The organism is Acinetobacter sp. YH12129 (genome assembly GCF_013418685.1).
GTDB lineage: Bacteria > Pseudomonadota > Gammaproteobacteria > Pseudomonadales > Moraxellaceae > Acinetobacter > Acinetobacter amyesii.
The window spans coordinates 1-83,225 of the sequence record NZ_VPBP01000012.1; the positions used below are offsets into that span (position 1 = coordinate 1).

82 protein-coding genes and 2 pseudogenes are annotated in these 83,225 nt (G+C 39.8%); 39 read left to right on the forward strand and 45 right to left on the reverse strand.

Going from position 1 to position 83,225, the window contains the following annotated elements:
• Nucleotides 1-348: 348 nt before the first annotated feature.
• The gene (locus FTU65_RS07990) at nt 349-579 is read right to left on the reverse strand and encodes a hypothetical protein (protein ID WP_078190858.1); all 231 of its coding nucleotides are present in this window, start codon (nt 577-579) and stop codon (nt 349-351) included.
• 234 nt (nt 580-813) lie between these two features.
• On the opposite strand from FTU65_RS07990, the gene FTU65_RS07995 reads away from it, so the two are divergent.
• Together FTU65_RS07995 and FTU65_RS08000 are read left to right on the forward strand one after the other, a co-directional pair.
• Entirely contained in the window at nt 814-1,290 is a 477-nt protein-coding gene (locus FTU65_RS07995) for a CinA family protein (protein WP_180005558.1), read from the forward strand.
• 78 nt (nt 1,291-1,368) lie between these two features.
• On the forward strand, nt 1,369-1,986 hold the full coding sequence (locus FTU65_RS08000; RefSeq protein ID WP_180005559.1) for an aminotransferase: 618 nt from the start codon (nt 1,369-1,371) through the stop codon (nt 1,984-1,986).
• A 65-nt stretch (nt 1,987-2,051) separates the two neighbouring features.
• On the opposite strand, the gene prpC is transcribed toward FTU65_RS08000, so the two are convergent.
• Together prpC and prpB are read right to left on the reverse strand one after the other, a co-directional pair.
• Nucleotides 2,052-3,188 carry a 2-methylcitrate synthase gene (gene prpC, locus FTU65_RS08005; protein ID WP_180005560.1) on the reverse strand — a complete coding sequence of 379 codons (1,137 nt, stop codon included), beginning with the start codon at nt 3,186-3,188 and terminating at the stop codon, nt 2,052-2,054.
• 3 nt (nt 3,189-3,191) lie between these two features.
• Nucleotides 3,192-4,076, reverse strand: a complete 885-nt coding sequence (gene prpB / locus FTU65_RS08010) for a methylisocitrate lyase (RefSeq protein WP_180005561.1) — start codon at nt 4,074-4,076, stop codon at nt 3,192-3,194.
• A 239-nt stretch (nt 4,077-4,315) separates the two neighbouring features.
• On the opposite strand from prpB, the gene FTU65_RS08015 reads away from it, so the two are divergent.
• The 3 genes from FTU65_RS08015 (at nt 4,316) to FTU65_RS08025 (ending at nt 6,569) form a co-directional block, all read left to right on the forward strand.
• On the forward strand, nt 4,316-4,969 hold the full coding sequence (locus tag FTU65_RS08015) for a TetR/AcrR family transcriptional regulator (RefSeq protein ID WP_180005562.1): 654 nt from the start codon (nt 4,316-4,318) through the stop codon (nt 4,967-4,969).
• A 112-nt stretch (nt 4,970-5,081) separates the two neighbouring features.
• Complete coding sequence (argF, locus tag FTU65_RS08020) at nt 5,082-6,002, forward strand: ornithine carbamoyltransferase (RefSeq protein WP_078193464.1); 921 nt, start codon at nt 5,082-5,084, stop codon at nt 6,000-6,002.
• A 90-nt stretch (nt 6,003-6,092) separates the two neighbouring features.
• Nucleotides 6,093-6,569, forward strand: a complete 477-nt coding sequence (locus FTU65_RS08025; protein ID WP_180005563.1) for a hypothetical protein — start codon at nt 6,093-6,095, stop codon at nt 6,567-6,569.
• A 47-nt stretch (nt 6,570-6,616) separates the two neighbouring features.
• Here FTU65_RS08025 and FTU65_RS08030 read toward each other — a convergent pair whose 3' ends face one another.
• The 5 genes from FTU65_RS08030 to argC all read right to left on the reverse strand — a co-directional run bounded on the left by FTU65_RS08030 (nt 6,617) and on the right by argC (nt 11,644).
• A complete protein-coding gene (locus tag FTU65_RS08030; RefSeq protein ID WP_180005569.1) occupies nt 6,617-6,970 on the reverse strand; it encodes a YnfA family protein in 354 nt (117 codons plus the stop codon).
• Between the two features lie 77 nt (nt 6,971-7,047).
• Nucleotides 7,048-9,324, reverse strand: coding sequence for an ATP-dependent Clp protease ATP-binding subunit ClpA (clpA, locus tag FTU65_RS08035; RefSeq protein WP_180005564.1), 2,277 nt, complete (start codon nt 9,322-9,324; stop codon nt 7,048-7,050).
• 12 nt (nt 9,325-9,336) lie between these two features.
• Nucleotides 9,337-9,750, reverse strand: a complete 414-nt coding sequence (gene clpS / locus FTU65_RS08040) for an ATP-dependent Clp protease adapter ClpS (protein WP_078188641.1) — start codon at nt 9,748-9,750, stop codon at nt 9,337-9,339.
• 18 nt (nt 9,751-9,768) lie between these two features.
• Nucleotides 9,769-10,518 carry a hypothetical protein gene (locus FTU65_RS08045; RefSeq protein ID WP_180054369.1) on the reverse strand — a complete coding sequence of 250 codons (750 nt, stop codon included), beginning with the start codon at nt 10,516-10,518 and terminating at the stop codon, nt 9,769-9,771.
• Nucleotides 10,519-10,597: 79 nt separating this feature from the next.
• Complete coding sequence (gene argC, locus FTU65_RS08050) at nt 10,598-11,644, reverse strand: N-acetyl-gamma-glutamyl-phosphate reductase (RefSeq protein ID WP_180007810.1); 1,047 nt, start codon at nt 11,642-11,644, stop codon at nt 10,598-10,600.
• Nucleotides 11,645-11,861: 217 nt separating this feature from the next.
• On the opposite strand from argC, the gene FTU65_RS08055 reads away from it, so the two are divergent.
• Nucleotides 11,862-12,185 (forward strand): ribonuclease E inhibitor RraB, encoded by a 324-nt coding sequence (locus FTU65_RS08055; RefSeq protein WP_078188644.1) that lies wholly within the window; start codon nt 11,862-11,864, stop codon nt 12,183-12,185.
• A 73-nt stretch (nt 12,186-12,258) separates the two neighbouring features.
• On the opposite strand, the gene FTU65_RS08060 is transcribed toward FTU65_RS08055, so the two are convergent.
• Nucleotides 12,259-12,939, reverse strand: a complete 681-nt coding sequence (locus FTU65_RS08060; protein WP_180065514.1) for a SprT family zinc-dependent metalloprotease — start codon at nt 12,937-12,939, stop codon at nt 12,259-12,261.
• A gap of 212 nt (nt 12,940-13,151) precedes the next feature.
• Nucleotides 13,152-13,823, reverse strand: a complete 672-nt coding sequence (gene rpiA, locus FTU65_RS08065; protein WP_180064128.1) for a ribose-5-phosphate isomerase RpiA — start codon at nt 13,821-13,823, stop codon at nt 13,152-13,154.
• A 107-nt stretch (nt 13,824-13,930) separates the two neighbouring features.
• On the opposite strand from rpiA, the gene ilvA reads away from it, so the two are divergent.
• The 4 genes from ilvA to FTU65_RS08085 all read left to right on the forward strand — a co-directional run bounded on the left by ilvA (nt 13,931) and on the right by FTU65_RS08085 (nt 18,271).
• Nucleotides 13,931-15,469: a threonine ammonia-lyase, biosynthetic gene (ilvA, locus tag FTU65_RS08070; protein WP_180065512.1), complete on the forward strand. Its 1,539-nt coding sequence runs from the start codon at nt 13,931-13,933 to the stop codon at nt 15,467-15,469.
• A gap of 160 nt (nt 15,470-15,629) precedes the next feature.
• On the forward strand, nt 15,630-16,118 hold the full coding sequence (locus FTU65_RS08075) for a hypothetical protein (RefSeq protein WP_180065510.1): 489 nt from the start codon (nt 15,630-15,632) through the stop codon (nt 16,116-16,118).
• Nucleotides 16,119-16,222: 104 nt separating this feature from the next.
• Nucleotides 16,223-16,882: a TrkA family potassium uptake protein gene (locus FTU65_RS08080; protein WP_180065508.1), complete on the forward strand. Its 660-nt coding sequence runs from the start codon at nt 16,223-16,225 to the stop codon at nt 16,880-16,882.
• Nucleotides 16,883-16,933: 51 nt separating this feature from the next.
• Nucleotides 16,934-18,271, forward strand: coding sequence for a TrkH family potassium uptake protein (locus FTU65_RS08085; protein WP_078188650.1), 1,338 nt, complete (start codon nt 16,934-16,936; stop codon nt 18,269-18,271).
• A gap of 377 nt (nt 18,272-18,648) precedes the next feature.
• On the opposite strand, the gene FTU65_RS08090 is transcribed toward FTU65_RS08085, so the two are convergent.
• The 4 genes from FTU65_RS08090 to FTU65_RS08105 form a co-directional block, all read right to left on the reverse strand.
• On the reverse strand, nt 18,649-19,806 hold the full coding sequence (locus tag FTU65_RS08090; RefSeq protein ID WP_180022830.1) for a phospholipase A: 1,158 nt from the start codon (nt 19,804-19,806) through the stop codon (nt 18,649-18,651).
• 18 nt (nt 19,807-19,824) lie between these two features.
• Nucleotides 19,825-22,764 (reverse strand): insulinase family protein, encoded by a 2,940-nt coding sequence (locus tag FTU65_RS08095; protein ID WP_180065506.1) that lies wholly within the window; start codon nt 22,762-22,764, stop codon nt 19,825-19,827.
• A gap of 141 nt (nt 22,765-22,905) precedes the next feature.
• Nucleotides 22,906-23,610, reverse strand: a complete 705-nt coding sequence (locus FTU65_RS08100; RefSeq protein WP_257222611.1) for a hypothetical protein — start codon at nt 23,608-23,610, stop codon at nt 22,906-22,908.
• Nucleotides 23,611-23,847: 237 nt separating this feature from the next.
• Nucleotides 23,848-24,297: a GNAT family N-acetyltransferase gene (locus tag FTU65_RS08105; protein ID WP_078188654.1), complete on the reverse strand. Its 450-nt coding sequence runs from the start codon at nt 24,295-24,297 to the stop codon at nt 23,848-23,850.
• A 277-nt stretch (nt 24,298-24,574) separates the two neighbouring features.
• Between FTU65_RS08105 and FTU65_RS08110 the strand changes: the two genes are divergently transcribed.
• From FTU65_RS08110 to FTU65_RS08120, 3 genes are read left to right on the forward strand one after another with little or no spacing between them, the layout of a single operon-like run.
• Complete coding sequence (locus tag FTU65_RS08110; RefSeq protein ID WP_180004657.1) at nt 24,575-25,579, forward strand: adenosine kinase; 1,005 nt, start codon at nt 24,575-24,577, stop codon at nt 25,577-25,579.
• Entirely contained in the window at nt 25,579-25,905 is a 327-nt protein-coding gene (locus FTU65_RS08115; RefSeq protein ID WP_180004656.1) for a Rieske (2Fe-2S) protein, read from the forward strand. Before FTU65_RS08110 ends, FTU65_RS08115 begins: the two co-directional genes overlap by 1 nt.
• Nucleotides 25,906-25,921: 16 nt before the next feature.
• On the forward strand, nt 25,922-26,530 hold the full coding sequence (locus FTU65_RS08120) for an OB-fold-containig protein (RefSeq protein WP_168378601.1): 609 nt from the start codon (nt 25,922-25,924) through the stop codon (nt 26,528-26,530).
• 87 nt (nt 26,531-26,617) lie between these two features.
• Here the strand turns inward: FTU65_RS08120 and FTU65_RS08125 are convergent, their stop codons facing one another.
• Nucleotides 26,618-27,244, reverse strand: a complete 627-nt coding sequence (locus tag FTU65_RS08125; protein ID WP_180065504.1) for a YidB family protein — start codon at nt 27,242-27,244, stop codon at nt 26,618-26,620.
• A 112-nt stretch (nt 27,245-27,356) separates the two neighbouring features.
• Nucleotides 27,357-27,827 carry a DUF6231 family protein gene (locus tag FTU65_RS08130; protein ID WP_168378602.1) on the reverse strand — a complete coding sequence of 157 codons (471 nt, stop codon included), beginning with the start codon at nt 27,825-27,827 and terminating at the stop codon, nt 27,357-27,359.
• Between the two features lie 34 nt (nt 27,828-27,861).
• Between FTU65_RS08130 and FTU65_RS08135 the strand changes: the two genes are divergently transcribed.
• Nucleotides 27,862-28,731: a DUF2797 domain-containing protein gene (locus FTU65_RS08135; RefSeq protein ID WP_078189198.1), complete on the forward strand. Its 870-nt coding sequence runs from the start codon at nt 27,862-27,864 to the stop codon at nt 28,729-28,731.
• A 77-nt stretch (nt 28,732-28,808) separates the two neighbouring features.
• On the opposite strand, the gene FTU65_RS08140 is transcribed toward FTU65_RS08135, so the two are convergent.
• From FTU65_RS08140 to FTU65_RS08160, 5 genes are all read right to left on the reverse strand, one after another.
• On the reverse strand, nt 28,809-29,726 hold the full coding sequence (locus FTU65_RS08140; protein WP_373886729.1) for an alpha/beta fold hydrolase: 918 nt from the start codon (nt 29,724-29,726) through the stop codon (nt 28,809-28,811).
• 250 nt (nt 29,727-29,976) lie between these two features.
• The gene (locus FTU65_RS08145) at nt 29,977-31,314 is read right to left on the reverse strand and encodes an Ig-like domain-containing protein (RefSeq protein ID WP_180066636.1); all 1,338 of its coding nucleotides are present in this window, start codon (nt 31,312-31,314) and stop codon (nt 29,977-29,979) included.
• Between the two features lie 187 nt (nt 31,315-31,501).
• Nucleotides 31,502-33,367 carry a SurA N-terminal domain-containing protein gene (locus FTU65_RS08150; RefSeq protein WP_180066638.1) on the reverse strand — a complete coding sequence of 622 codons (1,866 nt, stop codon included), beginning with the start codon at nt 33,365-33,367 and terminating at the stop codon, nt 31,502-31,504.
• A gap of 132 nt (nt 33,368-33,499) precedes the next feature.
• A complete protein-coding gene (locus tag FTU65_RS08155) occupies nt 33,500-33,772 on the reverse strand; it encodes an HU family DNA-binding protein (protein ID WP_078188662.1) in 273 nt (90 codons plus the stop codon).
• Between the two features lie 166 nt (nt 33,773-33,938).
• A complete protein-coding gene (locus tag FTU65_RS08160; protein ID WP_180004652.1) occupies nt 33,939-34,409 on the reverse strand; it encodes a phasin family protein in 471 nt (156 codons plus the stop codon).
• Nucleotides 34,410-34,616: 207 nt separating this feature from the next.
• Here FTU65_RS08160 and FTU65_RS08165 point away from each other — a divergent pair, with 207 nt between their 5' ends.
• The 8 genes from FTU65_RS08165 to fdx all read left to right on the forward strand — a co-directional run bounded on the left by FTU65_RS08165 (nt 34,617) and on the right by fdx (nt 40,792).
• Complete coding sequence (locus FTU65_RS08165) at nt 34,617-35,264, forward strand: hypothetical protein (RefSeq protein WP_180004651.1); 648 nt, start codon at nt 34,617-34,619, stop codon at nt 35,262-35,264.
• 112 nt (nt 35,265-35,376) lie between these two features.
• A complete protein-coding gene (locus FTU65_RS08170) occupies nt 35,377-35,850 on the forward strand; it encodes an Rrf2 family transcriptional regulator (RefSeq protein ID WP_078188665.1) in 474 nt (157 codons plus the stop codon).
• Between the two features lies 1 nt (nt 35,851).
• Nucleotides 35,852-37,069: an IscS subfamily cysteine desulfurase gene (locus tag FTU65_RS08175; protein WP_078188666.1), complete on the forward strand. Its 1,218-nt coding sequence runs from the start codon at nt 35,852-35,854 to the stop codon at nt 37,067-37,069.
• Nucleotides 37,070-37,173: 104 nt separating this feature from the next.
• Nucleotides 37,174-37,560, forward strand: a complete 387-nt coding sequence (gene iscU, locus FTU65_RS08180; RefSeq protein WP_078188667.1) for a Fe-S cluster assembly scaffold IscU — start codon at nt 37,174-37,176, stop codon at nt 37,558-37,560.
• A gap of 37 nt (nt 37,561-37,597) precedes the next feature.
• On the forward strand, nt 37,598-37,918 hold the full coding sequence (gene iscA / locus FTU65_RS08185; protein WP_078188668.1) for an iron-sulfur cluster assembly protein IscA: 321 nt from the start codon (nt 37,598-37,600) through the stop codon (nt 37,916-37,918).
• A 104-nt stretch (nt 37,919-38,022) separates the two neighbouring features.
• Complete coding sequence (gene hscB, locus FTU65_RS08190; RefSeq protein WP_078188669.1) at nt 38,023-38,538, forward strand: Fe-S protein assembly co-chaperone HscB; 516 nt, start codon at nt 38,023-38,025, stop codon at nt 38,536-38,538.
• Nucleotides 38,539-38,577: 39 nt separating this feature from the next.
• Nucleotides 38,578-40,437: a Fe-S protein assembly chaperone HscA gene (hscA, locus tag FTU65_RS08195; RefSeq protein ID WP_180004650.1), complete on the forward strand. Its 1,860-nt coding sequence runs from the start codon at nt 38,578-38,580 to the stop codon at nt 40,435-40,437.
• Nucleotides 40,438-40,453: 16 nt separating this feature from the next.
• Nucleotides 40,454-40,792, forward strand: coding sequence for an ISC system 2Fe-2S type ferredoxin (gene fdx, locus FTU65_RS08200; protein ID WP_078193483.1), 339 nt, complete (start codon nt 40,454-40,456; stop codon nt 40,790-40,792).
• 172 nt (nt 40,793-40,964) lie between these two features.
• Here fdx and FTU65_RS08205 read toward each other — a convergent pair whose 3' ends face one another.
• The 5 genes from FTU65_RS08205 to aspA all read right to left on the reverse strand — a co-directional run bounded on the left by FTU65_RS08205 (nt 40,965) and on the right by aspA (nt 48,938).
• Nucleotides 40,965-42,431: an adenylate/guanylate cyclase domain-containing protein gene (locus FTU65_RS08205; RefSeq protein WP_180004649.1), complete on the reverse strand. Its 1,467-nt coding sequence runs from the start codon at nt 42,429-42,431 to the stop codon at nt 40,965-40,967.
• A 61-nt stretch (nt 42,432-42,492) separates the two neighbouring features.
• Nucleotides 42,493-42,927 (reverse strand): HIT domain-containing protein, encoded by a 435-nt coding sequence (locus FTU65_RS08210; protein WP_067762788.1) that lies wholly within the window; start codon nt 42,925-42,927, stop codon nt 42,493-42,495.
• Nucleotides 42,928-43,150: 223 nt separating this feature from the next.
• A complete protein-coding gene (mfd, locus tag FTU65_RS08215) occupies nt 43,151-46,618 on the reverse strand; it encodes a transcription-repair coupling factor (protein ID WP_180004668.1) in 3,468 nt (1,155 codons plus the stop codon).
• 179 nt (nt 46,619-46,797) lie between these two features.
• Entirely contained in the window at nt 46,798-47,154 is a 357-nt protein-coding gene (locus tag FTU65_RS08220) for a hypothetical protein (RefSeq protein ID WP_078193486.1), read from the reverse strand.
• A 335-nt stretch (nt 47,155-47,489) separates the two neighbouring features.
• Nucleotides 47,490-48,938: an aspartate ammonia-lyase gene (gene aspA, locus FTU65_RS08225; RefSeq protein ID WP_180004648.1), complete on the reverse strand. Its 1,449-nt coding sequence runs from the start codon at nt 48,936-48,938 to the stop codon at nt 47,490-47,492.
• Nucleotides 48,939-49,361: 423 nt separating this feature from the next.
• Between aspA and putP the strand changes: the two genes are divergently transcribed.
• Nucleotides 49,362-50,864 (forward strand): sodium/proline symporter PutP, encoded by a 1,503-nt coding sequence (putP, locus tag FTU65_RS08230; RefSeq protein WP_180065498.1) that lies wholly within the window; start codon nt 49,362-49,364, stop codon nt 50,862-50,864.
• A gap of 415 nt (nt 50,865-51,279) precedes the next feature.
• Here the strand turns inward: putP and FTU65_RS08235 are convergent, their stop codons facing one another.
• Nucleotides 51,280-51,777: an Lrp/AsnC ligand binding domain-containing protein gene (locus FTU65_RS08235; RefSeq protein WP_180065496.1), complete on the reverse strand. Its 498-nt coding sequence runs from the start codon at nt 51,775-51,777 to the stop codon at nt 51,280-51,282.
• Between the two features lie 133 nt (nt 51,778-51,910).
• Here FTU65_RS08235 and putA point away from each other — a divergent pair, with 133 nt between their 5' ends.
• From putA to FTU65_RS08255, 4 genes are all read left to right on the forward strand, one after another.
• Entirely contained in the window at nt 51,911-55,642 is a 3,732-nt protein-coding gene (gene putA, locus FTU65_RS08240) for a trifunctional transcriptional regulator/proline dehydrogenase/L-glutamate gamma-semialdehyde dehydrogenase (RefSeq protein ID WP_180065493.1), read from the forward strand.
• A gap of 229 nt (nt 55,643-55,871) precedes the next feature.
• The gene (gene trmA / locus FTU65_RS08245) at nt 55,872-56,954 is read left to right on the forward strand and encodes a tRNA (uridine(54)-C5)-methyltransferase TrmA (RefSeq protein WP_180059087.1); all 1,083 of its coding nucleotides are present in this window, start codon (nt 55,872-55,874) and stop codon (nt 56,952-56,954) included.
• Nucleotides 56,955-57,206: 252 nt separating this feature from the next.
• Nucleotides 57,207-57,431, forward strand: a complete 225-nt coding sequence (locus FTU65_RS08250; protein WP_078193492.1) for a hypothetical protein — start codon at nt 57,207-57,209, stop codon at nt 57,429-57,431.
• A 262-nt stretch (nt 57,432-57,693) separates the two neighbouring features.
• Nucleotides 57,694-57,942, forward strand: coding sequence for a hypothetical protein (locus FTU65_RS08255; RefSeq protein ID WP_180007833.1), 249 nt, complete (start codon nt 57,694-57,696; stop codon nt 57,940-57,942).
• A 56-nt stretch (nt 57,943-57,998) separates the two neighbouring features.
• Here FTU65_RS08255 and FTU65_RS08260 read toward each other — a convergent pair whose 3' ends face one another.
• Nucleotides 57,999-58,775 (reverse strand): phosphodiester glycosidase family protein, encoded by a 777-nt coding sequence (locus FTU65_RS08260; protein ID WP_257222618.1) that lies wholly within the window; start codon nt 58,773-58,775, stop codon nt 57,999-58,001.
• A gap of 135 nt (nt 58,776-58,910) precedes the next feature.
• Here FTU65_RS08260 and FTU65_RS08265 point away from each other — a divergent pair, with 135 nt between their 5' ends.
• Entirely contained in the window at nt 58,911-59,447 is a 537-nt protein-coding gene (locus tag FTU65_RS08265; protein ID WP_111883727.1) for a lecithin retinol acyltransferase family protein, read from the forward strand.
• Nucleotides 59,448-59,586: 139 nt separating this feature from the next.
• Here the strand turns inward: FTU65_RS08265 and FTU65_RS08270 are convergent, their stop codons facing one another.
• Nucleotides 59,587-60,045: an SRPBCC domain-containing protein gene (locus tag FTU65_RS08270; RefSeq protein ID WP_180026256.1), complete on the reverse strand. Its 459-nt coding sequence runs from the start codon at nt 60,043-60,045 to the stop codon at nt 59,587-59,589.
• 79 nt (nt 60,046-60,124) lie between these two features.
• Nucleotides 60,125-61,155 (reverse strand): annotated as a pseudogene (locus tag FTU65_RS08275) (aldo/keto reductase).
• Nucleotides 61,156-61,251: 96 nt separating this feature from the next.
• Here FTU65_RS08275 and FTU65_RS08280 point away from each other — a divergent pair.
• Nucleotides 61,252-62,175 (forward strand): LysR family transcriptional regulator, encoded by a 924-nt coding sequence (locus tag FTU65_RS08280; protein ID WP_180065078.1) that lies wholly within the window; start codon nt 61,252-61,254, stop codon nt 62,173-62,175.
• A 9-nt stretch (nt 62,176-62,184) separates the two neighbouring features.
• Here the strand turns inward: FTU65_RS08280 and FTU65_RS08285 are convergent, their stop codons facing one another.
• Both FTU65_RS08285 and FTU65_RS08290 read right to left on the reverse strand, forming a co-directional pair.
• Complete coding sequence (locus FTU65_RS08285; RefSeq protein WP_180065077.1) at nt 62,185-63,096, reverse strand: bestrophin family protein; 912 nt, start codon at nt 63,094-63,096, stop codon at nt 62,185-62,187.
• Between the two features lie 136 nt (nt 63,097-63,232).
• Entirely contained in the window at nt 63,233-64,960 is a 1,728-nt protein-coding gene (locus tag FTU65_RS08290) for a glutamine--tRNA ligase/YqeY domain fusion protein (RefSeq protein WP_180007837.1), read from the reverse strand.
• A 168-nt stretch (nt 64,961-65,128) separates the two neighbouring features.
• Here FTU65_RS08290 and FTU65_RS08295 point away from each other — a divergent pair, with 168 nt between their 5' ends.
• Complete coding sequence (locus FTU65_RS08295; RefSeq protein ID WP_180054407.1) at nt 65,129-65,638, forward strand: peptidylprolyl isomerase; 510 nt, start codon at nt 65,129-65,131, stop codon at nt 65,636-65,638.
• Nucleotides 65,639-65,725: 87 nt separating this feature from the next.
• On the forward strand, nt 65,726-66,445 hold the full coding sequence (locus tag FTU65_RS08300; RefSeq protein WP_180065076.1) for a UDP-2,3-diacylglucosamine diphosphatase: 720 nt from the start codon (nt 65,726-65,728) through the stop codon (nt 66,443-66,445).
• A 133-nt stretch (nt 66,446-66,578) separates the two neighbouring features.
• Here the strand turns inward: FTU65_RS08300 and FTU65_RS08305 are convergent, their stop codons facing one another.
• Together FTU65_RS08305 and hpaI are read right to left on the reverse strand one after the other, a co-directional pair.
• The gene (locus FTU65_RS08305) at nt 66,579-66,797 is read right to left on the reverse strand and encodes a transposase (RefSeq protein ID WP_168378619.1); all 219 of its coding nucleotides are present in this window, start codon (nt 66,795-66,797) and stop codon (nt 66,579-66,581) included.
• 329 nt (nt 66,798-67,126) lie between these two features.
• The gene (gene hpaI / locus FTU65_RS08310; RefSeq protein WP_180065075.1) at nt 67,127-67,921 is read right to left on the reverse strand and encodes a 4-hydroxy-2-oxoheptanedioate aldolase; all 795 of its coding nucleotides are present in this window, start codon (nt 67,919-67,921) and stop codon (nt 67,127-67,129) included.
• 252 nt (nt 67,922-68,173) lie between these two features.
• Here hpaI and nfsB point away from each other — a divergent pair, with 252 nt between their 5' ends.
• Nucleotides 68,174-68,827: an oxygen-insensitive NAD(P)H nitroreductase gene (nfsB, locus tag FTU65_RS08315; protein WP_180065074.1), complete on the forward strand. Its 654-nt coding sequence runs from the start codon at nt 68,174-68,176 to the stop codon at nt 68,825-68,827.
• 115 nt (nt 68,828-68,942) lie between these two features.
• Nucleotides 68,943-69,176 (forward strand): hypothetical protein, encoded by a 234-nt coding sequence (locus FTU65_RS08320; RefSeq protein ID WP_078188692.1) that lies wholly within the window; start codon nt 68,943-68,945, stop codon nt 69,174-69,176.
• Nucleotides 69,177-69,516: 340 nt separating this feature from the next.
• Here FTU65_RS08320 and FTU65_RS08325 read toward each other — a convergent pair whose 3' ends face one another.
• The 4 genes from FTU65_RS08325 to FTU65_RS08340 all read right to left on the reverse strand — a co-directional run bounded on the left by FTU65_RS08325 (nt 69,517) and on the right by FTU65_RS08340 (nt 73,257).
• Nucleotides 69,517-70,371 (reverse strand): EamA family transporter, encoded by an 855-nt coding sequence (locus FTU65_RS08325; RefSeq protein ID WP_078193508.1) that lies wholly within the window; start codon nt 70,369-70,371, stop codon nt 69,517-69,519.
• Nucleotides 70,372-70,482: 111 nt separating this feature from the next.
• The gene (gene fba / locus FTU65_RS08330; RefSeq protein ID WP_180007283.1) at nt 70,483-71,520 is read right to left on the reverse strand and encodes a class II fructose-bisphosphate aldolase; all 1,038 of its coding nucleotides are present in this window, start codon (nt 71,518-71,520) and stop codon (nt 70,483-70,485) included.
• Between the two features lie 122 nt (nt 71,521-71,642).
• The gene (locus FTU65_RS08335) at nt 71,643-71,918 is read right to left on the reverse strand and encodes a hypothetical protein (RefSeq protein WP_078193510.1); all 276 of its coding nucleotides are present in this window, start codon (nt 71,916-71,918) and stop codon (nt 71,643-71,645) included.
• 151 nt (nt 71,919-72,069) lie between these two features.
• Nucleotides 72,070-73,257 (reverse strand): phosphoglycerate kinase, encoded by a 1,188-nt coding sequence (locus FTU65_RS08340; RefSeq protein ID WP_180065073.1) that lies wholly within the window; start codon nt 73,255-73,257, stop codon nt 72,070-72,072.
• Nucleotides 73,258-73,397: 140 nt separating this feature from the next.
• On the opposite strand from FTU65_RS08340, the gene FTU65_RS08345 reads away from it, so the two are divergent.
• The 4 genes from FTU65_RS08345 (at nt 73,398) to FTU65_RS08360 (ending at nt 76,289) form a co-directional block, all read left to right on the forward strand.
• The gene (locus FTU65_RS08345; protein ID WP_078193708.1) at nt 73,398-73,781 is read left to right on the forward strand and encodes a DUF2237 family protein; all 384 of its coding nucleotides are present in this window, start codon (nt 73,398-73,400) and stop codon (nt 73,779-73,781) included.
• The gene (locus FTU65_RS08350; RefSeq protein WP_078188699.1) at nt 73,781-74,374 is read left to right on the forward strand and encodes a nucleoside triphosphate pyrophosphatase; all 594 of its coding nucleotides are present in this window, start codon (nt 73,781-73,783) and stop codon (nt 74,372-74,374) included. Before FTU65_RS08345 ends, FTU65_RS08350 begins: the two co-directional genes overlap by 1 nt.
• A 106-nt stretch (nt 74,375-74,480) precedes the next feature.
• The gene (locus FTU65_RS08355) at nt 74,481-75,026 is read left to right on the forward strand and encodes a hypothetical protein (RefSeq protein WP_180065072.1); all 546 of its coding nucleotides are present in this window, start codon (nt 74,481-74,483) and stop codon (nt 75,024-75,026) included.
• Nucleotides 75,027-75,122: 96 nt separating this feature from the next.
• The gene (locus tag FTU65_RS08360; RefSeq protein ID WP_180065071.1) at nt 75,123-76,289 is read left to right on the forward strand and encodes a cupin domain-containing protein; all 1,167 of its coding nucleotides are present in this window, start codon (nt 75,123-75,125) and stop codon (nt 76,287-76,289) included.
• Between the two features lie 50 nt (nt 76,290-76,339).
• Here FTU65_RS08360 and FTU65_RS08365 read toward each other — a convergent pair whose 3' ends face one another.
• From FTU65_RS08365 to FTU65_RS08390, 6 genes are all read right to left on the reverse strand, one after another.
• Nucleotides 76,340-77,035 (reverse strand): hypothetical protein, encoded by a 696-nt coding sequence (locus tag FTU65_RS08365; RefSeq protein ID WP_180041092.1) that lies wholly within the window; start codon nt 77,033-77,035, stop codon nt 76,340-76,342.
• Nucleotides 77,036-77,058: 23 nt separating this feature from the next.
• Nucleotides 77,059-78,897, reverse strand: coding sequence for an ATP-binding protein (locus FTU65_RS08370; protein WP_306669778.1), 1,839 nt, complete (start codon nt 78,895-78,897; stop codon nt 77,059-77,061).
• A 53-nt stretch (nt 78,898-78,950) separates the two neighbouring features.
• The gene (locus FTU65_RS08375) at nt 78,951-79,634 is read right to left on the reverse strand and encodes a response regulator transcription factor (RefSeq protein WP_078188703.1); all 684 of its coding nucleotides are present in this window, start codon (nt 79,632-79,634) and stop codon (nt 78,951-78,953) included.
• A 226-nt stretch (nt 79,635-79,860) separates the two neighbouring features.
• A complete protein-coding gene (locus FTU65_RS08380) occupies nt 79,861-80,640 on the reverse strand; it encodes a glutathione S-transferase N-terminal domain-containing protein (protein WP_180066640.1) in 780 nt (259 codons plus the stop codon).
• A gap of 142 nt (nt 80,641-80,782) precedes the next feature.
• Nucleotides 80,783-81,295, reverse strand: coding sequence for a ribonuclease E activity regulator RraA (gene rraA / locus FTU65_RS08385; RefSeq protein WP_180066641.1), 513 nt, complete (start codon nt 81,293-81,295; stop codon nt 80,783-80,785).
• A 10-nt stretch (nt 81,296-81,305) separates the two neighbouring features.
• Complete coding sequence (locus tag FTU65_RS08390; RefSeq protein WP_180066643.1) at nt 81,306-81,971, reverse strand: NAD(P)H-binding protein; 666 nt, start codon at nt 81,969-81,971, stop codon at nt 81,306-81,308.
• A gap of 215 nt (nt 81,972-82,186) precedes the next feature.
• Here FTU65_RS08390 and rpsT point away from each other — a divergent pair, with 215 nt between their 5' ends.
• Entirely contained in the window at nt 82,187-82,453 is a 267-nt protein-coding gene (gene rpsT, locus FTU65_RS08395) for a 30S ribosomal protein S20 (RefSeq protein WP_078188707.1), read from the forward strand.
• A 105-nt stretch (nt 82,454-82,558) separates the two neighbouring features.
• Here the strand turns inward: rpsT and FTU65_RS08400 are convergent, their stop codons facing one another.
• Nucleotides 82,559-83,110, reverse strand: a complete 552-nt coding sequence (locus tag FTU65_RS08400) for an RICIN domain-containing protein (protein ID WP_180066645.1) — start codon at nt 83,108-83,110, stop codon at nt 82,559-82,561.
• 49 nt (nt 83,111-83,159) lie between these two features.
• On the opposite strand from FTU65_RS08400, the pseudogene FTU65_RS16450 reads away from it, so the two are divergent.
• Nucleotides 83,160-83,225 (forward strand): annotated as a pseudogene (locus FTU65_RS16450) (helix-turn-helix domain-containing protein); the annotation flags it as partial.

The window sequence follows — 83,225 nt, forward strand, 5'->3', positions numbered from 1 at the left end:
ACTGAGGATCAGAAAGCTTGTTTGAATCGATGTATTTCATCCGCAGATTATGCACGAATGCTAAGAAATCCGGAGTGCAAATATTAACCAAAAAGAAGATCGTTTTTTGATTTATGAAAGAGATCTATTATTTCTTCCCCCATGAAAAAACAAATAAATTATACTCAATAATATCTCGGGGATTAAATAGCCGTTGGTCGAATAGCTAGAGCTATGGATCAAGTGATCATTAAAAAATACATATCCCTTTTGAATCTAGACTTATCTAAAGTTTGAATCAGGCAAATACAAAAATACAGTTCCCAACTCAATGAGAACTGTATTATTAATACTACAAATTGATCGAAATTAAACGGCAAGTACTTTCACAATAATGGTTTGCATGTCTTCATTTTCTTCCGCCAAATAAACACGCTTTAACTCTTTGCTTTTCACTTTGAATTGATGATTTTGATACTGAATTACAGCCGGAATTTGATCAAAATACAGGCTATCTGCGTCTAATTCTTCTTGAAAAAGTGGCGTGCCCAATTGATAGTCTAGGCTTTTTAATACTACATATTTAACAGTCGTTTTCATTGAAATAAACCTACTTTTGTTACGCTCTTTATTTTAAGTTTTAACATCGTTTTCCTTCCGAAGAAACCTTTATTTCATATTTTCGTACAGCTTCTAAACAATCACGCTATTTTCGTGAATTCCACAACACACAGTACCAACTTAGACTTTTAGTGAAATTACAGGCGAGCGAAATCAATGCTAAAATTTTAAGAATACTAATGATCATTCACCATTCTACTTTGGGGTAAGCACATGCTTAAACAGTGTTGCGATGCTTTAGAACAAAAATCCATGACTATCGCGTTTATCGAGAGTGCAAGCTCTGGTTATTTATGTAGTCAATTTTCAATTTATAAGAATAGTGGTGCAGATATCTTATTAGGTGGACTAGTGAGCTATGATCCATCAATCAAGCGTGAAATTTTAAAAGTAGATCCTCTACTAATAGAAAAATTTACGGCCGAATCCGCAGAAGTGACTCAAGCGATGGCTGAGCAAGGACAACAACTATTTTTACATGCAGACTTTGTGGTGGCCTGCACTGGATTACTCAAACCTGGTGGCAGTGCAACCGTAGAAAAACCCGAAGGTACATTTTATATTTCAATCTTACATGACCGTCGTATCTATAATTATCATTATTTTATTTTAGGTACGGCTTTAGAACGCCTAGATCAGTTAACTGAAAATGTTGCTCACAGTGTATTAGACATCTTAAATGCAGAATAAAACATACATAATCTTCATATTTAAATATCATTTTGCATCGCATACTGTATTGAGGAATTTACTTATCAGGACAAGAAAATGCAGCTACGTCATTTCAATGCATTCGCAATTAGCACCCTACTGTCCTGCTCTGCTTTCGCGACGGTAGGCGGCCCTCAAACCATTGAGGTTTTAGGTTTTGATAAAAAAGACCAAAAAATCTATTTAATGCGTCATTTTGAAGATGGTCGTGGTCGTTTACCACAATTATATTATTATCAATTAAATAGCCAAAAGCCGACGCAATTAATTACAGTGAAGTCTTTATATATTAATCCTAAGACAAAACGGATTGATTACGACCAAGACAGTGCCCAGTTTGATAAAGAAATCGCGAAAATTAAAAAGCGTTTAGCCAAACTAACACCAGTAAATAACAATAATGCCCGAATACAGTTATTAACGACCATGAATGGCACTGCAAAATCTTGGTATGACCCGAATGAAACCATTGATAAATGGACCTATCAATATCGTATTAAAAATTCGCAGTATAAAAGCGCCATACAAAAGGCTGAGACGTATAAAGAAGGTTTAAAAATCTCTAAAACTTATCGTGTAGTGCAAAAGCCTTTTTATTTAGTGACTGTTAAATATCTAGGGATTCCATTTGAAACGGGATATAGCGTCGAAGATCCTGTTTTATTAACCAAATAGATTGTTAACTCAATTAACAAATAATAAAAAAGCCTCTTTTGAGGCTTTTTTATTTCACTTTAAAATTATGCCGCAGAACGCTCTGCAATCGGCACCACTTTACGCAGTTCAGGGCCTGTATAGTCCGCGCTTGGGCGAATAATACGGTTGTCCGCACGTTGTTCCATCACATGCGCTGCCCAACCTGTTACACGGCTCATCACAAAGATTGGCGTGAATAATTTGGTTGCAATATCCATGAAATGGTATGCAGATGCATGGAAGAAGTCTGCATTACAGAACAATTTCTTCTCGCGCCACATCACTTCTTCACAGCGTACTGATACTGGATAAAGCACAGTATCACCGACGTCTTTTGCTAGGCGTTCAGACCAAATTTTGATGATGCCATTACGTGGATCATTGTCTTTATAGATCGCATGACCAAAGCCCATGATCTTTTCTTTACGCTCAAGTTTGCCGAGCATTTCACGTTCAGCTTCTTCTGGAGACGTCCAGTTTTCAATCATTTCCATCGCAGCTTCGTTCGCACCGCCATGTAATGGGCCACGTAGTGAACCAATTGCACCTGTGATGCATGAATGCATATCTGACAATGTTGATGCACATACACGCGCTGTGAATGTAGATGCGTTAAACTCATGCTCTGCATACAAAATCAGTGATACGTTCATCACTTGCTCGTGCAATTCATTTGGTTTTTCGCCACGCAGTAAATGTAGGAATTGAGCGCCGATTGAATCATCATCGGTGTTTTCTTCTACACGTACACCATCATGGCTGAAACGGTACCAGTAGCAAATGATCGCAGGAAGCGTTGCCAAAATACGATCTGCAACATCTTGTTGTTCATCGAATGATTTTTCAGTTTCAAGGTTACCTAACATTGAAACGCCTGTACGCATCACATCCATTGGGTGTGAGTCAGCAGGAATACGTTCTAATACTTCTTTCAATGCTTGCGGCAATTGACGCAATGATTTGAGTTTGGCTTTGTATGCTGCTAGTTGTTCTGTTGTTGGCAATTCACCAAAGAAAATCAGGTACGCGACTTCTTCAAACTGACAGTTTTCTGCCAAGTCTTGAACGTCATAACCACGATAGGTTAAGCCCGCACCACTTTTGCCTACAGTTGAAAGTGCAGTTTTACCCGCTACTTGTCCGCGCAGTCCTGCGCCCGTGAGTACTTTTCCTTCAGCCATTTTTTATTTTCCTTCAGTGAACAATTTATCTAAGGTGTTTTCAAAAGTGTGATAATCGAGGAATTGATAGAGTTCTTTTCGTTGTTGCATTTTATCCAGTACATTGACTTGTGTACCGTCATTGCGGATCGCATGCATTACTTCGAGTGCCGCTTTTTGCATTGCACGTGTTGGTGATAATGGGTAAAGCACCATTGCAATACCCTGCTCGCCTAGTTCTTCTTTGGTGTAGTAAGGGGTATCACCAAACTCTGTAATGTTTGCCAGTACAGGGACACCAACAGCATCGCAGACAGTTTTGTACATGGTAATATCAGTCATTGCTTCAGCAAAGATCGCATCTGCACCTGCTTCTACACAGGCACATGCACGGTCGATCACTGCTTGCAAACCTTCTTTTTGTAATGCATCTGTACGCGCCATCACCACAAAGTTTGAATCGGTTTTTGCATCAACAGCCGCTTTAATACGGTCAACCATTTCTTGTTGTGACACGATTTCTTTGTTCGGACGGTGACCACAACGCTTTTGTGCGACTTGGTCTTCAATATGAACCGCTGCTGCACCTGCTGCAATCATTTGCTTCACACTGCGGGCAATATTAAATGCACCGCCCCAACCTGTATCGATATCGACAAGTAATGGCGTATCTACACGTTCAGTAATACGACGAACATCTTCCAAAACATTGTCTAAACTGGTCATGCCTAAGTCAGGTAAACCATAAGAATAGTTCGCAACACCTGCACCAGATAAATATATGGCTTTATAGCCAACTTCTTTTGCCATCATTGCTGCATAGGCATTTACTGTGCCAATGATTTGTAATGGTTTTTCTACTTCCAATGCTTGTCTAAATCTTAAGCCTGCAGACGTTTGTTGTGTCATATTCCTTTCCACGGCATTTACTTTAATTTTCGAAGTTTGAGTATATCCATATTTTTTTCCAACTCTATGGCTTTGTAGAATATTAACTCTAAAACTTTAGTCAAATATTTCACTTGTCACCTATCTGTTGTTATTCTTTAGTCAAAGATCTCTGATTTATAAGCAAAGCAGAAAAGTACTAATTTTTTTGCTATAATTATCGTCAAATCAGCTCTTTTTTTGTTAAAAATTATCACTTTATGCAAGATTTAATACACATTGAACCTCTAACGCATGACCAGCCACAAACGAGGCGCGGACATGAACGATGTGTTGCGCTTTTAGAAAGTGCTACGGAGCTTTTTTTAAAACGTGGTTTTGATGCAGTTTCATTAGATGACATCGTGAATCATGCAGGTGGTTCAAAAGCGTCAATCTATAAATATTTTGGTAATAAAGACGGATTATTTAAGGCCATTTGTGACTATCGTCGCTGCTTATTTTTCAAAGATATTTGCCTACCATTTACGGTGAGCCCTGACACCGATATTCGTGCTTATCTCATCAATACTTTAAGTGACTTTCATCAGCATATCGTGATGCCTGAAAATGCGGCATTTATGCGGTTAGTCTTAGAACAAACAGGACGTAATCCTGAAATAGCACGTTATATTCATGAGCAAGGTCCGAAACAAATTCAGAACACCGTTGCCGAAATTTTATATCAAGCACATCAACACGGTTTGCTGTATTGTGAAAACCCGCTGTTTTCGGCTCAGTTTTATTTTGGGATTCTGCGTAATTTAGAATGGCGCGTTCTCATGGGCATCAGCATTGATGAAAATGATCAAGAAACAATCAATTACATCAGTTATTGCGTCGATCGTTTCCTAGACGGTCACCAAAAGCGCTAGATTTTTTGCAATTTACCTCTCTTATAGTATATTAATCGATTCCTTTTTCTCTAACCAACCAACAACTAATTGTTGTTTTGTTCTTTGATTCAGCAATTATTGTGGAGTAACAATGGCTCTACGTCACTTTCTAACTTTACGCGATTTATCGACTTTAGAACTTAACCAAATTGTACAGCGCGGTATCGAACTCAAGCGCAAACAGCATAACAATGAAGTTTTCCAACCTTTCGTTGGTAAAGTCATGGGCATGATTTTTGAGAAATCGAGCACCCGTACACGTGTATCGTTTGAAGCAGGAATGAGCCAATTTGGTGGTAGCGCAATTTTCCTTTCATCTCGCGACTCTCAATTAGGTCGTGGCGAGCCAGTAGAAGATTCTGCACGTGTGATTTCAAGCATGCTTGATATTGTGATGATTCGTACTTTTGGTCATGACATTGTTGAACGTTTTGCTTCTTATTCAAAAGTTCCTGTCATCAATGCATTAACAGATGATCACCACCCTTGCCAATTACTTGCCGATGTTCAAACATTTGTTGAACACCGTGGTTCTATTGAAGGTAAAACGGTTGCTTGGATTGGTGATGGCAACAATATGTGTAACTCATATATTGAAGCGGCTCATATGTGGGGCTTTAAATTAAAAATCGCTGCACCTAAGGGCTATGAACCTAAAGCAGAATTTTTATCTGAATTTGCACACTGTGTGGAACTTGTTGATTCTGCCGAAGATGCTGCAGTTAATGCAGATTTAATCGTTACAGATGTTTGGGCAAGTATGGGCCAAGAAGAAGAGCAAAAAATTCGTGAAAAAGCGTTTGCTGATTATCAAGTGAATGAACGCCTGATGGATCTTGCTCACGCTGACTGCCTATTTATGCACTGCTTACCTGCGCATCGTGGCGAAGAAATTTCTGAAAATATGCTTGACCACAAAAATGCTGTGGTTTGGGATGAAGCTGAAAATCGCTTACATGCACAAAAAGCACTTGTTGAATTCTTAATTAACGAAAATCTTAAAAAAGACTAAGGTTTTACTTAGATAAAAAAGCACCTTCGGGTGCTTTTTTTGTTTTTGCATGCTTTAATAAAACCATAACTTTTATAAGTGATTAAGATTATGCGTTTAAGAAATATTTGCTTATTGGCTCTTGGATTGAGCTTATCTACTTTTAGCTTTGCTGGTGAACCAAGTGAATTAGATCAATACTTGGTGAAAAATCAGATTTTAGATAGCAATTTTAAAATTAAAAATAAAACAGGTTTAAACGAAATACTGGCTGCCATTAGTGATGAAGATTCACGCACTCTTCCCTATCAAGTTGATCAGAATATGTTGATGGAAAAAATGGAAATTGAAGCGGATAAGATTGAAATTGATGGTATTATCACCACCCCTGATTTTGCGCAATTTGAACAATCAGTCGGTGAACATAAGGTGAAGCAACTCATCAAGCATAATTCACTCCAAAACTGTGAATTACTATTCGAGCATCAATTTCAACGTGTTAATCCATATAAAATTGAAATGGATCTAAGCTCGGGTAGCAATCAATACGAAATTATCATTAAAAATACAGAGTGCAAATTTAAATAAATATCTAATTTCTTACAGCTCTTGGTTTAACTTTTGCATTGTTTAACTTAACGAATTAAACCTTGAGGCTGTAATACAATCACAGCTGCGCCCACCAACACAATGACGCCACCTAGCATATCCCAACGTGTTAGAACTACGTGATCGACAAAACGCAACCACAGCAATGCAGAGAAAATGTAGATTCCGCCATAGGCTGCATAGATACGACCCGAAGCTGCTGGATGCAACGTCAATAACCAAACAAATGCAGCCAATGCAAGCGCTGTTGGAATCCATAACCACTGCGATTTTTTCTGATTTAAAATCAAATATGGGAAGTAACAGCCTAAAATTTCCATCAATGCTGTCAGTGCAAATAAACCAAATGTGGTCAGCACTTTTGTTAATGGTATGTCCATCATTGAGAAACCCAAATCTAGCGTCGAATAAATATAAAAAACCCGTGCAAGCACGGGTTTTTCGTTAATTAAATTACTTAAGCAGGTTCAGCGGTTTGGTCTTCAAACACTTCGAGTTTTAAGCCCACAGCTTTGCCATTTTCTTTCTTCACTGAAACACCAACATTACCGCCATGTTCCGCAAGCTCGCCAAACAAAATCATTTCAGCAAGCGGTTTCTTCAAATGCTCTTGAATTAAACGCTGCATTGGACGAGCGCCCATCAAGCGATCGTATCCTTGCTCTGCCATCCATTCGCGTGCATCTTGGTCAACCTCAAGAACCACTTTTTTGTCATCTAACTGTGCCTGAAGCTCTGTTAAAAACTTATCAACCACACTTTCAATGACAGTTGTTGGCAATGCTTTAAATTGAATAACACCATCTAAGCGGTTACGGAACTCCGGAGAGAAGGCTTTTTTCATCGCGTCTTGGTTATCATTACTGTTATCTTGATCCATGAAACCAATGCTCACACGTGAAATTGATTCTGCACCAATATTGGTAGTCAGCACTAACACGACGTTACGGAAGTCAGACTTACGACCATTGTTATCCGTTAATGAACCATGATCCATAATTTGTAATAACAAATTAAAGACATCTGGATGCGCTTTCTCAATTTCGTCTAGTAAAAGTACGCAATGCGGATTTTTATGAATCGCGTCGGTCAACAAACCACCTTGATCAAAACCTACATAACCCGGAGGCGCACCAATTAAACGAGATACGGCATGACGTTCCATGTATTCCGACATATCGAAACGTACAAGTTCAACGCCTAATAATTTTGCCAATTGCTTAGTGACTTCAGTTTTACCCACACCTGTAGGACCCGCAAAGACAAAATTACCCACTGGCTTATCTGGTGCTTTAAGACCTGCACGAGATAATTTAATCGCCGATGCAAGCGCTTCAATCGCTTCATCTTGACCAAACACCACACGTTTCAGATCACGCTCAAGATTTTCAAGAACGCTCTTGTCATCTTTAGAGACAGTTTTCGGTGGAATACGCGCAATTTTCGAAACGATATCTTCAATGTTTTCAACTGAAATGACTGTATCATCTTGCTCAGCTTTTAAACGACGCTGCGCACCAGCTTCATCAATCACATCAATGGCTTTATCAGGTAAGAAACGATCATTGATAAATTTCGCTGATAGTTCAACCGCAGAAACCAACGCTTGATCTTCGTATTTCACATGATGGAATTCTTCAAATTTGCCTTTTAAGCCACGCAGAATATCAATCGTTTCTGAAATAGATGGTTCATTGACATCAATTTTTTGGAAACGACGAGATAATGCATGATCTTTTTCAAAAACTTGACGGTATTCTTGGAAAGTCGTTGAACCGATACAACGTAAAGTACCATTCGCCAAAGCTGGTTTGATGAGGTTCGATGCATCCATCGTGCTGCCCATACTTGAGCCTGCACCGATGATCATATGAATTTCATCAATAAATAAAATAGCTTCGGGCTTTTTCTTCAATGCATTTAACAGTTGTTTTAAACGCTTTTCAAAATCACCACGGTATTTAGTTCCTGCAACTAAAGCACCAATGTCTAAACTAAATACTTCTGCATTTTCAAGCGGTTTAGGAGCTTTGCCATTTACAATGAGCCAAGCCAAACCTTCAGCAATCGAAGTTTTACCTACACCCGGATCACCCACCAAAAGTGGGTTATTTTTACGGCGACGGCATAGAATTTGAGCTGTACGTTCAATCTCTTTTTCACGACCAATCAGTGGATCTGTTTTGCCTTTTTGAGCTTCAACATTCAGATTGGTCGTATATAGCTCTAATGGGCCAGAATTTGAAGACGTGGTGTTTTCACCATCGAGCTCTTCGATTTCTTCTTCGGCTTGGACTTCGTCTTTACGTGTGCCATGAGACAAATACTGCGTTAATGTCAAACGGTTGATTTGATGGCGTTTAAGTAAATACACCGCAAATGAATCACGCTCTGAATACATCGCAACTAAAATGTCTGCACCTTCTACAGTGCGGTCATTACCACTCGATTGCACATGGAAAATTGCACGCTGCAAAATACGATCAAAACTTTCTGTAGGATGTGGCGCTTGATCGCTATTTTCGCCAAGCTTAGGGGTATGTTGTTCTACGTATTCTTCAAGTTCTTTGCGAAGCACAATAATGTCTGCGCCACATGCTTTCAATGCATTAACAGCGGAATCATTATCCAGTAAAGCCAATAATAAATGTTCTACCGTCAAAAATTCATGTCTCTTTTGACGAGCCATGCTGACAGCCAAACGTAGTGATACTTCTAATTGACGACTGAGCATGTAATCCCCTTATTAATCTTTTGGCTCAATCTGACAAAGTAATGGATGACTTTGCGACCGAGCGTAATTATTGACCTGATTTGCTTTAGTCTCTGCGATGTCTCGCGGATAAACCCCTGCAACACCCTTTCCTTCATAATGTACAGTTAGCATTACTTGAGTGGCTTGGTCAAGATTCAAAGCAAAGTATTGTTGTAAAATTTCAATTACAAAGTCCATTGGGGTGTAATCATCGTTCATTAAAACGACAGCATACATAGGAGGACGCTTTAACTCAGGTGGCGCAGTCAATACTTGAATGTCTGAATCACCATCATCCTGCGTACCTTGGCTGAGAGTCGGGTTTAGATGCCAGTCCACTAAACCAGATTGGTAAAATGAATTTTTAATGTCAGATAAACACGTTTGACGCTTATTGGTTCGCATAGGATTTAGGTTTCACACTTAGTTTGCACTTGCTTCAGTTTGAGGAATTTCTGAAAGGAAGGCAGATTGATTTTCAACAGGCTGACCTTTCGACCAGCTAAAACGGCGAATAACGGGTTTAGAACCGCTTAAACGCACTTCAATAAAGTCTGGACTAAAGCCTTTTGGCATGGTCCAACGTCCAGTGAGTCGCTCACTTTCGCTAAAGTTAAAGTTTTTGTCTTCTAAAGGCACTGCAAGTACTTCTGTACCCTTAATTAGACGCAGCTCAACACTTCCAGATACATTACTTTTTGACGGACTTACTTGAACGAGATCAAGTTGGTATTCATACGCATTTTCAGGTAACGGTTTAATCGCTAAATGTTGTACTGCAAGCGGCATACCACCACGTTGGCGCAATACTTCACGATACAAAACACTCAAATTACCAGTTAATTCTTGATCATCACGTGCTTTTTTAACAGCCAAATATAAATCATTTGAATTACTTACAGCGACATCACGCTCTTGGATTGCCGCATTCAAACTTTTATTTAGGCCTGCTAATTCAGTTTTTTGCTTTTGCACCACATCAACAAGTTGCTCTGCATCTGCATCATAACCGACCACAGTTAAGCCCTGACGATGACCGATACTATATCCGAGCAAACCGCTGCTCAATGCAAGTACAACTGCACCAATCGCCAGTGGCATATTCGTCTTCATAAAAGGCGTTTTTTCACTGTTTTCAGATTCTGACTTGAAATTAGATTCTGTATTCGACATCGTCATCTCTTATTTTTAATTCACTCAAGGCACACATTAAAATCCAGTTTTAAATGTGTGTGAAGTTTTAAATCGTTTCTTATGGTAATAAGCCAATGCCTTGAAGTCCTGCATTTTCAGCAAAACTAAACATCAAGTTCATATTTTGTACGGCTTGACCTGCTGCACCTTTCACCAAGTTGTCTTGAGCCACCAAAATCACTAATTTTTTCGGTTGAGGTTTGCAAATCGCAATACGTAATTGGTTCGCACCACGCACAGTACGTGTTTCAGGTGAGCTACCTGCAGGCATCACATCTACAAACTGCTCATTGGCATAGAACTGTTCATATATGCTTTGTAAATCCGCAGAAGCACCTGCGTCTGTCAAATCAATATAGATAGTGCTGAGCATGCCACGAATCATCGGTACTAAATGCGGTACGAATAAAATTTCGTTAAACACACCTTTTTGACCTGAAATATTTTCTAAGGCTTCTACAATTTCAGGATGATGACGGTGACCCGCTACACCATAAGCTTTAAAGTTATCTGCATTTTCAGAATAGATCATACCCAGGCTGGCTTTACGACCTGCACCAGACACACCTGATTTTGCATCAATAATAATGCTTTCAGGTTTCACTAATCCTTCAGCTTTTAATACTGGCGCTAAACCGAGCTGAACAGTTGTTGGGTAACAACCTGGGTTACCAATCACTGAAGCCTTTTGAATTTTTTCACGGTTTAATTCAGACAAACCGTAAACTGAATCTTTTAATAATTCTGGGCAAGCATGGTCGAGGCCATACCATTTCTCAAATTGAGCTAAGTCTTGCAAGCGGAAGTCAGCAGCAAGGTCAATCACTTTAGTATTTGCAGCAACTAACTCTTCTGCGTGTTTCATTGCAACACCGTGCGGCGTCGCAAAGAATACAACGTCACATTGTTTTAGTTCTTCAATATTTAGATCTGAATAGCAAAGGTCTGTATGTGCACGCAAGCTTGGGAACATATCATCCACACGGCGGCCATTTTCAGTACGCGAAGTTAAAACTTTCACTTCTGCATTTGGGTGTCGCAGTAAAATACGCAGTAATTCAACACCTGTGTAACCTGTACCGCCGACAATACCTACTGAAATCACGCTCTTTACCTCTATTCAAAGTATCCATTTGATGACTGCGTAGTATGACAGGAAGTTACGGTTTTCTGAACTGTTTTGCTTGGATTTGACTGTTTTTTTAACATCTTAAAGCATCAGCACTTCTTTCTAAAATTATATGCCACTGGTCTTTAATCACTTGATTTCTTGCATTGATTTGCTATTTTTCATCACAAATAACAAAAAAGATCCCCCCTTTATGCAAAACGAAATTGATGAAGCCTCAACACTTAATACACTAAATAGAATGTCCAATGCGGGACTTGATTTAACTCAACCTCGTCTATTTGATTTTCAGCTTTGGTTGCCCAACCAAGGGGCGGCAATTCAAATCTCACAAGAAGTCTTTAATATGGGTTTTAAAGCGTCGATATATCAAGATGATGAAGATAGGAGTTGGACTTGCGAGTGTTCTAAAGTCATTATTCCATCTTTTGAAAATGTAATAGAAATTGAAAGAAAACTGCATTTTTTGGCGCAAAGTTATGACGGCTATAGTGATGGTTTTGGAACAATGGGCTAAGATTGTTTATATTTTAAATAAATAATTTACTTAGGCTATTTTTCTAAATGTAATTACCCATCTTAATTGGATGTTAGGAAATACCCCACCACCACGGCATCGGCGTCGTTTTTAAAATTTTCCGATGCTGTTGGAAATGAACATCATGTTTTTGAACTTCTGCCCAAAAGTTTGGGCTATGATCAAAGTGCTTGGTATGTGCTAACTCATGTACAGCTACATATCGTGTGATTTCCAACGGAAAAAGCACCAGCCCACTATTCAACATAATGTCATGCTTGGCAGAACAGCTGCCCCAGCGTGTTTTGGGCTGACGAACTGCGCATTGATTAAATCTCAGACCTATTTCACTGCTCAGTTGCTTTAAATAAATCGGTAAATTTTTTTTAGCATATGCAATCACAAAACTTTTTAAATATTGCTCAGGTTGTCGATTACTAATGAAAAGCTGATGCTTTTCTTCATCTAAGATGAATGAATGTTTTTGGGCGTGATACACAACCTGTAAAGGCTGCTCTAGATTGAATAGCTTTAATTCAGTTGGAAGTGTCTTATCAATTTGCCCAGCTTTTGCTTGCTGCTTTTGCCATGTCTCAATCATCCATTGTTCTGATTGTTTCAAAAAATCTTGAACTTGGCGCTGAGTACAAAACTGCGGAACCGTTAATTTGATTTGAGTTGGTTCTACACGGAGTCTTAGGCGTGTGGCACGTAATTTCCGAGTGATTTGAATTTCAGGAAGGTTTGGTGTCATTTATTCTTTTTAAAAGCTTATTAATAATGCATAAAATTGAATTTTAAATATTTTCAAAAATATATTAGGAGTCCCTTCTCCCTTAGGGAGAAGGTTAGGATGAGGGGACTTTTAAATTGACCTCTCCCTAACCCTCTCCTCAAAGGAGAGGGAACTTCCATTAGAAATTTAATATAAATCGAAACTCAATTTACAATTAAATTTTCTATAGATTAAACCGCAGTACGCTCTTCAATACCGTTATCAGTTGCAACAACAGCAATATCCGCTTTGTTTAGAGCAAAGATACCGTTACACACTACACCTGGAATGTCATTCAAAGTCTTTTCAAGTTCCAATGCATTTAGGATATTTAAGTTGTGTACGTCTAAAATTACATTACCGTTATCTGTTACTACGCCTTCACGGTATACAGGGTCGCCGCCTAAAGAAACGATTTTACGTGCCACAGCAGAACGTGCCATTGGAATCACTTCTATAGGAAGCGGAAATTCACGTGCTAACTGATCAACCCATTTAGAATCATCTACGATACATACGAATTTTTTTGCAATTGAAGCAACGATTTTTTCACGAGTCAACGCAGCACCGCCGCCTTTAATCATGTGCATATGACGGTCGATTTCATCAGCGCCATCTACATAGGCATCTAAACCGCCAACGTGGTTCATATCAACCACTTCAATGCCTAATTTTTTCAAACGTTGTGCAGTTGCTTCAGAACTCGCAACAGCAGCTTCGAGTTGAAGCTCTGGCAATAATTCGATGAGGAAGTTCACAGTACTTCCTGTACCAACACCCAAAATACCGCCCTTTGGCAAATGCTTTAACGCAGCTTTTGCGGCAGCTTGTTTCTTTTCATCTTGGGTTGCATACAGACTCATAACTTGGCTCAACTATTTTTTGACATTAGACGCTGATTTTTCAGCCCAAATGTACAGGGGTTTGTTACAATAAACCCCTATTTTAAACTGTTAGATGGAAAATTAACATGCTGTCTCGTTTGGTTCGACAAATATTACAGGCAACGGTCTATGACGTTGCAATCGAAACCCCACTCGAAGCAGCGCCACGAATTAGTGAAAAACTAAACAATAACATTCGCTTTAAACGCGAAGATTTACAACCTGTCTTTTCTTTCAAGCTACGCGGTGCCTACAACCGTATTAGTCAATTACCGAAATCTCAGTTGGAACGTGGCGTTATTACTGCTTCTGCAGGTAACCATGCTCAAGGCGTGGCGTTATCTGGTAAAAAGTTGGGTATTCGCGCCATTATCGTTATGCCTAAAACCACACCAGACATTAAAGTACAAGCGGTTAAACGCTTAGGCGGTGAAGTGGTTCTGCATGGCGATTCTTTTGACGTAGCCAATAAATACGCAATCCAATGTGCAAAAGATGAAGGTATGACCTTTATTCCACCTTATGACGACGAACTCGTTATGGCCGGTCAAGGAACCATTGCCAACGAAATTTTGCGTCAATGGCGTGATGTAGACTATGTATTTGTTGCTGTGGGCGGTGGCGGTCTCATTGCCGGTGTAGCTGCTTATCTTGGTGATGTGGCACCGCATGTTAAAGTCATTCCTGTTGAATATGACGAATCAGCATGTTTAAAAGCAGCCTTTGAAGCTAATGAACGTGTCATTCTTCCATCTGTAGGTTTATTTGCCGACGGTACAGCAGTTGCTCAAATTGGTGAAAAACCATTTGAAGTGATTCAGCTACAAAAATCAGATAACTCAGGCCCTATTGTTGAGCGTGAAGTTGTACTGGTAAATACCGATGAAATCTGTGCAGCCATTAAGGATACCTTTGATGAATGCCGTAGCATTGTTGAACCATCTGGTGCAATGGCGCTTGCAGGTATCAAGAAGTATGTTGCAGAGCATGGTCTAGAAGGCAAAAATATGGTGTCGATTGTATGCGGCGCCAATATGAACTTTGACCGTCTGCGCTACATTGCAGAACGTACTGAACTGGGTGAACGCAAAGAAGCGATCTTTGCTGTGACCATTCCAGAAGAAAAAGGTTCATTCCTCCAATTCTGCCGCGCGCTACAAGGCCGTAACATCACTGAGTTTAACTACCGCGCAAGCAACTCAAGTGCCGCTCAAGTATTTGTGGGTATCAGTCTCAAAAATGGCGAAAAAGAACGTCAGGAAATTTTTGAAACATTAAAATTCCAATACGATGTAGACGATCTTTCAGACGATGAAGTGGCTAAACTCCATATCCGTTATTTAATTGGCGGTCATGCCGATATCGAAAATGAACGCCTATTCCGCGTGGAATTCCCCGAACGTCCGGGCGCATTACTGACTTTCTTAGAACGTCTAGGCCCAACGCATAACATCACCCTATTCCACTACCGTAACCACGGTGCTGCTGAAGGTCGTGTATTGGTGGGTATGGAAGCAACGGATGCGAAACAAAACCCAGATGGTTTAATTGAAACATTGGAAAATATTACCTATCCATATATTGAGATTACCAATAACCTCGGTTATCAACGTTTCTTGAAATAAGTAAAATTTCTATATGAAAGCTGGGATCTAGGTTCCAGCTTTTTTATTTGCATCAACTATTTCCTGAATCAAAATAAATAAATTCATCAACGCTGTCATTGTTGTTAATTTAACCATACCCTATAATCCATTGAAAATAAAACAAAATGGATATTTAAAATTGAATTTTTATGCCTTATTTATGATCGTCATTGTGGGTTTAGGTGGATATTTTTATGTATATCCGGCTTATCAACTTAAGCAAGAGGAAGATAAGATTCGTCAAAGTATGAAACAAATTCCAAATCAGTCACGTACGCAAAATCTAGAAAATATTTACGGCTATACCGCGCAGGCTGAAATGTTGAATCAATATCCAAATTACATTGTATATATTCGCTTTGATGAGCTAAGTGATCAAACCGCTCCCGAATCTGTTCAAACCATTATCCGTGAATTTTCATGCGATGGCTTAAACCGTTTAAAGAACAATTCCGAGCTTGTTCGTAAAGCCACTCTTAATGTCATTAAAGAAGATCAACATCAATTTCAATATATTCTAAAAAATAAACTAGGCTATGAAATTTTTAAATACCAACAAGTTATGGAAAATTGCCCCAATATTGCTGAACTTTATGCCTATCAAAATACTGAAGAAATTAAAAATTAGAGCTTTTCGGTTTAGATGGATTATGTAAATTTTCATAGCCGCTCTAGGCTGAACAAGCTAACATCAACATATTCAATAACTTTAGAATAATTTAGGAATACGGCATGGCACAATTCGCTGTGATTGGCTTAGGAAGTTTTGGCGCAACTGTAGCCACTGAACTCATGGGTTTAAAACACGATGTCATTGGAATCGATAGCAACAAAAAGTTTGTTGAAAGTATTTCGGACCAACTAACCCATGCAGTGATTGCTGATGCAACAGATGAACACGTTTTACAAGAACTCAATATTCAAAATTGTGAAGCAGTCGTAGTCGCAATTGGTGAAGATATTGAAGCCAGCATCTTATGTGTGCTCCATCTTAAAAACATGGGGATCAACAAAATTTGGGCCAAAGCCAAGTCCAAAGCGCATCACATGATTTTAACCCATTTAGGCATCAGCAAAATCATCCATCCTGAAGAAGATATGGGCGTCCGTGTTGCCCAGTCACTGAGTTATCCGATGGTGAGTCGCTACATGGTGCTCGAAGATGATCATTATTTGGTGAAAGTTGAAATTAAAGAATCACAACAAGGCACGCGTCTAAATCAAATAATGGGTCATGTCCCTGAAGTGAAGGCGATTTTGCATAAACGTGGCACCCAGCTTCAATATAGTTTAGATCCGAACCTGATTTTACAAACAGGCGATATTTTAGTGGTTGAAGGTTTACTCGAACATTTACGTCGACTGGCTAAACACTTTAAAGCAACTTTGTAATCAGCGTCGTGTCTATTTGCACACAATCGCGCAAGATGACAGTAGAAAAACATGAAACTGCACAATAAACAGCGTAATACCATTAATCTTAGCCCACCCAGTATTTTGGCATTGGGTTTTCTTGGGCTAATTATCATTGGCACCTTGCTGTTAAAGCTCCCATATTCACATCATGGCGATTTAAGTTGGATCAATGCCCTCTTTACAGCGACCTCTGCCGTAACCATTACAGGACTTTCAGTTGTAAATGTCGGCGAAGCCTATACGGTGTTTGGTAAAGTCGTGATTATGGGTTTACTACAATGCGGTGGTCTCGGTTTTATGACCTTTGCGATATTGGCCGCTATGAGTTTGTCCCCTAAAATTGGGCTAAAACAACAGATTATGGCTCAAGAAACCATTGGACAAACCAGCCTTGCCAAAGTGACCATGACCATCAAAGGCGTACTGCTGTATTCGCTATTTTTTGAAATGGTGGGAACGGTTATTTTGACCATCGCTTGGATGCAAGAATACAATTTTAACCAGGCCCTGTTTTATGCTGCCTTTTATAGTGTTTCAGCATTTAATAATGGTGGATTTTCATTATTTCCCAATAGTTTAATGAGCTTTGCTGACCGTTATTTCATTACGTTTACCATCAGTATGCTTTACATTATTGGGGGTATCGGCTTTTTGGTACTGATGGACATTAAGCGCAATAAAAGTTGGAAAAAACTCAGTACCAATAGCAAGCTGATTTTATCGACTATTGCGGGTTTAAATGTCTTTGCCTTCATCACCATTTGGTTATTAGAAGCTAATAATGCTGCTACCTTAGCTACGATGTCACTTGGTGACCAAGCCCTAAATGCTTGGTTCCATGCAACTGTTCCGCGCTCTTCGGGTTTTAACAGCTTACCCATGGAAAGCATGAGCGATGCATCTTCACTGATCACGATGTTACTGATGTTTATTGGTGGTGGTTCTCTCAGTACAGCTGGTGGCATCAAAGTCGGGACGTTTATTATTGTTGTACTCAGTGTGGTCAGTTTTTTAAGACGTGAAGATGAACTGCGTGTGTTTAACCACTCTGTTTCTGAAAAAACGACCTTTAAAGCATTAGCGGTGATTTTCATTACAGTAACGTTGATTTTCATTGGCTTTTTCAGTCTATTGCTTCTCGAACCTGATAAACGCTTTTTAGATTTGTTGTTCGAAGCGGTATCCGCTGCCTGTACAGTAGGCCTATCTCGTGGCATCACCAGTGACTTACAACCTGCTAGTTTAGTTGCCCTGATGTTATTAATGTTCGCAGGTCGACTTGGACCCTTAACACTGGCTTATCTGATTGCCACACCGAAGAAGAGTCGCTTAAAACACCCACCTTCTGAGATTCAGATTGGTTGATTTGTACATTTTCTCACAGTTATAAAAAAACCACGCCATAGCATGGTTTTTTTATTTACTGATGTTACATAGTAACATCAGAAGCGTAATTTGATTCAAATGAAAGAACGATACGCGGTAAGGTCATCCGCAAGTGTTTGAGACAGGATGACTTCTAATCAAAAATGTTTTTGCGATACTTTAAATAAATAGACGCTAGAGAGCGAGTTTTGCGGATGACAATGGTTTTGGGTACTTTTGCCGAAACAAAAGTACCTCCAGCCGAAGGCTAATCCCTTTATTCAATCCCTAGATATAAGACTCCGTCGATTAGACTTAAAAGCATCTTAAAAATGCGAAATTACTTTTACGTCCGTAAATTAATTATTGAGCAATCATTAAAACCAATTCATTAATGACACACCGACACCGACATAGGTTGCCCGATGGTTATAGTCAATCAGGCTTTCACCATAGCCATCAAACAATTGAACTGTGCCGCGTAATTTACCATTGATTGGGAAAGTCCAATCGAACTGCACCGCACCATGTGAATCATCACCACCTTTCAATGAATGACGTAACATCAAACTAAAGTCATGATCTTTATGACGATAAAACGCTGTTAAATCCCCACGTCCCACATAATCGGTAATATCTGGGTTGTTATCATCTTTGGTATCTTCTTCGAAACGATACCAAGGACGTAACATCAGTGCAAAATTATCACGTTCAAATCCTAGATTTAACATGACACGGTTCCAACTCCGCGATAAGGGATCAGAACGTCCATTAGACTGATGGTTAAAGGTTAGACCCAACATACGCCAATTCAAACCTAAGAGTTCATAGTTGGTACGAAAAACCAGACTAGCTTCAGGTTCATAGTTGGTTTCACGGAATGGTCGTGATTCGTCTTCGTTGTAGACTTGCCAACGAGAAGACTGGGTATAGCCCAACCAGATATCACCATTATCACCAAATAAGTTTTCAACAGCTTTGGTTTTTAATGACAATTGGAACTTGGCTTCCATCGATTTCAGGTTTTGTTCCTGATCGGCTTGTACCGTGTTGTTTTCATTCGGGCTTGATGGACGTTCATTTTTATCCGAAGTCCAATATCCCGGCATTAAATACACAGGTTGATAGCCGCGAATATTCCACGTCCCCAATTTACTTTCTGGAGAAAGTTCCCAACGACTATCCAATAATGAAAGATTTGGATTGAGGTTCGGTGCTTCTACAGCAAATAAACGATCCGTAAACGCATGACTGACTTTTTCTTTGAAAGTTAGCTTCTCTGTCGGTTCAGGTTTGATTTCTTGGGCAGCTTGACGCTCAGAGACCAACATTTCTTTTTCAGCAGGTTGCACTTTAAACAAAGCGTCATAACACGATAATCGCTCTGCATTTGACTCAAGTGCCACACATGCTTCTGCGGTTGCAGGCTTAGCAGCCACATCCGCATTTTGTGCATTTACAGTACTGACATACATTGAACTGAGCGCAATGAGGCTCAGTTGCAATGTCGTACGCTCAAGAGATTTGAACGCCATAAAAACCCCTTTTTTGTTTTAATTCACTTGTTTTATTTCGAAACCAAGCTCAACCAAAGCATCTCGCTTAGCCACCGGTGCAACCACAGCTTTTGTCGGTTGTTGTTCAACCAAATACGCCACAGCAACACGTTTTAGATCTTCCAAAGTCACATTCAACAGACGTTCACGTAACATTTGACGGAAAGCTGGCGTGCGTTTATGCAATAAAGCATAACAAGCTGTAATGGCTTCACCCGCTGGTGACCCCGGTTTATCCATGCTGGCAATTAGACCCAAAATCGCTTCTTCTAGCTGATGAGGTTGTTGTTCAGCATTCAGTAGCCACTGCACACTTGCGTCAAAATCTTTAAACGTTTCAGCTAAACGTGGGTCACGGTAGCTATAGAAACGGAATGAACATGCATTGCCGTCATAGCTTGCTCCGCCACCATAAGCACCACCTTTTTCACGAATCGCGCTATGCAAGAAGCCATTACGTAGATAAGCCGCCAAAATCATTAAAGGTGCTGCATCTGGATGTGACACTTCCACCGCAGGATATGCTGAAGCGCAGAACTGAACATTGGCTTGAATGAGCCAAGCTTCGTCATTGTTGCTATCTGCAAAATTCACTTGAGTTAAAGCATGTGGGTTATCATCAATCGCCACTTTATCCCAAATGGTTTGAACTTCTTCAACCAATCGGTCTGAATGATGCTCCTCACACACCACCAAGAATTGTTTTGGTGCTTTAAGCAAACGGTTGTGAATTAACTTAAGCTCATCAATCAAGGCATTATAAGCCGTGTCGTCTTGCTCAATTTTGCTGACAAGTTCTGACAGCCAGTTCAGCGCGCCTAGGCCTGTATTATGATAATCACGTAGCGCCAATGCACTATGTTGCCGACCTGCAATTTGCATTGCATAACTATGACCAGAACCAGATACACGTGACTGCCAACGTGCTTTACGTTGTTGCAATAACTCTACGATACGATTTTTTTCATCAAAACGTAGCTGTTCAAAAGCCAATTTCAATAAGCGAATGGCTTCAAGATTATTCACCAATGATTTAGTGGTCAACGTTAGCCAAGCACTAATTTGACCTTTATCATCCACTTTTGAACGCAGCGATGCACCCATACCTAAACCGCCACTCACAGCTGTTTGCAACTGTTGTAGCTCTAAGTAGTCGTATTCACCTGCACCAACTTCACCCATCAAAATCGATAAAAGATTGAAATACGGCGATTGCACCACTTCATCAGGAATCTGAATCAAAACTTGTTGGTAATAAAGACCATTGGTGCCTGCGTGGTAAAGATTTAACGGCGTATCCAAGCCATTACTGATAATTTCGCGTAATTGACCTTGTACAATCTGTAATTGTGCAGGAACGTCTTCTAAACCTACTTTAGGCAATAGGTTCAAATCATCTGGGGTATCTTGACGAATGTTCAGTGCTTCAGTCTGCGCAATAATCTCTGCTTTTTGCGCTTCAGTTAAGTTCGCATCAATTTCTTTTAAACGTGCTTTTTCTGCTGCCGCTTCCAACGCATTTTTTTCAGCATCAGGAACCAAAGTTAATTGCACACGATGTTGATTATCTAGCAAGTATGTTTTGATTAAGTTAGATAACCACATTGGGTCTTTCAACTCTTCCTTCACTTGTTCAATGGCCGTATCCACATCCCAAACATCCACAGGGTCTGAATGGTGAATCGCACTGCTTAAACCATTCAGAATTAAGCTTAGGCCATATGGTGTACCATCACCATTGATTTCACGCTGATGCAATTCAATTTGATGCAAAATCGCCTCAACTAAAGTCGGATCAACAGGCTTGGCCGCAACGTCTTCTAATACTTTAAACACGCCATTTTTAAATTGTTCTGCATGCTCAGGGTTAGAACCTTGAATTGCACAGTAGAACGTCATTTCATAGTTTGAATCATCTACACCCATAAATGGACCAGTCGACTGTGCATAACCACAGGTTTCTAAGTAATGACGTAATGGTGAAGCAGAATCTTCAAGCAATACCCCCTCAACCAAACGCATACCTAAACGTAATTTAATATTACTTGCTTCAGGCAATAACCAAGAAAGCACATGATAGGTTTTGTCTTTGAGGTCTTCAGCATCAACTGCATACGTTTCAGTTACAGTTACAGGCGCAGTTAAACGACGCTCAGGTTTTGAATACAGCGTTTGACCTTTTTCAAATTTTGACAAAGCAAGCGTTTCAAACTGTTCTTGTAAGTTATAAGCAGGCTCATTACCAAAAGTCATGAACACCGCATTACTTGGGTGATAATGTGATTTGTAGAAACTGACCAACTCTTCATAGCTTAAGTCAGGAATGTCTTTAGGATCACCACCTGAGTTGTAATGATATGTCGTTTCTGGGAATAAATGATGGGCAAGTTGGTGATACAACTGATCTGAAGGTGAACTCATGGCACCTTTCATTTCATTAAATACCACGCCTTTATATACTGCTTCGCCATTTTCTAGCTCAATACGAATCCCTTCTTGCGCAAAATCAAGCGGGTTCAAATTCGCAGCAAAAGCAGCATCCATATAAACTTCTAACAAGTTTTGGAAATCTTTTTTATTTTGTGTTGCAAATGGATAAGCCGTCCAATCCGCTGCGGTAAACGCATTCATAAACGTATTGAGTGAACGGCGAATCATTAAAAAGAATGGGTCACGTACAGGGAACTTTTCTGAACCACACAGTGCTGTATGCTCAAGAATATGCGCCTCACCTTTTGAATCCATCGGCTGCGTACGGAAGGCAACTAAAAATACATTTTCATCATGGTTTGTGGCTAAGTGATAATGCACCGCGCCAGTCACTTTGTGTTTATATTCAGACACTAAAATGTCTAAAGCTTCAACATGATGTTGACGAATCAACTGAAACGCGGGATGTACAGTTTGAGAAATGGTTTCAGTGACATCTACAGTCATGTGTGCTCCTAATCTATTCATTTAAATTAGGCAAAGTATACCTTAAAAAATCACAACTAGATTCACCGAAACGACATTTCCAACTGTTTTAATCAACTTGAACTTTAATTTTAAAAATCACTTGTTTTCGCACTAAAACATTTAGACTGGTTTTATGGATTGCCTATCATTTCGTATTGACCAATAGACACAAATCACAATCGCCAACAACAGTACAAAAGAAGCCATAAAGCGACTTAGATCCAATCCACCTGAACTGATTGGCTTGTCTAGAAAATCGCCGACAACTGCGCCCAATGGACGTGTCAAAACAAAAGTAGCCCAAAATAAAATCGTCTTTGAGACCCGACTAAAAAAGTACAACAACGCCATCAATAGAATTAAACCACAAAATAGCCAAATGCCACCGCTATAGCCTAATCCTGTACTATCGGAAGTCCAGTCCCCCAAAGCTGTACCTAGCGTTTGAGAAAATGTAATCGTCAACCAATAAAAGATCTGTGTTCGCGGCAAATTCTCTACACTCGGATTAATTGCCCCTTCGACCTGATACCAGCTGAAAAGCGATATGAGCACCAAACTCAGAAATAGCAAACTACCACCCAAGTAGCCAATCCCTAAAGAACGATCTACAGAATCCGCTAAGGTCGTACCGACCGTGATACTGGCAATAATCGTGGCCCAATATAAATAAGATTTATATGCTTTTGACTGTATTTGAAAATATAGCAGACTTATAAATATGCCTGCGAAAATAAAGGTACTGAGTAAATAGCCCAAATTTAAGGACATGGACAATGCATCAACACTGGTTTCACCAAAGATGGTCGCAAAAATTTTGGTCAACCAAAACAGTGCGGTAATCTCAGGGACTTTTTAACGTAGTCTTGTAGCTCATACACTTGCATATGCATCACTCTATGCAGTTATTTTGATGCTTATATCTTCGATAACTAAAATGAATTTTTGCTTAAAACTTTGCTTAAAATAAAGCACTCTTTTTTTGAATTACTAAATGAAAAAAAAGCACCCGATATCGGATGCTTCATTTACAGTATTTAGAGTCTATTTTTGGATTTAAAACTAAACTAGATATTTGAAATAATTATAATTTGGATGACTTTCAACATAGACATAATTCTGCTTTTGATAGAATTTTGCAGCATTTTTAAGTTCTGTATTTAAGCACAGTGCAGAAAAATGCTTTTTCGCACCCTTTTCCAATTCCACCAATAGCTGCTTACCCACGCCATGCTGACGGTACTGCGGATGCACATAGAAACGGCGAACTCGTCCAATCCGTTCTTCTACACCAGTATCACCCCATTGCTGATTTAAACCGCCACAAGCAATTAATTTATCGCCATCATAAGCAAGCAATAATTGCTCACCCGTTTGGTCAAAACGATTTTTACCACTTTGATATTCTTCAATTAAACGGTGTATAAATGTATAGCCTTCATGCTGCGCCAAAGCAGCAATATTTTCGATTTGAGCAGGAAGTTGCTCTGCTGGACGAATCGTAATTTCCATATATTCACACTTTTAATCTGTTATCTATTTATGATGACCAAATCATCTTGATTCAGTCTGAACACCCTATAGCTCTATAAAAGTAAAATTTTTCGATTTGCACAATAGCAAAGCTGATTAAAACGGCAACTAATTCAAAAAAAATGTAAAAATATAATGGATTTGCCCGATTTTTATACACACTTGTCCTTTAATTGAATTTTTTTCAACAAACTACAGCAATCCTGAGCATTCGTGTAAACTTAGCACTTTCATTTTTTTGATGTGAACATACAACATGGCAACTGTTGACCTTTTTGCAATTGGTAATGCACTTATTGACCAAGAATTTAAAGTCTCTGACGAATTCCTAATTCAACACAATCTGCAAAAAGGTACGATGCAACTGACAGATGGCGATACTCAAGCAGCCCTTTATAACAATCTAAAAGCCACTCAAGAATATAAAGGTCAAGCTTCTGGTGGTTCTGCAGCAAATACAACGGTTGCTTTTAGTGCTTTAGGCGGAACTGCATTTTATGGTTGTCGTGTCGGCAATGATGACTTAGGTCAAATTTACCTAAATGGTTTAAACGACGCTGGCATCCAAACTGCAACTCAATCAATCAGTGAAGGTGTAACTGGCACATGTATGGTATTGGTCAGCCCTGATTCTGAACGTACGATGCATACTTACCTCGGTATTACTGCGGAATTGACTGATAGCCAAATTGATTTTGGCAGCTTAAATACTGCGAAATGGTTATATATCGAAGGTTATCTTTCAACATCAGACAGCGCACGCCTTGCGGTAAAACAAGCACGCCAAATCGCCAAAGCCAATGGTGTACAAATTGCATTGACCTTATCTGATCCAGCAATGGTGCAATATGCACGTCAAGGTCTAGATGAATTACTCGATGATGGCGTGGACTTATTGTTCTGTAATGAACAAGAAGCACTGATGTATACAGAAACAGATCATTTAGATGCTGCACTTACGAAATTGCAATCACTAAGCAAACACATTGTCATTACATTAAGTGCCAAAGGTGCCTTAATTCATAATGAAGCCGCAACATTTACCGTGCCAGGTCGTAAAGTTACCGCAGTAGATACCAATGGTGCTGGTGATGCTTTTGCTGGTGCTTTCCTATATGCACTCAATGCAGGTCATGACTATCAAACGGCTGCTGAACTTGCCATCTTGATCTCAAGTGAAGTTGTGGCTCAGTTTGGTCCACGCCTAGCAGTTGAAGACTATGCTCAGCTTTTACAATCATTTCAGAAGGAATGTGCTTAATGTTTAAAATTTGCATGACGGATGATGTGCCTGAACGTGAAGCACGATCATTCGAAACGCCTGAAGGTGAAACGATTTTTATCACCCAACGTGATGGCATGTTTTACGCTTATCAAAATAACTGCCCACACTTGCACGTGGAACTTGAGTTTCTTGAAAATCAGTTTCTAGATCGTGACCAAGAGTTTATTGAGTGCTCAACACACGGCGCACTGTTTATGGTCGACTCTGGGGAATGTATTTCTGGCCCATGCCAAGGTCAAGCCCTTGAAAAAGTGAACATTAACGTGCATTCTGACGGTGGAATCTACCTCACAGAAGAATAAACACTGGAATACAACCATGTCCGCATTTTTAACAGACTATAACTTAATACCCTTTCATTTAAGTTTATTGGCCGTACTGTTATTGGGCATGGTTGAAACCATTGGCTATTACATCAATATTAGTCCTAGCCAAGTTTTGAAAAGAATTGCCCCACAGCGCATACAAGAATTGGCATTATTGAATGTCAAATTTTCCAAGACTCTGATTTTGTTCTTTCTACTGATGAATTTTAGCTTTGCAGGCTATGTACTTCAGTTCTGTATTCACGCTAAAGAAGGTCAATTCGTTCCCGCTTATTATCTTATTTTACCTGCGTTGATTATTGCCATATTCTTTACGGTATTTATGATTCATTGTTTGGATCAGGTTGTACCGCCCAAATATAAAAAACAAACCGTTAACCTACTGGGTCGTCTAGCAACCATTTCAAGTGGAAATGCCCGTCCCGGCTTTTCGGCTCAAGCGCGTGTGCGTGATGAGTTTGGTCAACTACATTATGTGCAAGTTGAACCAGAGTTTGGTGAGTTAGAATTTCAGTCAAAAATCATTTTGATTCGTCAAAAAAAATCACACTATATTGGCAAAAAAATCAGTGTGTCGAACCGTTTATTTAATCCATCTTAGCGTCACATTGTTATCATTTTTCAAATCATAAAAAAGCCAGTGTTCACTGGCTTGTATTCAATCAAATACCATCAAACGATATTGTGATTAACGCTTAAGAAAACCTGAAACCAAATTCATCACTTGTTGAATATCAGCATTCGCTTCTTGCTGATTGGTTTGTCCAGCTTGTGGCGTCAATGAGTCAATAATTTGCGGCAATACTGTTGAAATTGCACTGTACACATCTTGTTTCTGAGTTTGAGTTTCTTGTGCAACTTGCTCCACTTCGGCATCATCAAATAAATTTTGTACTTGTTGATTATTCACAGCGGCATTATCGCCAGGGCCTGTAGATACCCAATCATCAACCTGACTGCTCAAGCCCTGTCCACGTAATTTATCCAAAGCACCTTGTAGGCCACCTTGTTTTTGAATCCAAGCCAGCACCAGAGGTAACACTGCAACTAAAATGGTTGAAGCATTGCCACCACTACTACGTTGCTGCGACTGCGCTGCACCGCCCAGTTGGCCCAACACAGAGCCTAGAATTCCACCCAAACCACCCGCTTGGTTTTGAGCATTGGTTTGTGTATTTTGAGCGCCTGCATTTGCACCCAGTTGCCCCAACACCGAACCTAAAATACCGCCTAAGCCACCTTGTTGATTTTGATTGTTTGCACCACCAAGGGCCTGCTTTGCTAAAATCTCAACAATATTATTTAAATTTGTCATTTTATTTTTCCCAGTGAAACCTAGATAAACTTAATTACAGCATACGTGGGAAAAGACAGTTTTATCATAAATGTTTGTTAATTTTTGCAATTTCTCGCAGGCTAAGTATTTGTTACCAACGGAATTTATCCCAGTTTTCAGGATTTGCCCAAAATTTAGAGTTAAACCAATCTGGAATGTGTTTATAAGTCAAAATATTAAACTGCCATAAAGCAAAATCACTTTCATGTGTGGTTTTATCAATGAGCTGAGTAAAGCCTAAAGCACGTAATAATTGTTCATCGTGTAATTTACTCACCACCACGATGCGTTTGGCAAATAGGTCACGCAATTTTACCAACATCTGAGTTTTCTGCTGCTGATCCAAACTCAACATCATTTCAGTATCAAGAATCACAAATCCAAGGTCAAAACGCTGGGTAAAAGGCAGATTTAAAAACTCAGTTACGTTAAAATGTTGCCATTGAATTGGATGAAATTGATTGTATTGCTCAAGATCCTGACCAATACAGATTGCGGTTGAAATGGGCTGCTCTTTTGACAAATCGTCTAGCATAGAAGTGATGACATTTTGTTCAGCCATTGACCGCATCCTTAATAATGAAGTGAGTATTCGTATGGAACTACAAGGCATTTGCCATAAAATGCATGCAGGTCTTAAAGACCTTAGTGTAACTGATCAACATACACACAAGGCAAATGTTGAGTATAAATTTATTCTAGATCGCTCAGAAGTTGATCTACCGTTTAGCCTTGGCCAAGAAATTGAAATTGAAGCCACTGGAAATATCTACTGCATTTCTTGCGGCGCAAAAACGCCTAAATCGTATTCACAAGGTCATTGCTTCAAATGCATGAAGACTAAGGCATCTTGTGATATGTGCATTATGAAGCCTGAAACCTGTCATTATCATCTCGGGACTTGCCGTGAAGATGATTTTGCCCATGAAGTTTGCTTTCAACCGCATATTGTCTATTTAGCCAATTCGAGTGCCTTAAAAGTGGGGATTACCCGCTTGGGTCAAATGCCTACACGTTGGCTAGACCAAGGTGCGACGCAAGCTTTGCCTATTATGAAAGTTGGTTCACGTCGTTTATCTGGTCAGCTTGAAGTCATGTTTGGTACGCAAGTGGCCGATAAAACCGATTGGCGTAAATTGCTCAAAGGTGAAGCAGAACCGATCAACCTGATCGAAATTCGCGACCAATTGGTAGAAGAATTCGCACCAAAAATTCAGACCATTCGTGAAGAATTTAGCCAAAATTTAGAGTTTAATGAAACCGTTGAACTGCTAGAAGATGAGTTGCCACGCCAATTTATCTACCCGGTAGATGAATATCCTGAAAAAATCAAATCGCATAATTTGGACAAAACACCGATTATTCGAGGAAAATTACAAGGGATTAAAGGTCAGTATTTGATTTTGGATACCGGTGTGATTAATATTCGAAAATACACTGGCTATGAAATTAAAGTACGTACTTAAATCGACTCAAAGTATCTAATTAAGTTTAAAAAAGCGAGATATTTCTCGCTTTTTTACACCTACTCTACCAATCTGATTCATTGAACAGTTGAAAGAAACTTTAAATATGGCAACGCCATTAACTGCTCCGCTTCTAAGATTGGCATATGACCAACATGGTCTAAAATCAGAGGCTTTTCGGCTTTTTTAAATAAGCGTCTCAGTTCTTCTGCTACTTCAACATTGATAATCTGATCTTGCTTCCCCCAGATAATAAACACAGGTGCATCAATGCCTCGTGCAGCCAAAGCAAAGGACTCTGGCGTATACAAGGTGGCCATTTTTTGCAGTTGCTCCACCATTTTATTGGTTTGTTTAGACTGAACGATCATCAACTTTTCTTGCCCAATTTTTAATTCTTGTGGAATAAAAGGCGGAGATTGCATCACGATCTTCATCACGCGATCAAAATCACCAGTTTTTCTGACCACTAGCTCTGCAAGCTTTGCCGTATCTTTTAAATATACTGTATTGCTCGACTTAAAGACACCAGCCGAATCCACCAACAATAAAGATTTCACTTCTAAGGGATACTGAGCGCTATAGAGCATGGCAATTGCACCACCCATCGAATGCCCTGCGATATGTAAATTTGGATCTAACTTTGCAGCATCTATAAATCGTCGTAATTTTTCAGTTAAATTAGGAATTGATAGATCAAATTGATCTGCGACAATAGTTTCTCCATGTGCTGGCAGATCTGGAATAATGACATGATAATTGGGCGTTAAATAACGGGCAACGCGGTTCCAATTATCACGCGTGCCTGACAAACCATGTAGCAATAACAGCGTCGGTTTTCGTGGATCTCCTCCTTCACTATATGTCCACTCGATTTCATTATTTTTGACTTTTTTACTACTCAAGCCCGCCCAAGCTCTTTCCTGCTCTAAAACTTTTTGAAAGTTTAGTTCTGCAGCTTGAATACTACTGGCAACGCAAATCGTTAGTAGCATCTGTATCATGTGTTTAAAATAATGATCCATCCATCGCAATAACGGGTTCTTTAAACGTTTACATTGAGGCATATACAGAGATATCATCCGCTTAATCCTTTGTTGTGATGAGTTATTTTTTTCATATTATTTTTTGAGAACACCAATCTACGATGCTAGAGTCAATATTTCATTTGCCAAATCTTTTAAATAAAAATTATATCTGTCAATTTAAACCAAAAAAAACCAGCTCGGAAGCTGGTTCATATTTCTAAGCAAGCCAATCAGACGGTGTCAGTGGAGCTTCAATGAGTAAGCTTGGATATTCAAGCGCAGGAAGTATAGCGGGCGGATTTGAAACGTCGCTGCCCAATGCGATCAAATCCTGTTCATCGGTGTGCAATACAATTGGGACTTCATTCGCATCCTGTAAAAGCGTATCTAGATTGATCACAGATTGAATCGGCTCAATTTGACTGTCATTTTGGTTTTCACTTTGCTCATCACTTGCCAATAAAATCTCTGTAAGTTCAACAGATGATTCAGGTTGTGCAAGAAACAGTTTAGCTATTGAGATTTCAGGCGATTGAACACCACGACTGTCTTCCGCCACGATTGTTGCAAAACCGCCATTTTGAATCGGGTTATCCATCGACCAGAAACCACTTTCATTGGCATACGTCACGTACTCTTGACCATTGGCTGTCACAATGATTTTAGCCTGTTGAAATACATTACCTTCGAGTTTTTCACTATTTAGCGTCACTTCTGGCGCTGGCAGTACATAGCTTGGATTTTCAGGCGGGGTCTGAATAAATGGAAATGCCAAGCCAATCGCAGGAGATTGCTGACCAAATTGATCTTCCACAACAATCATCAACATGCCACCATTTGCCACTGGATTTTCTATTGACCAATCACCATTTTCATCGACCTGAATACGATAGACCGCTTGATCCGACTCAATCACAACTGTCGTATTTGGTGCGGCAGTACCTGATATCACCGCGCCAGACTCTAAAATCGTAACAGCTTGCGGTAAAATGATTTGCGCTGTATGCAACGCCTCAGAACGATTACCGTCCTGATCAATTGCCACAACACTTATTGCACCTGTGGTCGTTAAAGGATTGAGCATCGACCAATCGCCATTTACATCAGCAACTGTTATAAACTCTTGCTCACCATAGGTCACAACCACCGTATTTCCTGCATCAGCTTTACCAACCAAATATTCGCCTTTTTCAATTATTTCCGGCATCTTGGGTAGCACACTTGGCTCTGCAATTGGAGCAATCATTATTGCCTCTGAGCGTAAGCCATGATGATTTACCGCATAAATTGTGGCAACTCCACCATCCTTCAGTGGATTATCAATCTGCCGATGTCCTTGTTTATCCACTTTGACGCGTGTAACAGTTTCACCGACTGAAATGATCACCCATGTTTTTGGCTCTGCCGTGCCAGTTATAAGATCATCTAGTCCAGTCACTTCTGGTGTTGAGGGAATATGCTGATGCTGTGTTTTCCCCTGAATCAGCAACTGCTTTATTTCAACTTGTCCCAAAATGTTTTTTAAAATACCGTTTAAATCTCTCATCTTTTGCATAACACCCTCAAATCACATCATTATATTTATTTGGGAAAATGCCTTCCCAAACTCAATTTAAGAGAATTATTTAAATAGTCAATTTTATTTAATCTTTGTTTTTAAAAGTTTTTCTTAAAGTGTGATGCATTAAACTTAAACATAAAAAAACCAGCTCGAAAGCTGGTTTTTTTTAAAGCTGCCTTAATTATTTAATTTTGGCATGATCTTTTAGATAACGTGTGTAGTCATCAAATTCTTGTTGACCACGAAGCTGTTGATAAAGTTTTGTTAACTCATCTAACTGCTCACCCGTTAATGCCGCATCAGATTGTTTGTTCACTGCAGTCACAGCAACCACAACCAATTCATTTGGTAGATTAGTCGTAGTAACAGACCAATGACCTGCTTTCGGCGCTTTTACACTAAATGCAGCACGTTGAATTTCGCGTTTTAACAAACCATCCGCACGAGTGAATGTACCCGCATTTTCAAAGTTTAAACTGCCTTTTGCAACTGAAGCAGCAGGTTTTGCAGCAAACTCTTTTAATGTCGCTTGAATCTGGGCTTTTGCAGCATCAGACGCTTTCTTTTCAATCAACTGAGTTTTCACATGCGCTTTCGCTTCAGCTAAGGTTTGAACACCCGCAGCATGATAGTTACGCACTTTCACCCAAACCACATCACCGTTTTTCAACTGAATGCTCGATGAAACATTACGTTCACCATTTTTAACATCATCGTTAAACAATTTAACTTTGACGTTTGCATCACTTAAAACTGGATGTTGCGATGCTAATGTTAAGCCATTCAATGATTGTACTTTTACGCCTTTCACTTCTTGACCCACGACATCAAGGGCATCACTGCTCACGACCATGTCATTGAGGCTGTTTACAGTGTCAGAAAAAACATTGGCTTTTTTCGAAGCAGCAACTTCAGCTTGTAGACGTGCTTTTTCTTGTTCAAATGAAGCCACTTTTACAGCTGGTGCCACTTTTTCGATCAAGTGATAACCACTGTCTGTTTTCACTGGAGCAGTCACTTGACCAGCTAGAGCACCTTCAACTGCAGCATCAAACGCATCACCAAACACACCTTTTTCATAAGCAACCAGTTCACCACCTTTTGCTTTAGATTCCGGATCTTCAGAGAATTGCGCTGCAGCTTGGTCAAAGCTTAAACCCGCTTTAATTTTAGCTTGAACACTTTCAGCCAGTTTTTTAGCTTCGGCATCTGAACGACTGTCTGCAGTGATCATGATGTGCTTAACGAGTGGTTTAACTGACTTCTGTGCATTCTCAACAAAGCTGTTATACGCTTCTTTCAATTCAGCATCAGTTGCAGCTTCTACAGGTGCAGTAATATTGGCAGGTGTTAATACGACAAAATCTGCATCAACACTGGTTGCTTGCTTAAATTTGTTTTTATGCTGCTCATAATAAGCCGCAATTTCAGCATCAGATACTTTTACATTTTTCTTGTAATTTTCAAGATTAATGCTCGCCAACTGAATACTACGTTGTTCCGTTTGTAAGTTCGCAATTTGCAAGATATCAAGCTTACTCACCAATGCATATTCCATAAATGTTGTAGACAACATTTTTAAAGCATGGTCTTTACGTAAATTATCAATGAATGTGCGGTTTGTCATACCAATCGATTCGAGGTATCTCCCAAACGCTTCATCTGAAAATTGACCATTGACTTGGAAGCTTGGCTGCTGATGAATCATTTGCACAATTTGTGCATCACTCAAGCTAATGCCTAATTTATCAGCTTGTTGCAATAACAATTGGCGTGAAACCAAAGTATCCATCGCTTTATTGCTAATGAAATTTTGATTCAATAATGTTTCATCACCCTGAGCATATGCCAGATATTGTTCTTTTAATGAGTTCGTCAGTGCTTCGAGTTCTTTTTGAGAAATTTCAGTACCGTTTACAGTCTTTGCTGCATCTTTAGATCCACCACTAAAATATCCTTCAATACCTACAAGTGCTAAAGGGGTCAAAAACAAAACGAGCAAGACCTTGCCCAGCCAACCCTTAATGACTTTACGAAACGATTCCATAAGTATTCCAATATTTTATTTGCGGTGAATTTTAACCGAAAACCCGAGATGAATGAATGCGATATATCAATTAATCACATTTACCAATAAAAAACGCGCCAAATAATGGCGCGTCTCATGTGCTTAATAAGATTAAGCTACAGAATCTTTCAAGCCTTTACCAGCTTTGAAGCTAGGAACTTTGCTTGCTTTGATTTCTAAAGTCGCACCAGTTTGTGGGTTACGACCAGTACGTGCAGCGCGTTCTTTAACGCTGAAAGTACCGAAACCAACTAAAGTAACTGTATCACCAGCTTTTAATGCATTGGTAACTGCAGCAATTGTAGCATCTAAAGCTTTACCGGCATCGGCCTTAGATAATCCCCCATTTTCGGCAATTGCATCAATTAATTCTGATTTATTCATGAAAATTACGTCCTCTTAATATCGTTTATTTAAGGTTCAAGAATTTGTATAAAACGCCATAACGCCTTTATAGCAATGCTTTAGGGTTAAACGCAATACTCATCAACCTCTTTTTATAGAATTTTTTGACGAAAAAAACCTTGAAAATTCGATAATAGTAAAAAAGTTAGTGTTTTTTTAGTATTTCGGCCCTCAGTTGGGCATTTTCTTCGGCCAATTGGTCAACTTTAGTATGTAATTGAAGTATAAGCCTTTCTAAGTGCTGTAAATCCTTTACAGTCACCAATCCTAAACGGTTTAAAGAATGATTAACACCATTATCTAAAATTTTTTCTACTTTATCTTTCGTATCGGTTACAGATTCTTTGGCTTTTTCTGAAACTTTTTCGACAGTTTGATCTGCAATATCAATCGTTTTGGACTCAAGCTCCTCTCCAACTTTGACTAAAGAGTCAAAAAGCTTATTTCCTTCACCCTCAGCACGTGAAAAAGCACCTAATCCAGCCAACCAAATCTGTTTGGTATATTTGCGAAAATCCATTTTAGAGCGACGATCAGAATGACTACGTACGCGAGTTTTAGCCGGCTTTTCTGATGTTTCTTGTGCATCGTCAATTATGCCTTCTGTATTTTCCATAATCCGCACTTCTCCTGATTATTTTATGTGCACAGCAACATGTGATTCTTCATTTTAACAACATAATAGCAAACATATGACTTGATAGATTGATTAAACTGTTCTACAAAGCTGGTGAATTACCAACTTTTTGGTATATTCTAAGTTCCTCTAGAGCAGGATGCTCAGTTTCCAGTGCTTTCAGATTTTAACAAGGACATTTTTTTTATGAGTGATACGCAACAAACACAAGCTCAACCACATTTGTTGCTTACTATGACCCTGATTGTTTTAGAAACGATTTTTACTTTCATTTTAAAACATGACCGTGTTGTAGCATTACAAGCTAAAAAATTTGTTGATCAAAAAGTCGCACTGAAAATAAATAGCTACATCCCTTATTTTGATTTTTATGTTCAGTTTACTGAGCACGGTATTCTGTTCGACACGAAATCTCCAGATAAAGCCATCGACCTTGATGTCCGCACGACACTAATAGATTTGGTAAAAATTTTTGTATTTGGTAATCGTAAAAGCATCAAAACCATGCGTATCGATGGTGATGTGGTTCTAAAAGATGAATTTCGTGATCTGGTTTCATTATTTAGTGTGCCCAAAATTTTATCTGACTGGAAACACTGGCTGTCTGAACCTGTCGAAGAAAACGATATCGTTGCGTCAAAAAAACGTATTGCCCCACTTTTAGAAAAAATCGAACAGCAACGCTCTAAAATCAACACACTGCAAGTTGAAGTTAAACAATATAAAAACCGTATTAAGCGTATCGAACGTCGTCAAAAGCGGATTAATATCGCTTTTAGTCTAATATCTGTTCTTTTAATAACGTTATTAGTGTATAATGTGTGGTTCAAATAAATACATAATTTTTCAGACAAAATAAAACAAATAAACAATCTCAAAAAAACTTGACTATTTTAGTCAGGATTCATAAAATCTGCACATCTAGACTTAACATGTGTATCGAATCATGCGCTTAACAACTCGCGGTCGCTACGCAGTGACTGCTCTACTTGATTTAGCTTTGCAGCCAACTGAACAAACGATCACTCTTGCAGAAATTGCAGCTCGTCAAACCATTTCAGTGGCCTATCTTGAGCAGTTATTTGCAAAATTAAAGCGTCACGGCTTAGTTTCCAGCATCCGTGGAGCAAACGGTGGTTATCACCTAGCTCGTAGTGCTGAAGACATCACTGTTTTGGAAATTATTGAAGCTGTAAATGAAACAGTTGATGCAACCCGTTGTGACCACAAAGGCAACTGCCAAAATGGTGCAATGTGCTTGACTCACGATTTATGGCAGGAACTCTCCCACCACATTGCCGATTATCTTGCAAAAATCACCCTTGCTGACCTTGTAGCACGCGATAACGTTCAAACCGTATCTATTCGTCAAAATTCAGCAAACTTTGATTCAGCCCTTTTATCGGTTACAGGTATTTGACATGAAGCGTCCTATTTATCTTGACTATGCAGCAACTACACCTGTAGACCCTCAAGTCGCAGAACGTATGATGGAATGTCTAACGTTTGACGGTACTTTTGGTAATGCAGCTTCTCGTTCTCATGCTTACGGCTGGCAGGCAGAAGAAAAAGTAGAATATGCACGTGAACAAGTTGCTAATCTAGTAAAAGCTGATCCACGCGAAATCGTTTGGACTTCTGGTGCAACTGAATCTGACAACCTTGCGCTTAAAGGTATTGCTCAGTTCTATGCATCTAAAGGCAAGCACATTATTACAAGTAAAATTGAACATAAAGCAATTCTTGATACTTGCCGCGAGCTTGAAGAAGAAGGCTTCGAAATTACTTATCTTGAGCCAGAAGCAAAAACAGGTTTAATTACACCTGAAATGGTTCAGGCTGCCCTTCGTCCAGATACGATTCTTGTATCTTTGATGATGGTGAACAATGAAATCGGTACAACTACAGATGTAGCTGCAATCGGTGAATTGACTCGTGCAAACAAAACTTATTTCCACGTAGATGCTGCGCAAGCTGCAGGTAAAGTAGAAATTGATCTTTCAACAATGAAAGTTGATTTGATGAGCTTCTCTGGCCACAAAATCTATGGTCCTAAAGGTATTGGTGCTCTTTATGTACGTCGTCAACCACGTGTACGTATTAAAGCGCAAATGCACGGTGGCGGTCATGAACGTGGTATGCGTTCAGGTACGCTAGCGACTCACCAAATCGTGGGTATGGGCGAAGCGTTCGAACTTGCAGGTAAAAACCTTCATGCCGAACAAACTCGTATTCGTGTACTTCGTGACAAACTTTGGAATGGCTTGCAAGGTCTTGAACAAGTCTTCCTGAACGGTCACCCAGAATACAACGTTGCAAACTATCTAAACGTCAGCTTTAACTTTGTTGAAGGTGAATCGTTAATGATGGCACTTAAAGATTGCGCAGTATCTTCTGGTTCTGCATGTACATCAGCAACTTTAGAGCCATCTTATGTACTTCGTGCATTGGGTCTTTCAGATGAATTGGCTCATAGCTCGATTCGTTTCAGCTTTGGTAAATACACCACTGAAGCCGATATTGACCATGTACTTGAAATTACCAAAGCAGCAGTTGAAAAACTACGTGATCTTTCACCGCTTTGGGATATGTACAAAGAAGGTATCGACCTTAATTCTGTAGAATGGGCTGAACACTAATTCATCCCGGTGAGATAGCTTTTATTTTAAGGCTATCTCATTGATTAACGTAATTTCACCCCCATATTAATCTTAAGGCTGACCCCGAGGTTTGGAGAAGCGTCATGGCTTATAGCGAAAAAGTAATTGATCATTACGAAAACCCTCGTAATGTTGGTGTTTTAGACAAAAATGCAGAAAACGTTGGTACAGGTATGGTCGGTGCACCAGCTTGTGGCGATGTTATGCGTCTACAGATTCAAGTTGATGACAATGGCGTAATTGAAGAAGCTCGCTTCAAAACTTACGGTTGTGGTTCAGCAATTGCATCTAGCTCATTAGTAACAGAGTGGCTAAAAGGCAAAACTCTTGATGAAGCTCAAGCAATTAAGAACATTGATATTGCAACTGAACTTGCACTTCCACCAGTAAAAGTACACTGCTCTGTACTTGCTGAAGATGCAATCAAAGCTGCTGTAGAAGACTACCGTAGCAAGAAAGTAAAAGCTTAATTGTTTACGTGTTTTAAAAAAGATTAACGGAGTTTTCATGATTCATTTAACTGAAAATGCTGCAACTCATATCAGCAATTACATCAAGAATCGCGGTAAGGGTGAAGGCATTCGCGTTGGCGTGAAAACTTCTGGCTGTTCTGGTCTAGCTTATGTACTTGAGTTTGTCGATGATATTGACACGCATGACCAAGTATTCGATCAGTTTGGCGTAAAAGTATTTGTTGACCCAAAAAGCTTAGTTTATCTTGAAGGTATGGAGATGGACTATGTGAAAAATGGTTTAAACGAAGGTTTCGAATTTAATAACCCAAATAAAAAAGGTGAATGTGGCTGCGGCGAATCGTTTACGGTTTAAGCCTTTTCCACGCTCCTTTTTCGCATTAAAACAGTGTAAAATTCACTGTTTTAATTGCATTTAAAGCAACACTTTTTGCACCTCTATTGCGGACACCATCTCCCATGAATCATTTTGAGTTGTTTAACTTACCTGTAGCACTCGATATTGATTTAGCAGTTTTAAAATCTGAATTTTTAAAGTTGCAGCAACAATATCATCCAGATAAAGCCGAAGACAAAGATCTAGCCCTGATAAAATCTAGTGAGATTAATCAAGCATTTAAAGCTTTATCCAATGTTGATAGCCGCGCTGCATATCTTTTAAGTCTCAAAAAACAAGATTATCACCTTGATCAATCGATTAGTGATTTTGAGTTCCTACAAGATGCCTTAGAAATTCGTGAACAGTTAGATGAGGCAGGCTCTGCTGATGACCTCACTTCACTTAAAACTGAAGTTCAGCAATGGATTGACGGTTTGGTTCGTGAATTCAAGATTGATTATGACGACGAAGACTGGGCTGAAGCACGTGATACCGTACGTAAATTACGCTTCTTCCAAAAAGTAATGGCTGACATCGATAAAGCTGAAGATCGCTTCTTAGACGACGATAGCTTTGATTTAGACGATGATTTTTAATTTATTTTTTATATTTGACGTTCAAAGGATGTAACACACATGGCTCTCTTGCAAATTGCAGAACCTGGTCAATCAAGTGCGCCGCATGAACACCGCATCGCAATTGGTATCGATCTTGGGACTACACACTCTTTAGTAGCCACGGTACTTTCTGGTAAAGCGAAAGTGCTTAACGATGAACATGGTCGTGTGTTACTCCCTTCTATTGCACACTATGGCGAATCCACTACGCAATATGGTGACGACGCAAAGGCATTCTTAACGACTGATCCTAAAAACACCATCGTTTCTGTAAAACGCTTTATGGGTCGCTCTAAAGCAGATATTAAATTCCAACACCCGTACAACTTAGTCGGTGAAGGGAATGAAATGCCTGCTTTTGAAACTGCACAAGGTCGCAAAACACCCGTTGAAATTTCTGCTGAAATTTTAAAACAACTCAAAGACCGTGCAGAAAGCAGCTTAAATAATCCAGTAAATGGTGCCGTCATTACTGTGCCTGCCTATTTTGATGAAGCACAGCGTCAAGCAACGCGTGATGCGGCTCAGCTTGCAGGTTTAAATGTACTACGTCTATTAAATGAACCGACTGCTGCTGCAGTGGCTTATGGCTTAGACCAAGACACCAATCTTGCACATGATCAAAACTATGTGATCTATGATCTGGGTGGTGGTACTTTTGACGTTTCAATTTTACGTTTCTCTCAAGGCGTTTTTGAAGTTCTAGCAACGGGTGGCCACACGGCGCTTGGTGGTGATGACCTAGACCGTCTGATTGTAAAATGGGCAAAAAAACAACTGAATATTGGAACTTTAGATGATGCTGAATATGCACATTTCATCGTTTCTGCTCGTAAAGCAAAAGAAGCTCTAACCGAGGCTGAATCTGTAGTGCTTAAAGTTCTTGATCAATCATTGACTTTAGACCGCCCTACTTTTGAATCCATCATCAAAGTTGCTTTGGATAAAACTATCAGCGTTTGTAAACGTGTCATGCGTGATGCCAAGCTTGAACTCAGCGATATTCAAAATGTGGTATTGGTCGGTGGTTCTACCCGCTCGTATGCTGTACAAAAAGCTGTTCAAGATGTCTTCAATCAAGAACCACTCTGCACAATTAACCCTGATGAAGTTGTGGCCATTGGCGCCTCGATTACAGCGAACCAGCTTATTGGTAACTCTAAAGATGGTTCATTGCTTTTAGACGTCACACCGCTTTCTTTAGGTTTAGAAACCATGGGCGGTTTGGTTGAGCGCCTTATTTCGCGTAATACAGCTATTCCAGTGGCTCGTCGCCAAGAATTCACAACCTATCAAGATGGTCAAACAGCGATGTTGATTCATGTTGTACAAGGTGAACGAGATCTAGTTGAACATTGCCGTAGTCTAGGTCGTTTCGTGCTTCGTGGTATTCCACCGATGACTGCGGGTCAAGCGCGCATTGAAGTGACTTTCCAAGTTGACGCAGATGGTTTACTCACGGTGTCTGCCAAAGAAACCACTTCTGGTGTGCATGCCCAAATTGACATCAAACCTTCTTATGGTTTATCTGATGCCGACACTGAACGCTTACTGATTGATGGTTATAAGTTTGCTGAAGAAGATAAAAACTTACGTCATCTTCAAGAAACCAAAGTGGAAGCAAAACGTGAACTTGAAGCACTTGATCAAGCACTTAAAGTGGATGCTCAACTTCTCAGCCAAGAGCAACTCAGTTCCCTCACTGCAGCACGCACTGTTTTAGATGCTGCACTTGAAACGACAGATATTAAAGCTATTGAACATGCTGTAGAACAGCTTAAAATACATAGCGATGCATTTGCTGCAGCTCGTATGAATCAGCACATTGATGCCGCATTGAAAGGCACAAAACTCGATGACTGGTCAAACTCAAATTAATTTATAGGTCAAGATTATGCCACGTATTAAAGTACTGCCTCACGCAACAATCTGCCCAAACGGCGCTGAGTTTGAAGTCGAATCAAATGCTAACCTTTGCGAAAGCATGTTAAAAAACGGCATCAAAATTGAACATGCATGCGACATGTCTAAAGCATGCACCACTTGCCATGTGGTTGTACGTAAAGGTTTTGATGGTCTAGATGAAATGGATGATGTCGAAGCAGATCTTCTCGATCGTGCTTGGGGGTTAGAACCAGACTCTCGTCTGTCATGCCAAGTAAAAATTGAAGATGAAGATTTGGAAATTGAAATTCCTAAATACACCATCAACCATGCTTCAGAAAATCATTAATTTATAGATAATTTTCTATAATTAAAAAGCCAGTTTATCGTAACTGGCTTTTTTATACATAAATGTATTCAACATATCAAAAAAGAAGACGTTTTGATAAAAGCATGAATTGTGTTCTTGTTTAAATTTTACGCGATACGATTAGATCTAATTTTATAATGTATATGTGAAATTAAGAGTGAGATTCAGTTTTTTTGACTTCTTCGATCACTTCGTCTTCTAAATTCAGTTTTACGATACCAGCAGAGTTGGTCATTTTTTGCTGAGTTTGTAAGCGTTGAATCATACGTTCTAAAACATGTATTAGTTCAGGATATTCAAAGTTTTGTACTTCATCTAAGTTCAACAATAGATTAAAGCCTTTATATTCGTAGTCAAACCACCGCTGATAATCTGTTTTCTGCGAGGTGTATTTTTCCATCACTTGCCAAGTACGTACTGGGCCTTTGATGCCTTTTAAGAAGATCGGTGCTTTAGGTGCACATAAATAGTCATTTTTCACTAAATGATGCGTATCGTCTGAAATCAAAATTTCATCGACTTCAGCCGCACTTTGCAATCGTGCAGCCAAGTTCGCATCACGACCAACGATGGTATACGCCATACGGTGAGCTGCACCATAGTTCCCAACGTGGCAATACCCTGTAGAAATACCCATACGAATATGTAACGGCGGATAACCCATTTTAATCCAACGTTCACGCAGCAACTTCATTTGCTGACGCATGACCATTGCCATCTCTAAACAAGTTTTTGCATCTTGCTCTACGCCTTGGCTATGTGGATCACCAAAGAAGATTAGAATTGCATCCCCCATAAATTTATCAACAGTCGCTTCATACTGTTTGGCAATCTCAGTCATATGACTCAAATAGTCATTGAGTAGAAATGCTAAATCGTCTGGAATTAATGTTTCAGAAAGCTCAGTAAATCCTTGGATATCGGAAAAGAAAATCGTTAACTTTTTACGTTTATATTCGATTTTAGCTTCAGACTCACCTTTCATAATCGATTGCCAAAGTTGCATAGGCGCATAACGACTCAGCTGATTGGCGAATTCCATATAACGATTCATCTGATCATAATAGTGGTTCTTTTTATTACTCAGAGACTGAACTTGGGTGTGTTGATAAAAAGCCCCTACGCTGAAATATGTAATTAAGCACAGAAAGCCAAGAACGGTTAATTCACTGCTGGTCGACTCAAAATACTCTTGAAAACCAAAGACATAAATATTGCATAAATAAAATACAGTGACGCCAACAATCCCTGCCAAGGACATCATTAAGAAATTGATCTTGTTATAGATTGTTGTGTATAGCAGCGCAAAGACCGCAAGAAAGGTTAAAACAAGACTTAAATGTACCGCAGACATCAGTACAGCAATAACTATGATATCGATCAGAAACAGCACATTGCGTTTAGTTTGATTGCTATATCGATAAATTAGCCAATGGGAAAACTTGGGAACAACTAAAATCAGAAAAAATAAAAATGCAGGAATATAGATTTGATAATGCGTATCTGGTTGGGTGTAGTGATAGACAACAATCACCAAAGACAGCATGATATATCCCATCAAACGATGAAAATATTCAAACTGTTTAGGCTCTTTGCTGATTAAATTGTCTAACGGCACTCGATCGCCCCCATACGGACACTCATTCTTCTACTATCCTGATATTGTCCGTAAATCGGGATTAGTCCATACGCCAATCGAAAGGCATATCACCTTGACCACGTAGTGCAAGCATTAGTGTTTGGCGCATGTGTGCCAAGACATCATTGTTATAAGGAACTGCTGGCGTACCCCAAACTGGTTTCGGCCAAGCCACATCATTTTGATAACGAACAACATGATGAAAATGTAATTGTGGAACCATATTACCCAATGCAGCTACATTCATTTTGTCTGCACGGAATACACGTGACAATTGGCTTGATAACCAGCTTGATTCACGTAAAAACTGCTCTTGGTCTGCCTGACTTAATTCATAAAGCTCTGTAATTCCCGGAACACGTGGAATCAAAATAAGCCACGGGAATTGCATATCATTCATCAAACGACATGTTGACAGAGGAAAGTCGCCTACATAAAACGTATCTTGAGCAAGTTGTGGATGTAAACTAAACATATCTTTATAAATGATGCAAAATTAGAATGATGGCTAATACTATCACATCCTTATGGGTGTGAATATTCTGTACAGAACGTTTCATTACAAATAAACTGCATTTGAATAAAACGTTGCGTGCTTATGACTCTAATAAATTTTTCAAAAAAATCAAGCGTTTCTTCTATATAAAAAACACTCATGAAAATCTACTCATTCTAAACAAGCAATTTATACGCCAAATCTATTGATTTGGCGCCAATTCCTTCAGCAAACTGTCTAATAAGTCATTTATAAATTGAATGCGTTTGTCATATTCTTCGAGCATGACCATCACTTTTAGACGCTGTCCACCTTCCATTCGGAAGAAAGTCGGATGCTTTTGCATCATTTGAATGATCGATATGGCTTGAACTGGTGTATCTGGTGAGAACTCAATACTGCCGCCATGTGAACTGATATCAATTTTTGTGATACCCAATTGTTCCGCTTTTAAACGCAACTGATGGACAGAGAATAATTGCTTGACTGCTTGCGGCGGCAAGCCAAAACGATCGATCAACTCCATACGAATGTTATCGAGTTTCTCTTGAGTATCCGTATTACTAATGCGTTTATAGAACAATAACCGTTGATGTACATCACCTAAATAATCATCTGGAATTAAGGCTGGCATGTGCATGCTAATTTCAGCCGTTAATGACAATGGAGAGTCAAAGTTAGGCGTTTTACCTTTTTGAATGGCTTTGGTGGCTTTTTCAAGCATTTCCATATACAGGCTATAACCGATGGTTTGCATTGAGCCACTTTGCTGTTCACCCAGCAACTCACCTGCGCCACGAATTTCTAAGTCTTCTGTAGCCAACATGAAGCCCGCACCCAAAGTCGATGCACGAGAAATGGCATCTAGGCGTTTTTCAGCATCACCCTTTAAGCCTTTGAGCGAAGGTACAAGTAAATAGGCGTATGCTTGATGGTGCGATCGACCGACACGACCACGTAATTGGTGCAACTGCGCAAGTCCCAGTTTATCTGCACGCTCAATCAAAATGGTATTGGCGTTTGGCACGTCAATCCCAGTTTCAATAATGGTTGAACACACCAGTACGTTATATTCTTTGTGATAGAACTGTTGCATGATTTGCTCTAGTTCACGCTCACGCATTTGACCATGTGCTACCGCAACTCGGGCTTCAGGAACCAATTCACGTAGAGTTTCTGCCGTACGTTCAATGGTCTCCACTTCATTATGCAAGAAATACACTTGCCCACCACGTAACAGTTCACGCAAGATGGCTTCTTTGATCGAATCTCCAGTATGTTCTTGCACAAAGGTTTTCACAGCAAGACGACGTGCAGGCGGCGTTGCAATAATAGATAGATCACGCATACCACTAAAAGCCATATTCAGCGTACGTGGGATAGGCGTTGCAGTTAGCGTCAGCATATCTACATCGGCACGTAAGGCTTTAATTCTCTCTTTATCACGTACACCAAAACGATGCTCTTCATCCACGATCATGAGGCCGAGATTTTTAAATTGCACACTTTCCTGCAAGATTTTATGTGTGCCAATCACGATATCCACTTTGCCTTCTGCGAGGTCTTCAATGGTTTTGGTATGTGATTTTGATGAACCAAAGCGTGAAAGGACTTCAATACGTACAGGCCAATCCGCGAAGCGATCTTTGAAAGACTCGTAGTGCTGCTGCGCCAACAACGTGGTTGGAACAAGTACAGCCACTTGTTTGTTATTTTGTACTGCCACAAATGCAGCACGCATAGCTACTTCTGTTTTACCAAAACCGACATCACCACAAACCAAGCGATCCATCGGCTTCGCTTGTTGCATGTCATAGAGTGTCGCTTCAATAGCATTGGCTTGATCTAGGGTTTCCTCATAGGCGAAGCCACTGGCAAACTGCATATAGAGACTTTGATCCAGTTCAAATCCATAACCCGGTTTCGAGTGACGACGGGCTTGAATATGTAAAAGTTCTGCCGCCACATCATGGATCTGCTCTAAAGCTTTGCGTTTGGCTTTAGACCATGCATCTGTGCCCAATTTATGTAATGGTGCTAGATCTGGGTCACCACCGCTATATCGGCTAATTAAATGCAGGTTTGTCACAGGGACATACACTTTGGCTGCATCGGCATAGTCTAACTGCAAAAATTCATGGTCTTGCTCATCGATACTCAAGGTAATTAAACCTGCATATCGCCCCACACCATAATCAATATGAACCACTGGTGCGCCAATACTTAGCTCGGTTAAACTACGAACTAGGAACTCTTCTGATACTTCCTGTTGGCGTTTACGACGACGTTGAACCACACGGTGTTCATAAAGCTGATTTTCAGAAATTACACTGAGCTTGTCAGTTAACAATAAACCACGATCTAAGGGCGCATTGGTGATCGCAATCGCATGCATAGAATGCATAAAATCATTAAAACTTTCGACCGTCGGGATATCACCCAAACTTGGACGCAATGCATCTTTTAAAGTTTCACGTCGACCAGCGCTTTCAGCCACCAAAAGCACTGGATAATTTGCCGCATCGATATATTGCTTAACAGCATAAAATGGCTTTTCACGTTTTGGATCGACAGGTAAACGGGGTGGAATCTCAGCTACAAGATTGATCACGCCATTGCGTTCATCAAAAGCCTCAGGCGAAGCCACAATACGACGGCAGAGATTTAATTGTTCTAAAACCTGATTTGGTTGTAGGAAAATCTGCTCTGGCGGCAAAATCGGTTGGTCGACATTATGACGGCGGTCTTCATAACGACGCACAATATCCGACCAAAACTGAATCAATGTGTCATCAATAGCTTTATCTGTAATGACAATGCCATTCTCTGGTAAGTACGAAAACAGGGTACTTTGCTCTCTCATGGCATGTTCAGAGAAGAACAACGGAAAATAAAACTCAATACCCGGTGAAGCTATGCCATCTTGTACATCTTGATAAATTGGATTTTTCTTTGGATTTGCTGTCGGAAAATTTTCCGCATATCGATCACGAAACAGTGAACGCGCTTCTTTTAATGGAAATTCTTTTGCAGGTAAAACCGTAAAATGATCTAAATTTTGGGTGGTTCGCTGAGTTTCAGGATCAAAGAATTTGAGGGTATCGATTTCATCATCAAATAAGTCAATACGAATCGGTGAACTTTGTCCCAAAGCGTAAATATCCATGATGCTACCGCGTACTGCAAATTCACCATGATCATAAACAGTATCCACCAAGTGATAACCCGCTTGTACTAATCTTAATTTTTGTTGTTCTATATCAAATTTTTGACCCACTTTAATATCAAAGTGTTCACCTAATACCCAAGATGCCGGTGCAACTCGCTGCGCTAAGGTTGTTGCCGAAATCAACAACACGCCTTGCTGTGGCATATTGGACAAAATCGCCAAGCGCTCAGAAACGATGTCTTGATGTGGCGACAGCCGGTCATAAGGTAAAATTTCCCAATCTGGGAAAATAGTCGGCTTAATTCCGTAAAATTCCAGCTCACTTTCTAACTGCCCGAGATGCTGATTATTACGTGCTACAATCACAAACAACTGTTTCGATTGTTTGCTAATTTCTTTAAATAATAATGCAGCAGATGAGCCTTGTAAGTTTCCGACCCACCGCTTTTCGCCAGCTTTGAGCTGTTTAAGATTGAGTTGTGAAATTTCTTGCTGGAACATGATGTAAATAGCTTTTAATGTTTTAATCACTTGGTGATCATATTAACACGATGCTTTTTACATTCCGAGATTTAAGCAACTATATACAGTGTTTTAACCAATATGGATTTGCGATTGTATTTTCTATTGATGAGTACCATTAATGCACCCATCAAACTCAAACACTGCAGTCCATTCACTTACTTACGATCACGGATGAATTGACGATAATAATCATTCAATAGTTTGACATAGAGTTTAAACTGCAACAGATTTTCTTCAGTATTGCCTAATCGTGCAACAAAGCGTTGACTTGCAATTTCCAAGTCTATTTTTTCATTGATAATCATTGCAGTTGCATAGAGCTGTTTTAAATCATCGAAATTTGTCATTTTTCTATTCGACAGATATTCCATACGTTCAGACAATGTATTTAAAACTACGCCTTCAATGATATAGCCCTGTGTTTCATCATATTGAATGTGGTGTTGTTCTAAGTAAAGTTGCTCAGGCGACTCTTTAGCGCCTTTGAATAAATCGACTAACTTATTAAACATCTGACTATCTACAACATGATAAAAAACCTATTGTACTTCGATTACATCCTTTTTTGGGCAAGTTAAAGTATTTCTGACTTTATCTATGCGCTAAATTTTTCATCCAAACCTTCATGACTATATATAGAACTATAATTACGATCTTAAGCAAATATAGCGTTTTATTTTCAACCCAATACTTTCTTTTAGAAATCTAAAACATCACTGCCATCAGATTAGTTTTCTAGATTTACCACTGATTTCTTCAAATAAAAAACGAAGGATTAACCTTCGTCATTTACTCATCATGGGGCTATTACTCATCATGGGGCTATTTAAAAGTCTTAAATAAGCATTTAACTCACTTGAGCGAGTGGCATACTAAATGGTGTCACTTCAGAAACTAGATTTTCAATCGAGAAAATTTCATCCAATTGACTTACAGTTAACAGCGCTTGCTCTAAAACCACTTGGCGAATGGTTTTATTTTCGGCAATACATTGCTTACCGATTTCATCACATTTTGCATGACCTAAATATGGATCGAGTAAGGTCACGATTCCTACACTACGCATCACAGCATCAAAACATGCTTGCTCATTTGCCTGAATTCCTTGGATACATTTGCTATCTAATGTTTTTACGGCATTCACCAAAAGCTCAATCGATTCATTCATGGACAATGCAATGACCGGCTCCATGACATTTAATTGTAATTGCCCTGCTTCTGCGGCTAAAGTTATGGTTAAATCATTGCCCATCACTCGAAATGCAATTTGGTTGACCACTTCAGGGATCACAGGATTGACCTTTGCAGGCATAATGGACGAACCTGCTTGTAACTCAGGTAAACGAATTTCCGCTAAACCTGTTCGTGGCCCCGAACTTAAAAGACGTAAGTCATTACAAATTTTAGAAAGTTTGACAGCTAAACGTTTTAAGCAACTCGATAATAAAATAAATACGCCACAATCGCTGGTTGCTTCGACATAGTCTTCTGCACCTTGCAATTTTAAACCGGTCAAATGAGCTAGATTTTCAACGGCCTTCGCTGCATAACCCGCAGGAGAATTCACGCCAGTACCAATTGCCGTCGCACCTAAATTAATTTCCAATAAAAGCTGTCGATTTTGCTCAATCAACTTTAAATCTTCTTTTAATAATGTTGCAAATGCTCGGAACTCTTGCCCCAAAGTCATCGGAACAGCATCTTGTAACTGTGTACGCCCCATTTTGATGACATGTTTAAACTCATCAGCTTTAACATGTAAGCTTCCGATAAGTTGATTTAGCACTACAAATAAAGCATCAAAAGCACTATATGTCGCTAGACGCAGCGCTGTTGGATAGACATCATTGGTCGATTGTGACTTATTGACATGGTCGTTTGGATGAATTCGTTGATAACTACCTTTTGCATCTCCAAGTGATTCAAGGGCAATATTGGCAATGACTTCATTGGCATTCATGTTAATAGAAGTGCCTGCTCCACCTTGATAAATATCAATTGGAAATGAATCTGCCCATTGTTCAGGATGATCAATCAATGCATCACACGCCTGCTGAATCGCTTGGCGAATATCATCTTGTATTAAGTTAAATTGATAATTGGTTTCTGCTGACGCTTTTTTTACCTGAGCAATAGCGCGTACAAAGTTTAAATTTTGTCCGACATGCTGCTTTGATATTTGAAAGTTTTCGATGGCACGCAATGTATGTATACCGTAATAACATGACTGCGGGACTGCTTTATCCCCCAATAAATCATGCTCTATTCTCGTTTTTTCCATTTGAACCGTTGTCACTGCGCATTCCCTCTAATTACGCACCAAGACTGTGCATACCTCATATTCGACCTGTTCAAATCATCTCACTACAGATGATGTGATGCACATTTGCAACCAAATATTTCAAATGCACATTTCTTGTTCAATATGTAACATTGTGTAATTTTTACCTAATTTCATTAGTTCTCTTTTTGTGATGAAAAGTCTTAAGTAGATTTACATTTCAAAATTTAAATTCCCTTCTGTACAACATTTCAGCAGCACAATAAAAAATTAGATTTGTAATAAGAAAAAATATCATTTACGCAAAACATACATAAAATATGCTTAAAGGTTACAGAGTGTAATTTTTAAATCGTGCTTGAATCTGCGACTTACGACAGAAGTACAAATTTTCATCTAGGACAGAGATGATTTGCTTTCATTAAGGATGAACTGCCTATGAGCCATTTAAACCCGACATTAGTCACCTTTATTTTTTATATTCTTGCAATGCTTGCCATTGGTTTGTATGTCTACAAAGCTACGCATAACTTTGACGAATACATTTTAGGTGGACGAAGTTTAGGAAGTGTTGTGACTGCACTTTCAGCAGGTGCATCCGACATGAGTGGTTGGCTACTCATGGGTCTCCCTGGTGCAATTTATCTATCTGGTCTTTCCGAAGCTTGGATTGCAATCGGCTTAATTATCGGTGCTTGGTTGAACTGGTTGATCGTTGCTGGTCGCTTGCGTGTTCATACCGAATATCAAAATAATGCCCTGACCCTGCCCGATTATTTCACGAGCCGTTTTGCAGACCGTAAAAAGATTTTACGTATCATTTCAGCTGTAGTGATTTTAGTGTTCTTTGCGATTTACTGTGCTTCTGGCATGGTGGCTGGCGCACGACTTTTCGAAAGTTTATTCGGTTGGAACTACACAACAGCACTGTGGATTGGTGCAATTGCAACCATCAGCTATGTCTGTATTGGTGGATTCTTAGCGATCAGTTGGACCGATACTTTCCAAGCGGGTCTGATGATCTTTGCACTGCTGATCACACCGATCATCGCCTACCTTGCTTTAGGTGATAACAGTCAAAATCTTGCTGCTGTTTTGGAAACAGCTCGCCCACAAGCTTCTAATTTATTTGAAGGTTTAAGTACAGTTGCGATTTTATCCAGCATGGCATGGGGCTTAGGCTATTTTGGTCAGCCGCATATTTTGGTTCGCTTTATGGCAGCCGATTCTGTTAAATCCATTCCGAATGCACGACGCATTGGTATGACATGGATGATCCTGTGTCTAGGCGGTGCTGTAGCAGTGGGTTATATCGGTATTGCTTACTTCCAAGTCCACCCAGAACTGGCAAGTGTCGTTAATGCCAACCCTGAAACGGTATTTATGGAGTTGACTAAAATTCTATTCAATCCGTGGATTGCTGGGATTATTTTAGCCGCAATTTTAGCTGCGGTGATGAGCACACTTAGCTGTCAGTTATTGGTGTGTTCAACCACCTTGACGGAAGATTTGTACAAAGGTTTTATTCGTAAAAACGCATCGCAAAAAGAATTGGTTTGGATTGGACGTGCGATGGTCTTGGCAATTGCCGTATTTGCAATCACCTTTGCAATGAACCCTGCAAGTAAAGTTTTAGGCTTAGTAGCTTATGCATGGGCAGGTTTCGGAGCTGCATTTGGCCCACTGATTATTCTTTCATTGCTGTGGAAACGTATGACGCTTAACGGAGCAATCATTGGCATGATCGTGGGTGCTGTGACTGTAATCGTGTGGAAAAACTACTTAGGCCACCTTGGTTTATACGAAATCATTCCAGGCTTTATTTTCTCTGCAATCAGTATCGTTGTCGTGAGCTTATTGGGCAAAGCACCTGAGGCTGAAGTTGTTGAACGCTTTGAAAAAGCCGAAGCGCAATATCAAAAAGAAATGTCTGAAATCTAAAATTTTTGACACTAAAAAGGGGCTAAATGCCCCTTTTTAGTACTCACATTTTCTATTACATAATTTATGTTACGCAGTAACATCAGATGCGCAATTTGATTCAAATAAGAAAACGATACGCGATAAAGTCATCCACAAGTGTTTGAGACAGGACTAATTTTCATCAAAAATGTTTTTGCGACATTTTTAATAATTTGACGGTAGTGAACGAGTTTTGTTGGTGAGGTGCATTGCACCGCAAGATGGTTTCCTTGCGAAGCACACTTCTCATTTTGCCAAATGAGAAACAACGTTTCGTAAAAGTGCCTCCAGCCGAAGGCTAAACCCTTTATCCAAACCCAAGATGTAAGACTCCGTCGAATAGACTTAAAAATCGTTTTAAAATGCGCAATTACATTTATACTCGTAAGTGCAGTTACTTAATTGATCGAGCCGCAGGTTTCAGCTTAATTTGCATACTTTCTTTGATCACTTCCATCACAGGATAACTACGCGTTTCCTTGATACCAGGTAATTGCCAAAGCACCTGCCCTGAAATTTTTCTAAATTCTTCCATATTTGCGCAGCGTATTTTCACCACAAAATCAAAACCACCGCTGATCATGTGACATTCTACGATTTCTGGAATTTGACGCACTGCATCCGAAAAATCTTCCAATACATTGGGCGTGGTTTTATCTAGTAAAATCTCTACAAAAACCACAAATCCATTGTTGAGTAAGACCGGATTTAAACGTGCTTCATAGCCTAAAATAAAGCCCTCTTTCGATAATTTTTGCACACGTGCCAACGCCGCAGTGGGTGATAAATTCACCATTTCTGCAAGCTTAATATTGGACAATTTTCCGTCGTCTTGCAGCAGCTCTAAAATTCGAATATCTATACGGTCTAAGCTCAAATATGGGCTAGTCATCTGAATTTTTCTCTAAATATTATTAAAACTATAGTGAGTTATTCGCTAAATATTCTGTGATGATAAATTAAATAAAGGATCAAGCTCAAGATTTATTTGCTCGTCATAGAACTTTGACACGGAAAATTGAAACATGAATGGAAAAGTATTTGAAGTCACGGGAAGCGATGACTACATCATTGAATTTAAAGACAAGAATAGCTTTGAACAATCGATTAATACAGCATGGCGTCGTGCTGAAACTGAGTGCATTGAAAACTTATTAGCACACAGTGAAATCCCTTCCCCGATCAGCGATCAAATTCAACAATTGGCTTTTGACTTAGCCCATTCATTACGTGAACGTAAAAGCGGTACAGGTAAAGCAGGCATTGTACAAGGCTTGCTACAAGAGTTTTCATTGTCTTCTCAGGAAGGCATCGCGCTCATGTGTTTAGCTGAAGCGCTACTCCGTATTCCAGACAAAGCAACACGTGATTTACTGATCAAAGATAAAATCAACCAAGGTAACTGGAAAGATCATGTTGGCCAAAGTAGCCTCATGTTCGTTAATGCTGCTGCTTGGGGATTAATGCTAACGGGCAAACTGATGGAAACCCCTCAACAAAAAAGTCTGTCTAGTCTATTGACGGGTATTTTAGCACGCAGTGGACGTGGCATTATCCGTAAAGCTGTCGATGTGGCTATGCGTATGATGGGTGAACAGTTTGTTACAGGTGAAACCATCAATGAAGCGCTTAAACATGCAGAAGTATTAGAAGACAAAGGCTTCCGCTATTCATATGACATGTTAGGTGAAGCAGCATTAACTGAACCTGATGCAGAACGTTATTATCAAGACTATACCGATGCGATCCACGCGATTGGTCAAGCCTCAGAAGGTAAGGATGTTTATAACGGCGCAGGTATTTCGATCAAATTGTCTGCCCTACACCCACGCTATCAACGTTCACAGATCGACCGTGTGCATAACGAGCTTTATGGCAAAGTGCTAGAACTTGCTGTATTAGCCAAGCATTACAATATTGGTCTAAACATTGATGCTGAAGAAACTGACCGCCTAGAAATTTCTTTGGAACTACTTGAGCGCCTGTGTTTTGAGCCTAAATTAGCGGACTGGAAAGGTATTGGATTTGTGATTCAAGCCTACCAAAAACGCTGTTTCTATGTGGTCGACCATATTATTGACCTCGCTAAGCGTAGCCAAAAACGTTTAATGATTCGCTTGGTGAAAGGTGCATACTGGGACAGCGAAATTAAGAAAGCGCAAATTGAGGGTATGAGTGACTATCCTGTATTTACGCGCAAAGTTCATACCGACCTATCTTATATTGCATGTGCTAAAAAACTCTTGGCTGCACCTGAGCAAATTTATCCTCAGTTTGCAACACACAATGCGCAAACCGTTGCTACGATCTACCAATTAGCACAGCCAGAGCTTTACTATCCAGGCCAGTATGAATTTCAGTGCCTTCACGGCATGGGTGAACCCCTCTATGAACAAGTGGTGGGTTCGAAGTCTGACAACAAACTGGGTGTGCCTTGTCGTATTTATGCACCAGTGGGTAACCATGAAACCTTATTGGCCTATTTGGTACGACGTTTACTGGAAAATGGTGCGAATACCTCTTTCGTCAACCGTATTGCAGATAAAAATTTAAAAATTGAAGATTTAATTGAAAATCCAAGACAGACGATATTAGCGACGGCTGAAAAAGAAGGTATCACTGGAGCGAAGCATCCTTCTATCCCATTTCCGCAAGATTTGTATGGCACTGAACGTCGCAACTCAAAAGGACTCGATTTAGCCAATGATCGCGACTTATCTCAGCTCAATACCACGGCAGTACAGCATGCACATACCCAGTGGCATGCTAGTGCAATGGGCGCTAATTTAGAAGAAATTCATACTGCAAGTATCAACATTACAAACCCTGCAAACCGTAGTGACGTGGTCGGCAGTGTCAGTGAAGCTAGTCTAGAGCAAGCGGAAATCGCTCTCAATAATGCTGTAAATGCCCAAGCTTCATGGAAAACTTTAGACAAAGATCAGCGTGCAGCATGCTTAAACCGTGCGGCAGATTTGATGGAAGCACAATTGCAATCTCTCTTGGTGTTGTTGTCACGTGAAAGTGGTAAAACTTATGCCAATGCTATTGCTGAAGTCCGTGAAGCTGTAGATTTCCTACGTTATTATGCAGCTCAAATGATTGATCTAGCAGAAAATACGCAAATTGAACCTCTTGGCACTGTGCTGTGCATTAGCCCATGGAACTTCCCGCTTGCTATTTTCACAGGTCAAATTGCTGCAGCCTTGGTTGCAGGTAATACCGTGATTGCCAAGCCTGCTGAACAAACGCCTCTGATTGCTGCTCAAGCTGTACGTATTTTATGGGAAGCAGGTGTTCCCTTCGATGTATTGCAACTCCTTCCTGGTCGTGGCAAAACCATTGGTGCCAAACTCAGCGCGGACTCACGTGTCCAAGGCATCATGTTTACTGGCTCAACGGAAGTCGCACGTATCTTGCAAAAAACCGTGGCACAGCGCTTAAACCAATTTGGCGAAAGTGTGGTTTTGATTGCTGAAACTGGTGGTCAAAATGCCATGATTGTTGACTCATCAGCATTGACAGAACAAGTGGTATTGGATGTCGTTAACTCTGCTTATGACAGTGCTGGTCAACGCTGTTCTGCCCTGCGTATTCTCTGTGTGCAAGAAGATAATGTGGACGTTGTCCGTACCATGTTGCAAGGTGCGATGAAGCAACTTCGTGTCGGAAATCCTGCACTTTTAGCAACTGACATTGGCCCAGTGATCGACCTTGAAGCACAGCAAAATATTGAAAAACATATTGAGAAGATGCGTAGCAAAGGCTATCCAGTACATCAAATCATGTTTAATGCTGATAGCAATGCCTTAAGTACGGGTACTTTCGTTGCACCAACTTTGATTGAACTGCCAAATTTAAATGATTTAGAACGCGAAGTTTTTGGGCCAGTATTGCATTTAATCACCTACAAATATGGTGAGATTGAAAACCTATTAACGCAAATCAATGCCAAAGGTTATGGTTTAACCATGGGCTTGCATACACGTATTGATGACACGATTCAAAAAGTTATCGGTCATGCAGAAGTTGGCAACCTATACATTAACCGTAATATTGTAGGCGCTGTGGTTGGTGTACAACCTTTTGGCGGCGAGGGCTTATCAGGTACTGGTCCAAAAGCGGGCGGTCCTTTATATCTTTACCGTTTAATGCATCAAGTTTCTGAGAAAAAACTGGCTACACCTTATGCGGCTCAGGCAGAAACGCAAGCTGCACACTTCCCTGCATATGAGGCTTTTAACACTTGGGCGAAGCAGCATTTTTCAGGCATTGCGATTCAAGCACCGCAGGCCATAGCCGCTGGACAAAGTTTTGAGCTACAAGGTCCAACTGGTGAAAACAACCAATATGCCATTTTGGCACGTAAAGGTGTGCTTTCATTGGCTAATAATGATGCAGATCAACTGAATCAAATTGCTGCGATTTTATCGGTGGGTAGTCAGCCCGTGGTACTTGCAGACAATACTTTTGTGTTGAAACACTTAAATAGCATGCCAAAAATCCTCGTAGACCAATTTAAAGTGATCACGGATATTTATCATGGCAATTTTGATGCGGTTTTACATCATGGTGAAAAAGCTGAGTTATTAAAAATTCAACAAGTCATCGCGTCTCGTGAAGGTGCAATTATTGGCATTACGCATTTGGCTTCAGGCCAATATGACATCCCTGTAGAACGTTTCGTGATTGAGCGGGCAATCAGTGTCAATACAGCGGCAGCTGGTGGTAATGCCAGCTTAATGACAATGAATTAAACACTGAATTGAACTCCAACTAATCAGTTCCTCACTTAGCTCAATCTTTATGAATGTTCCATAAAGATTGAGCGTTTTTTTAACTTCCCCTAGATAAATATTCTATTTAGCGTATTCAGACTCATCTTCTCTACAGATAAATACAGCCAAAAGTGGAATTAATTTAGTCTTATAAGGTGAATTTTGCTAACATGACTTTTTTTAATATGTTTGCGATTTTTTACTGCATATGACTTCAACTTATCAGCAACAACTTGATGCCAAAGTTGCCCGCATTACGGCTCAATTTTCAGAATACAACCCTCCCTCTTTAGAAGTTTTTCCTTCTGCTGAACAAAACTTTCGTATGCGAGCGGAATTCCGAATTTGGCATACTGAAAATGATATGTTCTATGCAATGTTTGAACGCAATGCAGACAATGAAAAACAAGTTGTAGAAATTAAAGATTTCCCGATTGCAGATAAAAGCATTAATGATTTAATGCCCGTATTATTAAATGAACTCAAGGCACAAGAGATCTTATCTAGCCGATTATTTGAAGTTCATTTCTTAGCAACGCTGAAAGGTGAAATGCTGGTTTCATTGGTTTACCGCTGCCCGCTAAATGCTGAATGGGAAGTTGCTGCCAAAGCGCTGTCTGCAAAGCTCAATATCAAGATTTATGGTCGTAGTCGTGGTCAGCGCGTGATTTTGACTGATGACTATGTGATTGAAGAACTCCAAGTGTTTGACCGTAAATATCAGTACAAACAAATCGAAAGTAGCTTCACGCAGCCCAATGCCGGCGTATGTCAAAAAATGCTGGAATGGGCGTGTCAGGCTGCCGATCATTCAGACAAAGACTTACTTGAGCTCTACTGTGGTAATGGTAATTTCACGCTGCCTCTTTCAACACGCTTTAATCGCGTTTTGGCAACCGAATTAGCCAAGTCTTCAGTTTATGCCGCGCAGTGGAATATTGAGCAAAATGGTATTGATAATATCCAAGTGGCTCGTCTTTCAGCTGAAGAGTTTACCCAAGCCTACAATGCTGAACGTACATTCCGCCGCCTTGAAGAAGCTGAGATTGAAATTTCAAGCTATAACTTCGATACGGTATTTGTCGATCCACCGCGTGCAGGTATCGATGATGAAACACTAAAACTGTTGCAACGTTTTGAACGCATTATCTATATTTCATGCAATCCAGATACTTTGCATGACAATCTCAAACTGCTTTCACAAACGCATAAAATCAGCAAATTTGCCTTATTTGATCAGTTCCCTTATACACACCATGTAGAGTCTGGTGTGTTTCTTGAGAAGATTTAAACAAATTATTTCAAGTCATGTTGCTGTCATAAAAGGAGCTTTCTAAAAGCTCCTTTTTTATATGCTAAAAAAGCTTTATTTTCTCGTCACATGCATATTTATGAACAGCTTTAAGAACAAATAAGTTAAAGATTTTAAAAGTCCAATCGAAAAAATGATGATTCAAGTGGCTAAAATTTCACTTTAGTAGTCTTGCTTTATTTATTGGATTGGTTATATTTCGTCCTATGTTAGGTCGCAAATGAAGGCTCTATGAGTTTTTGGCATAAGTTGTTCGCTACAGAACAGCAAAACGGGCATAAGAATCAAATTGCCTGTGTTGAAAATGATTGCTCTTGTAAAACCAATGAACAGCTTATTGCTGCTCTTACAAAGGCAACGGATGAAGATGTTATCCTCGGTATCAAAAAAGTACTCGCTTCGCGCGGTTATAGCCGTAAGGAATTAAATGAAATCCAGCATCTACCTCTACAGTAGAGTCTGAACATTCAATGTTCAAACAAGGCATTCTGTTTTACAGAGTGCCTTTTTCATTTTTAGTCTAATCAAAAGTATGCCGCTTATTTACAGATCAGGTTTTGTGGATTGGCCACATCGCTATTTACAGCTTTTATGCTATGCTCCAAGGCAACTCAGTGATGTCTATTTTTTAAACACACGACAATAAAACCTAATATTGCACTAAATTAGAGGCAGATGACCTCTAAACAGCATTGATATAAAAACTAAAGGAATGCACATGAATAAATTAACAAATTGCCTAATCGCCTGCTGCATACTTAGTCTAAGTGCTTGTAGCCAAATTCCCAAAGAATGCGAAGAATCTTGGGACAAACTCGAAGCCTTGTCGAAACAAATGGGCTTAAACGAAGAACAAATCAAAGAACAGAAAAAACAGTTTGAAGAAAGTATTAAAAAACAATCTAAAGAACAAGCCATTCAAATGTGCCAAACCCAAAGTACCTTTTTAGGTTTAGTCGGCAAATAAACAGTAGTTGCTATCAATCTAAACACTGTACAGATGAAGCCCGATTATTCGGGCTTTTATTGTTTGCATTGAGATCCTGTTGTATACGCTACAATTGGCCCTAAAGGTTTTAAACTCGAATCATGTCTATTCAACGCTTGGATATCTGCACTAGACACAGATCCATCTAAATACAAGGCATTGTTAATCGATAATTGCTGCTTAAAATATTGTGCAAATGCATAAAACGACACGCCTTCACGACTGATCACAAAATACAACTTGCCGTTTTTGATCCCCACACCATTGCGGATTTTCAATGAATCTGACTGTGGGATAAAGTTTGGATTGATTTTTCCATCTACCACCAGCATTGGACCTGACTGCGTTGCATAACGTGCCTTAAAATCTGTGGAAGCATATTTTTGTGTGGTTGATATCACCGCTTGCTTGCCATTCCATGCTAGAACACCATTCGGCTGAATTAAAAAATTACCAAAGCCTCGTGTTGCACGATTCAAGGCTTTTTTCTGCACTCCATTTTCAACGTATAGACCAACAGGTGCTAAGTCTGCATGATACATCCCGGCATTCATTGCGAAGTTCATCGTATTACACTTACGCGCTAATACCTGCTTTAGTCGCTGTAGGTCTTGATATGGCTGCTGCTGTGTATCATATAAATAGAGCTTCAGTTGACTCAGATCGAAAATTTCAACCACATCCACGGCAATAGGCTGACTGACACGTTTCGCTTGAATATTGGCATAGGAAATACTCGGTGAGAAAATCAGACCGAGCAGCATCATAAAGCGCATTTTTTTAAACATTGAGGTTAATTGAAGACCAAGCATGACCCTATCCATAGCGCACGTTAAAAATCGAACAAATTTTAGCTAAATCATCGCTAAAATAGTCGATTAATTCACAGATTAAAAGTAGACTAATCTTTAAAAATAATTCGGATTTAAAGTAGGACTGGTAAATACATGCATGTGCAGAAAGATGGTTTTCCTCTTGGAACACATCTGATTGTTAAACACTTCGGTTATAGCCATCATGGCATATATGCCGGCCGCGGTAGAGTCATTCACTACTCAGGTTTTGCACACCTTTTCAAAAAACATCCGATTGAAATGACTTCTATCGAAAATTTCAGTCACGGCAAAAAAATCATCGTTCAGTCGTACAGCAATCCAAAATTTAAAGGGCGTAAAGTGGTGCGTCGCATGCGCTCACGTATGCATGAAAACAACTATCATCTGATTATTAATAACTGCGAACACTTATGCACATGGGCCATTACCGGTGTTGAAAGTAGTCCTCAGGTGTTTCGTATGATGAACCGACTCACCACGATTGGTTATGTCAGTTCTCTGATGAGTTTTATGAGTAGCATGATGCTGACCGTGACCACTACTTGCTTTGCACTGGTGTTCTATATCAAAAAGAAACTGCGCGAAAAAGCCAAAATGCAGATGCCGGTTTATACCTATTTAAAGCGTGAAGAACATAAAAATCGTTAATCCACTACAGCATCGTTGAACTGTGGCTTTATCAAATTTCAGTAGATCAGCACATTGCTTAGAGATCCTGTGCCAATACACAAGCTTTTTATTTTAGCGTATCAGATGTAATGCTTAATCTTGGTCACTCTTCACATTGCTAAAAGTTCGCATTGCTAAAAGGTGGAAATTTATCTTCAACCAAATTGCTTTGCAGGCCATGTTCTAAATAAATTTTGGCTGCATCCAAAACCGTTGTAAAACCACCTGTACTATCAATAATAAAATCAATCAATGCCTGACCTTGCAGAGGAATCTTTGAATTTTTGATGCGAACATAGGTTTCCATCGGGCTAATTTGCTCAAAAATAAAATCGACCTGAGTTTTTGGTTCACCCCACTGTATTTGAATTAATTTGTTTTCCTTAATATTCAGCACGTCTACATCGGCGACTGCATTATATTTTTGCCAAGTCCATTGCACCGTTTTACCTTCTTCTAGATATCCACTCGATGCACTAAACCAAAAATGCTGTGTAATTAATGGATCAACAAAAGCATTAAATACGATATTGATGGACTTACGAATTAACATCTGGGTTTCAATCACGACACTCATCAGCATTCCTTCATATTATAATTTTATTCAGTGATAGCACAGAGAACTGATCATTGCCTACCACTGAATTGTTATTGCCCTATTCTGCTGTATGTTCTGAAATAGAGGCTGATGTCACTAGCGTGGGATTCTTCTCTGTAAATTGCCCATTCCAATAGGGATAGTATGGATAAGGTGGATACACTGCACTGACTGCGTCTAATCGGGCTAACTGCTCTAAGCTTAATGACCATTCCTTCGCCGCAAGGTTATCCAACAGTTGCTGTTCATTACGTGCGCCTATCAAAATGCTAGACACTGTCGGTCTGGTTTTCAGCCAATTCAATGCAATCTGTGGAATAGAGTGCCCTGTTTCCATGGCGATTTCTTGCATTACATCTAACACTGCAAATAACTTTTCGTGTTGAACTGGTGGTGCGAATTGTGCTGTCTCATGTAGTCGACTTTGCTTTGGAATCGCATGCTCACGATCAAATTTTCCTGTTAATCTCCCCCAGCCTAGCGGACTCCATACCACTGCACCAATCTGTTGATCATGCTGCGCAGGCATCAACTCCCATTCATAGTCACGTCCAATCAAAGAATAATAGACTTGATGCACACTTAGCTTTTCATAGCCCTGCTGTTGGGCAATCGACTGAGCTTTCATGAGCTGCCAGCCTGAAAAATTCGACGCACCGATATAGCGAACTTTTCCACTACGTACCAAGTCATCCAAACTGCGCATCAGCTGCTCAAGTGGCGTCGTGCTATCAAACTGATGTAGTTGCAGCACATCAATATAATCTGTGCCTAAACGATTTAAACTCGCCTCCACGGCTTGAATTATATAGCTTCTAGAATACCCACTTTGCTGGAAATAATCACCTCTTGGCGTTTTGATTGAAGTAATGCACCGAGCATCTGCTCAGAGGCACCATTTGAGTAAGCATCTGCGGTATCGAAATAATTCACGCCTTGATCAATACACAGATCAATCATACGTTGGGCATCATTTAAACTCGATTGCCCCCATGCAGAGAAAATAGGGCCTTGCCCGCCAAATGTACCTGCACCAAAGCCGAACTCTGAAACTTGTAAGCCAGATTGCCCTAGATTGTGATAGTTCATGGTGATTTCCTGTGTTTAATTTATACACAGAATAGGCACAGATATTTATCAGAAAAACCCTGAATATCGAGAAAGACTTTCTTGATTATATTGATAATGCTAACTGAAGATTTCGACTTATTCACACGAATGGCGGCACTGGGTTCAATCAGTCAAGCTGCCAAAGAAGCCAATCTCTCTGTTTCTGTCGCTAGTAGCCGTCTACACAGACTTGAACAAAGTTTAGGGCTGCGCTTATTTCATCGCACTACACGGCAACTACATTTAACACAGGAGGGTGCTGTTTTATTGCAGCAAGGTTTTCCCTTACTCGAACAATTTAATTCTCTGCTAGGCCAATTTCAGCCTGAACCACAACAACTTAGTGGGGTATTAAAAATCACCTGTTCAGAAGTTTTTGGAAATCGTATTTTAGGGCCAGTATTTGCAGCCTTTGCCAATCTACACCCAACATTGACTTTAGATATTGAACAGACCGATCAAAATTTAGATTTGGTCTCCGCAGGTATCGACGTTGCGATACGTATTGGACAGCTAGAAGACTCATCGCTGATTGCTAAACCACTCAGCTTAAACCGTCGTATTTTGTGTGCCTCGCCTAGCTATATCAAACAACATGGCGAACCTCGCTCTCTAGAAGAGCTCTCTATGCTCCAATGCATTTTGCAGAAATACCCAAAGGGCGTTTCGCAGCATTGGACATTTTTCCAAGATCAACACAGCATAAAAATACCTGTTTCAGGGCAATTTCATATCAACTCAGGTGAAGGCGTACGCCAAGCAGCACTTGCAGGTTTAGGCATCTCAAACCACTCTATTTGGCATGTGGAGGACGATCTACTCTCTGGCCGACTTGTCCAAGTTCTACCAGCAATCCCTGTTCAAAGCACAGCAATCTATGTGGTAATTCCGCATCGACATTTTGTCCCGCCTAAAGTACAGGCCTTTATGCAGCACTTGGACGATTATTTTCAGCATCAATATGCTTGGTACGTATCGCCGAATTTATCTGAAAATTAGGCCAAGAATTTATCTTAAATTACTGTTAAAAGTCTTAATCAGCGGCGGAAGTTCAACTTCTAAGCTGCTATACATTTCACGCTCAATGTTTCGTACAATCGAGTCCAGCGGTAAATCATTTTCCTGCAAGCCAAAAGGCTCTTCTAGCTCTGCACTTAACGCATCCAAACCTAAAAATAAATATGCAATCAAAGCCACAATAACAGGTGTCCAAATCCCTAAACTGGCCTCTAGGCTAAACGGCAAAATCAGACAAAATGAATACACCGCGCGATGTAAAAGCACCGAATAGGAAAATGGTAGTGGCGTGGTCATAATACGGTCACAGCCTGCATGGATATCACCCATTGCTACAGTATGACGTGTAAGCGTGCTGTAAATAATATCTGTAATCTGACCTTGTTTATAGGTTTTGACTAAATCTTTTTGAATAATTTCAAGTAAATACTGTGGTGCGTTGATATTGTCTCGGCATTGCTGCCATTGCTGATCTGTCAAATCTACACCATCTTTAAAATGTACAATATCTTGTGATTCATGGCGTAAACGATCACGTAATAAGTTGCAAAACAGCATGATGCGGTACATCAACACGGTTCTCTGCTCATCTTCAAGTACATGACTATCCCGAATCATGTGACGAGTATTGGCAATCAATGAACCCCAAAGCTTGCGCCCTTCCCACCAACGGTCATAACAGGCAGTATTTCGAAAACTCAAAAAGATCGATAGAATTACCCCAAAGATGGTAAATCCGATGGCTGGAACTTCAGGCGTATTCAGGTAGTGTGCAGCGCTTAGATACACCAAAATCGCAGACAAACTCACCACGACGGCTAAAGCAGGCATAACTTTTGGGAGTATCGTGCCATGCCATGCAAATAAAAGTTTAAAGCTATTATTTTTATTTCGAATGATCACTTATTTTCCCTCTGTACTGCCTTAATGAACCATCTCAACCATAAAAAAAGCCCAACCGAAGTTGAGCTTAATTTTAACCTACTTGATCTTAATCTATATAGGATTCAAAGATGAATCCCTTTAAAAATCTAAGATTTTATTTACCCGGTTTGAAACTGTCTTTCAAATCTAAGATGCGGTTAAACACCGGTTTTTCTGCTGTATGATCAAACTGATCTGCAACAAAGTAACCCTCACGTTCAAATTGGAAACGGTCTTCAGGTTTTACTTCTGCCAATGCAGGCTCAATCACCGCTTGAACCACTTTCAGCGATTCAGGGTTTAAGTTAGCAAGGAAGTCATCACCCACTTCAGGGTCTGACTCAGTAAATAAACGGTCGTAGATACGAACTTCCGCAGCAATACCTTTGCTTGCAGAAACCCAATGTACAACGCCCTTCACCTTACGGCCTTCGGGGTTTTTACCTAAAGTTTCAGGGTCAATTGAACATTTCAATTCAACCACTTCACCGTTCTCGTCTTTAATCACTTCATCGCACTTAATCACATACGCATGACGTAAACGCACTTCACCGCCCGGAATCAGACGTTTAAAGCCTTTAGGTGCAACTTCTTCAAAGTCTTTACGATCAATGTAAATGTCTTGAGTCAACGGAATGATACGGTCACCCATGTCTACGTTTGGATGACGTGCATGCACCAAATCCATCGCTTCAGGCAAGTTAGTTAAAGTCACTTTGAGTGGATTCAACACAGCCATGCCACGCGAAGCAGTATTTTCTAAAGACTGACGGATGCAGTATTCAAGCATTGCAACATCTACGATACTGCCATCAACTTTCGTTACACCTACACGTTTGCAGAAGTCACGTAGACCTTCTGGAGTAAAGCCACGACGGCGCATACCCACAACGGTCGGCATACGTGGGTCATCCCAACCATTCACAAATCCACCTTCAACCAATTTACGTAATTTACGTTTAGAGGTAATGGTGTAATCCACATTTAGACGGCTTGATTCGTACTGACGTGGTACAGATGGGGATTTAACTTTCTCTACAACCCAGTCATAGAACGGACGATGATCAACAAACTCTAGTGTACACAGTGAATGCGTAACTCCTTCAATGGCATCTGATAATGGATGCGCATAATCGTACATTGGGTACATTTTCCATTTATCACCAGTTTGGTGATGTTCTGAATGCAAAATACGATACAAAATAGGATCACGCATATGGATGTTAGGTGAAGTCATGTCAATTTTGGCACGTAGTACTGCCTGACCTTCTCCTAACTCACCATTACGCATTTGTTCAAAACGCGCTAAGTTTTCTTCTACGCTAGCATCACGTTGCGGCGAGTTTTTACCCGGCTCAACAAAATTACCGCGGTTTAGTTTGATTTCTTCAGGGCTTTGCAAATCCACATAGGCATCACCTTGTTCAATCAATTGAACTGCCCAAGTGTAAAGCTGATCAAAATAGCTCGATGCATAACGTGGCTCGCCGTTCCACTCAAAACCTAGCCATTTCACGTCATTGGCAATACCGTCTACATACTCTTGTTCTTCGGCATCTGGGTTTGTATCGTCAAAACGGAGGTTACATAGACCCGCGAATTCTTGAGCAATACCAAAGTTCAGACAAATAGCTTTTACATGACCAATATGTAGGTAGCCATTTGGCTCAGGTGGAAAACGTGTTACAACTTGTTCTGTACGACCTGCTGATAAATCATCGGTAATGACCTGACGTACAAAATCTAAGCCTGGCTGTTGTTCCTGCTGCGCAGCTTCGACAGGGGCATTGTTCTTGGTTGTCGGATTGTTAGGCAGGGATGAAACAACATCGTTTGGCTTCATGGTAATAAAATCACTTCTATAAAGATAAAATTAGGATAATTAAAACGCTTTTCTTCATTTTTAACAAAGAAAGTAACGTTTTTACTTGCCTTGTAGTTTACAGTTTGCTTATGCTTCTCACAACCAAAAAACCCATGGCTTTCATGTCCATGTACAGGAGATTACACAATGAGTTTTCCTCAAGTCGAATTAAACACCAATAAAGGTCGTATTGTTCTTGAGCTTAACACTGAAAAAGCACCTAAAACTGCTGAAAACTTCTTACAGTATGTTCGCGATGGTTTCTATGACGGCGTGATTTTCCACCGTGTTATTGATGGTTTCATGATCCAAGGCGGCGGCATGGATGAAAACTTCAAAGAAAAAACAACTCGTGATTCTATTGAAAACGAAGCTGACAACGGTTTAAGCAATGATGTTGGTACGATCGCTATGGCACGTACTCAAGCACCTCACTCTGCTTCAGCTCAATTCTTCATTAACGTGAAAAACAACTCTTTCCTTAACCACACTGGTAAAACAGCGCAAGGTTGGGGCTATGCAGTATTCGGTAAAGTAACTGAAGGTCTTGACGTTGTTGACGCAATCAAAAGCGTTCGCACTGGTAACCGTGGTTACCACGCTGACGTTCCTCTAGAGAACGTTGTAATCGAATCAGCTAAAATCATTTCTGAATAAGAATCCCTCCTAACCTCCCTTTATAAAAGGGAGGAAAAGTCCCTCTTTTTTAAAGAGGGATTTAGGGAGATTCAAAGGAAAAGATTCGTGACCTATCTGTTTATCGCTGATTTACATTTGTCACCTGAACACCCTCGACTCGTTCGGGGGTTTTTAGCTTTGTTAGAACAATACAAAACTCAAAATACCCAGCTGTATATTTTAGGTGATTGGTTTAATGCTTGGATTGGTGATGACTTCACTGCCCCTTGGTTAGATGAAATCATTGCAGTGCTAAAAGATTTTACTGCTTTGGGAAATCAAATTTATTTCCAAGTGGGTAATCGTGACTTTGCATTGGGTCAAAAGTTTTTAAATAAATTTCACGGTCAATTATTACAAGACGTTGATTATCTCCACATTGGCAACTATAAAATTCGCCTCGAACATGGCGATTTACTTTGCACCGATGATGTGTCTTACCAAAAGTTTCGTAAAGTGATTCGTAATCCTTTGCTTTTAGGTTTCTTAAAGAGCTTACCGCTTAGCATTCGACAAAAAATCGCCAATGGCTTCCGCAAAAAAAGTACAGAAACCAAGCAAGTTAAATCTTATGAAATCATGGATGTAAATGCCGAAGCTGTAGAAAAAGCTTTAGAGCATGCCGATCTACTGATTCATGGACATACCCACCGCCCCCAAATACACGATGTGCATGGCAAACCTCGTATCGTTTTAGGGGACTGGCGTACAGAACAAGCTCAAATATTAGAGATTGGTGAAAACCCATCTGTGAGTGATTTAAAATTAAAAATTTGGTCTTACTAGTCCATAGCTTTCTAATCGTTAGCCTTTAGAAAAACTTACCATCATATTTGATTAATATACGCATCCAGACCATGCAAACGTAGACTTTAAATTAAGCAAAAAAAAACAGCAGATCATCTGCTGTTTTTTGCTTTTAGGCTAAGCGATATAGCTGGTTTGGGCCAGTATAGAAGCTTTTGCCATCTAGATTCAGGTTAAATGTCTCGCCTGTTTCTAATTCAACCATTTGCCCAACATCAACCCAAATTAAACCAGCATTGGTATTTTGTTGACGTTTTAAAGGCACCATTTTTACATTAATTTCGTCGCCATTTACGGCTTTGGCAGTTTGCCAAGTATTTAAAATATTCAAAAGATTTACTCAACATGTGAGCTTTTTGTGACAGAACAAAGAGATTAATCAATCGGGTTTGGAATAATAATTCTGTAGTTACAAAGATATGATTCAAGTCAGAAGCTTGAATACAGATAAATCACAATCAGCTAAATAAAAAAAGATAAGCAGAAACATTACCCGCTTCGAGTTAAGCAGAAGTATACAATATTGCGCTTTGATTAGCAAAAGTAGGGCTTATATATACTCTAAGCCACTACTTTTGCTAAAATTATTGAATTAATTTTTTTAACCAACGAGTAAATTAATTACCCACACAGTAAATAATATAACCAAGGCTGTACCACTTAGTAACCACCTTCTGTTTTCATTACTTGGGTATCGGTTTTATACTTCGATAAAAGCTCTCGTAACGAATTCATGAGCACACTGGTATCGACACCCACGGCAACAAATTCTGTGCCTAACTCGATATATTTCTGAGTCACATCATGTTGTGTCGACAAAATACCTGCGGCTTTACCCGCCTTACGTATGCGCTGAATCGCATCAATCACGGTTTTTTGTACTTCAGGATGGTTCGGATTCCCTTGATAACCCATGGTCGCCGACAAATCCACTGCACCAATAAACACCCCATCGATGCCATCAATTTTCAGTATTTCATCTAAGTTTTTAATCCCTTCAACCGACTCAATCTGAATCAGTAAACAGATATTTTCATGTGCATTTTCATAATAGTCAGGAATACTGTTCCAACGTGTTGCACGAGCTAAAGCTGCACCAACACCTCGAATACCTTCAGGTGGATAACGTACTGCCTTAACCATAAGTTGAGCTTGTTCAACAGTTTCGACCATAGGGATGAGCAAGGTTTGCGCACCGATATCCAAGAGTTGTTTAATCAGTTGCACACTCCCAATTGGAGGTCGAACTACGGCTTGCGAAGGATATGCTGCAATACTTTGCAATTGCGACAATGTCGTCCGCAAGTCACTTGGTGCATGCTCGCCATCAATTAGCAACCAGTCATAACCTGCATTTGCAGCTATTTCAGTCCCATAAGCATCGGCTAATCCGACCCATAAACCAATCTGCTGTTCGGTTTTTAATTTTTTCTTGAAATGATTGGTGTAATCCATCGCTACTGTCTCATGCTTAAACTATGATTAACTACAATTAATTAAACGCCTTTTGGCAAAAACTACCAATAGCATTTATCTATCTTATGATTTTATATAACTCTAATTCGCACTTCATACAGCTTAAATCTGTTAATTTTTAGCCATTGAGTACAGCATATACGACTAAGATCTATCCTTGGAAAATTTTCTCCTTAGACCATTCGGCCGTTTATCCGCTAAACTACAGCAAACTATATCTGGAGATATTCGATGGATCTGTTAAACGTATCAAAACAACGCTATACCACGAAAGCTTATGATCCTGCTAAAAAAATTCCGCAGGAACAATTTGAGCGTTTATTACAAATACTCCGTTTAGCACCATCTTCTATTAATATTCAGCCTTGGCATTTTTTTATTGCAGATAATAATGCAGCCAAACAACGCATTGCTAAAGCCTTAGTGGGTAAATATGCCTACAATGCCCCAAAAGTTTTAGATTCATCACATACGATTTTATTCTGTACTAAAGCAGACATCACTGCAGAGCATTTAGATAATCTTTTAAATCAGGATGATCGTAGTGGTCGCTTTAAAGATGACAAAGCCAAACAAGGTCAAAAAGACAGCCGTACAGGTTATGTCGATTATTATCGTAATGAAAAAGGTAATATTCAACGTTGGGCTGAAAACCAAACATTTATTGCTTTAGGTCAAATGCTTTTGGCAGCAGGCATTGAAGGTGTGGATGCAACACCGATTGGTGGATTTGACGAAGCGATCATCACTGAAGAATTGGGCTTAGTTGAACAAAACTTGATTCCTTCTGTACTGATGACTTTAGGCTATCGTAGCGAAAATGATTTCAATGCGAAATTACCTAAATCACGTCTGAATGCTGAAGAAATTTTTACACACCTCTAAGCTTTCCATAAAACCGACGAAAGGGGCAATTTTGCCTCTTTTTTGTCATTTCGGGACTTATTATTTAAACAATTATCGAGTATATTCTGCTCAAAATATACTCAGGTTTCTCCCTATGCCTACAGCTATAAAATTACCTATGAAATTTCATTGCGAAGCGTGCAATACGGTTTATTTACAAAAATATGCGGGCGATATGCTCCATAGCTATCCAAACTGCCCAAACTGTAAACAACCGGGTCAGTTACAAGGCACCATTGAAACTCAAGATTTTCTGAAGCACCCTGTTGCTGTGGGTAAATGTTATTTTGAAAATACCTTACAACGTTTTCAACAACTCACACGTTAAGTAAACATCTAAAACTAAAAGCCCTCAATACGAGGGCTTTTTTAATAACGACATATTTAGTAACAATGTGAGAAAATAGAAATTTTATAAATTGGTCTGAACTTTGCTGAATAATTTGAATCAAAACAACAATTCAAGCAGAGGTGGGACATGTCATATTTACTACAAATGCCGATGAAGTTTGAATGCGGTCATTGCCATCAAATGTATCTGCATACTTATCAATATACTGATCATCACTGCCCTGAGTGTCCAACCTGTCGAGATCAAGGACTGCTCATGGGCGTGGCTGAGTGGGATGATTTGCTACAACACCCGATCGTTTTTGCTAAAAATTATCTTAGACAGACATGGCATATGCTAAGCAAACCACACTCATGATCCCTGCAATCAAACCAAATACGGTTGCGACTCTCAATTTTTCTTTAAAGATGATGAGGCCCGCAACCACACCTAAAACCACGACCAAAATATTCATGCCAGCAAATACGATTGCAGGTGTGTCTTTAAGCAACATGTGGGCTTTCACATACAGTGCAATATTGGCAAAGTTTAAGAGACCTAAGCCCAATCCAGCGAGGATATTTTTGGTCTGCCCCAAACTGCCGTGCTGTACGATGTTATAAATACTCGAAAGTAAAAATGCACAAATAAACACCAGATTTAAAGTCACCGCAAACTGCATGCCTAAACCTGAAGCAAATTTTAATAGCACATCAATCAGTGCATAGCCTGCCCAAACGCTTAATAAAAATAAAATCCCCTGCTTTCCATCAATGCTTCCCTTACGCTGTGAAAATAAAATCAGCAATACCGCAAGTACACCAAGTGCAATACCAATGAGCTTAATGGCATTAAAATATTCACTGAAAATAAAATAGGCTGCGCTAAGAGAAAGCACAACAGATAAGCGCTGAGCCAATTCGGTTTTTAAAATACCTGCTGTTTGCAGTGAGCGTGCTAAGCAATAAAAAATCGTCGGCAGTAATACACCCAAAGCCGCAATTAAAACCCACGGCGTTTTATTAATCGAAATATGGGCTAGATCCGGCTTAAACCATAGAAAACATAAAATACTCGCAGATGCATAATTCCATGTGATCATTTGTGCAGGGTTAAAACCCCGATCACGACAGAGTTTTAGAATTACTGAAACGAGAACACTGCAAATCGCGGCAGCAAAGATCAATTCCATGACACGCTCTTATTCTTGAGTTGTATTTAAAGCAATTTTTCTAAGTTCAAATCAAAGAAAAGCCCACTTAATTGTGGGCTTTTCTTCAAAAATAATCTATCTCAAGACAAATTATTTATAGTGACTCACCATTTTCTCTAAAGAAATTGGACGAATCTTGTCAGCATTACCCGCTGTACCAAATGCTTCATAACGATCGATACAAATTTGTTTCATTGCATCAACAGTTGCAGAGAAGAATTTACGTGGGTCAAATTCAGCTGGTTTTTCAGCCATCATACGGCGCATAGCACCTGTAGAAGCAAGACGTAAGTCAGTATCGATGTTAATTTTACGAACACCGTGTTTGATTGCGTCTACAAGTTGGTCTACTGGAACACCGTAAGTTTCGCCGATGTTACCACCGAATTCATTAATTACAGCCAACCATTCTTGTGGCACAGAGCTTGAACCGTGCATTACAAGATGCGTATTTGGTAACGCAGCGTGAATTTCTTTAATACGGTCAATCGCTAAGATGTCACCTGTAGGTGGACGAGTAAATTTGTACGCACCGTGTGAAGTACCCACCGCAATTGCAAGTGCGTCAACATTTGTATCTGATACAAATGAACGCGCTTCTTCAACTGAAGTTAAAAGTTGAGAATGGTCAAGTACGCCTTCAGCGCCTACACCATCTTCTTCACCAGCCATACCAGTTTCAAGGCTACCTAAACAACCGATTTCGCCTTCTACTGAAACGCCACACGCATGTGCCATTTGAACAGTACGACGAGTCACATCTACGTTGTATTCGTATGAAGTTGGTGTTTTACCGTCTTCACCTAATGAACCGTCCATCATCACTGATGAGAAACCAAGTTGAATAGAACGTTGACATACGTCAGGGCTAGTACCATGGTCTTGGTGCATAACCACAGGAATATGTGGCCATTCTTCGATTGCTGCCAAAATCAAATGACGCAAGAACGGAGCGCCTGCATACTTACGCGCACCCGCAGATGCTTGTACAATTACAGGTGAATTTGTTGCATCTGCTGCAAGCATAATTGCACGCATTTGTTCTAAGTTGTTTACGTTGAATGCTGGTACGCCGTAAGCATGTTCGCCGGCGTGATCCAAGAGCTGGCGCAATGAAATAAGAGCCATAATATCCTCCCAGGTAATGCCGCATATTCTACATGCTCAATCATTTCAATTCAGCAACAAATAACACTATTTAAAAAAAAATCCCTGCATTTGCAGGGACTTTTTAAATAAAGACAACAATCTTAGTGAGCTGCTGCTGCTGAAGCGGCTGTTTCAGCGTCAGCTGTTGCTTCGTCTGCAGGTGCATTTGCAATTTCAGCAGGAACATCTTGGTTCTTTTCATCCAATACTGGCTTATCAAGTTCATCAATGGCTTTTTGTTGTTCTGGCGTTGTTTGAGCATTGTCTACGGCAACAGCAGATGCTTCTGATTCCGTTGGTGCAGACTCTTTTTTAGCACAAGCTGTCAAAGTTAATGGTGCGATTAAAAGTACAGCAAGTGCAAGTTTTAAGTTCATCGTTGTTTCCTACTACTGCGAATTAGGTGTTGCGATGAATTTTATTGCAGAAATATTGCACTTTGATGACGGCAAAATGAATAGACCATAAAAAAAGGCTGACCGAAGCCAACCTTTTTTAATACTGTATTATCTTATTGATAATACTAAATTAAGCACGGTCAAGAAGCGCAGCTACAGCAGGAAGTGTTTTACCTTCGACGAATTCAAGGAAGGCACCACCACCAGTCGAGATGTAACCAATTTTGTCTGCAACTGCATATTTATCAATTGCAGCAAGCGTGTCACCACCACCCGCGATCGAGAAGCCTTCAGATTCTGCAATCGCTAAAGACAATGCTTTTGTACCTTCACCGAATTGATCAACTTCGAACACACCTACTGGACCATTCCATAGAATAGTTTTTGAAGTTTTCAAAATCTCAGCAAATGCTTTTGCAGTTTCAGGACCTACATCCAAAATCATGTCGTTGTCTGTTACATCTTCAACTTTTTTCACGACAGCTTTAGCAGCAGCTAATGAACCGAGGAAGTCTGCAAAATCAATTTCAGCAGCATCAGCAACAACCACATCTGTTGGAAGTGGTACAGATACTTTTGCTGCAATGGCTTTTGCTGTGTCGATCAGGTCATTTTCACAAAGTGATTTACCAACATTGAAGCCTGCAGCAGCTAAGAATGTATTGGCAATACCACCACCCACGATCAATTGATCACAGATGTCAGATAGTGAAGTTAATACATCTAATTTAGTAGAAACTTTTGAGCCTGCAACAATCGCAACCATTGGTTTTGCAGGAGTTTTAAGTGCACGGCCTAGTGCATCAAGCTCAGCAGCAAGTAAAGGACCTGCAGCAGCCACTTTTGCACAACGTGCTACGCCTTCAGTCGATGCTTCTGCACGGTGAGCCGTACCAAATGCATCCATTACGTAAACATCACAAAGTGCTGCGTATTTAGCAGATAATTCAGGATTGTTTTTCTTTTCACCTACATTGAAACGGCAGTTTTCAAGTAAAACCACTTGACCTGGCGCAACGTCAACACCATCCAAATAGTCAGTGATCAGTTGAACGTCCTGACCCAAAGCTTCTGTTAAATAAGCGGCTACAGGTGCTAGAGACTGTTCTGCTTTAGGCTCACCTTCAACAGGACGACCTAAGTGTGAATACACCATTACAGCAGCACCTTTTTCTAAAGCTGCTTTAATTGTTGGCAACGCCGCACGTAAACGTGCATCGCTTGTAATCACGCCATTTTTAACTGGTACGTTAAGATCTTCACGGATCAGAACACGTTTACCCGCCAAATCTAGGTCAGTCATACGCTGAAAGTTCATGCATTACTCTCTTTTATTGATATCAAAACGCGACGATTTTAAATGATTATGCAGAAAAACGTTAGCTTCTTTTGCAGAAAAGCTATGTCGAGCCAAAGTTTTGTTATGATAGCGAAAAGCCTTATAAAGATTCAGCGCTTATGTCGATTCATCCAGACCCAAATATTAATCGTTTAAATGTTTTAGGCGAACCCTTGGCAAGCTGTTGTTTTGATCCGATTACCGGATATTTTAGAAATGGCTTTTGCCATACAGCAACAACAGACCTTGGTCAGCATACGATGTGTGCACAAATGACATCTGAATTTTTAAACTTTTCCCAAAAAGTTGGCAATGACCTAATCACACCCTTACCCGAAGTTGGTTTTCCAGGACTACAACCTGGTGACTTCTGGTGTATCTGTGTGACTCGCTGGGTGGAAGCGTATCAAGAAGGATTTGCCCCACCTATTAAAATACAAGCGTGTCACCAAGCGGTGCTGTCTTATGTACCGCTTGATGTACTTATGGAATATGCAGTGTAATGAGTACTCCCAAAATCATTTTGGCTTCGAGCAGCCAAACCCGTAAAGACCTGATGGACCGTTTACGGATTGATTACCACTCAATCGTACCAGATATAGACGAAACACCTCGCGGTGAAAACCATGCCGATGAGTTAGCGAAGCGACTGGCATTTGAAAAAGCTTCTGCGATTGCAAACCAGCACCCAGACGCAATTGTGATTGGTTCTGACCAAGTCGCATGGCGCGAAGGCGCACCAGATATTTTTATTGGTAAACCGCTTTGCGATGAAAAAGCCGTTAAGCAGCTTCAAGCCAATTCAGACAAAATCGTTTATTTCAGTACTGCACTCAGTGTCCAACAAAAATCAACAGGTTTTGAACAAACCCTTGTCGAGCACTATAAAGTGAAGTTTCGCAAACTTAGCTTGCCTGAAATTGAACGTTATGTTCAGGTTGAACAGCCGCTACACTGCGCTGGCAGTTTTAAGTGTGAAAGTTTAGGGATTAGCTTATTTGAAGAAATGATCGGGCAAGACCAAACCACACTCATGGGTATGCCGATGATTAAACTCTGCAATATTTTGCGTGAGCTTAAGATTTTAGTCCCATAATTTTAAAATTATTATCTGTTACAGCATAATAAACACATCATTAGCTCTTTATGGGCTAATGATTAAAAAGTCACTTACTTATTTATTACAACCAAGAACTGAAAACATGAAAACGTTTAATTTAATTTCATCTAGCCTCATTAGCATTAGCCTTCTATTTTGTTCGACAAACGGTCATACCAATACAGTGAATCAAACTGTGACCAACTCTCAGCAATACAATAAAAACTTAGTCAATGAATGGGTTCAATATAAATTTATCTATGCTGAATTAGAACAACAAGGCGCTGCAATGCAGGAGCAAATCATTCAACAACTGGGCACTAAAACCAAAACCGGTGGGAGTAACTCACCAGAACAACAAATCAATAAACTGGTTGCTCTAGGCAAACAAAAATTTGAAAGCATTCAACCACAAACAGTTGAAGTGAAAAAACTTCTAAAACTACAAACCGAAAATGTTGAAATGATGGCAAAAGTCATGCCGAATCATTTCAAATTAATGTCTGATAAAGAAAATACTAAAATTGACACCAATGCACATTTTGAGCAATTCATGAAATTTTCAGCGACCACGGCTGCTGCCAATAGCTATGATTTGGAAGTTGAAAAATTAGTCATGAAATATCTCAAAGACAATCCTTTAAAATAGTCTCAAGCTAATCGAAATAATTTAATGAAATAGAGCCTTGCTAAAAACAGGAATCTCAAGGGACAATATATCCATTGAAATTGTATGTATTTAGCTATGGCTCATTCTCTTGACATCCTCGGCGGCATCAGCGCTGAACAATTCCTTGCCGAATATTGGCAAAAAAAACCATTATTGGTTCGTAATGCACTCCCTGAAATTGCCCAAATACTTGAACCGAAAGACGTTCTAGAATTGGCTTTAGAAGACAATGTCACTGCACGTCTCATCAAACAAAAAGATCGTGATCCTAACCAATGGACAGTGAAATCTTCTCCACTACTTAAAGCCGATTTTCAAAAAATGCCGAAACTGTGGACTTTATTGGTTCAAGCTGTCGATCATTATTCTTTTGACCTAGCCGAGCTTTGGAAGCAGTTTTCATTTATTCCGCAATGGCGTCGTGATGACATCATGGTGTCATATGCACAAAAAGGCGGCTCTGTCGGGCAACATTTTGATTTTTACGATGTATTCCTCGTACAAGGCTATGGTCACCGCCGTTGGCAATTAGGTCAGATGTGTGATGCAGATACTTCATTTGTCGAAGGTCAACCGCTTCGCTTACTGCCAGAAATGGACGTTCATTTTGATGAAGTGCTTGCTCCCGGCGACTTACTTTATGTACCACCAGGCCTATCACACTATGGCGTAGCTGAAGATGAATGTCTGACGTATTCATTTGGCTTCCGCATGCCCAATGTCACTGAAATGATGGATCGAGTGACAGACAAATTCACAGACAATCCTCTACTTAAAAATCCATTAACTGACATTTTACGTGACCAAATCAGTGCGATTGGCCAAGTGACTGAAAATGAACTTGAGTATTTAAAAGAAAAGTTATTTGAACAATTGCAAAATTCAACCGTACTTGAAGATGCAATCATGAGCTTAATGTCAGAACCTAAATATCCTGACAATATTCCTGAAGCAGAAGAAATCGGCACTGGTGATTTAGAGGAAGCTCTAGATCAAGGCTATCAACTCATGTTAGAACCTGCTTCACGCTTACTTTACACAGAGCAAGATGGTGATATTTTGTTTTGGGCAAATGGTGAAGGAATCTGTATCTCAGACGAATTTGCAGTGCATTTAAAAACCATTGCCGATGGCCAAAGTCTAGCGCTAGACGAATCTTTATATGATGCTGATATCTTAGAAAATATTGCCATGCTATTAAATGAATCTGTGCTGATGCTCGTCCCAACGGAAGCTGAATAAACTCAATAAAAAGGGAGCGTCATGCTCCCTTTTTATACTGCTGAATAGCATTATTTTCGCTTTCTACGATTTAAAAAATCTTCGACTTGATCGGCTTTTTTCTCCACGATGACGCGATAAACCCATACAATCAATAACACCAATCCAATAAACCAAAGATAACGCATTACGCCGTATTGACTACCTTTGCCTTGCCAAATTTGTAATTCAATACTTTGAAACTCCACATTCCTTGACTCTAACAAACTCAGTTGACTGGTCATACTATTTGGATCATTGGCAGCATTGACTGAGAAAGGCGCACCGTCCATAACAAAGTTAAAATCTTGTCCTGCATCTAATGTTTCTAATCGTTCAATCTGATCAACACCTGCGTCCATTTGCATGAGATTGCTTGAGGTTTGTTGAATAGCGGCATTGTAGTTATCAATTTGAAATTTAACGGATACCTCACCACTGGTCATTGCCCTACCTTTGACCAACAAGACTGCACGATATGGGTTTTGATTGGATGTCGCCGTGTAATCCACTGCAAAATTTTTAGTGTTTAATGTATTTGTATCGCTTTGACTTTCACTGAGTAATTGTTGAATTTCTTCGGTACTTAACACCGCATGCTGGAACAAAATCTGCCCATACTCACCTGGTTTAGGCGCATGATCCTGCGAACCACAAGCGGCGATAAAAGTGACACAGCAGAACAATGCAATGCGCTTTAGATGACTTAATATCGAATTGATCATCATTTTTATTATTTCAACATATTATTTTATGCAGCTGATTTTAAATTAATTTCTGTTTGAATAATGGTACAGCCTTGCTGAGAATGAATTTTGAAATTTCCGCCTATCCGTTCTACACGCATTTTCATACTTCGCATCCCAATACTCATGCCATGATTTGAAACACTCTCAACATCGAAACCGACACCATCATCTTCAATGGTTAATAGCAATGCGCCATTTTCGAACTGTGACAGCGTGACATTGACATGATTTGCTTGGCTATGTTTCACAATATTGGTCAGGCTTTCTTCAATCACTCGTATTAAAGTCAGACACTGAATTGCCGTTGGTTTGATCGCCCACTGCGAAGGAATACACCATTTGGCATTCATTTCCACTTCATCCATCAACTGACTAAAGCGATGTCGAACAGGTGCGATCCAGAGCAAAGGTGAATTTGGCACTTTACTGTCTAAAGATGATCCACTATCAATAATTTGCCTTAAATCATCGCGCAATAATTTCAACATCGACAAGAACTGTCTATTTGGAATATTACTTTCACACTGATCAACCAAGATCATCGAGCGCACAATGGATGCGCCCAGACCATCATGCAGATCATGTGATAATTTAATCCGTTCCTGCAGGCGTACATTACTCAGTTCAAGCTGATGTTTATCATTCAAGCTACTACATAGTTCATCACTGACTTTCTGAACTTCAAATGCCAAATCATCATTATATTTTTCAATCTTCTGTATATTTCGATTAAGTCTCGCCCCCAAGATCACCACTATAAATAAGGTGATAATCGGTGAAGTAAAGGGTGATAAAGGTGTAAAATTTTCTTTTGGAAAGAGCACCAAGACTGTGATATCACCTATGACTATCACAATTATCGCAGTCAAACAGATTGCTAATAAAATATAGTCTCTTCTTCGTTCTTTGAAACTAATTTTACACAGATAGAGGTAAGTGATAAAAAAGAATGCACAATATAAAAAGAAAATAAGGCTCGAAATATCTGCATTTTGTTCGAATGGCCAGATACACACCACACCAATCAGTGCAGCAGTCAACATAGTAAATGACAGTTCTATTCGTGGAAACTTACGCCCAAGAAAGCGCAAGATATAGATACTAAAGCACTGAAAGTACAGCATTACAAATATCAGATTAGCTTTGGCAGAAAAAACCGAATCTGGGTATGGAAAGGTTTCAGTAGTCAGAGCATTACTGAGAAATAAAATCCACAACACTGTTGAAAGCGCAAACCAGCCAAAACTGGTATCACGAGGACGCATCAACCAAATGATAAAGCAAATTAGACCCAAGACCCCAGAAAGAAAAATATTTAATTGTAATATGGTTCGACGAGTCCAAGTGGCTTCTTCGGCCTGCTCTATTGTTGCCATGACATTGTTAAATTTCACCGGACCCAAGCCAGCATTTAGACTCGAGTAGCCATAAACATAGATCAAGGTTTCATTATGATCATGCTTGATTCCACTTATCGGTAAAATCCAATAGCGTGCAACATTCCAACTTTTAGAGACCGGTTCTTGAAGATTTTTATTGGTCCACAGCAAGTCGCCATTCAGAAAGACTGAACCCGTATTAATAATGTAATCAACATATAGTGCGATGGGTTCTGCCAAACGCGCATTATTTTTACAGTACCAAGACCAGTCTAATTTATACCAAGCACCACCTTGATAACCCTCCCAGTCTTTATCTTCTTTCCAACGGTCAGGTAATTGCGTGGTTTTCCATCCCGTTCTGGGTAATTCTTGATTGGATGGTGTCTTCACCCGTGAAATGCTATTCACAGTTACATTACATTGATCATTTACAGGGAAAACTTGCTCTGCATGACTCAAGCTCCCCCATACTAAACAGAGGATAAATAAGAAAAAATATCCTCCTTTACGCATTATAGAATACCCATAGATCTTGCTGTACTCACGGCTTTGGTTCGTTTCGTTACGGCTAATTTGCGATAAATATGTTTAATATGGCTTTCTACCGTATAGCGAGAAACAAAAAGCTGTTCAGCAATCTCACGGTTACTCAAACCTTGAGCAACCAAACATAAAATTTCTTTTTCACGACTGGTCAAGAGGTTCAAGTCTGCTTCATCGGCGACTGTTTGTTCTGGACTTGGCGCTTCGGCTTCGGATATTTGTTTAAGGATTTCTCGTGCAATAAATGGGTCAATCGGCGCCCCACCACGTAAAATACTCCGAATAGATAAAAGTACTTCAGCATCATCACGTTCTTTTAATACATAGCCCGTTGCACCTGCTTTAATTGCGGCAAATAAGCTTTCTTGTGTACTCCATGCAGAGACAACCAAGATCATGGTATTACTTTCGAGGGAACGTATTTTTTCAATAATTTCGATACCACTACCATCAGGCAAACCTAAGTCAACTAAGGCTAAGGATATCGGTTGGGTCTCTACGGCTTGAATAGATTCTTTAACATTTTTGGTGAAGATAAGCTCTTCCCGCTTATAACCCAGCTCTGTCAAAATTTGACGTAAACGTAATTGAATAATTTCCTCATCTTCAACGACGAGCACCGGTACGGGTAGTATGACTTCTTGTGGTGACATGATTTACTTCCCCCGAAAAAATGAAATGTCTTTTACATTAATGAGTTTAATCCTTTTAGGATATCCCTATAATTAAGTAAATTTCTTATTTTTTAACAATTTATTCTAATTCAATTGATGCAGCTATGATGCATTTTTCTTCTAATTTTAAATCCATTTAACATTACAATATGTGTATAGCCATCAGTCTGATTATACACTGCACTTAGCTTAAACTTGAGTGTGATTAGCTCAAATATTGCTTCTTCAGATATTTTACAATTTTTTCAGATTCAAAAAGTTCTACACCAGTATTAGGATCTTTCAAATATGGCACTTGAATATTGTTCCCCATGATTTTTAACACTTGTTCACGCTTGCCACCTTTCAGGGGTACATATTTACCAGGTCTTAAGCGCATTACCGCTAATCCCTGATCTTGCCAACGTTCCTTAGCCACATTATGAAAGATATATGCCAATTCCATTTCAGACAATGCGCTACGTACGATACGTGTATATGGACTCGCTTCAAAACCCCATAGTTCTAAGAGTTGACTTGGTGCATCACGATGGATAACTTTACGCTGCACCCACACGCCTTGAGCCCCATTAATTAAGGTTCCAACATAGGCAACATACGGAATTTTAGGATAATTGGCATATTTCCTAGGAGTCTGACCTGTTTTGCCATAATGTTTAAATAGATGATGAATTATTTGCTGAGATTCGTACAAACGATCCCCAGTATTGTCATCCACCAAGAAAGGGAATTGCTGTTTTCCACCTAATTTCTGTACCTCTAAACGGTACTTTTTAGCCCCTTTGGGACATGGGTAAACCTCATAATCCAAATTAAGTGTGGTCAAAACTTCACGCACACGACGGCAATACGGAGAACCTTCAAATTCGTACAGTTTAAGGGCTTTTTCAGGTTGTTTGGGATAAGGCGTCCCATTTGTACCACGTCCTCCCTCTGCTACGCCTGAGAGCAACGCTTGCGCCACTTTTAATTGATGCAACAACATACATTCTTCCTTTCTTCTTTTATTTCGTATTTTTATACAACAGCCGAGAGTCCTCAGCTGAAGTTTGTATTTTTCCAGATTTGTATCGTCGTATATAAGTAAGCAATGCCCACTCATTCCATGACTAAAAACTCAAACACACTTATAGAACAACCAATTGCTCTTTTGAAACAACAATGCCGTTATTGTCAGCATAAATAAAATCACCAGACTGAATGTTTACACCACCAAAACTTAATGGAATATCTGTTTCACCCACGCCTTTGCGGTTACTTTTTTGTGGAATCGCAGCCAAAGCATGCACACCTAAATCAAGTTCTGCAATCGCATCAACATCACGCACGCAGCCATAAATAATGACACCATTCCAATGATTCTTGACTGCAGATTCAGCAATCATATCGCCCATCAAGGCACAGCGCATCGACGCGCCACCATCCACAACCAATACTTTACCCGTACCATCGGTTGCCAATAATTCTTTAACACGAGAGTTATCTTCAAAACATTTGACCGTCATCACCTGACCGCCAAAACTTTTCCGTGCACCATAACTTTGAAAGAACTTACCATCCAATGACGGGATCACCACTTGTAATTCTTTATCTGGATGATCATCAAGTAAATCACAGGTGACGAATGGAACTGTAGACACGGTATTTCCCTCATTTAATTGTTAGTATGCGTAAATTATCATAAATCTCGAACTTTTCAGTCTGAGTTTGTGCAGCCTCGACCATAGTATGAGCCACTTGTTGTGCTGTCACTGGCTTAAATTTGAAACGGTCTGGTACAAAATGCGAAAAGCGCATATAGAGCTTCTGTGTCGCATCTTCTAAACGCCGAGATTCATGACGCTCGCCAAGTAACAGCGAAGGCTTTAATATCGAAAGTTGATTTAACTTTAAGGTTTTTAAATAATATTCCAATTCCCCTTTGACTCGATTATAAAAAAATGCGGAATTGGCGTCAGCGCCCATAGCACTGACAATGATCAATTGTGTATCTGTATATTCTAATAATTCAGCAAAATGCGCATTGATGCTAAAATCGATCTGATAAAAATGATCTTTAGACCCTGCTTTTTTAATGGTCGAGCCTAAACAACTAAAGGCATGACTATAATCTCTCACATCATCCTGAGTCAGAGAAAGAAAGTCACTGATCACCATTTGTTGAACTTTTGCCAGTCCATTCAGTTCATGGTCACGCTGACGTACCACAGCCGTAATATTCTTACATCCTGTATTTTGACTGAGCTGACGAACCAATTCCCGCCCGACCAATCCTGTTGCTCCGATGACAATCGCATTCTCTATACTTTTAGTCATTTTTCATACAATCTCAATCACTTTAGACTAATCTAACGTTTTCTTTAAAATTTTTCTGCATCTAAAATGTTGTCAAAGCATGTCAAGACTTGACTTAAGCGCTTAGTTTAATCACAATATGGCACTTGTTTACGGGCTGGTGATAGTTCTTCTGATGTTGGTTTTCAGATGTAATTTCAGCCCGCCCAGACCAATCTATTTCAAGGAGTGCACGAGTGGCAAACTCTGCTCAAGCAAAAAAACGTGCTCGTCAAAACGTTAAAGCACGTCAACACAACGCAAGCTTACGTTCTATGGTTCGTACTTATCTTAAACGCACAGTAGCTGCTATTGCTGCTGGTGATTATGCTGTCGCTACAGAAGCTTACAAAAAAGCTGTTCCTGTTATCGACCGTATGGCTGATAAAGGCATCATCCATAAAAACAAAGCTGCTCGTCATAAGAGCCGTTTAAATGCACAAGTTAAAGCTTTAGCTAACTAATTTGTTGCGATAAAAAAAGCCCTTTTTAGGGCTTTTTTTGTGCCTATAGATTTTTAAAAGCAAAAAAATAAGGTCCTTATTGGACCTTATTTTTCTATCTACAGATTATTTATTAATCAGCTTCATATTCGTCGCTGATAAATATGTCCATAATAAGTTTTGGCTTGCTGTCAAATTTGTCCAACGTTGATTGCCACCGTTGGTACAGCTATATCGAATTAAATCCGCACGGTTATTTTGCAAACGTCCCGTATTTAAATCCATACATTGACCACTTTGACGAATCGTTGTAGTCGCAGGGTCCATGGTCCAAATTTGGTTGGTTTGGTTTAACATGCAGCGTTCTAGCGTCACTTTAGCTGAACCACCGTTGCCTGTAATACATTGATCTGGATTTGACTTACTGTGTATACGACCAATGGCATCATATACCCACTGTTCAGTATCATCCGCCGTACAACCGCTTGGGCCACTGATGTATAAATTTAATGTTCCATCAGTTAAGGTTTCAGATTTCAAACAGTTGTTACCATTTTTGATCAATGTCGCCTGCTCAAACATACCTTCTTGAGTGACTGAAAGCTTTTTCATAAATGCTTCGAGTGCGCTTTGCGCCTCAGGTACTTGATTGGTTAGGTCTTGTGCATAAGTTGACAAAAATAACTAATCATGCGAAAAGGTTTTTTTAGTTAACAGATGTTCACACATGCCTCGGATTGTTTCTGTACCACTTAGTTTAGAACAGCGAGAACGACTCATTTTTCTGGCCAAA

Excerpts from the sequence above, each read along its gene's own strand:
- FTU65_RS07990 (WP_078190858.1), bottom strand. The coding sequence starts at position 579 with ATGAAAACGACTGTTAAATATGTAGTATTAAAAAGCCTAGACTATCAA.
- FTU65_RS07995 (WP_180005558.1), top strand. The coding sequence starts at position 814 with ATGCTTAAACAGTGTTGCGATGCTTTAGAACAAAAATCCATGACTATC.
- FTU65_RS08000 (WP_180005559.1), top strand. The coding sequence starts at position 1,369 with ATGCAGCTACGTCATTTCAATGCATTCGCAATTAGCACCCTACTGTCC.
- prpC (WP_180005560.1), bottom strand. The coding sequence starts at position 3,188 with ATGGCTGAAGGAAAAGTACTCACGGGCGCAGGACTGCGCGGACAAGTA.
- prpB (WP_180005561.1), bottom strand. The coding sequence starts at position 4,076 with ATGACACAACAAACGTCTGCAGGCTTAAGATTTAGACAAGCATTGGAA.
- FTU65_RS08015 (WP_180005562.1), top strand. The coding sequence starts at position 4,316 with ATGCAAGATTTAATACACATTGAACCTCTAACGCATGACCAGCCACAA.
- argF (WP_078193464.1), top strand. The coding sequence starts at position 5,082 with ATGGCTCTACGTCACTTTCTAACTTTACGCGATTTATCGACTTTAGAA.
- FTU65_RS08025 (WP_180005563.1), top strand. The coding sequence starts at position 6,093 with ATGCGTTTAAGAAATATTTGCTTATTGGCTCTTGGATTGAGCTTATCT.
- FTU65_RS08030 (WP_180005569.1), bottom strand. The coding sequence starts at position 6,970 with ATGGACATACCATTAACAAAAGTGCTGACCACATTTGGTTTATTTGCA.
- clpA (WP_180005564.1), bottom strand. The coding sequence starts at position 9,324 with ATGCTCAGTCGTCAATTAGAAGTATCACTACGTTTGGCTGTCAGCATG.
- clpS (WP_078188641.1), bottom strand. The coding sequence starts at position 9,750 with ATGCGAACCAATAAGCGTCAAACGTGTTTATCTGACATTAAAAATTCA.
- FTU65_RS08045 (WP_180054369.1), bottom strand. The coding sequence starts at position 10,518 with ATGTCGAATACAGAATCTAATTTCAAGTCAGAATCTGAAAACAGTGAA.
- FTU65_RS08055 (WP_078188644.1), top strand. The coding sequence starts at position 11,862 with ATGCAAAACGAAATTGATGAAGCCTCAACACTTAATACACTAAATAGA.
- FTU65_RS08060 (WP_180065514.1), bottom strand. The coding sequence starts at position 12,939 with ATGACACCAAACCTTCCTGAAATTCAAATCACTCGGAAATTACGTGCC.
- rpiA (WP_180064128.1), bottom strand. The coding sequence starts at position 13,823 with ATGAGTCTGTATGCAACCCAAGATGAAAAGAAACAAGCTGCCGCAAAA.
- ilvA (WP_180065512.1), top strand. The coding sequence starts at position 13,931 with ATGCTGTCTCGTTTGGTTCGACAAATATTACAGGCAACGGTCTATGAC.
- FTU65_RS08080 (WP_180065508.1), top strand. The coding sequence starts at position 16,223 with ATGGCACAATTCGCTGTGATTGGCTTAGGAAGTTTTGGCGCAACTGTA.
- FTU65_RS08085 (WP_078188650.1), top strand. The coding sequence starts at position 16,934 with ATGAAACTGCACAATAAACAGCGTAATACCATTAATCTTAGCCCACCC.
- FTU65_RS08090 (WP_180022830.1), bottom strand. The coding sequence starts at position 19,806 with ATGGCGTTCAAATCTCTTGAGCGTACGACATTGCAACTGAGCCTCATT.
- FTU65_RS08095 (WP_180065506.1), bottom strand. The coding sequence starts at position 22,764 with ATGACTGTAGATGTCACTGAAACCATTTCTCAAACTGTACATCCCGCG.
- FTU65_RS08105 (WP_078188654.1), bottom strand. The coding sequence starts at position 24,297 with ATGGAAATTACGATTCGTCCAGCAGAGCAACTTCCTGCTCAAATCGAA.
- FTU65_RS08110 (WP_180004657.1), top strand. The coding sequence starts at position 24,575 with ATGGCAACTGTTGACCTTTTTGCAATTGGTAATGCACTTATTGACCAA.
- FTU65_RS08115 (WP_180004656.1), top strand. The coding sequence starts at position 25,579 with ATGTTTAAAATTTGCATGACGGATGATGTGCCTGAACGTGAAGCACGA.
- FTU65_RS08120 (WP_168378601.1), top strand. The coding sequence starts at position 25,922 with ATGTCCGCATTTTTAACAGACTATAACTTAATACCCTTTCATTTAAGT.
- FTU65_RS08125 (WP_180065504.1), bottom strand. The coding sequence starts at position 27,244 with ATGACAAATTTAAATAATATTGTTGAGATTTTAGCAAAGCAGGCCCTT.
- FTU65_RS08130 (WP_168378602.1), bottom strand. The coding sequence starts at position 27,827 with ATGGCTGAACAAAATGTCATCACTTCTATGCTAGACGATTTGTCAAAA.
- FTU65_RS08135 (WP_078189198.1), top strand. The coding sequence starts at position 27,862 with ATGGAACTACAAGGCATTTGCCATAAAATGCATGCAGGTCTTAAAGAC.
- FTU65_RS08140 (WP_373886729.1), bottom strand. The coding sequence starts at position 29,726 with ATGCTACTAACGATTTGCGTTGCCAGTAGTATTCAAGCTGCAGAACTA.
- FTU65_RS08145 (WP_180066636.1), bottom strand. The coding sequence starts at position 31,314 with ATGCAAAAGATGAGAGATTTAAACGGTATTTTAAAAAACATTTTGGGA.
- FTU65_RS08150 (WP_180066638.1), bottom strand. The coding sequence starts at position 33,367 with ATGGAATCGTTTCGTAAAGTCATTAAGGGTTGGCTGGGCAAGGTCTTG.
- FTU65_RS08155 (WP_078188662.1), bottom strand. The coding sequence starts at position 33,772 with ATGAATAAATCAGAATTAATTGATGCAATTGCCGAAAATGGGGGATTA.
- FTU65_RS08160 (WP_180004652.1), bottom strand. The coding sequence starts at position 34,409 with ATGGAAAATACAGAAGGCATAATTGACGATGCACAAGAAACATCAGAA.
- FTU65_RS08165 (WP_180004651.1), top strand. The coding sequence starts at position 34,617 with ATGAGTGATACGCAACAAACACAAGCTCAACCACATTTGTTGCTTACT.
- FTU65_RS08170 (WP_078188665.1), top strand. The coding sequence starts at position 35,377 with ATGCGCTTAACAACTCGCGGTCGCTACGCAGTGACTGCTCTACTTGAT.
- FTU65_RS08175 (WP_078188666.1), top strand. The coding sequence starts at position 35,852 with ATGAAGCGTCCTATTTATCTTGACTATGCAGCAACTACACCTGTAGAC.
- iscU (WP_078188667.1), top strand. The coding sequence starts at position 37,174 with ATGGCTTATAGCGAAAAAGTAATTGATCATTACGAAAACCCTCGTAAT.
- iscA (WP_078188668.1), top strand. The coding sequence starts at position 37,598 with ATGATTCATTTAACTGAAAATGCTGCAACTCATATCAGCAATTACATC.
- hscB (WP_078188669.1), top strand. The coding sequence starts at position 38,023 with ATGAATCATTTTGAGTTGTTTAACTTACCTGTAGCACTCGATATTGAT.
- hscA (WP_180004650.1), top strand. The coding sequence starts at position 38,578 with ATGGCTCTCTTGCAAATTGCAGAACCTGGTCAATCAAGTGCGCCGCAT.
- fdx (WP_078193483.1), top strand. The coding sequence starts at position 40,454 with ATGCCACGTATTAAAGTACTGCCTCACGCAACAATCTGCCCAAACGGC.
- FTU65_RS08210 (WP_067762788.1), bottom strand. The coding sequence starts at position 42,927 with ATGTTTAGTTTACATCCACAACTTGCTCAAGATACGTTTTATGTAGGC.
- mfd (WP_180004668.1), bottom strand. The coding sequence starts at position 46,618 with ATGTTCCAGCAAGAAATTTCACAACTCAATCTTAAACAGCTCAAAGCT.
- FTU65_RS08220 (WP_078193486.1), bottom strand. The coding sequence starts at position 47,154 with ATGTTTAATAAGTTAGTCGATTTATTCAAAGGCGCTAAAGAGTCGCCT.
- putP (WP_180065498.1), top strand. The coding sequence starts at position 49,362 with ATGAGCCATTTAAACCCGACATTAGTCACCTTTATTTTTTATATTCTT.
- FTU65_RS08235 (WP_180065496.1), bottom strand. The coding sequence starts at position 51,777 with ATGACTAGCCCATATTTGAGCTTAGACCGTATAGATATTCGAATTTTA.
- putA (WP_180065493.1), top strand. The coding sequence starts at position 51,911 with ATGAATGGAAAAGTATTTGAAGTCACGGGAAGCGATGACTACATCATT.
- trmA (WP_180059087.1), top strand. The coding sequence starts at position 55,872 with ATGACTTCAACTTATCAGCAACAACTTGATGCCAAAGTTGCCCGCATT.
- FTU65_RS08250 (WP_078193492.1), top strand. The coding sequence starts at position 57,207 with ATGAGTTTTTGGCATAAGTTGTTCGCTACAGAACAGCAAAACGGGCAT.
- FTU65_RS08255 (WP_180007833.1), top strand. The coding sequence starts at position 57,694 with ATGAATAAATTAACAAATTGCCTAATCGCCTGCTGCATACTTAGTCTA.
- FTU65_RS08260 (WP_257222618.1), bottom strand. The coding sequence starts at position 58,775 with ATGCTTGGTCTTCAATTAACCTCAATGTTTAAAAAAATGCGCTTTATG.
- FTU65_RS08265 (WP_111883727.1), top strand. The coding sequence starts at position 58,911 with ATGCATGTGCAGAAAGATGGTTTTCCTCTTGGAACACATCTGATTGTT.
- FTU65_RS08270 (WP_180026256.1), bottom strand. The coding sequence starts at position 60,045 with ATGAGTGTCGTGATTGAAACCCAGATGTTAATTCGTAAGTCCATCAAT.
- FTU65_RS08280 (WP_180065078.1), top strand. The coding sequence starts at position 61,252 with ATGCTAACTGAAGATTTCGACTTATTCACACGAATGGCGGCACTGGGT.
- FTU65_RS08290 (WP_180007837.1), bottom strand. The coding sequence starts at position 64,960 with ATGAAGCCAAACGATGTTGTTTCATCCCTGCCTAACAATCCGACAACC.
- FTU65_RS08295 (WP_180054407.1), top strand. The coding sequence starts at position 65,129 with ATGAGTTTTCCTCAAGTCGAATTAAACACCAATAAAGGTCGTATTGTT.
- hpaI (WP_180065075.1), bottom strand. The coding sequence starts at position 67,921 with ATGGATTACACCAATCATTTCAAGAAAAAATTAAAAACCGAACAGCAG.
- nfsB (WP_180065074.1), top strand. The coding sequence starts at position 68,174 with ATGGATCTGTTAAACGTATCAAAACAACGCTATACCACGAAAGCTTAT.
- FTU65_RS08320 (WP_078188692.1), top strand. The coding sequence starts at position 68,943 with ATGCCTACAGCTATAAAATTACCTATGAAATTTCATTGCGAAGCGTGC.
- FTU65_RS08325 (WP_078193508.1), bottom strand. The coding sequence starts at position 70,371 with ATGGAATTGATCTTTGCTGCCGCGATTTGCAGTGTTCTCGTTTCAGTA.
- fba (WP_180007283.1), bottom strand. The coding sequence starts at position 71,520 with ATGGCTCTTATTTCATTGCGCCAGCTCTTGGATCACGCCGGCGAACAT.
- FTU65_RS08335 (WP_078193510.1), bottom strand. The coding sequence starts at position 71,918 with ATGAACTTAAAACTTGCACTTGCTGTACTTTTAATCGCACCATTAACT.
- FTU65_RS08340 (WP_180065073.1), bottom strand. The coding sequence starts at position 73,257 with ATGAACTTTCAGCGTATGACTGACCTAGATTTGGCGGGTAAACGTGTT.
- FTU65_RS08345 (WP_078193708.1), top strand. The coding sequence starts at position 73,398 with ATGTCGATTCATCCAGACCCAAATATTAATCGTTTAAATGTTTTAGGC.
- FTU65_RS08350 (WP_078188699.1), top strand. The coding sequence starts at position 73,781 with ATGAGTACTCCCAAAATCATTTTGGCTTCGAGCAGCCAAACCCGTAAA.
- FTU65_RS08355 (WP_180065072.1), top strand. The coding sequence starts at position 74,481 with ATGAAAACGTTTAATTTAATTTCATCTAGCCTCATTAGCATTAGCCTT.
- FTU65_RS08360 (WP_180065071.1), top strand. The coding sequence starts at position 75,123 with ATGGCTCATTCTCTTGACATCCTCGGCGGCATCAGCGCTGAACAATTC.
- FTU65_RS08365 (WP_180041092.1), bottom strand. The coding sequence starts at position 77,035 with ATGATGATCAATTCGATATTAAGTCATCTAAAGCGCATTGCATTGTTC.
- FTU65_RS08375 (WP_078188703.1), bottom strand. The coding sequence starts at position 79,634 with ATGTCACCACAAGAAGTCATACTACCCGTACCGGTGCTCGTCGTTGAA.
- FTU65_RS08380 (WP_180066640.1), bottom strand. The coding sequence starts at position 80,640 with ATGTTGTTGCATCAATTAAAAGTGGCGCAAGCGTTGCTCTCAGGCGTA.
- FTU65_RS08390 (WP_180066643.1), bottom strand. The coding sequence starts at position 81,971 with ATGACTAAAAGTATAGAGAATGCGATTGTCATCGGAGCAACAGGATTG.